Origin of the sequence: Streptomyces sp. NPDC012888 (genome assembly GCF_042900645.1) — a bacterium.
GTDB lineage: Bacteria > Actinomycetota > Actinomycetes > Streptomycetales > Streptomycetaceae > Streptomyces.
The window spans coordinates 52,393-166,482 of sequence record NZ_JBIBBM010000004.1 but is presented as its reverse complement, the minus strand read 5'-3'; the positions used below and the strand labels follow the sequence as shown (position 1 = coordinate 166,482).

The window sequence follows — 114,090 nt, the reverse complement described above, 5'->3', positions numbered from 1 at the left end:
CCTCCGGGTCCGACGCGGGTACCACCACCACCTGCAACGGCGACTCCGGCGGCCCGCTGGTCCGCAACGGCCGGCTGATCGGCATCGTCTCCTGGGGGGCCCAGGGCTGCGTGTACCAGGGCGCCTACGCGGTGTTCGCCAAGGTCACCTCGTACGCCGGGCCGATCCGGGCCCGTGCCGCCGACACCGACTGGAGCAAGGACGGCCGGGCCGACGTACTGGCCCGCCGCGCCTCCGACGGCGCGATGATCCCGCGGATCTACTACGGCAGCGGCCTGTACGGCGCCACCCCGACCACCTCCGGGGACTACCGGCTCACCGACCTGGCCGTGCAGACCGACCTGAACCGGGACGGGGCGCAGGACATCGTCCGCCGGCAGAGCAACGGCTCGCTGTTCCGCACTCACTGGGTGGCCGGCAAGGGCTGGACGCACACCTACCTGACGAACTTCGCCACCCGGCGGACCTTCCTGGCCCCCGGCGACGTCACCGGCGACGACCTGCCCGACCTGGTCTCCGTACGGTCGGACGGCCGGCTGGCCGTGCACCCGGGCACCGGGTACGGCGGCTTCCGCGCCGAGATCGACGCCGGCCCGGGCTGGCAGGCGTACAGCCAGGTCCTCGGTCACGGCGACCTCACCGGCGACGGGAAGGCCGACATCCTGGCCCGCACCCCGGCCGGGGCGCTCTACCTGTATAAGGGCACCGGCACCGCGGGGCTGAACACCTTCACGGCGCGCGTGCAGGTCGGCACCCTCGGCAGCTCGTACACCGGCTTCGCCACGGTCGGCGACGTCGACGACGACGGCCGGGCCGACCTGCTGGCCCGCGAGGGCGACCGCATGTGGCTCTTCCCGGGCACCGGCGCGGCCACGGGTGCGACCTTCGCCACACGCAAGAGCATGGGGACGGGCTGGTCCCAGTTCGACCTCCTGGGGTGAAACCGCAGGTCACAGGGCGATAACGACGCTCTGTCGCCACCGACTGTGCCCACCGTGTCCGCACGGTGGGCACAGTCGCGTCCCGGCCCCCGTGGAACCCTGGGCGTCCGCCCGCCGTCCTTCGACGTGACAGGGAGCCGGGGGCAGGCGACCGAGGACTGGGGCTGAGGGATACATGAGCGAGGACACCAGGGGCCGCGGCCGGCGAGCCGGGTCCGGGCGGCGGCGGAAACCGCCGAAACGGCGCAGGGCGCTGGCGGTCGCGGCGTGGACCGCGGCCGGGGTGGTGGTCCTCGGCGGTGCCGGCCTCGGCTACTTCTACGTGAAGTTCAACGGCAACCTGAAGAGCGTGGACATCGACGCGGCGCTCGGCAAGGACCGGCCGGCCGACGTGGACAACGGCTCCATGGACATCCTGGTGCTCGGCTCGGACTCCCGCGGCGGGGCGAACGCCGAGTACGGGGCCGACGACGGCGGGTCGGCGCGCTCCGACACCGCGATGATCGTGCACCTCTACCACGGCCGCGAGAAGGCCAGCATCGTCTCCATACCCAGGGACACCCTGGTCACCCGGCCCGCCTGCACCACGACCGACGGGAAGAACGACCCGGGCGGCCCGCGGCGGATGTTCAACGAGTCGTTCACCGTCGGCGGGGCGGCGTGCGCGGTGAAGACCGTGGAGAAGATGTCCGGGATCCGCATGGACCACTACATCGAGGTGGACTTCACCGGCTTCAAGAAGATCGTCGACACTCTCGGCGGGGTCGAGATCACCACCACCAAGCCGATCAAGGACGGCGCCAGCCACCTGGACCTGCCGGCCGGCACCCACACGCTCGACGGCGAGCAGGCCCTCGGCCTGGTCCGCACCCGCAAGAGCGTCGGAGACGGCAGCGACCTGGGCCGGATCCAGCTCCAGCAGGCCTTCATCAAGGCGCTGATCAAGCAGGTCAAGGGCATCGGGGTGTTCGACAACCCGAAGAAGCTGCTGGACCTCGCCGACGTCGGCACCAAGTCGATCACCACCGACAAGCAGCTCGGCGACGTGAAGTCGCTGATGGGGTTCGCGCAGGGCCTGAAGGGCATCGACGCCCAGGACATGCACATGATCACCCTGCCGGTGGTCCCCGACACCCGGGACCCCAACCGGGTCGCCCCCCTCCGGAAGGAGTCCGGGCTGGTCTGGGACGCCCTGCTCGCCGACCGGCCGATCCCCGCCGAAGCCACCGCGAACTCGGCCGGCGACAAGGGCACCACCGGATCGATCATCCGCTGAACCGGCGGCCGGAATACCCGGCCCCCGGTCCCCGTTGAGGTGGGCGTCCTCGAATTTTGTCAGGCGGGCCAGTCCTGGCAGACTGGTACGTCGGCCCCGGTTCACGCATGGAGCAATTCCGCGACTGCGACCCGGCGCCCTCCCGAAACTAGGAGACACCTTGAAGCGCGAGATCCACCCCGAGTACGTCGAGACCCAGGTCAGCTGCACCTGCGGCGCGTCGTTCACCACCCGTAGCACCCTGACCGAGGGCACCATCCGTGCCGAGGTCTGCTCCGAGTGCCACCCGTTCTACACGGGCAAGCAGAAGATCCTCGACACCGGTGGCCGTGTGGCCCGCTTCGAGGCCCGCTTCGGCAAGGCTGCCGCCAAGAAGTAGCGCGACCCCGGCGCCGGTCTCCGGCCGCCCCCTGAACACACGGGGGTGGCCGGACCGGCGCCTTTGTCGTCCCGCAGCAGGACAGCCTGCCCCAGCCCTTACGCAGATCTTTCACCCAGGAGCCCGAAGATGTTCGAGGCGGTCGAGGACCTGGTCGGCGAGCACGCCGACCTCGAGAAGAAGCTCGCCGACCCGTCGGTCCACTCCGATCAGGCCAACGCGCGCAAGCTGAACAAGCGCTACGCGGAGCTGACACCGATCATCGCCACCTTCCGGGCGTGGAAGCAGGCGGCCGAGGACATCGACACGGCCAAGGAGCTGGCGGCCGACGACCCGGACTTCGTGGCCGAGGTCAAGGAGCTCACCGCGCAGCGCGAGGAGCTGACCGAGAAGCTGCGCCTGCTGCTCGTCCCGCGCGACCCCAGCGACGACAAGGACGTGCTCCTGGAGATCAAGGCCGGCGCGGGCGGCGACGAGTCCGCCCTGTTCGCCGGCGACCTGCTCCGCATGTACCTGCGCTACGCCGAGCGCGTCGGCTGGAAGACCGAGATCATCGACTCCACCGAGTCCGAGCTCGGCGGCTACAAGGACGTCCAGGTGTCCGTCCGCACCAAGGGCGGCAACGGCGCCACCGAGCCCGGCCAGGGCGTCTGGGCCCGGATGAAGTACGAGGGCGGCGTCCACCGCGTGCAGCGCGTGCCCGCCACCGAGTCCCAGGGCCGCATCCACACCTCCGCCGCCGGCGTGCTCGTCACCCCGGAGGCCGAGGAGGTCGAGGTCGAGATCAACCCCAACGACCTCCGCATCGACGTGTACCGCTCCTCCGGCCCCGGCGGCCAGTCCGTCAACACCACCGACTCGGCCGTGCGCATCACGCACCTCCCGACCGGCGTGGTCGCCTCCTGCCAGAACGAGAAGAGCCAGCTCCAGAACAAGGAGCAGGCCATGCGCATCCTGCGTTCCCGGCTGCTCGCCGCCGCCCAGGAAGCCGCCGAGCAGGAGGCCGCGGACGCCCGCCGCAGCCAGGTGCGCACCGTGGACCGTTCCGAGAAGATCCGTACGTACAACTTCCCGGAAAACCGGATCTCGGACCACCGGGTCGGCTTCAAGGCGTACAACTTGGACCAGGTGCTCGACGGCGACCTCGACGCGGTCATCCAGGCCTGCGTCGACGCCGACTCGGCCGCGAAGCTCGCCGCCGCCCAGTAGGACGCGTCAGACCCCGCCCGCCGTACGACCCCGGAGGACCAGCGCAGATGAACTTGCTGCTTGCCGAGGTGGCCCAGGCCACCCAGCGGCTGGCCGCCGCGGGCGTGCCCTCACCGCGCTTCGACGCGGAAGAGCTCGCCGCGTGGGTGCACGGCGTCAAGCGGGGCGAACTGCACCACGTCAAGGACACCGACTTCGACGCCCGGTACTGGGAGGCCGTCGCCCGCCGGGAGGCGCGCGAACCCCTCCAGCACATCACCGGCCGGGCCTTCTTCCGCTACCTGGAGCTCCAGGTCGGCCCCGGGGTGTTCGTCCCCCGCCCGGAGACCGAGTCGGTCGTCGACTGGGCCATACACGCCGTCCGCGCCATGGACGTCGTCGAACCGCTGATCGTGGACCTGTGCACCGGCTCCGGCGCGATCGCCCTCGCCATGGCCCAGGAGGTGCCCCGCTCGCGGGTGCACGCCGTGGAGCTGTCCGACGACGCGCTCGTCTACACCCGCAAGAACGCCGAGGGCTCCCGGGTCACCGTCCACCAGGGCGACGCGCTGAGCGCGCTGCCCGAGCTCGACGGCCAAGTGGACCTCGTGATCTCCAACCCTCCGTACATCCCGCTCACCGAGTGGGAGTACGTCGCCCCCGAGGCCCGAGACCACGACCCCGAGATGGCGCTGTTCTCCGGCGAGGACGGCCTCGACACCATCCGCGGCATCGAGCGCACCGCCCACCGGCTGCTCCGGCCCGGCGGCATCGTCGTCGTCGAGCACGCCGACACCCAGGGCGGCCAGGTCCCGTGGATCTTCGCCGAGGAGCGGGGCTGGGCCGACGCCGCCGACCACCCGGACCTCAACAACCGCCCCCGGTTCGCGACCGCCCGCAAGGCGCTGCCGTGACCCGCTCCCCCCGCCCCGCCCCCTTCAAGACGTACGAGGAGTCCCGCTGATGGCCCGGCGATACGACTGCAACGACGCGACGGACCGCAAGACGGGTCTGCGCGAAGCCGCATCCGCCGTGCGTCGCGGCGAACTCGTCGTGCTGCCCACCGACACCCTGTACGGGATCGGAGCGGACGCCTTCAGCGCCGAGGCCGTCGGCGACCTGCTCGCCGCCAAGGGCCGCGGCCGCAACATGCCCACGCCGGTCCTCATCGGCTCCCCGAACACCCTGCACGGCCTCGTCACCGACTTCTCCGAGCAGGCCTGGGAGCTCGTCGACGCCTTCTGGCCCGGTGCGCTCACCCTGGTCGCCAAGCACCAGCCCTCGCTGGCCTGGGACCTCGGCGAGACCGGCGGCACGGTCGCCGTCCGGATGCCGCTGCACCCGGTCGCCATCGAGCTGCTCACCGACGTCGGCCCGATGGCCGTCTCCTCGGCGAACCTGACCGGCCACCCCGCGCCGGAGGACTGCGACGCGGCCCGCGCGATGCTCGGCGACTCGGTCTCCGTCTACCTCGACGGCGGCCCCACCCCCGGCATCCAGCCGTCGTCCATCGTCGACGTCACCGGCAAGGTGCCGGTGCTCCTCCGGGAAGGTGCGCTCTCGGCCGACCAGCTGCGGGAGGTCGTACCCGACCTTGAGGTGGCCCCGTGAGCCCTGAGGGGCGTGGCATAGCGACCGACACCTTCCGCATACTCCACGTCAGCACCGGCAACGTGTGCCGCTCGCCCATCACTGAGCGGCTGACCCGGCACGCCCTGACCGACCGCCTCGGCGGCGCGGCCACCACCGGCCTCATCGTGGAGAGCGCGGGCACCTGGGGGCACGAGGGCGCCCCCATGGAGGCCAACGCGGCGGCGGTCCTGGCCGACTTCGGCGCGGACGCCTCGGGCTTCACCGGCCGCGAGCTCCTCGACGAGCACGTCATCCGCGCCGACCTGGTGCTGACCGCGACCCGCGACCACCGCGCCCAGGTCATCTCCATGGGGCACTCGGCGGGCCTGCGCACCTTCACGCTGAAGGAGTTCACCCGCCTGGTCCGCGCCATAGACCCGGCGACGCTACCGCCCCTCGACGACGGCATGGCCGCCCGCGCCCGGGCCCTGGTCCGCGCCGCCGCGGCCCTGCGCGGCTGGCTGCTGGCCCCCTCCGCCGACGCGGACGAGGTCCACGACCCGTACGGCGCACCCATCACCTTCTTCCGCTCCATCGGCGACGAGATCAGCCAGGCCCTCGACCCGGTCGTCACCGCCCTCACCGGCGTCACCGCCCGCCGCTAGCCCGCCCCCACCCCAGGGCGGAGCCCACCGAGCGGCGACGGGCGGAGGCCGCGGTCGCGGCCTACAGTGGCGGTACCAGCCCCCAGCCGCGCGGGAGTCACGCCATGACTGCCACCACCCTGCACGCGGACCTGCTCGGCCGGCAGGACCCGCAGATGGCCGACGTGCTCGCCGGTGAGGCCCGGCGGCAGGCCGGCACCCTCCAGCTGATCGCCGCCGAGAACTTCACCTCCCCGGCCGTGCTGGCCGCCCTGGGCTCCGCGCTCGTCAACAAGTACGCCGAGGGCTACCCGGGCTCCCGCTACCACGGCGGCTGCGAGTACGCCGACCTCGCCGAACGGATCGCCACGGAACGCGCCTGCGCCCTGTTCGCCGCCGAGCACGCCAACGTCCAGCCGCACTCCGGCTCCGCGGCCGTGCTCGCCGCCTACGCGGCGCTGCTGCGGCCCGGGGACACCGTGCTGGCCATGGGCCTCCCGTACGGCGGCCACCTCACGCACGGCTCGCCCGCCAACTTCTCCGGTCGCTGGTTCGACTTCGTCGGCTACGGGGTCGACGCCGAGACCGGCCTCATCGACTACGACGAGGTCCAGCAGCTGGCCCGCGCCCACCGGCCGAAGGCCGTCGTCTGCGGCTCCATCGCCTACCCCCGGCACCCGGAGTACTCCGCCTTCCGCGAGATCGCCGACGAGGTGGGCGCCTACCTCATCGCCGACGCCGCGCACCCGATCGGCCTGGTGGCCGGTGGCGCCGCGCCCAGCCCCCTGCCGTACGCGGACGTGGTCTGCGCGACCACCCACAAGGTGCTCCGAGGCCCGCGCGGCGGGATGCTGCTGTGCGGCGCCGAGCTCGCCGAACGGATCGACCGCGCGGTGTTCCCCTTCAGCCAGGGCGGCGCCCAGATGAACAGCATCGCCGCCAAGGCCGTGGCGTTCGGCGAGGCGGCCACCCCCGCCTTCGGCAGCTACGCGCACAAGGTCGTGGCCAACGCGCGCACCCTCGCCGGTGCCCTCGCCGACCAGGGCTTCGCGATCACCACCGGCGGCACCGACACCCACCTGATCACCGCCGACCCGGCCCCCCTCGGCGTGGACGGCCGTGCCGCCCGCCAACGCCTGGCGGCCGCCGGAATGGTCCTGGACACCTGCGCCCTGCCGTACGGCGACCAGCGCGGCGTGCGGCTCGGTACGGCGGCGGTGACCACGCAGGGGATGGGGGAGGACGAGATGCACCGGATCGCTGTGCTGTTCGGCCGGGCCCTGCGGGAGGAACCCTCGCGGACCCGTACGGAGGTCACCGAGCTGGCCCTGCAATTTCCCCCGTACGGGCAGTAATGGGGGCAAGCAGGGCTTACTGCAACCGCGCTCGGGTCTCCGCGCGTCCTCTGACCCGGGAACATCACGGCTAATGTGTGGGGCTGAGATGGCCGGCGATACATCTGGGGCAGCCCGTGCGTGAATACCTGCTGACGCTCTGCGTCACGGTCGCGGTGACCTACCTGCTGACCGGACCGGTGCGGAAGTTCGCGATCGCGGCCGGCGCGATGCCGGAGATCCGCGCCCGCGACGTGCACCGCGAGCCGACTCCGCGGCTGGGCGGCATCGCCATGTTCGGCGGACTGTGCGCCGGCCTGCTGGTCGCCGACCACCTGCACAACCTCAACGGGGTCTTCGCGCTGAACGAACCCCGCGCGCTGCTCTCCGGCGCCGCGCTGATCTGGCTGATCGGCGTCCTCGACGACAAGTTCGAGATCGACGCCCTCATCAAGCTCGGCGCGCAGATGATCGCCGGCGGCGTGATGGTCATCCAGGGCCTCACCATCCTGTGGCTGCCGATCCCGTTCATCGGGACGGTCTCCCTCACCCAGTGGCAGGGCAACCTGCTGACCGTCGCCCTCGTGGTCCTCACCATCAACGCGGTGAACTTCGTGGACGGCCTGGACGGCCTGGCCGCCGGCATGGTGTGCATCGCCGCCGCCGCGTTCTTCATGTACGCGTACCGCATCTGGTACGGCTACGGCATCGAGGCGGCGGCCCCCGCCACCCTGTTCACGGCGATCCTGATGGGCATGTGCCTCGGCTTCCTGCCGCACAACATGCACCCGGCCCGGATCTTCATGGGGGACTCCGGCTCGATGCTGATCGGCCTGGTACTGGCCGCCGGCGCCATCTCGATCACCGGCCAGGTCGACCCCGACGCCATGGCCCTCTGGGCCGGCGGCGAGCGCAACGCGACCCACGCGATGCTCCCGGTCTTCATCCCGCTGCTGCTGCCGCTCACCATCATCGCGCTGCCGATGGCGGACCTCGTCCTGGCCATCGCCCGGCGGACCTGGAACGGCCAGTCGCCGTTCGCCGCCGACCGCGGGCACCTGCACCACCGGCTGCTGGAAATCGGCCATTCCCACAGCCGCGCGGTCCTGATCATGTACTTCTGGTCGGCGCTGATCGCCTTCGGGACGGTCGCCTACTCGGTCAACTCGAACTCGATGTGGATCGTCCTGGGGATCGCCGCCCTCAGCGGCGTCGGCCTGGTCCTGCTCCTCCTCCCGCGCTTCACCCCGCGCGCCCCGCGCTGGGCCGAGGGCCTGGTGCCGCCCCGCTACCGGCACGCGGAGCGCGCCGCGGAGGCGGCGGCCCGCGAGGCCGCGGCGACGGGCGCCCCGGCCGGGGACCCCGATGCCGAGCCGCAGCCCGCCAGGGTGCTCGTGGGCGGCGTCTCCGGCGTCAACGGGGCTACCGCGGTGGGCCCCCGTTCGCGCTTCCCCGACCGGCGTAAGGCCGGTTCGGCGCGCTGACGCCGGGGCTCCCCGGGGGGACCTAACGGCCTATAGCAGACAGAACGGTCTCGTGTCGTGCACACACGTGCGCGTTAGCTCTCATGTGTGACAGTGAGCACACCTGGCAGGTAAAGACCTCATCAAATAGTTTGTGATACCGTTCACTAGACCCGGCGACAGAGCCGAAGGACCGTAGTGCGACGGTCCATTGGCCCGAGGCTCTCTCTCGGACCGGGCTTACGCTCGTCCCGTACGAGTCCCGTGCCCCCACCACCAGCGGAGCAACCCGCCATGCGGTCAGATGACGTTCGATCTCTCCTGCAAGCAGCCGTACCCACCGCTGCCGCCGGCGCCGTCGCCGCGGTCGTCAGCGCCGTGGTCGCCGGCGGCAAGGGGGCGGTCGGCGCGGTCGTCGCGACCCTGGTGGTGATCCTTTTCATGGGGCTGGGCCTCTACGTGCTCCAGCGCACGGCCAGGTCGCTCCCGCATCTGTTCCAGGCGATGGGACTGATGCTCTACGCGGCACAGATTCTCCTGCTGTTCATCTTCGTCGCCGCGTTCAAGAACACCACGCTGTTCCACCCCAAGGCTTTCGCGATCACGCTGGTCGTCACCACCCTCGTGTGGATCGGTGCCCAGACGCGCGCGCACATGAAGGCGAAGATCCTTTACGTCGAACCGGATTCGGTCAAGGCCGACAAGCCCGAGAACTCGGGGCCGAAGTCGTGAAGGGTAGGGCCGGGATAAGTGCGCGTTCGAGATGCTGCTATCGTCCGGTGCCGAGCGCGGCACTGCGGGCGCGGGCATCCGAGCTGACGCCTGTTCCAACGCGAGGCTCGATGCCTGATCGCCGCCCCATCATCCGTAACACCAGTCCAGTGCCGAACCGCGGCTGTGCGCCGCGCCGACACAACGAGGTTGCCGTACCTATGCGCCACGCTGAAGGAGCCCGCGGTGAGTGCTGACCCGATGACGCTCGCCTTTGAGGCCGACTGTCAGATCTTCTCCGGTTGTGGCTTCCCGGCCCCCAGCCTGTACTCCTTCATCTTCGAGCCCGTGGCCGGAGATGCGGACGGCTGGTACCTCAACAAGCCGATGCTCCTCGCCCTGCTGGGCACGATCATCATCCTGGGCTTCTTCTGGGCCGCTTTCCGCAAGCCGCAGGTGGTCCCCGGCAAGCTGCAGATGGTCGCCGAGAGCGGGTACGACTTCGTCCGCCGCGGCATCGTCTACGAGACGCTCGGCAAGAAGGAGGGCGAGAAGTACGTCCCCTTCATGGTGGCGCTGTTCTTCTTCGTCTGGATCCTGAACGTCTGGTCGATCGTCCCGCTGGCCCAGTTCCCGGTGACCTCGATCATCGCGTACCCGGCCGCGCTCGCCCTGACCGTCTACGGCATCTGGATGTCGGTGACCTTCAAGCGCCACGGCTTCGTCGGCGGCCTGAAGAACCTCACGGGCTACGACAAGTCCCTGGGCGCCGTCCTGCCGCTGGTCATGGTCATCGAGTTCTTCTCGAACGTCCTGGTCCGCCCCTTCACCCACGCGGTCCGACTGTTCGCGAACATGTTCGCCGGCCACACCCTCCTGGTCCTGTTCACGGTCGCCAGCTGGTACCTGTTCAACGGATGGGGCATCCCCGCCGCGGGCGTGTCCTTCGTGATGGTGCTCGGCATGACCGTCTTCGAGCTCTTCATCCAGGCCGTCCAGGCGTACGTGTTCGTCCTCCTGGCCTGCAGCTTCATTCAGGGCGCGCTCGCCGAGCACCACTGATCGCCCCGCTCCAAAGACCCTAGTCGTCCGGTGGCCAACCCCCACCGGTCCGTGAAAGAGAAGGAAGAACTGGCATGTCCCAGACCCTTGCCGCCGTTACCGGTTCCCTCAGCTCCGTCGGTTACGGTCTCGCGGCCATCGGCCCCGGCGTCGGCGTCGGCATCATCTTCGGTAACGGCACCCAGGCTCTCGCCCGCCAGCCCGAGGCTGCCGGTCTGATCCGCGCCAACCAGATCCTCGGCTTCGCCTTCTGTGAGGCGCTCGCCCTCATCGGTCTGGTCATGCCGTTCGTCTACGCCTGACGAACGCATACCTGTCCGATTCGACGAAAGGCACTGATGTGATTTCCCTGGTGCACCTGGCGGCAGAGGAGCCTCAGAACCCTCTGCTCCCGCCGCTCCCGGAGCTCATCGTCGGCCTCGTCGCCTTCCTGATCGTCTTCGCCATTCTCGCGAAGAAGCTCCTCCCGAACATCAACAAGGTTCTGGAAGAGCGTCGCGAGGCCATCGAGGGCGGTATCGAGAAGGCCGAGGCGGCCCAGACCGAGGCGCAGAGCGTTCTGGAGCAGTACAAGGCCCAGCTCGCCGAAGCCCGGCACGAGGCGGCCCGCCTGCGCCAGGAAGCGCTGGAGCAGGGCACTGCGCTCAAGGAAGAACTGCGCGCAGAGGGCCAGCGGCAGCGCGAGGAGATCATCGCGGCCGGCCACGCCCAGATCGAGGCCGACCGCAAGGCCGCCTCGCAGGCGCTGCGTCAGGACGTGGGCAAGCTCGCCACCGACCTGGCCGGCAAGCTCGTCGGCGAGTCCCTCGAGGACCACGCCCGGCAGAGCCGCACCATCGACCGCTTCCTCGACGAGCTCGAGGAGAAGGCCGAGGCGGCCCGATGAACGGAGCGAGCCGCGAGGCGCTGCACGCCGCGCGCGAGCGCCTCGACGCGCTGACGGACAACACCTCCGTCGACGCGTCGAAGCTCGCCGGCGAGCTGGCCGCCGTCACCGCGCTGCTCGACCGCGAGGTCTCGCTGCGTCGGGTCCTCACCGACCCGGCGCAGTCCGGCGAGGCCAAGGCCGAGCTGGCCGGGCGCCTGCTCGGCGGCCAGGTGGGCGGGGAGACCCTCGACCTGGTGTCCGGCATGGTCCGGTCCCGCTGGTCGCAGTCCCGCGACCTGGTGGACTCGCTGGAGCAGCTGGCCGACACCGCCGACCTCACGGCGGCCCAGCGGGCCGACGCGCTCGACGGCGTCGAGGACGAGCTGTTCCGCTTCGGCCGGATCGTCGCTTCGAGCACCGAGCTGCGCGCCGCGCTGACCGACAAGGCGGCCACCGCCTCCGCCAAGGGCGAGCTGCTGGGCAGCCTGCTCGGCGGAAAGGCGCACGCCGTCACCGAGCGTCTGGTCGTCCGGCTGGTCACCCGCCCGCGTGGACGTAGCCTGGAAGCGGGACTGGAGTCCCTTTCCAAGCTCGCCGCCGAGCGCCGTGACCGCATGGTCGCCACCGTGACCACCGCGGTTCCGCTCAGCGACGTGCAGAAGCAGCGTCTCGGCGCGGTGCTGGCCAAGCTGTACGGCCGCCAGATGCACCTCAACCTCGACGTGGACCCTTCGGTCCTCGGCGGGATCGTGGTGCGGGTGGGCGACGAGGTCATCAACGGCACCATCGCGGAGCGCCTCGCCGAGGCCGTCCGCCGCGTCGCCGGCTGATCAGGCCCTCGGCCACCAATTCAAGACAACGCATTTCAGCGGCCCGGTTGGGCCGTGCAGAACTTGCAGAAGATTCCTGGGGGTCGCCCCCAGACCCCTAAGAAGCTTCAGGCCCAACAAGGAGAGCAGGGAACCCAGATGGCGGAGCTCACGATCCGGCCGGAGGAGATCCGGGACGCGCTGGAGAACTTTGTCCAGTCGTACAAGCCGGACGCGGCCTCGCGCGAGGAGGTCGGCACGGTCAGCCTCGCCGGCGACGGCATCGCCAAGGTGGAGGGCCTTCCCTCGACCATGGCCAACGAGCTGCTGAAGTTCGAGGACGGCACCCTCGGTCTCGCCCTCAACCTCGAGGAGCGCGAGATCGGTGCGATCGTCCTCGGCGAGTTCAGCGGCATCGAGGAGGGCCAGCCGGTGCAGCGCACCGGAGAGGTCCTCTCCGTGGCCGTCGGCGAGGGCTACCTCGGCCGCGTTGTCGACCCGCTCGGCAACCCGATCGACGGTCTCGGCGAGATCGCGACCGAGGGCCGCCGCGCCCTCGAACTGCAGGCCCCGGGCGTCATGGTCCGCAAGTCGGTGCACGAGCCGATGCAGACCGGCTACAAGGCCGTCGACGCCATGGTGCCGATCGGCCGTGGCCAGCGTCAGCTGATCATCGGTGACCGCCAGACCGGCAAGACCGCCCTGGCCGTCGACACGATCATCAACCAGCGCGACAACTGGCGCTCGGGCGACGTGAACAAGCAGGTCCGCTGCATCTACGTCGCCATCGGCCAGAAGGGCTCCACCATCGCCTCCGTGCGCGGTGCCCTGGAGGAGGCCGGCGCGCTGGAGTACACCACCATCGTCGCCGCCCCGGCGTCCGACCCGGCCGGCTTCAAGTACCTGGCCCCGTACACCGGCTCCGCCATCGGTCAGCACTGGATGTACCAGGGCAAGCACGTCCTGATCATCTTCGACGACCTGTCGAAGCAGGCCGACGCCTACCGCGCCGTGTCGCTGCTGCTGCGCCGCCCGCCGGGCCGTGAGGCCTACCCGGGTGACGTCTTCTACCTGCACTCGCGTCTGCTGGAGCGCTGCGCCAAGCTCTCCGACGACATGGGCGCCGGCTCGATGACCGGTCTTCCGATCGTCGAGACCAAGGCCAACGACGTCTCGGCGTTCATCCCGACCAACGTCATCTCCATCACCGACGGCCAGTGCTTCCTGGAGTCCGACCTGTTCAACGCCGGCCAGCGTCCGGCCCTGAACGTCGGTATCTCGGTCTCCCGCGTCGGTGGCTCGGCCCAGCACAAGGCCATGAAGCAGGTTTCCGGCCGTCTCCGCGTGGACCTCGCCCAGTACCGCGAGCTGGAGGCGTTCGCCGCCTTCGGTTCCGACCTGGACGCCGCGTCGAAGTCCGCCCTGGAGCGCGGCAAGCGCATGGTCGAGCTGCTGAAGCAGGGCCAGTACCAGCCGATGCCGGTCGAGGAGCAGGTCATCTCCGTCTGGGCCGGCACCACCGGCAAGATGGACGACGTACCCGTCGAGGACATCCGCCGCTTCGAGTCGGAGCTGCTGGAGCACCTGCGGATCAACCGCAAGGAGCTCCTCACCTCGATCGTCGAGGGCGGCAAGATGTCGGACGACACGCTGCAGTCCATCGCGGACGCCATCGCCGGCTTCAAGAAGCAGTTCGAGACCTCGGACGGCAAGCTGCTGGGCGAAGACGCTCCGGTCTCCACCAGCAAGTGACGACGGAAGGGACCTGACTCATGGGAGCGCAGCTCCGGGTCTACAAGCGTCGCATCCGGTCTGTCACGGCGACCAAGAAGATCACCAAGGCGATGGAGATGATCGCCGCCTCGCGCATCGTCAAGGCGCAGCGCCAGGTGGCCGCCTCCACGCCGTACGCGACCGAGCTCACCCGCGCGGTGACCGCGGTGGCGACCGGATCGAACACCAAGCACCCGCTCACCACCGAGGCCGAGGCTCCGACCCGCGCCGCGGTCCTGCTCATCACGAGCGACCGCGGTCTGGCCGGCGGCTACTCGTCCAACGCCATCAAGGCGGCGGACCGGCTGACCGAGCGTCTGCGCGGTGAGGGCAAGGAGGTCGACACGTACATCGTCGGCCGCAAGGGTGTCGCCTACTACGGCTTCCGCGAGCGCAAGGTCGTGGACAACTGGACCGGCTTCACCGACAGCCCGACCTACGCGAACGCCAAGGCGGTCGCGGCGCCCCTGATCGAGGCGGTCTCCAAGGAGACGGCCGAGGGCGGCGTCGACGAGCTGCACATCGTCTACACGGAGTTCGTGTCGATGATGACGCAGAACCCGGTGGACAACCGGATGCTGCCGCTCAGCCTCAATGAGACATCAGCGGGGGCTGCGGAGGAGACGGGGACGAAGGACGAGATCCTTCCCCTGTTCGACTTCGAGCCGTCGGCGGAGGACGTCCTCGACGCCCTGCTGCCGCGCTACGTCGAGAGCCGCGTCTACAACGCGCTGCTGCAGGCCGCTGCCTCCGAGCACGCAGCCCGCCGCCGCGCGATGAAGTCGGCTACCGACAACGCCGGAGAGCTCATCAAGACGCTCTCCCGGCTTGCCAACGCGGCCCGCCAGGCCGAAATCACCCAGGAAATCAGCGAGATCGTCGGTGGCTCCGCAGCCCTGGCCGACGCGAACGCGGGGAGTGACAAGTAATGACGACCTCTGTTGAGACGGCTGCTGCCACGGGCCGCGTCGCCCGGGTCATCGGCCCGGTCGTCGACGTGGAGTTCCCCGTCGACGCGATGCCGGAGATCTACAACGCGCTGACCGTCCAGGTCGCTGACCCGGCCGAGGACGGCGCGCTCAAGACGCTGACCCTCGAGGTCGCGCAGCACCTCGGTGACGGCCTGGTCCGCACCATCTCCATGCAGCCCACCGACGGTCTGGTCCGCCAGGCCGTGGTGACCGACACGGGCGCGGGCATCACCGTCCCGGTCGGCGACTTCACCAAGGGCAAGGTGTTCAACACCCTGGGTGAGGTGCTCAACTACCCGGAGGCCAACTCCGAGGTGACCGAGCGCTGGCCGATCCACCGCAAGGCCCCGAACTTCGACGAGCTCGAGTCGAAGACCGAGATGTTCGAGACCGGCGTCAAGGTCATCGACCTCCTCACCCCGTACGTCAAGGGTGGAAAGATCGGTCTGTTCGGTGGTGCCGGTGTCGGCAAGACCGTTCTGATCCAGGAGATGATCTACCGCGTCGCCAACAACCACGACGGTGTGTCGGTGTTCGCGGGTGTCGGTGAGCGTACCCGTGAGGGCAACGACCTCATCGAGGAGATGACCGACTCGGGCGTCATCGACAAGACCGCTCTGGTCTTCGGCCAGATGGACGAGCCCCCGGGCACCCGTCTGCGCGTCGCCCTCGCCGGCCTGACCATGGCGGAGTACTTCCGCGATGTTCAGAAGCAGGACGTGCTCTTCTTCATCGACAACATCTTCCGGTACACCCAGGCCGGTTCCGAGGTGTCGACCCTGCTCGGCCGCATGCCCTCCGCGGTGGGTTACCAGCCGAACCTGGCCGACGAGATGGGTCTCCTCCAGGAGCGCATCACCTCGACCCGCGGTCACTCGATCACCTCGATGCAGGCGATCTACGTCCCCGCGGACGACCTGACCGACCCGGCGCCGGCGACCACCTTCGCCCACCTCGACGCGACGACGGTTCTGTCCCGTCCGATCTCCGAGAAGGGCATCTACCCGGCCGTGGACCCGCTGGACTCCTCGTCCCGCATCCTCGACCCGCGGTACATCGCGAAGGACCACTACGAGGCCGCGACCCGCGTCAAGGGGATCCTGCAGAAGTACAAGGACCTCCAGGACATCATCGCGATCCTCGGTATCGACGAGCTGGGCGAGGAGGACAAGCTGGTCGTCCACCGTGCCCGTCGTGTCGAGCGCTTCCTGTCGCAGAACACGCACGTCGCCAAGCAGTTCACCGGCGTCGACGGTTCGGACGTCCCGCTCGACGAGTCGATCGCCGCGTTCAACGCGATCTGCGACGGCGAGTACGACCACTTCCCCGAGCAGGCGTTCTTCATGTGCGGTGGCCTCGAGGACCTGAAGGCCAACGCCAAGGAGCTGGGCGTCTCCTGACCCCGGACGGCGGTCCTTCCCCAAGGATTGCCCAAGGATCACGGAGAGGGGCGGGCTTGTCCCGTCCCTCTCCCCACGCCCATTAGAATTTGACCCAACACCCGGCAGACCCGCCGGGTGGTGACCCGAGGAGCCAACCTTGGCTGCTGAGCTGCACGTCGAGCTGGTCGCGGCGGACCGTAGTGTCTGGTCCGGCGAGGCCACCCTGGTCGTCGCCCGCACCACGTCCGGCGACATCGGCGTCATGCCCGGTCACCAGCCGCTTCTCGGCGTGCTGGAATCGGGCCCGGTGACCATCCGTACCAGCGAGGGCGCGACCGTCGTCGCCGCGGTGCACGGCGGATTCATCTCGTTCGCGGACAACAAGCTGTCCCTGCTGGCCGAGATCGCCGAGCTCGCGGACGAGATCGACGTCCAGCGGGCGGAGCGGGCACTGGAGCGCGCCAAGTCGGAGGCCGATGCGGCCGCCGAGCGTCGCGCCGATGTCCGGCTGCGCGCGGTCGCGGTGCACTGACACCGCACCCGAAGAGTTTGGAACCTCAGCCGCGGCCCGTCCGGAACCCTCCGGGACGGGTCGCGGCTGAGGCGATGCAGGTGCTGTCCGGCCGGGACCGGCCGGTGGCACCGTGGTCCGCTGGATTCGAAGAGCGAGGAGGTCGGTGAAGATGCTCCTCGCCCTGCTTGTGAGCGGCGTGGTCGTGGCCCTGGTGGTGATCGGCCTGTTCGTCTTCGGGCTGCGCCGACGGCTGATCCAGCGGTCCGGCGGCACCTTCGACTGCAGTCTGCGCTGGGGGGTGGCCGAGAAGGCCGACCTGTCCGGCAAGGGCTGGGTGTACGGGGTGGCCCGCTACAGCGGTGACCGGATCGAGTGGTTCCGGGTCTTCAGCTACTCGCCGCGGCCGCGGCGGATGCTGGAGCGGGACTCCATCGAGGTGATCGCCCGCCGTGCCCCGGAGGGCGAGGAGGAGCTGGCGCTGCTGTCCGACGCCGTCGTGCTCGGCTGCGTCCACCAGGGGACGCGCCTGGAGCTGGCGATGAGCGAGGACGCGCTGACCGGTTTCCTGGCCTGGCTGGAGGCGGCGCCCCCCGGGCAGCGGGTCAACGTGGCCTGAGTCCGCCGTGGACGCGGGAAGCCGGGAAGCAGGGAAGCCGGGGAGACGGGGGCGGACCCGTCTCCCCGGCTTCCGTCATGTCTACTGCAGGCCGGTGTGGACGGCGTTGGCGAGCTCGCCGTTCGCCGTGTCACCGCTGAACTCCCAGTAGAAGGCCCCGCGCAGTCCCTGCTGCTTGGCCCACGACATCTTGCCGCCGATGGTGGCCGGGGTGTCGTAGCTCCACCAGTTGCTGCCGCACTTGGCGTAGGCGGTGCCGGCGACGGTCCCGGTGGCCGGGCAGCTGTTCCTCAGCACCTTGTAGTCCTCGATGCCCTGCTCGTACGTGCCCTGGGCGGGGCCGGTGGCCGTGCCGCCGGGGGCCGCCTGGGTGACGCCGGTCCAGCCGCGGCCGTAGAAGCCGATGCCGAGGGTGAGCTTGCTGCCGGGGACGCCCTTGGCCTTGAGCTTGGCGATGGCGTCGGCCGAGTTGAACCCGGCCTGCGGGATGCCGGCGTACGAGGTGAGCGGGGAGTGCGGGGCGGTCGGGCCCTGTGCCGCCCACGCGCCGAAGAAGTCGTACGTCATGACGTTGTAGAAGTCCGTGTAGGCGGCGGCGCCCGCGTAGTCGGCCTTGTCGATCTTCCCGCCGTCCGAGGCGTCGGCGGTGATGGCCGCGGTGACCAGGTTGTTCGCGCCGAACTTGGCGCGCATGGCCTGCATCATGTTCTTGAACGCGGCCGGGCCCGAGGTGTCGCAGGACAGACCGCAGGCGTTCGGGTACTCCCAGTCCAGGTCGATGCCGTCGAAGACGTCGGCCCAGCGCGGGTCCTCGACCAGGTCGTAGCAGGACTGGGCGAAGGCGGCGGGGTTGGCCGCGGCCTGGCCGAAGCCGCCGGACCAGGTCCAGCCGCCGAAGGACCACAGCACCTTGATGTGCGGGTACTGCTTCTTCAGCTTGCGCAGCTGGTTGAAGTTGCCGCGCAGCGGCTGGTCCCAGGTGTCGGCGACGCCGTCGACGCTCTGGTCGGCGGTGTAGGCCTTGTCGTAGTCGGCGTAGGAGTCGCCGATGGTGCAGCGGCCGCCCTGGACGTTGCCGAAGGCGTAGTTGATGTGGGTGATCTTGCTCGCGGTCCCCGAGGTGACCAGGTTCTTCACGTGGTAGTTGCGGCCGTAGACGCCCCAGTTGGTGAAGTAGCCGAGCTTGACCGGGCCGCCGGGCAGCGGCGGGTCGACGACCCCGCCCGGGGTGGTGACCGTCAGGGTGCCGGAGGCCGGGCCGGTCTGGCCGGCGGTGTCGCGGGCGACCACGTGGTAGGTGTACGCGGTGCCCTTGGTCAGGCCGGTCTCCGGTCGGGTGGTGCCGGTGACCGTGGCGACCTTGGTGCCGTTGCGGTAGACGTCGTAGTCCTTGACGCCCTTGTCGTCGGTGGCGGCGGCCCAGTTCAGGGTGAGGGAGGTCTCCTGGACGTTGCTCGCGGTGGGGGTGCCCGGGGCGGAGGGGGGAGTGTCTCCGGGCTGGCCGCCGTCACAGGACGCGCCGTTGATCTTGCAGCCGGAGGGGGCTCCGGGGCCGGACCCGTTGAAGCCGAAGCTGACGCTGGCACCGGGGGAGAGGGTGCCGTTCCAGCCGACGTTCTTCCCCGTCCAGTGGTTGCCCGAGTTGGTGACGGTGGCGTCCCAGGCCGAGGTCACGCGGGTGTCGGAGGGGAAGTCCCACTCGACGGTCCAGCTGCTGATGGTGGTGGTGCCGGTGTTCTTGACCGTCCACTTGCCCTCGAAGCCGGAGCCCCAGTCGGAGACCTTGGTGTAGGTCGCGGTGGCGGAGGTCGCCGCCTGGGCGGGGGAGGCCAGGCCGACGAGTCCGGCGAGGGGGAGGGCGAAGGCGACCGCGGTGGCCGCGACGCGGGACAGGAAGCGGGTGCGGGACCGGGGTCGGGTGCGGGTTCGCGTGCGTGGGGGGAGAGCTGTGCTCAAGGGTGTTCCTCCGTAGGTCCGTCGCTGCCGGAGTCCGGCACCGACTTGGGGGTGGGACCTGCGCCGCCCGTGAGCACGCCGGGGAAATTTGTCATGGCACGCTCACCACAGTATGGCCGTGAGCGTAGAAAGGTCTGTACCAACCGTCAAGAGGTCTGGACCAGGACTCCGGTGCCGTCCGCGGTCAAGCCCCGATCCCCAACTCCTGCGCCAGCACGGCCGCCTGGACCCGGCTGCGCAGGTCCAGCTTCCCCAGCAACCGGCTGACGTGCGTCTTCACCGTCGCCTCCGCCATGTCCAGCCGCACCGCGATCTCCGCGTTCGACAGCCCCTCACCCAGACACGCCAGCACCTCACGCTCCCGCCGGGTCAGCGCGTCCAGCGCCGCGCTCCGCTCCGGATCCACCGGACGCGCCGCCCGCACCGGCCCCGGCGCCGCGAACTCCGCGATCAGCCGCCGGGTCACCGCCGGCGCGATCAGCCCCTCCCCCCGCGCGACCGTCCGTACCGCCGTGATCAGCTCCGCCGCGTCCGCGTTCTTCAGCAGGAACCCCGCCGCACCCGCCCGCAGCGCCCCGAACACGTACTCGTCCAGGTCGAAGGTGGTCAGCACCAGCACGTCGGCCAGCCCCTCCGCCACCACCTGCCGGGTCGCCGCGACCCCGTCCAGCCTCGGCATCTGCACGTCCATCAGCACCAGGTCCGGCCGCAGCTCCCGGGCCAGCCGGACCGCCTCCTCGCCGTCCGCGGCCTCGCCCACCACCTCGACGTCCCCCGCGCTCCGCAGGATCAGCACCAGCCCCGCCCGCACGGCCGACTGGTCCTCCGCCACCAGCACCCGGATCGTCATGCCTCCACCACCTTCTCCTCGGCGGGCAGCACCGCCCGCACCTGCCATACCGTCCCCGCCGGACCCGCCCCGAACTCGCCGCCCAGCAGCTCCGTCCGCTCCCGCATCCCGACCAGCCCCGCGCCCGACCCGGGAGCCCGCGGACCCGGCCGTTCCCCGTACGGACTGTCCACCCGCACGGTCAGCAGCCCGCCGGACCGGTCCACGCGGACCCGGACCGTCCCGGGCACCGCGTGCTTGAGCGCGTTCGTCAGGGACTCCTGCACGATCCGGTACGCCGCCAGCTCCACCGGCGCCGGCAGCGGCTCCCCGCCCGGCGGACGCCGGTCCTCCAGCTCGAAGCCCAGCCCGCTCGCCGATCCCGTCGTACGGGCCTGGGCCAGCAGCGCCTCCAGTCCGTCCAGCGAGGGCACCGCCACCGGCTCCTGCTCCGCCCCCGCCTCCCGCAGCAGCCCGATCAGCCGGCGCATCTCCGACAGCCCCTGCACGCTGTTCTCCCGGATCACGCCCAGGGCCTCCCGGCTGGTGCCCGCGTCGTCGATGGACAGGGCGGCGGTGGAGTGGATCGCGATCGCCGAGAGGTGGTTGGCCACCATGTCGTGCAGCTCCCGCGCCATCCGGGCGCGCTCGGCCACCACCGCCGCCTTGCGGTCCATCTCGGCCAGCAGCGCCGTCTGCTCGGCCCGCAGCCGGGCCGCGTCCGCCGCCTCGCGGTGGTAGCGCACCGAGGCGCCGGTCAGCGCCGGACCGAAGGAGACGATGCCCGTGACCACGCCGATGAGCACCGCCTCCGGGGTGCGCAGCCACGCCACCGAGAGCAGGGTGACCGCGACGGTGATCACGCCGGTGACGACCGGCAGCCGGCGCGCCATCGCGGGATGCCCGTACACCACGGCCGCGTACATCACGTCCGTGAACATGAAGACGGTGGCCAGGTTGCCCACGGTCACCTGGTCCGCGATCAGCGCGACCGTGCCGGTGATCAGCGCGGCCTGCGGAGCGGTCCGCCGGAACAGCTCCAGCACGCCCATGACCGCCATGGGCACCAGCGCGGCCCACGCCGGCAGCAGCCCCCGGAACGTGGTGGTGTACAGCCCGAGGGACCACAGCACCAGCCCGGCCGCCACGCTGACCACGGCGAGCAGGACGTCGTGCGGGTGGGGGCGGAACGTCGGCTGTCTCACGCTGACCATCCAACACGGTGCGGGCCGCCCAGGCGTCCACGGCCGAGGTGACTCCGCAGTACATCGAAGGATGCAGTCGAAGGTCCTCAGCGCAGACGACGAAACCGGGCGGGACCGGCGGGAACCTTGGAGAGAACCCCACCCGTCACGAACGAAGGGCACCGCTGTGATCGTCGCGCTGATCGTCGCCTGCGAGGTCGGCTTCTGGGTACTGCTGGCGGCCGGCCTGGCCCTGCGCTACCTGGCGAAGAAGCCCCGGCTGGGAGCGGCGGTCCTGCTCGTCGAGCCCCTGCTGGAGCTCGTCCTGCTGGTCGTCACCACCATCGACCTCAAGAACGGTGCCGCACCGGACTGGAAGCACGGCCTCGCCGCGCTCTACATCGGCTACACCGTCGCCTACGGCCACTACACGATCAAGTGGCTGGACCGCCACGCCGCGCACCGCTTCGCCGGCGGCCCCAAGCCGGCCGGCGCCGGCTACGGCAAGGCCCGCGCCGTCCACGAGTGGAAGCTGGTGGCGCGCACCCTGCTCGGCGTGGCCGTCGCGCTCGCCCTGCTCCAGGCCGCCATCTGGTACGTGGGCGACTCGGGCGACACCAGTTCCCTGCACGCCTGGCAGTTCGGCGCCCTGCGGGCCCTCGGCATCCACGCGCTGATCGCCGTGGCGTACACGGTCTGGCCCAAGAAGGCCCCGGCGGGGACCCCCACCCCCGAAACCGAACGCGTCGGCTAGCCCGCGCCGCGTGTACACACCGCTGGGTGCACTTCCGTCATGGATGAAGCGGTGTCCGTACGCCACGACGCCCTCCACCGCCTGCGCGTCGGCGCGTACCGGATCGCCTACACCGTCGACAACGGGAAACTGGTCATCCTCGTGGTCGAGGTCGGGCGCCGGCGGGAGGTATACCGCCGGCTCTGACGTCAGCGTTCGCCGCCCGGGACCCACAGGACGTCGCCCAGCTCCTTGTTCGCCGTGCGGGCCAGGATGAACAGCAGGTCGGACAGGCGGTTGAGGTAGGTGGCGGTCAGCGGGTTCATGGTCTCGCCGTGCACCTCCAGGGCCGCCCAGGTGGACCGCTCGGCCCGGCGGACCACCGTGCACGCCTGGTGCAGCAGGGCCGCGCCCGGGGTGCCGCCCGGCAGGATGAAGCTGCGCAGCTTCTCCAGCTCCGCGTTGAAGCGGTCGCAGTCCGCCTCCAGCTTGTCCACGTAGAACTGCTCCACCCGCAGCGGCGGGTACTCGGGGTCCTCGACCACCGGGGTGCACAGGTCCGCGCCGACGTCGAACAGGTCGTTCTGCACCCGGACCAGGACCTTCACCACGTCCTCGGAGAGCGAGCCGAGCGCGATCGCGGTGCCGATCGCCGCGTTCGCCTCGTTGGCGTCGGCGTACGCGGAGATCCGCAGGTCGGTCTTGGCGGTGCGGCTCATGTCGCCCAGAGCGGTCGTGCCCTTGTCACCGGTCCGGGTGTAGATGCGCGTGAGGTTCACCATGCGGCCAGCCTAGTCCGGCCCAACTGCGGCGCCCCGCCCGAGAGCTGGGCCGGGACGGTGTGATGTCCGTCATCCGAGACGTGACGCGTGTTACTTACGGGTCACACGGCGCGCCCGGCCCGCTAGTCTCCGGCGAGAGGTCAGGAGACCGTGCCGTATCGAGGCCGTGTCCTATTTCGACAAGATGGGGTGTGCAGTGGCTGGGAAGCTTGCCGTCATCGGTGCCGGCTTGATGGGTTCGGGCATCGCCCAGGTCTCCGCCCAGGCGGGTTGGGACGTCGTCCTGCGCGACGTCACCGACGCCGCGCTGACCCGCGGGACCGACGGCATCAAGGCCTCGTACGACAAGTTCGTCTCCAAGGGCAAGCTCGCCGCCGAGGACGCCGAGGCGGCCCTCGCCCGGATCACCACGACCACCGACCTCGACGCGGTCGCCGACGCCGACATCGTCGTCGAGGCCGTCTTCGAGAAGCTCGAGGTCAAGCACGAGATCTTCCGCGCCCTCGACAAGCTGGTCCGCGAGGACGCCGTCCTCGCCTCCAACACCTCCGCCATCCCGATCACGAAGATCGCCGCGGTGACGGAGCGCCCGGAGCGGGTCGTCGGCGCCCACTTCTTCTCCCCGGTCCCGATGATGCAGCTGTGCGAGCTGGTCCGCGGCTACAAGACCAGCGACGAGACCCTCGCCACCACCCGCGCCTTCGCCGAGTCCGTCGGCAAGACCTGCATCGTCGTCAACCGCGACGTGGCCGGCTTCGTGACCACCCGTCTGATCGCCGCGCTGGTCGTCGAGGCGGCCAAGCTGTACGAGTCCGGCGTGGCCTCCGCCGAGGACATCGACATCGCGTGCAAGCTGGGGTTCGGGCACGCGATGGGCCCGCTCGCCACCGCCGACCTGACCGGTGTCGACATCCTGCTGCACGCCACCAGCAACATCTACACCGAGTCCCAGGACGAGAAGTTCGCGCCGCCGGAGCTGATGCGCCGCATGGTGGACGCCGGCGACATCGGCCGGAAGAGCGGCCAGGGCTTCTACAAGCACTGACCCGCGTCCGCATCCGCACCCACACCCACACCGTTCGAGGCCCTTCACCCCCCGGGGTGAATTAGGTATCGGTTCGCTCACGGTCGGCAACTTCCCTGCCCACGCGGCAGTCAGTTGCAGTGAGAGTTGCACGCATACGCAGTACAGCCGGGGAGTACACATGCACATCAGGGGCGACCACGTCGAACTCGCTGTCGGGGGCCGCCTCGACGTGCGCAGCGCGGCGGACGCCCGTACGGCCCTGCACACTGCCCTCGACGACGGCTCCGGCGACCTGGTCCTCGACCTGACCGGCCTGGACTCGTGGGACGCGACCGGCCTGGGCGTCATCATGGGCGCCCACCGCCGGGCCGGCCGCACCGGGCGGCGGCTGGTGCTGCGCGGGGTCCCCCCGCAGATGCAGCGTCTGCTGGTCGCCACCCGGCTGCACCGCATCCTGGCCATCGAGGGCGGCCTGGAGGCGGAGTCCCTGCCCCGGGTGTGAACGTCCCCCGCACCCGTGCGCACAGACCGGGTGAAACGTGACGGTCCGGTAGCGAAGTCCCCCCGCCGGTTCCGGCCCGCCCCGGCACCGTCTAGGGTTCGGGCGGCACGATGCGATCGGGGGACAGGGTCATGGACCGCACACAGGGACACGGCGGCGAACAGCAGGCGGCCGGCGGTGCGGCCGGATCAGCGGCCGCGGACGGCTCCGGCGCGACCGCCGGCTCCGCGACCGGCGGCGGGGCACCCGCCGCCCCCTCCCGGCCGGCGGGCACTGCCGCGGCGGGGCCCGCCACCGCACCGGCCGCTCCGGCCCTGACCCCTCCGGCCACCTCCGCTCCGGCCGCGCCCGCCGGCCCCGCCGCCGGCGGCGGTGGCGGCAGCCCGGCCGCGCGGGTGGTCCGGCTGACGGCCGGCGCCTTCGCCCTGACCGTCAACCCCGTCGACGGCAGCGAGATCGAAGCCGCCCGCCCCGGGGACGTCCCCGACCGGCGCCCGGCCAAGCGCGACGCGGCCGCCCGGGCCGCCCTCGCCGCCGCCGCGCTGCCCCCCGTACCGCCCGGCCCCGAACCGCTCCGGCTGCCGCTGCTGGACCGCGAGGAGGAGCGGGAGCGGCTGGTGCGGCTGCTCGGCCGCGGCCGCTCCGTACGGCTCACCGGCCCGTCCGGGTCCGGTCGCACCGTCCTGCTCGACGCGGTGGCCGAGGACTGCGGCGCGCTGGCGCCGGACGGCGTCGTACGGCTCAGCGGGCTCCGGCAGAACACCACCGAGCTGCTGCACGCCCTGTACGCCGCGGTGTACGACGTCGGCCAGCGCCGGCCCGGCCGGGACGAACTCCTCGCCGGCGTACGGGAGATCGGAGCCATCGTGCTCCTCGACGACCTGGAGCTCGGCGGGTCCGCCCTCGACGAACTGCTGCACGCCACCCCGGAGTGCGCCTTCCTGCTGGCCGCCACCCCCGACACCCCCGCCCCCGGTGAGGACTCGCACCTGGAGGAGGTCTTCCTCACCGGGCTGGGCCGCACCGCCTGTGCGGACCTCCTGCGGGCGGCGGCCGGCCGGGCGCTGACCGGGCCGGAACTCCAGTGGGCCGACGACCTCAGGTTCGCCTCGGAGGGGCTGCCGCTGCGCTTCGTGCAGGCGGGCGCCCTGCTGCGGCAGTGCGACGAGCTGAACCGGATCGCCGAGGAGTCGGCCGACGAGGACTCCGACGAACCCGGCGTGTTCGAGGAGCGCCGCCGCGACCCGGAGACCGTGCCCCTGCCGACCCTGGCCGAGGCGGCCGCCCCGGCCGAGCTGCTGGCCGCGCGGGCCGGGGAGACGGCGCGCGCCGCGCTCCGGTTCGCCATCGCGCTGGGCGGCGAGGTGCCCCACCACGCGCACCTGCCGGCCCTGGTCGGCGACACCCACGCGGACACCGCGGTGGCCGAGCTGCTGGCCTGCGGGCTGCTGACCCCGGCCGGCCCGCGCTACCGGCTGGCCGCCGGGGTGGCCCGGCAGCTGGCCGAGGCGGGCTGGGAGCCCGTCGAGGAGGCCCGGACGGCCGCCCGGCACTACGCCTGGTGGACCGGGCACGCCTCGGTGACCCCCGGCCGGGTCGCGACCGAGGCCGACGCGGTGCTCGCCTCGCTGGCCGGCGCGGACGTGGTGGCCGGCGTCATGCTGGCCCGCACGGCGGCGCCCGCGTTCGCCGCCTCCCTGCACTGGGGTGCGTGGGAGCGGGTGCTGCGGGCCGGGGCGGAGGCCGCGCGTACCGCGGGCGAGGTCGCGGAGCAGGCCTACTTCCACCACGAACTGGGTGTGCTGGCGCTGTGCGCGGGCCGGCTGGACCGGGCGCGGGCGGAGCTGGAGGCCTCGATCGGGCTGCGTGGCGCGCTCGCGGACAGGCACGGCACGGTGGCCGGCCGGCGCGCCCTCGCGCTGGTGACGGACCAGGAGCGCGGCGGGGCGGCCCAGTCGCCCCCGCTCCGCCTCCAGGCCCCGGCGGACGGCACGGCAGCAGCACCCGCACTCCCCGCCGCCGGTAGCGCCGGCACGGGCGCGGGCTCCGGCTCGGGCTCCGGCTCGGGCCAGGCGCAGTCGGGTACGCCGGCCTCCGGTACGCCGGGCTCCGCCACGTCGGCTCCGGCGGGGTCGGGCTCCGGTACCGCCGGCTCCGGCGTCTCGGCCGCGGGCGCGCCGACCACCCGCATGCCGGCCCCCGGTACGCCGGGCTCCGCGATACCGGGCTCCGCGATACCGGGCGGGGGACGCGCCGCCACCGCCGGGCCCGGCACGGGCGCGGCCGGCCAGGCGTTCCCCGCGCCACGGGCGGCGGCCGCCGCGGAGCAGGCCGCGGAGCGTGCTCCGGGCGGCGAGGCGGTCACGCAGATCGTCCCGCTGCTCAAGGCCGGAGGGGACACGGAACAGCCCCCGCGCAGCGGCGACCCGCTGACCCTCGCGGAGGCCTTCGAGCAGGACTTCAAGATGACCCCGGCCGCCGCCCCGGCCCCGCCCGCCCGGCCGAAGCCGCGGCTCACCCGGCGCGACCCGGTGGTCCTGGCCGGCGCGGCCGTACTGGTGGTCGCCCTGCTGGGGACGGCCGTCAGCCTGACGCTCACGTCGGGCGACGCCTCCGGACCGGCACCGGCGCCCGGCACCGGGGTGACCGGCTCGGTCTCCCCGAAGAACAGCTGGAACGATCCTGCGCCGACGCCCTCCAGCGGGGACGCCGGCCCGGACACGTCCTCCTCCGAGGACCCGGACACCGAGTCCTCGCCCGGCGCGACCCCGTCCGGCTCGCCGAGCCCGTCGGCCACCGGCACCGGCCCGGCACCGGGCCCGTCCGGCTCGGCGACCACGCCGACCACCCGGCCGAGCACCCCGACGGGCAGGCCGTCGACCGATCCCACACCCACGGCGACCGGCACCTCGCCGACGCCCACCGCGAGCGAGACCGACGAACCGGAGCCGGATCCCACGCCGACCGAGACCCCGACGCAGACCCCGACGGGCACCACCACCGGCGCCACGACCGTCCCCACGGCGACGGGCACGGGTACGGCCACCGCGCCCTGAGCCGCGTCCCGGTGCCCCCGCCCGGCGGGGGCACCGCGTACGGCCCGGCTCGGGCCGCCGGTCAGAACAGGCGGAGCTTGTCGTCCTCGATGCCGCGCAGGGCGTCGTAGTCCAGGACCACGCAGTCCATGCCGCGGTCCCCGGCCAGCACCCGCGCCTGCGGCTTGATCTCCTGCGCGGCGAAGACGCCGCGCACCGGCGCGAGGTGCGGGTCGCGGTTGAGCAGCTCCAGGTAACGGGTCAGCTGCTCCACGCCGTCGATCTCACCGCGCCGCTTGATCTCCACGGCGACGGTGGCGCCCGAGGCGTCCCGGCACAGGATGTCCACCGGGCCGATCGCCGTCATGTACTCGCGCCGGATCAGGGTGTATCCCTCGCCCAGCGTTTCGATCCGGTCGGCGAGCAGCTCCTGGAGGTGCGCTTCCACGCCGTCCTTGATGAGGCCCGGGTCGACGCCCAGCTCGTGGGAGGAGTCGTGGAGGACTTCCTCCATGGTGATGATGAGCTTCTCGCCCGCCTTGTTGACGACGGTCCAGACGCCTTCCTGGTCTCCCGTCCCCTCCTTGAGGGAGCACGGCGGCGACATCCAGTTGAGCGGTTTGTACGCCCGGTCGTCCGCGTGGATGGAGACGCTCCCGTCGGCCTTCACGAGGATCAGACGGGGCGCGGAGGGCAGATGGGCGGTGAGCCTGCCCGCGTAGTCGACGGAGCAGCGGGCGATGACGAGACGCATGGTCGGCAACGCTACTCGACGGAGGCGCCCCCACGCGATTCGCCCCCGAAAGCCCCCTTCGCGGATGGCGCGTTGTATGCGCATTCTCCTGGTGCGGTCCCCAGCGGGCGCCTACCGTGGTGAGCGGGAGGTTGCCGAACGCGCACACTGCGTCGCCGCGCGTTGCCGGCGCCTCCTTCCCTGCCCGTAGGACTCCGGTCACCCATGGGCCGGAGTCACGAGAGGAGAACCCATGTCGCTCGACGTCTCACCGGCCCTACTCGAACAGGCCGAGCGAGGCGAGGTCGACGAAGCCGCCTTCGTCGACTGCGTCCGGACCTCCCTGCCTTACGCCTGGGAGATGATCAGCTCTCTGGTGGCCCAGCTGAAGGTCGACGGCGGAGAGTTCGCCGACAACCAGACGCCGCCGCCGGACGAGCAGGCGCGCGGCCAGCTGCTGCGCGCACTGGCGAGTGACGCGATACGGGGTGCGCTGCAGCGCCACTTCGGAGTGCGGCTCGCCTTCCAGAACTGCCACCGGGTCGCGGTGTTCCCCCTGGACTCCTCGGCCGACGACCGGCTGGCCAAGTTCACCTCGATCCGTGGACAGCTCCTCAACCAGTCCCCGGAGCTCCGGGACTGCTAGCCCGAACCGCCGCGCACGTGCCAGGGTCCCGCACCGCTCATGGCTCCCCGCTGCCGCTCCGTCACCGGAGCGGCAGCCACCGGCCGCCGTGGGCCCGCGGGGGCCCGGGCCTCAGCCGAGCCGGGGAAGGACCTCACCGGCGAGGCGGCGTACGTTCTCCTCGGTGGCCGCGAGGTCGCCCGAGCCCTCCGTCAGCAGTGCGAACCGGCTGATGCCGGTGCGTTCGGCCGTGGCCGCCAGCCGGTCCGCCGCCAGCCGCGGGGTTCCCACCGGGTGCAGTGCGCAGAGCAGTTCCGTGTACGCCACCGGGTCCCGCATGGCACGGTGCCGGCCGTCCACCGTCACGTGGGCGTCCAGGCCGGTGCGCAGCCAGTCCGGCATCGACTTGCGCAGGGTCTCCCGGGCGTCCTCGGTGCGGTCCGCCAGCTGGCAGACGCCCGCGGACACGTGTCCGGCGGTCGCCACCAGCTCCGCGTCGTGCCCGGCGGCAAGGGCCGTCTCCCGCCACAGGGCGACCATCGCCGCCTTGTCCTCGTCCCCGCAGTGCATGCCGAGCAGCATCGGCAGGCCGCGCTCGGCGGCCGACCGTACGGACGCGGGGGAGGTGCACGCGAGGACCACCTCCGGGCCCGCGCCGCCCTCGTCCAGGGTTTCCGACGGGCGCGGTACGACGGCCACCTCGCGGAACCCGTACCGCTCGCCGTCAGCGCCCACCCGCGTCCCGCCCAGCCACCGCAGCAGCAGGTCGAGCGCCTCCGGGAAGTCGCGCTCGTAGGCGGCGAGCCCGCCGCCGAACACCTCGAGGTCCACCCACGGCCCGCCGCGGCCCACCCCGAGGGTGAACCTGCCGCCCGAGGTCAGGTGCAGCAGCGCGGCCTGCTCCCCGAGCGCCACCGGATGGGTGTTGGGCAGCACGCTGACCGCGGTGCCCACCCGCAGCCGCCGGGTCCGGCCCAGCAGCAGGGCCGCCAGCGTCACCGCGGACGGGCACACCCCGTACGGCACGAAGTGGTGCTCGGCCAGCCACACCGAGTCCAGCCCGGCTTCCTCGGCCACCTCGGCCGTGCGGACCGCCCGGTGCAGTGCCTCGCCCGCCCCCTGGCCCGGGAACTGGGCCGCCAGTACAAACGCTCCTACGCGCATCGCCTTCTGCCTCCTCGTGGCCGACGCGGCCTCCCCCTCTTCCGGCAACAACGTCTGACACGTGCCAAAGGCACGGCCTGACAGGAAAGTTATTGAGATTGTCGGGCTGCGGCCTGCCCACCACCCTGCGGGTACCCGGGCTCGCTCCGCGTAGTCTGGGAGAAACTCGCTTTCGTCGGCTGCTTCGTGAGGTATACGTGTCACCGCGCCACAACCGCCCCAGGGGCGGCGAGAACCCGCCCGAGGGCCCACGCGGGGTCCCCGGCCGCTTCGGCCTGGAGAGCACCGAGGAGTGGCAGGGCGAGGACTGGAAGGTCCGGCACGTCGCCGGGGCGAGCGCGGTCGGGAAGCGTTACCGCTGCCCCGGCTGCGACCAGGAGATCCCGTCCGGCACCCCGCACCTGGTGGCGTGGCCCGAGTACGGCGGGGTGGACGACCGGCGGCACTGGCACAAGGCCTGCTGGAACGCGAAGGACCGCCGCACCACCAAGGTGCAGCGGTCCAGGAACGCCCCCCGCCACTGAGCGGGGCCGCCCGGGTCAGACGTCGCGGCGGCCGACGACGACGTACGAGGCGGCGACCGCGGCCGCCGTGACCAGCCCCAGCACCCCCAGTTGCTCCAGGTCGCCGGGGATGCGGAAGGAGCCGTCGGTGCCGCCGTCGGCTCCGCCGGCGCCGAACAGCTGGATCAGGGCGAGCGGCGAGCTGTAGCCGATCATGACCCCGCCGAACTGGGCGGTGGCCTCCCACACCCCGAGCATGCTGCCCAGCACCGGGGGCACCGTGACCACGCCCAGCATGACGGCGATCGCCCCGGCCGAGTGCCGGACGAGCGCCCCGACGGCCAGGGCGAGCACCCCGAGCCCGGTGACGTACACGCTCCCGGCCAGCGCGCCGGTCCACTCGGAGGCGGAGTGCACGCCGGAGCCGGCGCCGGAGTGCACCAGGGCCGCCCAGATGCCGACCAGGAACACCGAGAACGCCACGGTGGCGAAGGCCGCGGCGCCGAAGACGAGGTACTTCGCGGTGAGGACCCGGTGCCGGTCGGGGGCGGCGGTGAGCGTGGAGCGGATCAGCCCGGTGCCGTACTCGGAACTTATGGTCAGCACGCCCAGCACGATCACCGACACCTGCCCGACCATCAGCCCGAACATGGCGGGGCCGGTGTAGGGCATGGTCTCGTAGTCCACCGCGCCGGTCTGCAGCACGGCGAGCCCGCCGACGCCGGTCACCAGCAGCACCAGCGTGCCGAGGGTCCACAGGGTGGAGCGCACCGAGACCAGCTTGGTCCACTCCGAGGCCACGGCGTGCGCCAGGGTGGGCCGGGGCGAGGTCAGCGGCGAGGTGTAGGCCGGGGCCGGGCCGGTCATCGGTTGTCCTCTGGGTCGTTCCTGGTACTGGACGAGGCGTCGTGGCCGGCCGCGGCGGCCGCCAGGTCGGCGGCGCTCCCGGGCATCAGGAAGGGCCGAGCGCCGGTGCCGTCCGGGGGCGGCGGGGCGTAGAACCCGGCGGCGGTCTCGGCCGGGAGCGCGGCGGCGCCGTCGTCCTCCCAGGCGGGCAGCGCCAGCGGATCGGGCTCGAACAGCTCCGCCCGCGGGTCGTCGGTGGAGGTGTACTCCACCGAGCTGTGGGTCATCCGCATGTACGCCTCCTCCAGCGAGGCCTTGTGCGGGGACAGCTCCCACAGCCGTACGCCGGCCCCGTGCGCGAGGTCGGAGATGCGGGGGAGGTCCACCCCGGTCACCCGGAGGGCGCCGTCGGGCTCCTGGAGCACCCGGCCGCCCTCCGCGATGAGGAGTTCCGTGAGGGTGTGGGCGTCCCGGGCGGTGTCGTCGGCGGTCCGTACCCGTGCGAATCCGGCCGAGTTGTGGGCGATGAACTCCTGGACGCCCATGTCGGCGAGGAGCCGTCCGCGGCCGATGACGATCAGGTGGTCGGCGGTGAGGGCCATCTCGCTCATCAGGTGTGAGGAGACGAACACGGTCCGGCCCTCGGAGGCGAGCTGCTTCATGAGGTTGCGGACCCAGAGGATGCCCTCCGGGTCGAGGCCGTTGACCGGCTCGTCGAACAGCAGCACCTTCGGGTCGCCGAGCAGGGCGGCGGCGATGCCCAGGCGCTGGCCCATGCCCAGGGAGAAGCCCTTGGTCCGCTGCCGGGCCACGTCCTGCAGGCCGACCACGCCGAGCACCTCGTCGACCCGCTTCTCCGGGATGCCGGAGAGCTGGGCGAGGGCCAGCAGGTGGGTGCGGGCCCGGCGGCCCCCGTGCACGGCCTTGGCGTCGAGCAGGGCGCCGACGTTCCGCTGGGCGTGGGGCAGCTCACGGAAGGGGTGGCCGTTGATCGTGACATGACCGGAAGTGGGCTGGTCCAGTCCCAGGATCATGCGCATGGTGGTGGACTTCCCGGACCCGTTGGGTCCCAGGAAGCCGGTCACCAGACCGGGCCTGACCTGGAAGGAGAGCTGGTCGACGGCGGTCTTCGCGCCGAAGCGCTTGGTCAGCCCGACTGCCTCGATCATGCTCTGCCCCTTGCCGCGCCGGGCGACGGTCACCCGCGTAAGGCTTAAGAGGATATCGAGCGCCGTTCGGTTCCGTCCCGGGCCGCATCCCTGAGGTACCCCTGAGGCACCCCTGAGATCCGGCCCGGGGCCGGCGGCGTGCGCGGCTCAGGCGTCGCGCTTCTTCAGTACCAGCAGGCCGCCGGCCACGGCGGCGACGACCCACAGCAGCATGATGCCGAGACCGCCCCAGGGGCCGTAGGGGGTCTCCGGGGAGCCGAAGGCGTTCGGGACGATCTGCATGATCTTCGAGCCCGCCTTGTCCGGCAGGAACTGGCCGACCTTCCGGGTCGCGTCGAAACCGCTCAGCAGGTTCGAGACGATCAGGAAGAACGGGATCAGGATGCTGATCGCGGCGACCGAGCTGCGCAGCATGGCGGCCACGCCCATCGAGAACACGGCGAGCAGTGCCATGTACACGCCGGCGCCGACCACGGCGCGCAGCACGTTGTCCGCGCCGAGGGTGGTGGAGTGGTCACCGAGGACGGCCTGACCGAGGAAGAACGTCAGGAAGCTGGTCAGCAGCCCGACCACCAGGGCCAGGGCCGTCGCCACGGCGATCTTGCCGAGCAGGAAGCCGGCGCGGTGGGGCACCGCGGCGAGCGAGGTGCGGATCATGCCCGTGCTGTATTCGGTGCTGACCACCATCACGCCGAAGACGATCATCGACAGCTGGCCGAAGGCCATCCCGGTGAAGCTGACCAGGGTGGGGTCGAAGGTGGCGCGTTCGATCTCGCTCATCTGGTCGATGCCGGACTTGGCCGCGAGGCAGAAGAGGGCACCGAACCCGGCGGTGGCGAGCAGGGCGATGGCCAGCGTCCAGCTGGTGGAGGCGACCGTGCGGATCTTGGTCCACTCGGAGCGGAAGACGGCGGTGAAGGCCATGGTCACTCCCCGCCCTTCCGCGTGGCGTCGGAGCCGGCTCCCCAGGCGGGGACCTCGGCGGGCCGGGCCGGGTTGTCGGCGGCCATGCCGGGGGCCGGGACCGCGGGGGCGTGGGCGTGGTACTCGACCGCGTCCGCCGTCATGCGCATGAACGCTTCCTCCAGTGAAGCCCGTTGCGGGCTGAGTTCGTGCAGCACGATCTGGTGCTGTGCGGCCAGCTCGCCGAGTTCCTCGGCGGTGGTGCCGTCGATCTCCAGCGCCCCGGTGCCGGGGACGTCGACCGCCGTGATCCCGGCCGCGTGGAGGACGTCCAGGAGGCGTTCCCGCTGCGGGGTGCGCAGCCGCACGTAGCTGCGCGAGTTCTCCTGGATGAAATCCGTCATCGTCGTGTCGGCCAGCAGCTTTCCCTGGCCGATGACGATCAAATGATCCGCGGTCAGCGCCATTTCGCTCATCAGGTGGGAGGAAACGAAGATCGTCCTTCCCTGCGCCGCAAGACCCTTCATCAGATTGCGGATCCAGAGAATTCCCTCCGGGTCCAGACCATTGACGGGTTCGTCGAACATCAGGATCTCCGGGTCGCCGAGCAGCGCGGCGGCGATGCCGAGGCGCTGGCCCATGCCCAGGGAGAATCCCTTCGACTTCTTCTTCGCGACGGCCGTGAGCCCGACCAGCTCCAGCACCTCGCCGACCCGGCTCTCCGGGATGCGGTTCGACTGGGCCAGGCAGAGCAGGTTGTTGTACGCGCTGCGCCCGCCGTGCATCGCCTTGGCGTCCAGCAGCGCCCCGATGTGCTTCAGCGGTTCCGGCAGGTCCCGGTAGTGCTTCCCGTCGATCCGGACCGTGCCGCTGGTCGGGTTGTCAAGGTCGAGCATCATGCGCATGGTCGTCGACTTGCCCGCCCCGTTGGGGCCGAGGAAGCCGGTGACCACCCCCGGTCTGACCTGGAAGCTGAGGCTGTCGACGGCGGTCTTGGCGCCGAAGCGTTTCGTGAGTCCCTCTAGCTCGATCATGCGGCTCACGCTAGAACGCCCGAAGGCCCTACGCCAATGGGAAACCTGGCGTAAGGCCTTCGGGCACGGGGGGATTTCTCTACACGGGCTACTGGTGGGTAGTCTGTCGGTGCGTCAGCGGCTCTGCTGGGCCGGAACCCCGCGGGAGACCGGCTCGTCGTCCACGATCGGGTTGGCCGCGGCGACCGCCGCACCGGTCAGCGTCGCGAGCATCTCGCGGACGTTGGTCAGCTGGGCGTTGATGGAGTCGCGGCGGTTGGTGAGGGCCGCCAGCTCGCGCTCCGACTCGCTGCGGATGCGGTCGGCCTTGGCGTTGGCGTCGGCCACGATGTCCTCGGCCTGGCGCTGCGCGGTCTCCACGGTCTGGCGGGCCCGGCGCTCGGCGTCCGTACGCAGCTTCTCGGCCTCCAGGCGGAGCTGCTCGGCCCGGTGCTCGATCTCGGCGAGACGCTTCTCCGCCTTGGCCTGGCGGGATGCCAGGTCGCGCTCGGACTGCTCGCGGCGCTTGGCCAGGTTGGTCTCGAAGTCCGCGGCGGCCTGGGCGGCCTTGGCGCGGGTCTCCTCGAACAGCGCGTCGGCCTCCTCGCGCTTGGACTGGGCGTCCTTCTGGGCCTCGCTGCGCAGCTGCTGGGCGTCGCCCTTCGCCTTCTCGACGATCCGGACGCCCTCGTCCTCCGCCTTCGCCTTCCGCTCGGCGGCGAAGGACTCGGCGTCGTTGCGCACCTGCTGGGCGGCCGACTCGGCCAGCTCGCGGTGCTGCTCGGCCGCGCGACGGGCCTCCTCGCGCAGGTCCTTCGCCTCCTCCTCGGCGAGCCGCAGGATCTTCTCGACCCGGGCGCCGAGACCGGCGTACGACGGCTCGGCGTCGTTGACCTGTGCCTGTGCGTTCTGCGTCTCGAGGTGGAGCTCCTCGATGCGCTTCTCCAGGGAGTTGATGCGGGACAGGGCGCTGTCACGGTCGGCGACGAGCTTGGTAATGCGGTCGTCCACCTGACCGCGGTCGTAACCACGCCGCACGAGCTCGAAGCCGAAGGGGGAGGAAGTGTCGCTCATGGGGTTCCTGTCGAATGAGACCGATGAGGTGCTAGGTGAGGTGTTAAGGGGAATCCTAGGCGCCGGACCGGCGTGTCATCGAGTCAATCCGCGATTGCCCTGGACAATGACACCCCTTTTGAGTGGCAAGGCGACAGAATGCTTGTCCCCCGTTCGCCTGAAGTCCCATCAGGAGCACACTTCAGTCCGAGCTGCTAGCCCTCTGACGATTTGCCACCCGAACGAGTGGAACCCGCCGCCGCCCCGGCCTTCACGCCGCCGGCACCCTGACCGCCGACCGATGGCTTTCCGCCACCCGAAGGCGCCTCGAATGATTCCAACGCCTCAAGCACGTCCTGGACACGGGAGATCTCGGCCTGGATGTCCTCCCGCCGGCGCACCAGAACCTCCAGCTCACGGCGGCCCTCCTCGACCAGCCGCTCCGCCTCCGCCCTGGCCTCCCGCAGGATCTCCTCGGCCTCGCGGCTCAGTTCCGCCTTCTTCTGCTCGGCCTCCTTGAGCAGTTGCTCGGCCTTGCGCACCGCGGCGATGCGCACCTTGGACGCCTCGCTGCTCGCCTCCGACACCAGCTCCTTGGCCTTGGCCTCGGCCTCGGCGCTCTGCTCGGTCGCCGCCTTCACCAGCTTGTCCACGCGCTCGCCGGCCGACTTCATCTGCTCGGCCGACTCGCGGCGGGCCCGCTCGTGCAGCTCCTCGACCTCGGACTCCACACGGGCCCGGAGCTCTTCCGCCCGCTCCCTTATGGCGGACGCGTCCGTACGCGCGCCGACCAGCAGCTCGTCCGCGTCGGTACGGGCCTTCTCGACCAGCGAGTTCCCCTCGACGGTCGCCTCCGAGGTGATCCGCGCGGCCTCCTTGCGGGCCGCGTCCACCATCGTGTCGGCCTGCTCCTCGGCCGCCGTGGTCGCCGCCAGCGCCTGCGCCTGGGCCTGGGAGGTGAGCCTCTCCGCCTCCGCCGCGGCCTCCGAGATGAGCCGGTCCACCTGCTCCGCGGCCTCGGTGCGGCGCTTGTTGGCCGCCTCCCGGGCCTCGTCGAGGAGCCGCTCCGCCTCCTGGCGCGCCTCGTTACGGGTGCGCTCCGCCTCGGCCGCCGCGTCCGCCTTGACCCGCTCGGCCTCCGAGCGGGTACGGGTGGCGTGCTCCTGCGCGGAGGCCAGTGCCTCCGCCGCCTCGGCGCGCAGCCGCTCGGCCTCCGCCGCGGCCTCGCCGACCGTGCGCTCGTTGTCCTTGCGGGTCCGCTCGGTGAGCTTCTCCGCCTCGGCCGCGGCCTCGGCGACGAGCCGGTCCGCCTGCTCGGCGGCCTCGGTGCGCAGCCGGTTGCCCTCGGCCCGGGCCTCGTCCAGGGTCTGCTCCGACTCCCGCTCGGCACCCGCCAGGGTCTCGGCCGCCGCCGCGGTGACCCGCTCGGCCTCCGCCGTGGCCTCGCCGATGATCCGTCCGCCGTCCCTCCGGGCGTCGTCGAGGATCCGCTCGGCCACGGCCTTGAGCGCCTCCGCGCGCTCCTTCGCCTCGCCGACCGTACGGTCGTTGGCCGCCCGCGTCTCGACCGTCATCCGCTCGGTCTCGGCGGTGGCCTCACCGATCAGGCGGGCACCCTCGGCGCGCGCCTCGTCCAGGGTCCGGGCCGCGTCGCGCTCGGCCGCGGCCAGGGTCTCGGCGGCCTTGGCGGTCAGCACCCCGGCCTCCGCGCGGCCGGCCTCCAGCGCCTGGGCCGCCTCGGCGAGCAGGCGGTCGGCCTCCGCCGCGGCCTCGCCGACCGTGCGCTCGTTGTCCTTGCGGGTCCGCTCGGTGAGCTTCTCCGCCTCGGCCGCGGCCTCGGCGACGAGCCGGTCCGCCTGCTCGGCGGCCTCGGTCCGCAGCCGGTTGCCCTCGGCCCGGGCCTCGTCCAGGGTGCCGGCGGCCTCGGCGCGGGTGGCCTCCGCGGCCGCGGCGGCCTCGGCGGTGATCCGCTCCGCCTCGGCGGTGGCCCCGCCCACGGTGGCCTCGTTGGCCGCCCGGGTCTCCTCGATCAGGCGCTCCGCCTCGGCGGTCGCCGCCTCCTTGATCCGGACGCCCTCCGCGCGGGACTCCTCCAGCGAGACCGCCGCCTCGTTGCGGATCCGGTTGGCGTCGTCGCGGGCGTCGGCCCGGGTACGGGCGGCGTCCCGCTCGGCCGCGGCCAGCGCGTCCGTCGCCTCGGTACGCACCCGCTGCGCGTACTCGGCGGTGTCGGCGCGCAGCTGCTCCGCCTCCGCGATGGCGTCGCCGACCGTGCGCTCCGCCAGCGCCTTCGCCGCGTCCGTCTCCGTGCGCGCCTCGCTGCGGATGCGGCCCGCGTCCTCGGCGGCGCGCTCCCGCTCCGCGTAGGCGTCGGCGCGGACCCGGTCCGCCTCCTCCTGCGCCTCGGTCCTCGTACGCTCCGCCGCGTGCTCGGCGGCACTGCGCAGTCCGGCGATCTCCTCCTCGGCCTGCTCGTGCAGCCCGGCCACGGACTCGCGTACCTCGCGGGCCGTGACCTCGGCGGCCGCCACCAGCTCCGCGGCCCGCCGGTCCGCCTCCTCGACCAGGCGGGTGGCCTCGGCCTGCGCCTCCTCGGACCGCTTGCGGGCGGCGGCCAGCAACTCCTCGCTCTGCTCCCGGGCCTGGGCACGCTCGCGCCCGGCCTCCTCGCGCGCTCCGGCCAGGGTCTCCTCGGCCTCGCGGCGGCGCCGCGCGGCCTCCTCCTGGGCGGCAGCGAGGGCCTCCGCGGCTTCCCCGGCGACCCGCTCGGCCGCCGCCTTCGCCTCGGCGCGCACCCGGTCGGCGGTCTCCTGGGCCTCCACCCGGACCCGCTCGGCCTCGGCCTCCGCCTCACCGGTCAGCCGTACGGCGACCTGCTCGGCCTCGGCGCGGACCCGGCCGGCGTCGTCCGCCGCGTCCGTGCGCAGCCGCTCGGCCTCGGCCTCGGACTGCGCCTGGAGGGTGCGGATGCGTTCCGCCGACTCGGCGCGCAGCCGGTCGGTCTCCTCGGCGGCCTCCCGGCGGAGGTTCTCGGCGGCCGCGCGGGCGTCCCGCAGCGTCTCCTCCGCCGTGGTCAGCCGGGACTCGGCCTCCTGCTGCTGCCGGGCGAGTTCGGCCTCGGCCTCGGCCTGCCTGGCCGCCAGCTGCCGCTCGGTCTCCTCGCGGCGCTCGCGTACGGCCGCGTCCGTCTCCGCGCGCAGCGCCTCCGCGGCCTCCTCGGCCTCGGCGCGCAGGTGCTCGGCCTCGGCGCGGGTGCGCTCCAGGGTCTCCTCGGCCTGGGTGCGCAGCGCGCCGGCCCGCTCGATGGCCTCGGACCGGACCCGCTCGCTCTCCGCCACGGCCCCGCGGCGCAGTTCGTCGGCGTCCGCCTTGGCCTTGCCGAGCAGTTCCTCGGCGGTCTTCGCCGCCTCCTCGATCTGGGTGACGGCCTCACGGCGGGCCTCGCCGCGGATCCGCTCGCCCTCGGCGACGGCCTCCGCGCGCAGTTGCTCGGCCTCGCCGCGCAGCCGCCGCGCCTCCTCCTGGAGTTCGACGGTCTTCGCCCGGTACTCGGCGGTGTCGTCCTTCGCCGCGCCCTTGAGCTGCTCGGCGGTGGCGGCGGCCTGCGCGTGCAGCCGCTCGGCCTCGGCCTCCGCCTCGCGGCGGATCCGCTCGGCCTCCTCCGTCGCCGCCCGGGTGGTGGCCCGGGCGTCCTCGGAGGCCTTGTTGAGGACGTCCTCGGCGGTACGGGCGGCCTTCGCGAGCTGGGCCGCGGTGTCCTCGGCGGCCGCGGTACGGGCCTGCTCGCCGGCCTCGGTGCGCAGCCGCTCGGCCTGCGCACGGGCGTCGGCCAGGGCCTGCTCGGCCTCGGCCTTGAGGGCCTCGGCCTCCTTGGTGGCCTCGCCGACGAGCCGGGCCACCTGCTCCTTCGCGGTGCGGGTGCGCTGCTCGCCCGCCGACTCGGCGGAGGAGAGCCGGCGCGCCGCCTCCTCCTTGGCCTCGGCCAGCACCTTCTCGGCCTCGGCGCGGGCCTCGCGCAGGGCCCGCTCGGCCTCCTGGGCCCGCTGGTCGGCGAGCCGGCCCAGGTCCAGGGTCTGCTGACGGGTCTGCTCGGACTCGGCGGTGGCGGTGGAACGCAGCCGCTCGGCGTGCTCGGTGGCCTCCTGGGCCTGCGCGGACGCGGCGGCGAGCAGCCGCTCGGCCTCCTTGCGGGCGCGCAGCAGGGTGGCCTCGGCCTCGGCGCGGCCGGCCTCGGAGGCCTCGGCCAGCCGGCGGCGGGTCTCCTCGGCGACCCTGGCGGCCTCGGCGCGGGCCGCGGCCAGGGCCTGCTCGGCCTCGGCGCGGGACTCCTCCAGCAGGCGCCGCGCCTGGGCCTCCGTGCGGGCCCTCAGCTGCTCGGCCCAGGCCACGTTCTCGTTGACGTGCGCCTCGACGGTCTGCCGGCGCTCGTTGAGCTCCTGGTCCAGCCGCTGGCGGCGGTTGACCGCCTCGGTGTGCAGTTCGGCCTGGAGGCGGGCCTGGTGCTCGGCGTGCTCCTGGAGGATGCGCTGGGTCTGGGCGCGGGCCTCGCGCAGTTCGCGCTCGGCGTCGGAACGCATCTGGTCGGCCTGGAGCTGCGCGTCGCGCAGCATCTGCTCGGCCTGGTAGCCGATGTCCTGGCCGTTGTAGGCGGGGCGGGACGCGAGCGCGCGGCGCACCTCGTGGAGCTTGGCCCGCAGCACCTCGACCTGGTAGCCCAGGTCCTCGGCGTGCTGGACGGCCTTCTCGCGCTCCTTCTTCAGCCGCTCCATCTCGGCCTCGAAGCGCGAGAGATGGTCGGCCTCAGCCTGATGGCTCTCCTGGCGTTCGTAGCCCCGCACGGCGCGGTCCCATCCGTCCCCTGGTCGCAAGCTCACTCCCAATGAGCACCGTCCGCCCGCTGAACGGCGCCCCCGGGGGAATGGTGTCAGATGCCGGGGCAGGGGTCATGGGCCCCGACCCCCTCCGCACCGAACCCCGGCCGAGCCAACGGCCACTCTACCGGCCGGGGATACGGGCCGGGTCAGTGCTGGGGGAGGTCGGGGGCGGAGGTGACGATCTCGGTCAGGACGCCGTGGCAGTCCTTGGGGTGCAGGAAGGTGATCTTCGAGCCCATGGAGCCGGTGCGCGGCTCGTCGTAGAGGACCCGGACGCCCTTGGCGCGGATGGCCTCGGAGTCGCCGCGGACGTCCTCGGTGCCGAAGGCGATGTGGTGCACGCCCTCGCCGTTCTTGGCGAGCCACTTGCCCACCGCGGAGTCCTCGCGGGTGGGCTCCAGCAGCTGGAGGTAGGAGGCGCCGCCGTCCGAGGTCTCGTTGATCTTGAGCATGGCCTCGCGAACGCCCTGCTCCTCGTTCACCTCGGTGTGGAACACCTCGAAGCCGTACGTGGCACGGTAGAACTCGACAGTCCTGTCGAGGTCGAAGCAGGCGATCCCGATGTGGTCGATTCTTGTCAGCATGGGTCCAGTGCACTGCCATGGGACCCGGTTACGCAACGTGCGCGCGATCACACCGACGGCCCGGTGACGCGGCCCATACCGCTCAGTACATTCGTGTGAACCCTCGTTCACTCCTCATCCAAGGGGCTGTGCCTCATGTCCGGAACGAACCAGACCACTTCCGTGATCGTCGCTGGGGCCCGCACGCCCATGGGGCGGCTGCTCGGCTCGCTGAAGTCCTTCTCGGGCGCCGACCTCGGCGGGATCGCCATCAAGGCCGCGCTGGACCGGGCCGGTATCTCCGGCGACCAGGTCCAGTACGTGATCATGGGGCAGGTGCTGCAGGCCGGCGCCGGCCAGATCCCCGCCCGCCAGGCCGCCGTCAAGGCCGGGATCCCGATGAACGTCCCCGCGCTGACGATCAACAAGGTCTGCCTGTCGGGCCTGGACGCCATCGCCCTCGCCGACCAGTTGATCCGCGCCGGCGAGTTCGACGTGGTCGTCGCGGGCGGCCAGGAGTCGATGACCAACGCCCCGCACCTGCTGCCGAAGACCCGCGAGGGCTACAAGTACGGCGCCGTCGAGATGCTCGACGCGATGGCCTACGACGGCCTGACCGACGCCTTCGAGGGCATCGCCATGGGCGAGTCCACGGAGAAGCACAACGCCCGCCTCGGCATCGAGCGCGCCCCGCAGGACGAGTTCGCGGCGCTCTCGCACCAGCGGGCCGCCGCCGCGCAGAAGAACGGCGTCTTCGAGGCCGAGATCACCCCGGTGGAGATCCCGCAGCGCAAGGGCGAGCCGGTCGTCTTCGCGAAGGACGAGGGCATCCGCCCCGAGACCACCGCGGAGTCGCTGGGCAAGCTCCGCCCGGCCTTCGCCAAGGACGGCACCATCACCGCCGGCACCTCCTCGCAGATCTCCGACGGCGCGGCCGCGGTGGTCGTCATGAGCAAGGCGAAGGCGGAGGAGCTGGGCCTGGAGTGGATCGCCGAGATCGGCGCCCACGGCAACGTGGCCGGTCCGGACAACTCGCTCCAGTCGCAGCCGTCGAACGCGATCGCGCACGCCCTGAAGAAGGAGGGCAAGGAGGTCGCGGACCTCGACCTGATCGAGATCAACGAGGCGTTCGCGGCGGTCGCCGTCCAGTCAATGAAGGACCTGGGCGTGACCCCGGAAAAGGTGAACGTCAACGGTGGCGCGATCGCGCTGGGCCACCCCATCGGCATGTCCGGCGCCCGCGTGGTGCTCCACCTGGCGCTGGAGCTCAAGCGGCGGGGCGGCGGCCTCGGCGCGGCCGCGCTGTGCGGCGGCGGCGGCCAGGGCGACGCGCTGATCGTGCGGGTCCCCAAGTCCTGACGGCGGTCACCCGCCCGCAGCGTTAGCCGAACCGAAACGAGGAGCGCAGCACGTATGACGGTGGACGTCCCCCAGCTGGTGGCCCAGGCCCGTGAGGGGAGGCCGAGGGCGGTCGCCCGGCTGATCTCACTGGTCGAGGGGGCGTCCCCGCAGCTCCGCGAGGTGATGGCGGCGCTGGCCCCGCTCACCGGCGGGGCGTACGTGGTGGGCCTGACGGGCTCGCCGGGCGTGGGCAAGTCCACGTCCACGTCGGCGCTGGTGTCGGCGTACCGGCGGGCCGGCAAGCGGGTCGGCGTCCTGGCCGTCGACCCGTCCTCGCCGTTCTCCGGCGGCGCCCTGCTGGGCGACCGGGTCCGGATGTCCGACCACGCCTCGGACCCCGGGGTGTACATCCGCTCCATGGCCACCCGGGGCCACCTGGGCGGGCTGTCGTGGGCGGCGCCGCAGGCGATCCGGGTGCTGGACGCGGCGGGCTGCGACGTGGTGCTGGTCGAGACGGTGGGCGTGGGCCAGTCCGAGGTCGAGATCGCGGCGCAGGCCGACACCTGCGCGGTGCTGCTGGCGCCGGGCATGGGCGACGGGATCCAGGCCGCGAAGGCGGGGATCCTGGAGATCGGCGACCTGTACGTGGTGAACAAGGCGGACCGGGACGGGGCGGACGCGACGGCCCGGGAGCTGAACCACATGCTGGGCCTGGGCGAGTCCCGGGGGCCTGGGGACTGGCGGCCGCCGATCATCAAGACGGTGGCGTCGCGGGGCGAGGGCGTCGACGAGGTGGTCGAGGCGCTGGAGAAGCACCGGGCGTGGATGGACGAGCGGGGGGTCCTGGCGGAGCGGCGGGCGGCGCGGGCGGCGCGGGAGATCGAGACGATCGCGATCACGGCGTTGCGGTCGCGGCTGGCGGACGTGCACGGCGACGCCCACCTGGGCGGGCTGGCGGCCCGCGTGGCCTCGGGGGACCTGGACCCCTACGCTGCCGCGGACGCCCTGCTGACCACCCTGACGGAGTCCTAGCGCTCGAGCGGCCCCGGCGGGACCTCCGCCAGGGCTCGTGGAGCGCCGCCGCACACCCTCCCCCCGGACTCCGTCCGGGGGGACCCCCGCGCCTCGAACGCCGGCGGGGCCGGATGTGCCGGCGGGGCTGGATGGGCGGGGCTGGGTGGGCCCCGCCGGGGGTCAGGCGTTGGGGCGTTTGCCGTGGTTCGCGCCCTTCTTCTTGCGGGCCCGCCGCTTGTTGCCGCGCTTCGACATGACGCCTCCTCATAGTGGGGCAAATCGGGCGTGGTCAAGTTTAGGGGGCTCGTCCCGGGTCCGCATCGGGCCCGGGACGAGCCCCCGTGCCGCTACGCCTTGCCGCGCTGCCCCCGCAGGTGCTCCGCCACCGGCGTCAGCGACGCGTGCAGCGCCGCCAGCGCCTCCGGCGGCAGCAGGTCGATGAAGTGCGCGCGCACGGACGCCACGTGGTGCGGCGCGACCTTCCGCATCGTCTCCATGCCCTCGTCCGTCAGCACCGCGTACAGGCCCCGCCGGTCCGACTCGCAGTTCACGCGCCGGACCAGCCCCGCCGCCTCCATCCGGGTGATCTGGTGGGACAGCCGGCTCTTGGACTGGAGCGTCGCGGTCGCGAGGTCGCTCATCCGCATCCGGTGTTCCGCCGACTCCGAGAGGTTCACGAGGATCTCGTAGTCGTTGTTGGTGAGTCCGAAGGGCTGGAGATCCTTTTCCAGCTGGTGCATCAGCAGTCTGCTGACGTCCAGGTGGGTGCGCCAGGCGCACTGCTCGGCGTCGGTCAGCCAGCGAGTGGCCGTCTCGGTCTCCATGGTCTCCATGAATGAACTCTACCTAAGAAGTTGAATTACGTACAAAAATAGGACGATCACAGTCCGAAGCGTCGCTGGAGGTCGCCCAGCTGTCCCGACATCCGCGGGACCCCGAGCTGGCCGAGCGGTCCCTGCTGACCGTGCCCCCCGTGCTGGCCGGGAACGCCGGGCTCCACGCCCACCGCCCCGACCGGCTGCGCGGCCATCAGCAGCTCCGTCGACTGGAGCAGCACCGTGCCGGCCCCCACGAACTCGAACTGGTGCTCCTCGCCGGAGGTCCCCCCGATGCCGGTGAGCTGCCGCAGGCCGCCCATCACGCCGGCCATGTAGCCGTGGTCGTAGTGATGGCAGGGGGAGGGGCAGTCCGCCCAGCCCACCAGCGCCTGCGGGTCCACCCGCAGCGGCGGCTCCATGAAGACCACCGGTCCGTTGGACGCCGCCACGAACTTCCCGGTTCCGATCAAGGTCAGGAACCCGGGGACGATCGACTGCTTGAGGGCCAGGGTGGGCTGGTAGGCCAGCAGGTTCCCGGAGCGGATCGTGAGGTTCCCGTCCTCCAGGTCGTACGAGTTCACGTCGAAGGCCCGGTCGGCCAGCAGCATCTTGCCCTGGCCCTCCGCCACCACCCAGTCGCTCGCGTGCAGCGGCGAGTGGAAGCTGGTGCGCAGCAGCCGCTCGAAGCGGCCGTGCCCGATGCCGTTGAACTCGATGTGCCCGTAGTACGAGATCATCTTGCCCTTCTGCAGGAACCACTGGTTGCCCTTGAGTTCCACGCAGAAGGTGTACGGGTTGACGTTGTCGTCGGACGGGAGGGTGTACGGGTCGAAGACCGTCGGGCCGCCGGGGCCCGCGAGGACGGGACCGAAGTTCACAGCTTCTCCTCCGAGGCCTGCACGTACACCGCGCCCTGGCCGGACAGTTCGAGTTGGAAGGCCTCGCCCGAGCCGCGGCCGACCATGTCCCGCCAGCCCAGCGCCGTCGACAGCTTGTTGCGTACGTCCCCCTGGTGGGCCACGTACGCCTGCGGGTCCACGTGGACGGGCCGGTTCGGGGTGATGGGCAGCTCGATGACGCCGCCGTGCGCCATCACGGCCACCGCGCCGTGCCCCTTGAGGGTGGTGGTGAACAGGCCCTGCCCGGTCACCTGGCCGCGCACCATGCCCATGACCCCGCCCTGCGAGCCCATGAACATCGTGCCCTGCTGGAGCGTGCCGTCGAAGGCGAGGAGCCGGTCCGCCTCCACGTAGAGCGTGTCGCCCTGGAGGTTGATCACGTGGACGTGGTGGCCGCCGTGGCCGAACATCACGGTGCCGTTGCCCTCCACCGACATCAGCGGGGTCTGCTCGTTCGCCACCCGGCGCCCGATCATGCCCATGACGCCGCCCTGGCCGCCGGCGATGTCCGGGGTGAACGACACGTCCCCCCGGTACGCCAGCATCGCGCCGCGCTGGCTGTAGAGCCGCTGCCCGGGCATGACCTGGGCCTCGACCATCTTCGAGTTGATCTCGCGGAACGGCATCAGACGTCGCCCCCGACGGTGTTGCGCTCGCTGGGCTGGACGTACACCAGTCCCTCGCCCTCGAAGCGGATCTGGAACGCCTCGCCGCCGCCCTCGCCCAGGAGGGTGCGGAAGGTCACGCCGGACTGGAAGTGCTGCTGGAGGTTGCCGGTGTGCGCGATGTACGCCCCGGGGTCGACCGAGAGCGGGTACTGGGCGCTGACCCGCAGCACCACCGCCGGACCGTCCGACATGATCGCCGCCTGGCCGGTGCCCTCGACGGTGGTGGTGAACAGCCCGTTGCCGGTCGCACCGCCCCGCAGGCCGGTGAAGGTGGTGCCGGTGCGGAGGCCGGCGTCGGTGCACAGCAGGTTGCTGGACTCGACGTAGAGCTTCTCCCCGCGCAGATTGACCAGATTGATCTCACTCGCCCGGTCGGCGAAGAAGCAGGTGCCGTGACCCTGTACCTCCATCACTGTCATCTGTTCGCCGGTCAGCCGCCGGGTGACCATGCCCCGGAGGCCTTCACCGCCGCCGGACATCTTCTTGAAGGCCATCTGGCCGTCGTAGGCGACCATCGAGCCGTTCTTCGCTTTGACGGCATCGCCGGAAAGGTCGACGGCGAGCACCTTGCTGCCTTGGAGTCGGAACTGAGCCACGGGATGACGTTAACGGCAGCGGGCGGGCCCGAACAGGGCCCCCTGGCCGATATACGACGGGATCCGGCGCCCCGACCCCCGGGGCCAAGATCGTGCAAAGCGGCTGAGACACTGGGACGGACCGTCCCCCCTGACAGCCGTCCGGGGGGTTGCCGCACCTCCGTCGCGAAGGTTCCCGTGGACATCAAGACCGCCTCCGCCCTGCACCGGCTGCGCCTCGTCTCCGTTCCGGAGGCCCTGTCGTTCCCGGCCCTGCTGATCTTCGGCTCGCTGCTGAGCCGGATCTCGGACGTCGACTACCTGATGATGCCGCTCGGTGTCATCCACGGCATCCTGTTCGTCATCTACACGATCTTCCTGCTGGACGTGTGGAACAAGGCGAAGTGGCCGGTCAAGAAGGTGGCGCTGTTCTTCGTGCTGTCGCTGCTGCCGTTCGGCGGTCTGTACGGCGACAAGCTGCTGAAGCGCGACGAGGCGGACGGCGTGATCGCCGCGCGCGCCCGTACCGAGGCGGCCGGCAAGGAAGGCGCCGCCGCGTGATCGTGGCGTTCTCGGTGACCCCGCTCGGAGTCGGGGAAGAGGTCGGCGAGTACGTGGCCGAAGCGGTCCGGGTGGTCCGCGAGTCCGGTCTGCCGAACCGCACCGACGCGATGTTCACCACCGTCGAGGGCGAGTGGGACGAGGTCATGGACGTCGTCCGGCGGGCGGTCGCGGCGGTGGAGGAGCGTGCCCCGCGGGTCTCCTTCATCCTCAAGGCCGATATCCGGCCAGGTGTGACCGACGGGATCACCTCGAAGGTGGAGACGGTGGAACGGCACCTCGCCGCCGGCTGAGCCGTCCGCACGACGCACACGGGAGCCCCCGGCCGTCCGGCCGGGGGCTCCCGCGCGTCCGCGACCGGCCGCCGTCCGCGGCGGTCCCGGCCCTCGGTACCCGCGGCCCCTAGGGTGTGCGGTCATGGACCTGGACGCCGATCTCGCCGGGCTGAGCCGTGACGAGCTGGCCGAGGAGGTGCGGCGGCTGCGTGCGGGGATCCGCGCGCACCGGGACACCTCGGGGCACGACCTGTGCTGGCACCACCCCCGGTTGTGGGGCCTGCTGCCCGAGCGCGTCGAGCCGGAGGTGGCCGTACCGCCGTGGCCGCGGTTCCTCCGCGGCTGCGTCCGCTACCGGGAGGCGCTGGACCGGGAGCTCCCGGACGCGCCGGTCCACGACCGGGAGTACGGGCCCGGTCCCGACCTCCGGGACGACGGTTCCTAGCCGGCCGGGTCCTTGGCGCGGCGGGCCAGGCCCAGTGCGTAGTCGGGCCACCAGGTGCCGGCCGCGGGTCCGCCGCGGCAGGTGCCGTCGGACTCGCCGGGCCGCCTGATCCACAGGTAGGCGTCGGCCAGCGGGTCGCCGGTGCGGTCGGTGGGCGGGACGCCCAGCGAGCGGCCGGGCGGGTTGCACGCGCCCGGACCGGATCCGTCGGGGCGCGGGCCGTCGCCGTTGCGGCCGGTGTCGACGACGAAGTGCTTGCCGCCGGTGGCCCGGGAGAGCTTCGCCCCGTACGCCCGTACGGCCGCGTCCGGTTCGAAGCCGGAGACGTTCAGCGCGAACCCGTCGGCCCGGCCGAGGCCCGCCCGGGCGAGGTGCCCGGCCAGATCCGCCGGGTCGGGGAACCGGCCCGGCCGGCTCGCGTCCAGGTAGACCCGGGTGCCGCGGTTCCGTTTGAGCCGGTCCACCGCCTCCGCCAGCAGCCGGTGCCGTCCCTCCGTACGGCCGGCCGGGGCGCAGCCGTCGAGGGCCTCGGCCATGGCTCCCGGCTCCAGGACGACCAGTGCCCGGGCCCCGCCGATGGCGTCGGCGAGGGCGGAGATCCAGCGGCGGTAGGCCTGCGCGTCCCGGGCGCCGCCGCCCGGTGGCCGGCCGCAGCCGGGGTGCGGGAGGGCGTGCGCGGCGATCACCACCGTCCGCCCGGCCGCCGCGGCCGCCCGCGCCGCGCGCCGGACCGCGGGCCCGGGGTCGCCGGCCGGCGCCCACAGCGCGACCGGCCGGTCCGCGATCCGGCGCAGCACCTGCGCGTCCGCGGTACGCCCCTGCTCGTCCCAGGCGGCCGCCTGCCGGGCGGCGGCGCTCCGCGGGTCGACCCAGAACGGGGACCCGGTCTCCTCGGCCGGTGGCGCGGCGGCCGGGGACGGCGGGCCCGTGCGCGGGGGCGGGGGCGGTGTGCAGCCGGCGACCGCCGCCAGGGCCAGGGCGCAGGCCGCGGCGGCGGTGGCCGCGGTGGTGGTGGCGGCGGCGAGGGGGCGGCGTCGGGGGCTGTGGCCTGGCATCCGGCTTCCTCGGGGCGAGCGGCGGCACTATGGACCGGAACATCCTGGCATGTCCGGTAAGTGACACCGAGTCACGACACCGCGCACCCGCTCGCACCGGAGTTCCCGATCTAGGGTGGCGGGCGTGACGCGACGACACCTGGACTTCGACCGGCTGCACAACTTCCGTGACCTGGGCGGGTATTCGACCCGGGACGGCCGAACCCTGGGCTGGGGACGGCTCTACCGGTCCGACTCCCTCGGCAAGCTGGCCGCGCCGGACGCCGCCGCCGATCTGGACCGGTTCCGCGCGCTGGGCGTGCGTACCGTGATCGACCTGCGCTACCCCTGGGAGATCGAGGCCAAGGGCCGCGTCCCGGAGGAGGCGGGCCTGGTCTACGCCAACCTCAGCGTGGAGCACCGCCCCTACGACCAGGCCTCCATCGACCCCGCCCTCGACCCCTGGCGCTACCTCGCGGACCGGTTCGCCGAGGTCGCCGAGGACGGCACGGCCGAGCTCCGGGCCGCCCTCGGGCTGATCGCGGACGGCGACGGGCCGCTGGTCTTCCACTGCGCCTCCGGCAAGGACCGCACCGGGCTGCTGGCCGCCCTCGTCCTGGCCCTGCTCGGCGTCGACGAGGACACCATCGCCGCGGACTTCGCCCTGACCGAGCTGGCCACGGAGCGCCTGGTGGCCGACTGGCGCGCCGCCAACCCGGGCCGTGAGCTGCGCTGGCCGGCGTACGGGCGGGCGCCGGAGGAGGTGATCCGGCTCTTCCTGGCAGACCTGGCCACCACGTACGGCTCGGTCCGCGGGTATGCCCGGACCCGCCTCGGCGTCGACGAGGATCTGGTCGGGCGCCTGCGCAAGCGGCTGCTGGACGACGGGGCGGCGGGATCGGTGGGTGAGACGGGCCTGTCCGCCAACTGACCGGCCGGTAAGGTCGGGTCCGTGCCCAAGCCGCTCAGCCTCCCCTTCGACCCCATCGCCCGCGCCGACGAACTCTGGCAGCGGCGCTGGGGGCCGGTGCCCTCGATGGCCGCGATCACCTCGATCATGCGGGCGCACCAGATCCTGCTCGGTGAGGTGGACGCGGTGGTCAAGCCGTACGGGCTGACCTTCGCGCGCTACGAGGCGCTGGTGCTGCTGACCTTCTCCAAGGCCGGCGAGCTCCCCATGTCCAAGATCGGCGAACGCCTGATGGTGCACCCGACCTCGGTGACGAACACGGTGGACCGTCTGGTGAGGTCGGGCCTGGTGGCCAAGCGCCCCAACCCCAACGACGGCCGCGGCACGCTGGCGTCGATCACCGACAAGGGGCGCGAGGTCGTGGAGGCCGCCACCCGGGACCTGATGGCGATGGACTTCGGCCTGGGCGTGTACGACGCCGAGGAGTGCGCGGAGATCTTCGCGATGCTGCGGCCGCTGCGGATCGCCGCCGCCGACTTCGAGCCGGAGCGCGGCTGAGCCCGCGCCCCGCTCGGGCGGCGGGCCGGGCGCGGTGAGCTTGGTCACGGGCCGCCCGGCGTCGGCGGTCCCCACCGGGGCGGTTGCCGCGGGGGCGGGACTCCCGGGTCGGGGCGCGATTTCCGGACGGTTAACCTCGTACGCATGAAACGAAGCGTGCTGACCCGCTACCGCGTCATGGCCTACATCACCGCCGTGATGCTGCTGATCCTCTGCGCCTGCATGGTGGCCAAGTACGGCTTCGACACCGGGGCCGACCTGACCTTCGCGGTCTCGCAGGCCCACGGCGTGCTCTTCATGGTCTACCTGGTGTTCGCCTTCGACCTGGGCTCCAAGGCCAAGTGGTCCTTCGGCAAGCTGCTGTGGGTGCTGGTCAGCGGCACCATCCCGCTGGCCGCCTTCTTCGTCGAGCGCAGGATCCGCGCCGAGGTCGAGCCGCTGGTCGAGGGCGGCGTCGCCCCCGCCCGCGCCTGAGCCGGGAGGCTCCGCCGCGTTCCGAGCGCCCCCGCCGAGACCACGGCGGGGGCGCTCGGCGTTGGGCGAGGGGGGCGAACCTGCCGGAGTCCGGCCTTTCACCATCGACATTTACTAGGACGTCCTAGTAAATTCGAAGCATGGACGCTGACGCCATCGAGGAGGGCCGCCGCCGCTGGCAGGCCCGCTATGACAAGGCCCGCAAGCGGGACGCCGACTTCACCACGCTCTCCGGAGATGCCGTCGACCCGGTCTACGGACCGCGCCCGGGCGACACCTACGAGGGCTTCGACCGCATCGGCTGGCCGGGCGAGTACCCCTACACCCGGGGACTGCACCCGACCGGCTACCGCGGCCGGACCTGGACCATCCGGCAGTTCGCCGGCTTCGGCAACGCCGAGCAGACCAACGAGCGCTACAAGATGATCCTCGCCGCCGGCGGCGGCGGACTCTCGGTCGCCTTCGACATGCCGACCCTGATGGGCCGCGACTCCGACGATCCCCGCTCGCTCGGCGAGGTCGGCCACTGCGGTGTCGCCATCGACTCGGCCGCCGACATGGAGGTGCTCTTCAAGGACATCCCGCTGGGGGACGTCACCACCTCCATGACCATCTCGGGCCCGGCCGTGCCCGTCTTCTGCATGTACCTGGTCGCCGCCGAGCGGCAGGGCGTCGACCCCGCCGTCCTCAACGGCACCCTGCAGACCGACATCTTCAAGGAGTACATCGCCCAGAAGGAGTGGCTCTTCGAACCGGAGCCGCACCTGCGCCTCATCGGCGATCTGATGGAGTACTGCGCCGAGGGCATCCCCGCCTACAAGCCGCTCTCGGTCTCCGGCTACCACATCCGCGAGGCCGGGGCCACGGCCGCGCAGGAGCTCGCGTACACCCTCGCCGACGGCTTCGGCTACGTGGAGCTCGGCCTGTCCCGCGGGCTCGACGTGGACGTGTTCGCGCCCGGTCTGTCCTTCTTCTTCGACGCGCACGTCGACTTCTTCGAGGAGATCGCCAAGTTCCGCGCGGCCCGCCGGATCTGGGCCCGCTGGATGAAGGAGGTCTACGGGGCGAAGACCGACAAGGCGCAGTGGCTGCGCTTCCACACCCAGACGGCCGGCGTCTCGCTGACCGCGCAGCAGCCGTACAACAACGTGGTGCGGACGGCGGTGGAGGCGCTCGCGGCGGTGCTCGGCGGCACCAACTCCCTCCACACCAACGCCCTCGACGAGACCCTCGCCCTGCCGAGCGAGCAGGCGGCCGAGATCGCCCTGCGGACGCAGCAGGTGCTGATGGAGGAGACCGGCGTGGCCAACGTGGCCGACCCGCTGGGCGGCTCCTGGTACGTCGAGCAGCTCACCGACCGCATCGAGGCGGACGCGGAGAAGATCTTCGACCAGATCAGGGAGCGGGGCCTGCGGGCGCACCCGGACGGGCAGCACCCGATCGGCCCGATCACCTCCGGCATCCTGCGAGGCATCGAGGACGGCTGGTTCACCGGGGAGATCGCCGAGTCCGCCTTCCAGTACCAGCGGGCGCTGGAGAAGGGCGACAAGCGGGTCGTCGGCGTCAACTGCCACGAGGGTTCCGTCACGGGCGACCTCGAGATCCTGCGGGTCAGCCACGAGGTGGAGTGGGAGCAGGTGCGCGCCCTGGGCACCCGCAAGGAGCGCCGGGACGAGGCGAAGGTGCGGGGCGCGCTGGACGCGATGCTCGACGCCGCGCGGGACGGGTCCAACATGATCCCGGCGATGCTGGACGCGGTGCGGGCGGAGGCGACGCTCGGGGAGATCTGCGGGGTGCTCCGCGAGGAGTGGGGCACCTACACGGAGCCGGCCGGCTTCTGACCCGCGCCTCGACCGCCGGCGGGGCCGGATGTGCCCCGCCGGCGCCCTCGGCGGGCGGAGCCGCCCACGAGCCGGCTCCGGCGGAGCCGCCGGGGTCGGGCGGCGGTGCTGCCGCGGGGGCGGCGGCCGGGGCGGGTCAGGGGGTGGGGCCGCGGAGGCCGTGCATCAGGAGGGTGGTGAACGTGGCGACCCAGAGCTCGTCCACCGGCTCCCCGCTGACCAGCGCCCGGTGCACCACCGTGCCGGCGATGACGTCGAAGATCAGGTCCGTGGTGGGCCCGGCCGCCGACTCGTCCGGCTCCGCCGGGAGTTCGCCCCGGGCCTGGGCCCGTTCCCGGCCCAGGACGACCAGCCGCTTCTGCCGGTCCACGATCGCCGAGCGGATGCGTTCCCGCAGAGCCTCGTCCCGGGTGGACTCCGCGACCACCGCCATCAGGGCCGTCCGCGCCTCCGGCCGCCGCAGCAGCGCGGCGAACTGGAGGACCACGTACTCGACGTCGGCCTCCAGCGAACCGCGGTCGGGGAGTTCGAGCGTGTCGAACAGCTCCGCCACCGCATCCACGACCAGCTCGTTCTTCCCGGCCCACCGCCGGTAGAGGGTGGTCTTGGCGACCCCCGCCCGCGCGGAGACGTCGCCCATCGTCAGCTTCGACCAGCCCAGCTCGCACAGCGCGTCCCGGGTCGCCGCGAGGATCGCGGCGTCCGCCGCCGCGCTCCGCGGGCGGCCCGTGCGGCCGGAAGTGGAACCGAGATTGCGCATGGACGGTGACCATACCCGCCGGTAGGTAAAGCGCCCCGGGCCTTCCGCTGTGGGGCATATCACGGAGCGCGGGAGGCTACCGGCCAGTTACGCTACGGCTCGTAGCGAAAGAGCGACGACCACGCGAGCTACCAGGCGCCAGGTGGGGACCCGGCGCCGCAGTCGAATCGGCCGGTCTTTTTCGTCGGTGCGCGCAAACGGGGGAGGATGTACGCATGCAGCCGAGAAACATGTCCATGAGCGGCGTCGTAGACCTCGCCGCGGTGAAGGCGGCCGGCGAGGCCAAGGCCAAGGCCGAGCAGGCGCGCGCGGAGGCCGCCCGGCAGGGCGGTACGGCGGCGGTGCCCCCGTCGGCGCTCGTCATCGACGTAGACGAGGCCGGCTTCGAACGTGATGTGCTCCAGCGTTCCGCCGAAGTGCCCGTCGTCATCGACTTCTGGGCCGAGTGGTGCCAGCCCTGCAAGCAGCTCGGTCCGCTGCTCGAGCGGCTCGCCGTCGAGGCCAACGGCCGGTTCGTGCTGGCCAAGGTGGACGTCGACGCCAACCAGATGCTGATGCAGCAGTTCGGCATCCAGGGCATCCCCGCCGTCTTCGCCGTGGTGGCCGGCCAGGCGCTGCCCCTCTTCCAGGGCGCCGCCCCCGAGCAGCAGGTCCGCGAGACCCTGGCCCAGCTGGTGCAGGTGGCCGAGGAACGCTTCGGCCTCACCGGGATCCAGGTCGACCCCGACGCCCCCGCGGCCGGCGAGGGCGCCCCGGCGGCCGCGCCCGCGGGCCCGTACGACGCCCTGCTCGAGGCGGCCATGGCCGCGCTGGACGCGGGCGACCTCGGCGGTGCCGTCCAGGCGTACCGCAACGTGCTCGCCGAGGACCCGGCGCACCCGGAGGCCAAGCTCGGGCTGGCCCAGGCCGAACTCCTGCAGAGGGTCCAGCACATGGACCCGCAGGCGGTGCGGTCCGCGGCCGCGGAGAACCCGAAGGACCCGGCGGCCCAGATCGCCGCGGCCGACCTGGACCTGGTCGGCGGGCACGTGGAGGACGCTTTCGGGCGACTGGTGGACACCGTTCGGGTGACGTACGGCGAGGACCGGGACGCCGTACGGCTGAGGCTGCTGGAGCTGTTCGAGGTCATCGGCGGGGACGACCCGCGGGTGTCCGCGGCCCGTACCGCGCTCGCCCGGGTGCTCTTCTGAGGCAACCCGTCGCGGCCGACGATTTGTTGACAGATAGATAAACAGCGGCCCCGCTTTGCCAAAACTTGGCAATCCGCGCGACGTGTTACTCGCAGTAAATCGAACCCCTGGATCTGTCCGCTTGCGGAGGGATTCAGGGGTTTCGTCATGCCCCGGGGTGACACCCTGTGTGGCCGCCCGGGCGCGTCCCGTCGAGGCCCGGTTATCCACCCGTTACCCGCCAGTAACGAACCCCCTTGTGCGGCAGCGTCGAATGGACCACGATCGGCCACGCTCGGTCCGTCCCGCAGCGCCGTACACCCGGCACGCGGCGACGGGTCCCCACCGGGCCGGCCGGCGGCAGTGCCACCGGCCGAGGGACAGGGGGGTCCCTGCCGCACCGGCAGGGCCTGTCCTCCAGGTTGCGCGGACGCGTGGCCCAGTGGTTGTCGCTCGGGGGTGATCGCCGGTGTACCTGACGCGGATCCGCGCCACGGACTCCTGCGCTCCTTCCCGAGGACGTAGCACTTCTCCCATCCCAGGACGGGCAGGGCCCGGACCGGAGATGTACGTCCGAGAAGGAGGAACAACATGAATTCCCAGGTTCGTGGCGGGACCAGATGGAAGCGCTTCGCTCTCGTCATGGTCCCGAGCGTCGCGGCTGCCGCCGCGGTGGGTGTGGGTCTGGCGCAGGGAGCCCTCGCGGCGTCCTTCAGCGTCTCCGGCCAGGACTTCAAGGTCTCGGCCGACCGTCTGAAGGGTGACAACCTGATTCAGTACGGAGGCTTCGCCAAGGGCAACGACCTGAAGACCGGAGAGGTGAAGCACCACCCGGTGACCATCTCCGGGTTCAGCCGGGCCGAGATCACCAACATGTGCCAGTCGCTGGTGACCCCGACCCCCTTCGGCAACATCACGCTGCAGCTGCGGACGGGCCACAAGGGCACGCCGGCCGTTGCCGAGAACATCTACCTCGACGTGGCCGAGCTCGACGCCGACGCCCACTTCAAGGACCTCGACATCGGTGTCGCGGTGGGCGACGGCAGCCACGTCACCAAGCCGCAGCCCGGCACCGTGACCAACAAGTACGCCTTCTCGCAGCGCGCCAAGGAGGCGACGCTGACGAAGGTGCGCCAGAAGGCGTGGGCCACCACGGCCGGCACCTTCACGCTGCCGGACCTGAAGCTGCGCCTGATGGGCGGCGACCAGCCGTGCTACCAGGACGAGAAGTGACAGCCGCTCGTCCCGGCGCTTGACCGGACGGGCGGGCGGCGGCGTCCGCCGTGCCCGCCCGCCCGTCCGGGCTCCACGAAGTTCTTCCGTACCACCGTTTCCAGGGAGCTGTTGTCCATGAACCCCCAGGCCCCGGTTAACGCCGCAGCAGACGACCACTGGCTCACCGTGGTGTACTACCGCTTCCACGCCTGGAGCGGCAAGCGGCCGTTCTGGGCCGGGCTGTTCACCCTCCTCGGCGGCCTGCCGATCGCCTACTTCCCGTACGCCGACCTCCGGCTCGGCAACGTCAGCATCGCCATGGCCACCACCGGCGGCGCGGGCGCCCTGATCATCGGGGTTCTGCTGATCACCCTCGGCCTCGGCCTGTGGTTCCAGCAGTCCATCCGGATCTTCGCCGGCGTGGCCACCCTGCTCCTCGGCCTGGTGTCCCTGCCGGTCTCCAACCTCGGCGGCTTCGGCCTCGGCTTCCTGTGCGCGCTGGTCGGCGGATGCCTGGCCCTGTCGTGGGCGCCGGGCGTGCCCGTGAAGGAGCCGGCCGCCGGGCCCCGCGAGACGGAAACGATCCACGCGACCGAGATGACTGCCCACGCCGATGGCGGGAGGAACAGTGCGGGGTGACGAGACGCAGCGGGCCGCGGCCCCAGACGCAGAGTCCCGTGAAAGAAGGGGTCCGCGCCACGCGGCTCCCAGGAAGTCGCTGCTGACCAAGGTCCGCATACCCGTCGGCAAGACGATGGCGCTGGCCGCGATGCCGACCGCCGTGTTCGTCGGGATGGGCATAGCCCCCAAGCTGGCCCTGGCCGACGAGAAGGACATACCCTTCGCGCCCGGCCCGTGCGTGACCCGCTCCGACGAGCCCTCCGACGAGACGTCGAAGTCGCCGTCGCCGTCGGCCTCCAAGTCCCCCTCCAAGACCCCTTCGCCGGGCGCCTCGCCCAGCGCGGCCCCCTCCCCGGGGCTGTCGAAGGCGCCGGTCCCGAAGACCTCGCCGTCGGCCTCGCCTTCCGCCTCGGCCTCGAAGCAGGCCCGGGAAGCGGCCCCGATCACCGCCCCGGCGCCGACCGCCACGAAGCCGGTGAACCCGCTCGACCCGCTGGGCGTGGGCGAGAAGATCACCGACTTCTTCGACGGCCTGGCCGGCAAGCAGGACGTCCGGCCGCAGCAGCCCGCACCGGACGCCTCCGCGCCGGCCGTACCGACCGCCCCCGAGGCGCCGGCCCCCAAGCCGCCGCGGCCCACCACCGAGGCGCCGGACCCGCAGGAGCAGAAGATCCGCGACGCCGCCCGCCGGGCGGGCGTCGGGGTGGAGGAGCTCTCCGACGAGGTCAAGGACACCAGGACCAAGCCGAAGGACGAGACCGGGAAGCAGTCCGGCGAGAAGACGGCGGACGGCAAGCAGCCGTTCCCCTGTCCGACCCCCGACCCGGAGGCCCTGGCCGCGGCCGAACTGGAGACCGGCATCCCGCTGCTGCCGGACGAGCCCTGGTACCTGGACAGCTCCCTGCTGACCCTCTACGGCCTGAAGTACCACGGCATCGTGGAGGTCAAGACGGCCGGCGGCAAGATCAAGCCGGTGCTGAAGTTCACCGCGGACTCGCTGGACATCAGGGACCTCTACCAGACCGTGGGCAAGTCCGGGAACATCGCGCACCTGAAGTCCACCCCGGGCTCCACCTCGAAGATCCGGGGCGGCACGGTGACCATGTACACCGAGTCGCTCAAGGGCAACCTGTTCGGCATCATCCCGATCGAGTTCAGCCCGAACAGCCCGCCGCCGCTGGACGTGCCCTTCGCCTTCTTCACCAAGGTGAAGGTGGTCCAGGCCGGACAGTTCGGCGGCGACCTGACCGTCCCCGGTCTGAAGAACTACATCGGCCCGCCGGAGTAACGGGCGGAAGACGGCGACGGCCGAGGCCCGTGCCCCCTTGCGAGGAGCACGGGCCTCGGCCGGCTGTGCGGGCGCCGGTGCGGGCGCGGGGTCAGTCGCGGTCGCCGCTGCCCACGTGGTGGACCCGGACCATGTTGGTGGTGCCGGGGACACCGGGGGGCGAACCGGCCGTGATGACCATGGTGTCGCCGGCGTTGTAGCGACCGAGCTTGGACACCTCGGCGTCCACCAGGTCGACCATCGCGTCGGTGTTGTCGACGTACGGGACCACGTAGGACTCCACGCCCCAGCTCAGGGTGAGCTGGTTGCGGGTGTTCACGTCGGTGGTGAAGGCCAGGATCGGCTGGACGGCGCGGTAGCGCGCCAGCCGGCGGGCGGTGTCGCCGGACTGGGTGAAGGCGACCAGCGCCTTGCCGTCCAGGAAGTCCGCGATCTCGCAGGCCGCACGGGCCACCGAGCCGCCCTGGGTGCGCGGCTTCTTGCCCGGGACGAGCGGCTGCAGGCCCTTGGAGAGGAGCTCCTCCTCGGCCGCGGCGACGATCTTCGACATCGTCTTGACGGTCTCGATCGGGTACTGGCCGACCGAGGACTCGGCGGAGAGCATGACCGCGTCCGCGCCGTCCAGGATGGCGTTGGCCACGTCGGAGGCCTCGGCGCGGGTCGGCCGGGAGTTGGTGATCATCGACTCCATCATCTGGGTCGCCACGATCACCGGCTTGGCGTTGCGGCGGCACATCTCGATGAGCCGCTTCTGGACCATCGGGACCTTCTCCAGCGGGTACTCGACCGCCAGGTCGCCGCGGGCCACCATGACGGCGTCGAAGGCGCCGACGACGGCCTCCATGTTCTCGACCGCCTGCGGCTTCTCCACCTTGGCGATGACCGGGACCCGGCGGCCCTCCTCGTCCATCACCCGGTGGACGTCCTTGACGTCGTTGGCGTCGCGGACGAAGGACAGCGCGACCATGTCGCAGCCCATGCGGAGCGCGAAGCGGAGGTCCTCCTTGTCCTTCTCGGACAGGGCCGGGACGTTCACCGCGGCACCGGGCAGGTTGATGCCCTTGTGGTCCGAGATGACACCGCCCTCGATGACGATGGTCCTGACCCGGGGGCCCTCGACCTCGGTCACCCGCAGCTCGACGTTGCCGTCGTTGATCAGGACCTGGTCGCCCTTGGCGACGTCGCCCGGCAGCCCCTTGTAGGTGGTGCCGCAGATGGACTTGTCGCCCGGGACGTCCTCGGTGGTGATGACGAACTCGTCACCGCGCACCAGCTCGACGGGGCCCTCGGCGAAGGTCTCCAGACGGATCTTGGGGCCCTGGAGGTCGGCGAGGACGCCGACCGCGCGCCCGGTGTCCTCGGCGGCCTTCCGGACGCGGTCGTACCGCTCCTGGTGTTCTGCCTGGGAGCCGTGGCTGAAGTTGAATCGGGCCACGTTCATACCTGCCTCGATGAGTGCTTTCAGCTGCTCATACGAGTCGACGGCGGGGCCCAGCGTGCAGACGATTTTGGAACGGCGCATGAAGCGGATCCTATCCGGTTTGTTTCGTAGCGGAATATTCCGTCTGGCGGAAAGTCCAAGTGACTACTGGGTAACAAGCGCGTACGCCTGCGAGGCGATCTCCAGCTCCTCATCGGTCGGCACCACGGCGACGGCCACCCTCGCGTACTCGGTGGAGATCAGCCGCGGCTCCGGGGAGCGCACCGCGTTCGCCTCCGGGTCCAGCACCAGACCCAGCTCGGCCAGACCGTCCACCGCAGCTTCCCGCACCTGCGGCGAGTTCTCCCCGACCCCGGCCGTGAACGCCACCGCGTCCACCCGCCCGAGCACCGCCGCGTAAGCGCCGATGTACTTCTTCAGCCGGTGCACGTACGTGGCGAACGCCCCCTGCGCCGCCGCGTCGCCCTCGCCGGCCCGACGCAGCACCTCCCGCATGTCGTTGTCCCCGCACATGCCCAGCAGACCGCTCCGCTTGTTCAGCAGCGCGTCGATCTCGTCCACCGACAGCCCGCCCACCCGCGCCAGGTGGAAGATCACCGCGGGGTCCAGGTCCCCCGACCGGGTCCCCATGACCAGCCCCTCCAGCGGGGTCAGGCCCATCGAGGTGTCCACGCACACCCCGCCCCGCACCGCCGACGCCGAGGCGCCGTTGCCCAGGTGCAGGACGATCACGTTGACCTCCTCCGGCGCCTTGCCCAGCAGCCGCGCCGTCGCCCGCGAGACGTAGGCGTGCGAGGTGCCGTGGAAGCCGTACCGGCGGACCGAGTACTTCGCGGCCGTGGCCGCGTCGATCGCGTACTGCGCGGCGTGCTCCGGCATCGTCGAGTGGAACGCCGTGTCGAAGACCGCCACCTGCGGGATGTCCGCGCGCAACGCCCGGGCCACCTCGATGCCGGTGATGTTCGCCGGGTTGTGCAGCGGGGCCAGCGGCACCAGGCTGCGGACCTCGGCGAGCACCTCGTCGTCGATCACGGTGGGCGCGGTGAACCGGGTGCCGCCGTGCACCACCCGGTGGCCCACGGCGGCCAGTTCGGGGGAGTCCAGGCCCAGCCCGTCGGCGGCCAGCTCCGCCGCCACCGCCTTCAGCGCCGCCTCGTGGTCGGCGATCGGGCCCACCCGCTCCCGCCTGCCGGGGTTCGGACCGGCCAGCGCCTCGTGCGCCAGCCGTGAGGTCTGTCCCCCTCGCTTCGCGGGGGGTGCCCCCACACCGATCCGCTCCACCAGCCCGACGGCCAGCCGGGACCGGTCCGCCATGTCGAGCAGCTGGTACTTGACCGACGACGAGCCGGAGTTGAGGACGAGTACGCGCGATGCGGTGGTCACTTGAGACGTCTTTCCTTCGGTGCGGGACGTATTACTGCGTCGCCCGGGACTGGGCCTGGATCGCGGTGATCGCCACCGTGGTGACGATGTCCTGGACCAGGGCGCCGCGCGAGAGGTCGTTGACCGGCTTGCGCAGACCCTGCAGGACCGGGCCGACCGCGACGGCGCCCGCCGAACGCTGCACGGCCTTGTACGTGTTGTTGCCGGTGTTGAGGTCCGGGAAGATCAGCACCGTCGCCCGGCCGGCCACCTCGGAGTCGGGCAGCTTCGTCGCCGCCACGTCCGCGTCCACGGCCGCGTCGTACTGGATCGGGCCCTCGATCAGCAGCTCCGGGTGCCGCGCGCGGACCAGTTCGGTGGCCTTGCGGACCTTGTCCACGTCCGCTCCGGAGCCGGAGGTGCCGGTGGAGTACGACAGCATCGCGATCCGCGGCTCCACCCCGAACGCGGCCGCTGTGGCGGCGGACTGGGCGGCGATGTCGGCCAGCTGCTCGGCGTCCGGGTCCGGGTTGACCGCGCAGTCGCCGTACACCAGCACCTTGTCCGCCAGGCACATGAAGAAGACGGAGGAGACGATCGAGGCCTCCGGCTTGGTCTTGATGATCTCGAAGGCGGGCCGGATCGTCGCCGCGGTGGAGTGCACCGAGCCGGACACCATGCCGTCGGCCAGGCCCTCCTGGACCATCAGGGTGCCGAAGTAGTTGACGTCGGTGACCACGTCGTGGGCCAGCTCGACGGTCATGCCCTTGTGGGCGCGGGCCCCGGCGTAGTACTCGGCGAACCGTTCCCGCAGCGGGGAGAGCGCCGGGTCGATGACGTCGGCCCCGCCGATGTCGACCCCGAGGTCCGCGGCCTTCTTGCGTACGGCCTTCTCCTCGCCCAGCAGCGTCAGGTCGCAGACCCCGCGCCGCAGCACCACGTCCGCGGCGCGCAGCACCCGCTCCTCGGTGCCTTCGGGCAGCACCACCCGGCGGCGCTCGGAGCGGGCCCGCTCCAGCAGTTCGTGCTCGAACATCATCGGGGTGACCCGCTCCGAACGGGCCACGGACAGCAGGTCGCGCAGCTCGGCGGTGTCCACGTGGCGCTCGAACAGTCCGAGCGCGGTCTCCAGCTTGCGCGGCGTGGCCGAGTTCAACCGGCTCTGCAGGGAGAAGAGCTCGGCGGCGGTGGGGAAGCTGTTGCCGGCCACCGAGACCACTGGGGTGCCGGGTGCCAGCTTCGCGGCCATGTCCAGGATGTGGGGGGCCGGGCGCTCGTTCAGGGTGAGCAGCACCCCCGCGATGGCGGGGGTGCCGGAGGTGTGCGCGGCCAGCGCGCCGACCACGAGGTCGGACCGGTCCCCGGGAGTGACCACCAGGCAGCCGGGCGTCAGGGCGTTCAGGAAGTTCGGCAGGTGGGCGCCGCCGAACACGAAGTCCAGGGCGTCGCGGGCCAGCCCGGCCCCGTCGCCGAGCAGCACCTCGCCGCCGAGCGCCCGGGTGATCTGGGCGACGGTCGGCGCGGCCAGGGACTTGTCGTCGGGCAGTACGTAGCAGGGCACCGGCAGCCGGGCGGCGAGCCGCCCGGCTATCGCCTCGCGGTCGGCGGCGGCGACCCGGTTGACCACCATGGCGACCACCTCGCAGCCCAGGCCCTCGTAGGCCCGGTAGGCGTTGCGGGCCTCGGCGCGCACCGACTCCGCGGCCTGCTTGGTGCCGCCGACCACCGGGATCACCACCGCGCCGAGCTCGTTGGCCAGACGGGCGTTCAGCGCCAGTTCGTCGGGCAGGTTGGTCTCGGCGTAGTCGGTGCCGAGGACCAGCATCACGTCGTAGTCGCGCGCGACGCGGTGGTACCGGTCGACGAGCCGTGAGACCAGTTCGTCGGTGCCCTTCTCGGCCAGGACGACGGAGGCCTCGTGGTACTCCATGCCGAAGGCGGCCTGCGGGTCCTGGTCCAGCCGGTAGCGGGACCGCAGCAGGTCGAACAGGCGATCGGGTGCGTCGTGCAGCAGGGGGCGGTAGACGCCGACCCGGCCCGTCTGGCGGGTCAGCAGCTCCATGATCCCCAGCTCGACGACCTGCCGGCCGTCACCCCGGTCGATCCCGGTCACGTACACGCTGCGCGTCACGCCTGCTCTCCGTCCATGCTTGCGGGTCGATTTTCCCCGATAGGGTGGGCTTGACCTCTTGACAATACCCCTGCGCATGGGTAGGGCGCCCCCCGGGAAAACGGCCCTGTGGGGAGGCCCCGAAGACCTTCCGGGAGGTAAGGGGCGGAGCAGTACAGAGCGCGCCCCGCATGACGAGCATGGAACAATCGGACAGGCTGCGCAGACAGGGCCTTCACCCCAGGAGCAGGAGACACAGCACGATGCGTATCGGAGTTCTCACCGCAGGCGGCGACTGCCCGGGCCTGAACGCCGTGATCCGGTCGGTCGTGCACCGGGCCGTCGTGGGCCACGGGGACGAAGTCATCGGTTTCGAGGACGGCTTCAAGGGCCTGCTCGACGGCCACCACCGCCCGCTGGACATCAACGCCGTCAGCGGCATCCTCGCCCGCGGCGGCACCATCCTCGGCTCCGCGCGCATGGAGCGCGCCCGGCTCAGCGAGGCCGCCGAGAACGCGCAGGAGCTGGCCGAGCGCTACGGCATCGACGCCCTGATCCCCATCGGCGGCGAGGGCACCCTGACCGCCGCCCGGATGCTCGCCGACGCCGGCATGCCGGTGGTCGGCGTCCCGAAGACGATCGACAACGACATCTCCTCCACGGACCGCACCTTCGGTTTCGACACCGCGGTCACGGTCGCCACCGAGGCCATAGACCGGCTCAAGACCACCGCCGAGTCGCACCAGCGCGTGATGGTGGTCGAGGTCATGGGCCGGCACGCGGGCTGGATCGCCCTGGAGTCCGGGATGGCGGGCGGCGCCCACGGCATCTGCCTGCCGGAGCGCCACTTCGAGGTGGACGACCTGGTCAAGATGGTGGAGGAACGTTTCGCCCGGGGGAAGAAGTTCGCCGTCATCTGCGTCGCCGAAGGGGCCCACCCGGCGGAGGGTTCCATGCCGTACGAGCGGGGCGAGATCGACCAGTACGGCCACGAGCGGTTCGCCGGCATCGGCAACCGCCTCGCCGTCGAGCTGGAGCGCCGCCTCGGCAAGGAGGCCCGGCCGGTCATCCTCGGGCACGTCCAGCGCGGCGGCGTCCCCACCGCCTACGACCGGGTGCTCGCCACCCGCTTCGGCTGGCACGCCGTCGAGGCCGTCCACCGCGGGGACTACGGCAACATGACCGCCCTGCGCGGCACCGACATCGTCATGGCCCCGCTGGCATCGGCGGTCACCGAGCTGAAGACCGTCCCGGCGGACCGGATGTTCGAGGCGGAATCGGTCTTCTGACCCGGATGTGACGGGCCCTGCGGCCGGGCGGACCCGGGGCCGGAGCCCCCGCCGCGCCGCCGGACGGCCCCTCTCCGCCGGAGGGGGGCTCACTCCGTGCCGCGGGCCAGCGTCCAGAAGCGGTCCACGATCCCGTCCAGGTACTCCCGGCCCGCGTCCCCGCTGCCGACCCGCGCGCCGGCGCCGCCCCAGCTGAGGGTGGCCACCATCCGCGACTGGTACTCGGCGTGCAGCTGCTCCACCACCGTCTCCAGGTGGTGCCTGGGCACCGGCAGCAGCTTGGCCAGCGGCTTCACGTACGCCTGCCAGCGCGTGGTCACCGCGTTGCGCAGCAGGCCGGCGAGCTCCTCCTGCTTCCCGGTCGCCAGCACGAACTGGGGCAGGGTCAGCTTGAGCGCCGAGGCCAGCGCGGCCGACTGCCGCTCGTTGCCCTTCCAGCGCCCGGTGTCCTCCATCTTCTGGTAGGACCCGGCGTCCAGCCCGACCCGCCGGGCCAGCTCCTCGGCGGACAGCCCGCGCGCCACCCGGTGCTCCCGCAGGGTGACCGGCTCCGCCAGCAGCTCGCCGGGCGAACACCACAACACGCCCGCGAGGGCGGTGAGTTCGGCGGAGGTGGGGGATATGTCGCCGCGCTCCCAGGCCATCACGGTCTCGGGGTCGACGTCCAGTCCGTACTGGGCGCGCAGGCCGTAGGAGACATGGCCGGGCGCCATCCCCAGGGCCGAGCGGAGGCGTCGGGCGGCGGGGGCGTTGAAGGGTGGGCTCTGGTGCACGAGGCACACGGTAGGAGTGGCCGGGGTGTGTCGACTACGGGTTGTTCACCCAAGCTCACAACTCGTAGGAATCTCCTACGAAGGCTGGTGCTTTGGTCCGTTTTCCACGCGACCGTCCGGTAATCGGAATGGTCGGAAGATCCACGTCGGGAGGCGACGGAGGCTCAGCTTTCAGCCACCCTACGCGATACGTATCACGTGTGCCGCGTCACACCCCCGAACCGGCCGCGCCTCCCGTACGTGATCCGTACGGGGGCCCTCGCGTCACGGGGGTGGCGAGGGCCCCCCACCCGGGCCGCGGCCCCGGCCGGCCCCTTCGTGCTGCCGGGCGGCATCTCGGCCTCGCCGGCGTTCGAGGCGCGGGGGGCGGGACGGCGCCCCGGAGGGAGCCCGCGCCGCGCGCGGGCTCCCCGGGGTGTTACGGGCGGAACCAGAGGGTGGCCAGGGGCGGCAGGGTCAGCCGCAGGCTGGCCGGGCGGCCGTGGGCCGGCTCCGGCTCGGGGCGCAGCGGGCGCCCGTGCCGGATCCCGCTGCCCCCGTACCGCTCGTGGTCGGTGTTCAGCACCTCGCGCCACGCCCTCGGCCCGTCCGGCACCCCGAGCCGGTACCCGTGCCGCACCACCGGGGAGAAGTTGCTGACCGCCAGCAGCGGCGAGCCGTCCGCCGCGTACCGCAGGAACGCGAAGACGTTGTCCTCCGCCGCGTCCGCCTCCACCCACGCGAACCCGTCCGGCACGGAGTCCCGCTCCCACAGCGCCGGCGCCGCCCGGTACTCCCGGTTGAGGTCGCCCACCAGGGTCCGCACGCCCCGGTGGTCGCCCGCCGCCGAATACGACGGGTCCAGCAGCCACCAGTCGGGCCCGTGCGCCTCGGACCACTCCGCCCCCTGAGCGAACTCCTGCCCCATGAACAGGAGTTGCTTACCGGGGTGGGCCCACATGAAGCCCAGGTACGCCCGGTGCGTGGCCCGCTGCTGCCACCAGTCCCCGGGCGCCTTCGACACCAGCGCCCGCTTGCCGTGCACCACCTCGTCGTGCGAGATCGGCAGCACGTAGTTCTCGCTGTACGCGTAGACCATGCCGAAGGTCATGTCGTGGTGGTGGTACTTGCGGTGCACCGGCTCCTTGCCGACGTAGCGGAGCGTGTCGTGCATCCAGCCCATGTTCCACTTCAGGCCGAAGCCCAGGCCGCCGCCGTCGGTGGGCCGGGTCACCCCGTCCCAGGCGGTGGACTCCTCCGCGATGGTCACCACGCCCGGGCAGCGCCGGTACACGGTCGCGTTCATCTCCTGGAGGAAGGCCACCGCGTCGAGGTTCTCCCGGCCGCCGTGCTCGTTCGGCGCCCACTCGCCGTCGTTGCGCGAGTAGTCGAGGTACAGCATCGAGGCGACCGCGTCGACCCGGAGGCCGTCCACGTGGAACTCCTGGCACCAGTACACCGCGTTGGCCACCAGGAAGTTGCGGACCTCCCGGCGGCCGTAGTCGAACTCCAGCGTCCCCCAGTCGGGGTGGGCCGCCCGCCGCGGGTCGGAGTGCTCGTAGAGCGGGCGCCCGTCGAACTCGGCCAGCGCCCAGTCGTCCCGCGGGAAGTGCGCCGGCACCCAGTCGACGATCACCCCGATCCCGGCCCGGTGCAGCGAGTCGACGAGGAAGCGGAAGTCGTCCGGGCCGCCCATCCGGGAGGTCGGCGCGTAGAACCCGGTCACCTGGTAGCCCCAGGACCCGCCGAAGGGGTGCTCGGCCACCGGCATCAGCTCCACGTGCGTGAAGCCCAGCTCCCGCACGTACGCGGGGAGCTGCTCGGCCAGCTGCCGGTACGACAGCCCCGGCCGCCAGGACGCCAGGTGCACCTCGTACACCGAGAACGGCGACTGGTGCGGCTGACGGCCGCCCCGTGCCGCCATCCACTCGGCGTCCTGCCACTCGTACCGGCTCTCCGTGACCACGGAGGCGGTGGCCGGCGGGACCTCGGTGCGCCGGGCCATCGGGTCGGCCCGCAGCGTGTGCGAGCCGTCCGGCCGCGCGATGTCGAACTTGTACAGGGCGCCGTCCCCGACCCCCGGCAGGAACAGCTCCCACACCCCGCTGGCACCCAGCGAGCGCATCGGCTGCCCGACCGGGTCCCAGTAGGAGAAGTCCCCGGCGACCCGCACCCCCTGGGCGTTGGGCGCCCACACCGTGAACCTGGTCCCGGCCACGCCCTGGTGCTCCATCGGGCGGGCCCCCAGCGCCGTCCAGAGCTCCTCGTGCCGGCCCTCGCCGATCAGGTGCAGGTCGAGATCGCCGAGCGCGGGCAGGAACCGGTACGGGTCGTGCACCTCGATCTCGTCCCGGTCGTACGTCACCAGCAGCCGGTAGTCCGGCACCTCGCGCAGCGGCAGCAGCCCCGAGAACAGGCCGTCCCCGTCGTCGTGCAGGGGCGTCCGCAGTCCCTTCGCGACGACGGTCACCGACCTCGCGTGCGGGCGCAGCGCCCGGATGGCCACCCCGCCGCGCAGGGTGCGCGCGCCCAGCACCGCGTGCGGGTCGTGGTGGCGTCCCTCCAGCAGCCGGGCGCGTTCCTCCGCGCCGAGCGCGGGCGCGGGCCGGACCTCCTTCCCGGGCCGGGCCGCGGGCTCCTTGCGGGCCCTGGGCGTACGGGCGGCTTTGCGTTCGGCCGGGGCTCCGGCGGGCACGGCCCCCGCCGCGGTGGCGGCGGGAGCGGGGGCGGGCGGTGACGGCGGCGACGGCTGACGGGCGGCGCTCACGTGTGCGGCCTCCTCGGGGGCTGCGGGCGGGGGTGGGGGCTGGCGGGCCCCGGAGCGGGGCCCGGTGCGGGGGCCCGCTTGGCGGCCGGGCGCTCGCGTTCGGAGAGGCGGCGGATGGCCGCCAGGGGGACGTGCAGCCAGTCCGGGCGGTGGCGGGACTCGTAGCGGGCCTCGTACACCGCCTTGTCCGTCTCGTACGCCCGCAGCAGCACCTGGTCCTCGCGGGGGTCGCGGCCGGTGGTGCGGGCGTAGCCCTCGCAGAACGCGGCCCGGCAGTCGTCGGACCAGGTCAGGGCGTAGGGCTGGTGGGAACGGGCGGCGTAGTCGAAGGAGCGCAGTATCCCGGCGATGTCCCGGACGGCGGGTTCGGGGCGGCGGCGTTCGGCCAGCGGCCGGGCCGGCTCGCCCTCGAAGTCGATCAGGGACCAGCTGCCGTCGGCGGTGCGCAGGGTCTGGCCCAGGTGCAGGTCGCCGTGGATCCGCTGGGCGGGCACGCCGTGGCCGCGGGAGGCGGCGAGGGCGTCGAAGGCGGCCCGCAGCCCGGCCTCGTACGGCAGCAGGGCAGGGACCTCGCGGACCGCGGCGGCCAGCCGGGCCGTCATCCCGGCGGCCAGCCGGGCGGTGCGCTCGGGGTCGAGGGTCACCGTGGGCAGGGTGTCGGCGAGGGCGCTGTGTACCTCCGCGGTGGCCCGGCCCAGGGCGTGCGCCTCGGCGGTGAACGGGGCGCCCGCGCGGAGCCGGCGCAGCGCCAGCTGCCAGCCGTCGTCGGAGCCCCGGAGGTAGGGCTGGAGGACGCCCAGGGTCAGCGGGTCGGAACCCGGCCGGCCGTCGCCGAGCGGTCCCAGGGGCAGGTCGGCCTCGTACCAGGCGACCGGGGCGGGCACTCTGGCGCAGCCGGCGGCGGCCAGCGCTCTGGGCAGCTCGAGGTCCGGGTTGACCCCCGGCCCCACCCTGCGGAACACCTTGAGGATGTACGAATCCCCGTAGATCAGCGAGGAGTTTGTCTGCTCGCCGGAGAGCGGACGGGGTGGCAGCGCGGCCGGGATCAGCGCGGCGGGGTCCCGGTCGAAGCGGAGCGGGCCGAGGTTGCCGGGGGAGCGCAACCGTTCCAGCAGCAGCGAGGCCAGCCGCGGGTCACCGAGGCCCTCGTAGACGAACTGGCCGGCGTACGGGCCCTCTTCGGCCAGCCCGATCAGGGCGGGCGCGAGGGCGGGCGGCAGGGCCGGCCGGACGCCGAGCAGCAGCTGGTAGCAGTCGCCGTCCACGTCCACCAGCAGGTGGAGCAGGCCCGGTACCACGCGGGGCGGAAGCAGGTCCGCCGCCGAAACCATTCTGACCCGGCGGATGGCGCGGCCCTTCCCGGCGAACCAGCGCTGGCGGGGCAGCCAGGCGCGGAGCATGGGCTCCAGGGGTCCGAGCCGGTCGGCCGCGAGGCGGCCATGGCCACTCATGCGGCTCCGGGCGGATGCAGCCTCCGACATGGCGTCGCGTCCTTTCCCCGGGCCGTCACGTGAATGCGCAGAATCCGCAGAGTGTCCCGGATCGCGAGAGATGCTTCTCCGGTGGTGTGCGAGTGTCGGGTCAGGATGATCCGTACAGGGGCGGGTCATTGACCCGTTCGAGCGACCCGCCCCGGGGTCCTGCCGGCGCGGACGGTCAGTCGGCGCGCAGCCGGAACCAGTAGAAGCCGTGACCGGCCAGGGTCAGCAGGTACGGCCATTCGCCGATGGGCGGGAACCTGACGTCACCCGTGAGTTCCACCGGGATCCGCCCGTTGAACGACTGCAGGTCCAGCTCCGTCGGCTGCGCGAAGCGGGAGAAGTTGTGCACGCAGAGCACGAGGTCGTCGCCGTACTCGCGGAGGAACGCCAGCACCGCCGGGTTGGATGACGGCAGTTCGGTGTACGACCCGAGACCGAAGGCCGGGTTGGCCTTGCGGATCTCGATCAGCCGGCGGGTCCAGTGCAGCAGCGAGGAGGGCGAGGACATCGCGGCCTCGACGTTGGTCACCTGGTACCCGTAGACCGGGTCCATGATGACCGGCAGGTTCAGCCTGCCCGGATCGCAGGAGGAGAAACCGGCATTGCGGTCCGGGGTCCACTGCATCGGGGTGCGGACCCCGTCGCGGTCGCCCAGCCAGATGTTGTCGCCCATGCCGATCTCGTCGCCGTAGTAGAGGATCGGCGAGCCGGGCAGGGACAGCAGCAGGGCGGTGAACAGCTCGATCTGGTGCCGGTCGTTGTCGAGGAGCGGGGCGAGGCGGCGGCGGATGCCGATGTTGGCGCGCATCCGCGGGTCCTTGGCGTACTCCGCGTACATGTAGTCGCGCTCTTCGTCCGTGACCATCTCGAGGGTCAGCTCGTCGTGGTTGCGGAGGAAGATCCCCCACTGGCAGCGCGCCGGGATCTCCGGCGTCTTGGCGAGGATCTCCGAGACCGGGTAGCGGCTCTCCCGCCGGACCGCCATGAAGATGCGCGGCATCACCGGGAAGTGGAACGCCATGTGGCATTCGTCGCCGCCGGAGCGGAAGTCGCCGAAGTAGTCGACCACGTCCTCCGGCCACTGGTTGGCCTCGGCGAGCAGCACGGTGTCCGGGTAGTGCGCGTCGATCTCCTTCCGCACCCGCTTGAGGAAGCTGTGGGTGCGGGGGAGGTTCTCGCAGTTGGTGCCCTCCTCGGCGAACAGGTACGGCACCGCGTCCAGCCGGAACCCGTCGATGCCGAGGTCCAGCCAGAACCGCAGGGCCGAGACGATCTCCTCCTGGACGGCCGGGTTCTCGTAGTTGAGGTCCGGCTGGTGGGAGAAGAACCGGTGCCAGTAGTACTGCTTGCGGACCGGGTCGTACGTCCAGTTCGAGGTCTCGGTGTCGACGAAGATGATCCGGGCGTCCTGGTACTGCTTGTCGTTGTCCGCCCACATGTAGTAGTCGCCGTACGGGCCGTCGGGGTCGCTGCGGGACTGCTGGAACCACTCGTGCTGGTCGCTGGTGTGGTTCATGACGAAGTCGATGATCACCCGCATGCCGCGCTGGTGGGCGGCGTCGACGAACTCGACGAAGTCGGCCAGGTCGCCGAACTCCGGGAGCACCGAGGTGTAGTCGGAGACGTCGTACCCCCCGTCCCTCAGGGGGGAGGCGAAGAAGGGCGGCAGCCAGAGGCAGTCGACGCCGAGCCACTGGAGGTAGTCCAGTTTGGCGGTCAGCCCCTTGAGGTCTCCGACCCCGTCCCCGTTGCTGTCGTGGAAGGAGCGGACGAGGACCTCGTAGAAGACCGCCCGCTTGAACCAGTCGGGGTCGCGGTCCCTGGCGGGGGTGTCCTCGAAGGTGTCGGGGACGGGATCGTTGATCATCATGTGGTGGGTGACCCTCCGGTGGGCGGGGACGGTCGCAGGACGGTCAGTACGTGCGCGGGGGTCCGGCCCGGCTCCAGCCGCACGTAGTTCGCCCTGCCCCAGTGGTAGGTCTCGCCGGTGAGCTCGTCGCGCACCGCGAGGGACCCGTGCCATTCGAGGCCGAGTGCCGGCATGTCCAACGAGACTGTCGCCTCATGGGTGTGGTGCGGATCGAGGTTGACGACCACCAGTACGGAATCGCCCCCGCTGTGCTTCGAATAGGCGATCACCTGGTCGTTGTCGGTCGTGTGGAAGTGGATGTCCCGCAGCTGCTGGAGCGCGGGGTGGCGGCGGCGGATCAGGTTCAGCGTGGTGATCAGCGGGGCGATGGTCCGGCCCCGGCGGTCCGCGCCGGCCCAGTCCCGCGGCCGGAGCTGGTACTTCTCCGAGTCCAGGTACTCCTCGGAGCCCTCCCGCAGCGGCGTGTTCTCGCACAGCTCGTAGCCCGCGTACACGCCCCAGGTGGGCGAGAGCGTGGCGGCCAGCACCGCCCGGGCCTCGAAGGCCGGCCGGCCGCCGGTCTGCAGGTACTCGTGCAGGATGTCCGGGGTGTTCACGAAGAAGTTCGGCCGCATCACCGCGGCGGAGTCCCCGGCCAGCTCGGTCAGGTACTCGGTGAGCTCCTGCTTGGTGTTGCGCCAGGTGAAGTACGTGTAGGACTGCTGGAAGCCGACGGCGGCCAGGGCGCGCATCATGGCGGGCCGGGTGAACGCCTCCGCCAGGAAGATCACGTCGGGGTCGGTCCGGTTGATGTCCGAGATCACCTTCTCCCAGAACACCACCGGCTTGGTGTGCGGGTTGTCGACCCGGAAGATCCGCACCCCGTGCTCCATCCAGAACCGCAGGATGCGCAGGGTCTCCGCGACGATGCCCTTCATGTCCGTGTCGAAGTGCAGCGGGTAGATGTCCTGGTACTTCTTCGGCGGGTTCTCCGCGTACGCGATGGTCCCGTCGGCCCGGTGCCGGAACCAGTCCGGGTGCTTCTCCACCCACGGGTGGTCGGGCGAGCACTGGAGCGCGAAGTCCAGCGCCACCTCCAGCCGCAGCTCACGCGCCCGGCCCACGAAGTGGTCGAAGTCCTCGATGGTGCCGAGATCGGGGTGGACGGCGTCGTGCCCGCCCTCCGGGGAGCCGATCGCCCACGGCACGCCCACGTCCCACGCCCCGGACGACAGCGAGTTGTTGGGGCCCTTGCGGAAGGTGGTGCCGATGGGGTGCACCGGCGGCAGGTACACCACGTCGAAACCCATCGCGGCGATCGCCGGCAACCGCTCGGCGGCGGTCCGGAACGTGCCGCTGACCGGCGGCATCCCCTCCTCCACCACCGCGCCCTCGGACCGCGGGAACATCTCGTACCAGGACCCGAACAGCGCCCGCTTCCGCTCCACCAGCAGGGCCAGCGGCTTGGAGGTGGTCACCAGCTCCCGGTAAGGGCGGCGCGCGAAGGCGGCGTCCACCGCGGGGGTCAGCGCCGCCTCCAGCCGGGCCAGCGGGTCGCCCTCCTCGCGCATCGTGTCGGCGGCGGCCAGCACGTCGAGCCGCCCGTCCTTCTTCGGGATCCGGGCGGCGGCCCGCTCGTACAGCTCGGCGCCCTCCAGCAGCATCAGCTCGACGTCGATGCCGGCCGGGATCTTGATCCGGGCGTGGGCCCGCCAGGTGGCGACCGGATCGCTCCACGCCTCGACGGTGTAGGTCCACCTCCCCTCGGTCCCGGCCGAGATCCGGGCACCCCAGCGGTCGCTACCGGGAGCCAGCTCCCGCATCGGGACCGGCGGCCGCAGCCGCCCGCTGGGATCCCTGAGCAGCACATGGGCGGCGATCGCCTCGTGTCCCTCGCGGAACACGGTGGCGGACACCTCGAATACCTCGTCCACGACCGCTTTCGCGGCTCTTGCGCCGCAGTCGACGGCAGGGCGGACGTCCAGCACGGGAATGCGACCGATCATGATGGATTCACCTGGGGGAGGTTCGCAGGGCTCGGTGACAACGGTTCAGCCGGTTGTGCACGCTCTGTTCGCTCTGTTTCTAGCCGCTCGGCAGGCGGCTGGGCTGCGGGCATGGCCGCTCCTGTCCGCGTTCACTCGGGTGGCGGGAAGGGGAGGAGTGCGGGTTGCCGTGCGCTGTACCCGGGGAGCCCTTCCCACTCCCGGGCCCGGCAATCGTGGCGGTTGGTTAACTACTCGTACGTAGTCCCGTGCGCAAGGTGACCGATCGACGGGATCCGGCCGAGATCCGCCCCGACCCTCCGCGGCTCGACCGCCGGCCCGGCTCCGGCGGCCCGGCTCCGCCGGCTCCGGAGGCCGCGGCGGCCCCCGAGGCCCCGTGGCGGGACCGGGGTGACACCCCCTAGCCTTCCGGGGGTGATGAAAGGGTGCACAGCGTGGTGCGTCCGCTCCCATACGTAAACGCCTGCGAAGGTGGAACGCGTGAAGGCTATCCGTCGATTCACCGTGCGTCCCGTCCTCCCCGAGCCCCTGCTGCCGCTCGCCGAACTGGCGCGGAACCTGCGCTGGTCCTGGCACGCCGAGACCCGGGAACTCTTCCAGAGCGTCGATCCGGAGGGCTGGCAGGCCGCGGGCGGGGACCCCGTCCGGCTGCTGGCAGCCGTCCCGGACGACCGATTGCAGACACTCGCCCACGATCGGAGGTTCCTGCGGCGGCTCGGCACCGTGGCCGCCGACCTCGACGACTACCTGACCGGCGAACGCTGGTACCAGCAACACCAGAACGGACCCGAACTCCCCGCCGCCGTGGCCTACTTCTCGCCGGAGTTCGGCATCACCGCCGCCCTGCCCCAGTACTCCGGAGGCCTCGGCATCCTCGCCGGGGACCACCTCAAGGCCGCGAGCGACCTCGGCGTCCCGCTCATCGGGGTGGGACTGCTCTACCGCCACGGCTACTTCCGCCAGTCGCTCTCCCGCGAGGGCTGGCAGCAGGAGCACTATCCGGTCCTCGACCCCAACGAACTGCCCGTCTGCCTCCTGCGCGACGCCGACGGCGTGCCCGCCCGCGTGAGCCTGAAACTTCCGGGCGGACGGGCTTTGCACGCGCACATCTGGCAGGCCCGGGTCGGCCGCGTCCCGCTGCTGCTGCTCGACTCCGACGTCGAGGGCAACGACGGCGCCGCCCGCGAGGTGACCGACCGCCTCTACGGCGGCGGCAGCGACCACCGGCTCCTCCAGGAGATGCTGCTCGGCATCGGCGGGGTCCGCGCGGTCCGAACGTACTGCCGGATCACGGGTCATCCCGGGCCCGAGGTGTTCCACACCAACGAGGGACACGCCGGATTCCTCGGACTCGAGCGCATAAGGGAACTCGCCGGTGAGTCCGGGCTCGGCTTCGACGCCGCCGTCGAGGCGGTCCGGGCCGGAACCGTGTTCACCACCCACACGCCCGTGCCCGCCGGCATCGACCGGTTCGACAAGGGCCTCCTAGCCCGCCACTTCGGCGACGGCGCCGAACTCGAAGGCGTCCCCGTCGACCGGATCCTGGAACTCGGCGCCGAGACCTACCCGGGCGGCGACCCCGGGGTCTTCAACATGGCCGTCATGGGCCTGCGGCTGGCCCAGCGGGCCAACGGCGTCTCCACCCTCCACGGCGCGGTCTCGCGCGAGATGTTCGCCGGACTTTGGCCCGGATTCGACCCCGCCGACGTCCCCATCACCTCCGTCACCAACGGCGTGCACGCCCCCACCTGGGTCGCCCCCGAGGTGATGCGCCTCGGCGCCCGGCAGATCGGCGCCGGACGCGCCGAGGACGCCCTCTCGGTGGGCGGCTCGCAGCGCTGGGACGCCGTCGCGGACATCCCCGACCAGGACGTCTGGGACCTGCGGCGGGTCCTGCGCGAACAACTGGTGCAGGAGGTGCGGGAGCGGCTGCGCGCCTCGTGGAAGCAGCGCGGGGCCGGCACCGCGGAACTCGGCTGGGTCGACTCCGTGCTCGACCCCGACGTGCTCACCATCGGCTTCGCCCGGCGGGTGCCCTCGTACAAGCGGCTCACCCTGATGCTGCGCGACCCGGAGCGGCTGCGCCGGCTGCTGCTCGACCCGGAACGGCCGGTGCAGATCGTGGTCGCGGGCAAGGCCCACCCCGCCGACGACGGCGGCAAGCGCCTGGTCCAGGAACTCGTCCGGTTCGCCGACGACCCCCGGGTGCGGCACCGGATCGTCTTCCTGCCCGACTACGGCATGGCCATGGCGCAGAAGCTGTACCCGGGCTGCGACGTCTGGCTGAACAACCCGCTGCGCCCCCTGGAGGCCTGCGGCACCAGCGGGATGAAGGCTGCCCTCAACGGCTGCCTCAACCTGTCGGTGCTGGACGGCTGGTGGGACGAGTGGTTCGAGCCCGACTTCGGCTGGGCCATCCCCACCGCCGACGGGAACGCCACCGACGAGGACCGGCGGGACGACCTGGAGGCGGCGGCGCTGTACGAACTCGTCGAGCGGCGGGTGGTCCCGCGGTTCTACGACCGCTCCGGCGCCGGCGGGCTGCCCGCCCGGTGGATCGAGATGGTCCGCCGCACCCTCGTCTCGCTGGGCCCGAAGGTCCTCGCCGGGCGCATGGTGCGGGAGTACGTGGAACGGCTGTACGCGCCGGCGGCGCTCGCCCACCGGGCCCTGACGGCGGACGCGGCGCGGGAACTGGCCGCGTGGAAGGGCCGGGTCCGCGAGGTGTGGCCGCGGGTGTCGGTCGGGCACGTGGAGGCGCTGGCCGCCGCACCGGTCAACGGCACCGCGGAACTCGGGGCCACCCTCACCCTGCGGGTGCAGGTGGCGCTGGACACCCTCGGGCCCGACGAGGTGGAGGTCCAGGCCGTGGCGGGCCGGGTGGACGCGCAGGACGTCATCGCGGACGCCCGTACCTTCCCGCTCAAGCCGGCCGGCGGGCCGGACCTGGAAGGCCGTTGTCTGTACGAGGGGCCGCTGGTCCTCGACCGCACCGGCCCGTTCGGCTACACCGTGCGGATCCTGCCCGCGCACCCGCTGCTCGCCACCCCCGCCGAACTCGGCCTGGTCGCCGCCCCGCCGGAGACCGGCGCCGGGACCGGCAGCGGGGTCCTGCTGCGCTGAGGGGCGCCCCGCCCGGCGGCGTCACCGCCGCCGCCGGGCGGGTGCCCGACCGGGCCTCTCCGGGTGAACCTCCGAACACCCCCGGGTAGAGAAACGTTCCTCCGGAACCCTCCGCTCCTACGCTCCGTCCCGGATGCCAACCGGACCGGCACCCATCCCGGAAGAACGGAACCCCCCCATGCGTCTTCGCACCACGGCGGCAGCTTTCGCAGGCGCCTTCGCCCTGGTCCTCCCGGTGTCGGGCCAGGCGTTCGCCGACGGCGGCGGCACCCTCAACTACACCTTCCTCGACGACGGCCGGGAGCGGCGCGCGCAGCTCCGGCCCGCCGCGGTCGGCACCTGCTACCTGCTGAACGGGACCTCCCCGCGGCGCCCGGCGGTGGAGGCCTTCAACAAGACGGACCTGGCGGCGCTGCTCTTCGACAACGACGCGTGCGCGGGGGACCCGGTGGCGGTGGCCGAACCCCGCTCCGGTGCCGAGGGCTTCGAGGCCGTCGCGGTCCGCTTCGAGCCGGTCCGGGACAAGCCGCGGCCGCCGCGGGACCGTGAGGACGAGGCGGTCGACGAGGTGGACGAGGTGGACGAGGTCGACGACGGCCGTGAGCACGGGGGCCACGAGCGCGACGACTCCGGCCCGGCGGACGCCGGGCAGGGCGGCGGGGACCACCGGGAGCCCGGGAACGGGCACGGCGACGCGGAGGACGCCGACGACGACGGAGACGTCGACGACGCGGGCCACGCGGACGACGCGGAGGACGCCGACTACGCCGGCGACACGGAGGCGCCCGACTGGGACGGGGCCGGCGACGCGGAGGAGGACGAGGAGGACTACGCCGACGAGGAGAAGCGGACCGGCACCCGGACCGCGTCCGCGTCCCGCAACCCCGCGGACGTCTTCGACGTGATCTTCCGGAACGTCCCCTGACCCGGCGGCTCACCCGCACGTAGGGCGCGGCCCGGCGTCCCGCCCGGGCGCCGGGGCACACGCACACGGCGGAACGGCCCGGGGACCATCGGTCCCCGGGCCGTTCCCGGTCCTGCGCGGTGCTGGGCGGAAGCGGATCAGAAGGTCAGCTTCCAGCTGTTGATGTAGCCGGTGTCGATGCTGGCGAGGTCGGCCACGCGCAGCTTCCAGGTGCCGTTGGCGACCTCGGAGGAGGCGTTCACGGTGAAGGACTGGACGATGTTGTCCGCGCTGCCGCCGGAGCGGTTGCGCAGGTTGTAGACGGTGCCGTCGGGGGCGACCAGGTCCACCCGGAGGTCACCGACGTAGGTGTGGACGATGTTGACGTCCACCTTCAGGGTGCTCGGGGCGTTGCCCGTGCGGCCGGCCACCGTGATCGGGGACTCCACCGTGGAGTTGTCCGCGATCTGGTAGTCGTTGGTGTTCTCGAACACGCTCGGCTGGCTGGTGCCCACGGTCCAGGTGAAGGACGCGGTCCCGCTCTTGTTCGCCGAGTCGGTCACCGTGACGGTCACGTTGGAGGTGCCCGCCGTGGTGGCGGTGCCCGAGATCAGGCCGGTGGAGGCGTTGATGGACAGGCCGGCCGGCAGGCCGGTCGCCGCGTAGCTCAGCGCGCCCGGGTTGGTGCTGGTGGCCTGGACCTGGAGGCTGACCGCCGAGTTGATCTGGGTGTTCTGGTTGGCGATCGGCTGGACCGTCACGCCGTCGGTGATGCGCGGGCCGACGTTGACGGCGGCCCAGGCGTTGGCGACGTTGTTGTAGACCGTCGAGCCCTGGCCGTACAGGTCGGCGGCGGCCCTCAGGGTCTGGACGCGGGCGTCGGCGTAGTTGGTGTTGGACTTGAAGTAGCCGACCGTCAGGGCGCGGAACCAGATCTTCGAGGCCGCGTCGCGTCCGATCGGGGTGACCGGCAGGCCGTCGGAGGTCGGCGAGTCGTAGCTCACGCCGTTGACGACCTTGGGGCCGGAGCCCTCGGAGGCCAGGTAGTACCAGTGGTTGGCCGGGCCCGAGGAGTAGTGGACGTCGATGGAGCCGATGCCGGAGTACCAGGCGTCCTTGGAGGAGCCGTCCCTGCTCGGCTTGTCCATGTAGCGCAGCGGGGTGCCGTTGCCGCGGATGTCGATCTTCTCGCCGACCAGGTAGTCGCCGACGTCCTGGGCGTTGTTGGCGTGGAACTCCACGGCCGCGGCCATGATGTCGGAGGTCGCCTCGTTCAGACCGCCGGACTCACCGCTGTAGGTCATGTTGCCGGTGACCGAGGTGAGGCCGTGGGTCATCTCGTGGGCGGCCACGTCGATGGAGGTGAGCGGCTTGTTGTTGCCCTCGCCGTCGCCGTAGGTCATGCAGAAGCAGGAGTCCTGCCAGAAGGCGTTGACGTAGGCGTTGCCGTAGTGGACCCGGGTGTACGGGGCTACGCCGTCGTTGCGCAGGCCGTTGCGGCCGTGCACGTTCTTGTAGTAGTCCCAGGTCACCGCGGCGCCGTAGTGGGCGTCGGCGCCGGCCGTCTCCAGGTTGGAGGGCAGGCCGTTGCCCCAGACGTCGTCCGGGCCGGAGAAGAGGGTGCCTGTGCCGGACGTGCCGCGGTTCAGGTTGTACGTCTTGTGCGCGCCGCGGGCGCCGTCGGTCAGGTTGTACGAGCTGCCCGACTGGGTGGTGCCGAGGGTGACCTGGCCGCTGTACATGGTGTTGCCGGTGCCGGTCTCGACGGCCTGCCACTCGGTGATCTTCGCGCCGGTCCGGGCGTCGGTCACCACGTGCAGCTCGTTGGGCGTGCCGTCGTGCTGGAAGCCGCCGACCACGGTCTCCCAGGCGAGGACGGGCGCGCCGGTGGCGGCCCAGATCACCTTGCGGGCGTTCCGGGAGGCCTTGGTCTCCTTGGAGCCCTCGGCCTTCGCCGCGGAGAGCGCCTGGCTCTCGGCGGCGGCCGGGGTGACGGCCGCGTCGGTGGACGCGACCTTGATCTCGTGGTTGGTCGCCTTGGTGACGCTCTTGGTGACGCCGCCCTTGGCGTGGACCGTCAGGTCGCCGCCGAGGACCGGCAGTCCGGCGTAGGTGCGCTCGTAGGTGGTGTGGGTGGTGCCGTCGGCGTCCTTGACGACGTCGCGGACGACCAGCTTCTCCTGGTTCCCGAGGCCGAGGGCCCGGGCCGCCTGGGCGGTGGTGGAGTTCGCGTCGGCTATGAGCGTCGCACGCTCGGAGGGGCTGAGCTGGAGGGCGGCCGCGCCCGGGTTGGGCTGGGCGGCCTGGCGGGCCTGCGACGCGGTGGCGTCGGCGCTGGCGCTGCTGGTCTGCACGCCGACGGCGAGCAGGGCCGCCGCGGCGATGAGGGCGCCGGCCGCGGTGGCACGCCTGTGGGGGGTGGGACTCAACGCAGACTCCTTCTGCAAGGGGGGTCCGGAGGGCTGGGTGGGCCTCCGGGCAGAACAGGGCTGTGCGAGGGCTGTGCGAAGGCTGTGCGAATGACGTGCGAGTGCTGTGCGAAGAACGGATCGAAGAGTGCCAGCTCCCGACCGAACTGTCAGGGGCGCGTCAAAAGGTTGGCTGGAAATGGTTCGTTGACCGAGATGTCAGGTCCGATATCCGAACCGTTCACATTCGTGTGCGTTGGGGCGGCCGGCGCCCGGGTCCGTCCGGAATCCGGAATGAGGGATGCCGTTTCCTAACGAACGGACAACAAGAGGCCGCGTTGAGGCAAACGGCATTTACCGTACGGACGTTTGTCGTACTGTTCTCCGGTGCGACAGATGTCCGCCGTTTGGGGAAGCCGCGGACACTCGCCTCCGTCATATGACCAGGTGCCAGGGGGGCCCATGAGGCATGTCCGTGTTCCTGCGCGAAGAGTGACCGCAGCGGCTCCTGACGCCGGTGCGCCGCCGCGCCGCCTCGGGGACAAGGCCCGCTGGTACCTGCCCGCGGCCCTGGCCGCGGACGTCCTGGGCGCCGCCGTGCCCGTCGCCCTGGTCTTCCAGGCGGCGCAGCAGGCGCGCCCGGTGTACTGCGCCGCCGGTGCCGCGCTCGCCTGGGTGAGCGTACAGGCGCTTCGCCGACGCTACGCGAACCGGGCGCTGGGGGAGTCCCGCGGGGTCCTTCCCGTGCTGCACGACTGGCTGATTCTGATCGGCGTCCTCGCCGTCGCGCGGGCCGCCACCGAGGAGAGCACGCCCCGGCTGGCCGCCCTCGGCGCCCTGCTGCCCGCGCTGCTCATCACCGTCGCCTGCCGCAAGCTCACTTACCGGCACCTGTCCGCCGCCCGCCGCGAGGCCCAGGCGGTCAGCCGGGTCCTGGTGATAGGGGAGCCCGGCACCGCCGAAGAGGTCATCGGCCACCTCGCCGCGCGCACCGACCACCCCTACGTGGTCGTGGGCGTGGTCCCGGTCGGCGACGAGGCGCTCACCGGCGGGGTGCCCGTCGCCGCCCGGCTCGGCGCCGAGGCGCCCGTCGTGCCCGGCGGGGACGCCGACGCCGTCCTGGACGCCGTCCGCCGCCACCACGCCGACCTGGTGCTCGTCGCCCCGGGCGCGCGGATCGCCGGCGAGCGGCTGCGCCGGGTGGCCTGGGCCCTGCACGACGCGGGCCTGGAACTCGCCGTCTTCCCCGGGCTGGTGGAGGTCTCGCCGAAGCGGCTGGAGACCCTGTCGGCCGGCGGGCTGGCGGTGCTGCGGGTGGCGCCGCCGGTGCGGCGCGGGCTCCAGCCGGTGCTCAAGTCGGTGCTCGACCGGACGGGCGCGGCCCTGGGCCTGCTCCTGCTGTCCCCGCTGTTCCTGGGTGTCGTCGTCGCCGTGCGCCTCGACAGCAGGGGCCCGGCCTTCTACCGCCAGGAACGCATCGGGCGCGACGGCGAGCGGTTCGTGATGTGGAAGTTCCGCACCATGGTGGTCGACGCGGACCGGCTCAAGGCGGACCTGTCCGCGGCCAACGAGAACGACGGCCTGATGTTCAAGATGCGCCGCGACCCCCGGGTCACCCGGGTCGGCCGGCTGCTGCGCCGGACCTCGCTGGACGAGCTGCCTCAGCTGTTCAACGTGCTGTCGGGCCACATGTCCCTGGTCGGGCCGCGCCCGCCGCTGCCGGAGGAGGTGGCGCAGTACGACGAGGTCGAGCTGCGGCGGCTCGCGGTGCGGCCGGGCATGACGGGGCTGTGGCAGATCAGCGGCCGGTCCGACCTGTCCTGGGACGAGACGATCCAGCTCGACCTGCAGTACGTCGACAACTGGTCGTTCACCAGCGACGTCGACGTGATGGGCCGTACGTTCCGCGCCGTCGTGGACGGGCGCGGAGCGTACTGAGCCCCATGCAGCGATCAGTTCTCGCGGGACTCCAGCCACCACCGGTAGGTGGAGGCGATGCCGTCCCGCAGCGGGACGCCCGGCTTCCAGCCGAGCGAGGTCAGGCGGGACACGTCCAGCAGCTTGCGCGGGGTCCCGTCGGGCTTCGAGGTGTCCCAGGCCAGCCGCCCGGTGAAGCCGGTGACCTCGGCGACGGTCTCCGCGAGCTCCCTGATGGTGAGGTCCTCGCCGCAGCCGATGTTGACCGGCTCGTCGCCGTCGTAGTCGCGCAGCAGCACGGCGCAGGCCGCGGCGAGGTCGTCCACGTGCAGGAACTCCCGGCGCGGGGTCCCGGAGCCCCACAGCGCGACCTCCTCGCGGCCCTCGGCCGCGGCCTCGTGGAACCGGCGGATCAGCGCGGGCAGGACGTGCGAGCTCTCCAGGTCGAAGTTGTCGCCCGGACCGTAGAGGTTGGTGGGCATGGCGGAGATGTACGCGGCCCCGTACTGCTTCCGGTACGACTGGACCTGGACGATGCCGGCGATCTTGGCCAGGGCGTACGCCTCGTTGGTGGGCTCCAGCGGGCCGGTCAGCAGCGCGTCCTCGCGGATGGGCTGCGGGGCGAGCTTCGGGTAGATGCACGAGGAGCCGAGGAACAGCAGCCGGGGCACGCCCGCGGCGTGGGCGCCCGCGATGACGCTGAGCTGGATCTGGAGGTTCTCCTCCAGGAACTGCACCGGGTAGGTGCTGTTGGCCATGATCCCGCCCACCTTGGCCGCGGCCAGTACGACGGCGTCCGGCCGGACCTCCTTCAGGAACGCGGCCGTGGCGGCGGCGTCCCGCAGGTCGAGCTCCGCACGGCTCCGGGTGATCACCTCGTGGCCGTCGGCGGTCAGCCGGCGCGCGACGGCGGACCCGACGAGGCCGCGGTGGCCGGCGACGAAGACACGGGCGTGCGGGGGCAGGTACGACTCCGGATTTGTCATACCGCCGATAATGCCAGTGCCTCCGGCCGTCCGGGCGCGTGGCCCGGGCCCGCGGCCCCGGCCCGGCCGTACCCGCGCGGGCGAGGCGCCGCGCGGGGTCACACGTACCATGCGGGGACCCGCACGGGCCGCAGCGCGGGCGGGAGCCCGCAGATCACGAACCACGACAACCCCCGGGGGGAACCCGCATGAGCAAGACCGCGCTGATCACCGGAGTCACCGGCCAGGACGGCTCGTACCTGGCGGAGCTGCTGCTCTCCAAGGGCTACACGGTGCACGGCCTCGTGCGGCGCTCGTCCAGCTTCAACACCGAGCGGATCGACCACGTCTACCAGGACCCGCACACCGAGAACCGGTCCTTCGTGCTGCACCACGCCGACCTGTCCGACGGGGTGGCGCTGGTGAACCTGCTGCGCGACATCCGGCCCGACGAGGTGTACAACCTGGGCGCCCAGTCCCATGTCCGGGTCTCCTTCGACGCCCCCCTGTACACCGGAGACGTCACCGGCCTCGGTGCCCTGCGCCTGCTGGAGGCCATCCGTGCCTCGGGCGTGGACACCCGGATATACCAGGCCTCGTCCTCGGAGATGTTCGGCTCCACCCCGCCGCCGCAGAACGAGCAGACCCCGTTCCACCCGCGCAGCCCGTACGGCGCCGCCAAGGTCTTCGCGTACTGGACCACGGTGAACTACCGCGAGGCGTACGACATGTTCGCCGTGAACGGGATCCTCTTCAACCACGAGTCCCCGCGCCGCGGCGAGACCTTCGTGACCCGCAAGATCACCCGCGCGGTCGCCCGGATCAAGGCCGGCCTGCAGGAGCACCTGTACCTGGGCAACCTCGACGCCGTCCGCGACTGGGGCTACGCGCCGGAGTACGTGGACGCCATGTGGCGGATGCTCCAGCAGGACGAGCCCACCGACTACGTGGTCGCCACCGGCGTCGCCGCCACCGTCCGCGAGTTCGTCGAGGCCTCCTTCGCGCACGCCGGCCTCGACTGGCAGGAGCACGTCCGCTACGACGCCAAGTACGAGCGGCCCAGCGAGGTCGACGCCCTCATCGGCGACGCGAGCAAGGCCCAGGAGCTGCTCGGCTGGAAGCCGACGGTCCTGGTGGACGAACTGGCCCGGATCATGGTGGACGCCGACGTCCGCCAGGTGCAGGACCAGCTCGCCGGAGCCACCGTCCGCATCGACCGCTGAGGCCCGCCGGCCGGGACCGGCGGCCGCGCGTTACCCGCAGTACCTTACGATTTACATGTCCCGGTCATCCCTCACCAGGGCTGACCGGGGCAAACCTGCCGTATGTCCGGAAAGCGCCCGCCACGCTGAACCTCGTTGATTCCAAGTTGGTATGCAATGGGTCAAGTGAGGTGACCGGGCCCCCGTCCAAGCCCTAGTCTGCGCCCGTACATATGGCTGTCGTACAAATCCAGCCATTCGACCGGGCTTTGCCCTGGGGGGCTCATGCGTAGATCCAGAGGGCTGACTGCTGCCCTCGTCCTGTCACTGGCCGGGGGCGGCGTAGGCGTCGGCCTGGTGCTGATGCCGCAGGCGTCCGCCATCACCCAGCCGGTGGCCTTCACCGCCGACGCGCTGCCGACCTGGCAGACCAACGGCATCGTGTTCGCCATGGCCGAGGCCGAAGGCACGGTGTTCGCCGGCGGCACCTTCTCCGCCGTACTGCCCCCCACGGGCTCCAAGGCAGGATCCGAGCAGGAGGCGGTGAACTTCGTCGCCCTGGACGCCGCGACGGGCGCCCCCACCTCCTGCAAGCTGTCGTTCACCGTCGGCGACGGCAGCGCCACCGTCCGGGCCCTCGCGGTCTCCAAGGACAAGAAGACCCTCTACGCGGGCGGCTACTTCGGCGCCGTCAACGACACCCCGGTCAGCAGCCTGGCGGCGATCGACATCGCCACCTGCACGCCCAAGGCCGACTTCCACCCGTCCTTCCCCGCCACCGTGCGGGCCCTGGCGGTCACCGAGGACACCGTCTACGCCGGTGGCGACTTCGGCACCGTCGAGGACCAGACCCGCGAGCGGTTCGCCGCCGTGGACGCCACCTCCGGCGCCCTGAAGCCCTTCAAGGCCAACGCGGACGAGCCCGGACGCGCCATCGAGGTCACCCCCGACGGCAAGCACGTCCTGCTCGGCGGCGACTTCTTCACCGTCAACGGCTCCAACAGCCACGCGCTGGCCGTCATCGACGCCGCCTCCGGCGCGGTGAAGAAGACGTACAACAACATCCCGAGCAACTCGGTGGTCAAGGACATCTCCACCGACGAGACCGGCTTCTACACCGGCAACGAGGGCTCCGGCGGCGGCGTCTTCGACGGCCGCATCGGCCTCAACCTCAGCGACTTCAGCGAGAAGTGGCGGGACCGCTGCCTCGGCGCCACCCAGTTCGTGCTGCCCTACGACGGAGTCATCTACAGCTCCTCGCACGCGCACGACTGCTCCACCGAGCGGGAGTTCCCCGACGGCAAGCGCCACTTCCTGCTGGCCCAGCCCGCCAACCACACCGGCGCCGCCCCGGCGCCCGTCGACGGCTTCGTCCGCGGCCCGGGCAAGCTCGGCTGGCACCCCACCGCCAACGACGGCCTCGGCGAGGGCATCGGCCCGCGCGTGATGGCCGTGGCGGAGAAGAACGGCGTCAAGTACATGTGGGTCGGCGGTGAGTTCACCCTCATCAACGGCGTCGAGCAGCAGAGCCTCACCCGCTTCGCCTCCACCGGCGACGTCGGCGCCCCGACCACCCCGGTCGTCAGCGCCGCCAGCGTCAAGCCCGGCGAGGTCCAGGTCCGCTGGCGGACCAGCTACGACGCGGACGACAGCAAGCTGACGTACCGCATCTACCGCAACGGCTCGGCCACCCCGATCGCCTCGGTCGCCGCCAGCTCGCTGGAGTGGGAGCGCCCGCAGGCCTCGTGGAACGACACCACCGTCCAGGCCGGCCAGTCCTACAGCTACCGGGTGACCGCCACCGACGCCGCCGGCAACACCAGCGCCCTGTCGGCCACCGCCTCGGTGACCGTCCCGACCGCGGTCCAGTCGTACCCGAACCAGGTCCGCGCGGACGGCGCCGAGCTGTACTGGCGCTACGACGACTCGGTCAGCCCGTACGTCGCCGACTCCTCGGAGAACGGCAACCGCAGCGGCGTCCAGGTCAACGCCCCGGCGCTGAAGCAGACCCCCGGCGCGGTCACCGGCTCCAGCACGGCGATGGGCTTCAACGGCACCAGCCAGAAGCTGCACAGCGACCGCCGGCAGGAGGGCGTGGGATCCGCCTTCACCCTGGAGACCTGGTTCAAGACCGGCACCTCGCGCGGAGGCAAGCTGATCGGGTTCGGCAACAACACCACCCGTAACAGCGGCTCGTACGACAAGCACGTCTACATGACGAACAGCGGCCGGCTGGCGTTCGGCGTCTACAACGGCTCCGCCCGCACCATCACCACCGGTCTGTTCGACACGTACAACGACAACAAGTGGCACCACGTCGTCGCGACCTCCGGTCCGGCCGGCATGGCGCTCTACGTCGACGGCCAGCTCAAGGGCACGGCCCCCGTCACCAACTCGACCGTCACCTGGGGCTACTGGCACGTCGGCGGCGACCAGCTGAGCGGCTGGCCGAACCGCCCGACCAGCAACTTCTTCGCCGGTCAGCTCGACGAGACGGCCGTCTACCCGAGCGCGCTCAGCTCGGCCCAGATCAAGAACCACTACGACCTGGCCAAGGCGCCCACGGACACGGTGACCGAGGTCTCCGCGACCGAGGACACCTACATCAACCAGGGCGCCCCCGGCACCGCCTACGGCTCGTCGAGCTCGCTCGCGGTGCGCGGCACCTCGGCGTACGAGACGTACCTGCGCTTCGACCTGCCGGCGGCCCCCGCCGGGCAGGTGCTGAAGTCGGCCACGCTGCAGATCAAGACCACCACGCAGGCGGGCGCCGGCACGGCCGACAAGATCTCCGTGGTCCCGGTCACCGGCACCTGGAGCGGCGCGGCCACCACGTACAACACCAAGCCGACCCTGGGCACCACCCCGCTGGGCTCCGTCACCGGCGTCGCGGACGGCTCCGCCGTCCACAACGTGCCGCTGGACACGGCGGCGGTCCAGGCGGTGCTCGGCAGCAGCTACAGCATGGGGCTGACCAGCACGGGCACCGACCCGCTGTGGATCTGGTCCAAGGAGGCCACGGCGGCGGAGGGCACTCCGCAGCTGATCCTCACCTTCGGCGCGAAGTAACTCGGCCGGACGAACACGGATGCGGGGCCGGCCGGCGGCCGGCCCCGCTTTCCATTCCAGTACCACGGGAGCCCTGATGTACCGACGCACGGCAGCGGCCGCTGTCCTGCTGGCCACCGCCGCCGCCCTGACGCTGACCGGGTGCGGATCGGACGGCGACAAGCCCGAGGCCGAGGCGAAGCCGAAGCCCCCGGCCGCCTCCCCGGTCCCCGACCCGGCGGACTCGGCGGCGCCCTCGGCGGGCGCGTCGTCCCCGGCCTCGCCGGACGCCAAGCCGACCGGGCCGGTGCTGCCGGACGCCAAGCTGACGCCGGCGACCGGCAGCTTCAAGGACAACGAGAAGAAGTACCTGTCCGGCCGGGTGCCGGAGAAGATGGACCCGGCGGCCGTGCTGCAGACCGGGCAGGAGGCCTGCCAGCGGGTCGAGCGTACGGCGAAGCGGGACAAGGACGCGGCGACCGCGTCGATCGTCGCCGGGGAGATCCCCAACGCCAAGGCCGCGATCACCCACCTCTGCCCGGAGCAGAAGCCGATCCTGGCGGCGGCGGAGAAGGGCTTCGGCGACGGCACCCGCAAGTCGCCGGCGGCGGGCACCTTCCGGGCGGTCAACCCGACGCCGGGCTGCGCCTGGCAGGCCCGGGGCAAGGACGGCGCGGTCCTCGCGTCGGGCCCCGACATGGGGGCGCAGCCGGGGGCCGCGGTCACGGCCAGGATCCCGGCCGGCACGGCGGAGTTCACCTCGACCTCCTGCTACGCCTGGCTCCCGGCCTGACCCACCCGAAGCCCCCGGCTCCCCGCCGAGCCGGGGGCTCCGCCATGCCCGGCCCCGGGCCGGCCTCCCGGCCGGAGCGGCGTCTGACCGGGCCCGGCCGGGGGCGGCGTTTCAGCCCGAGCGGCGTTTGAGCGGGCCCGGGCGGGGGTGCCGGGTGGGCTGTCGGAGCGGTGGCTTCGCCCGGGCGCGCGGGGCTCTGCCCCGCACCCCGCGCCTCAATCGCCGGCGGGGCTGGTTTTCCCGGCCCGGGGCCTTGTAGCCCGCGCGGCGTTCCGGCGGAGGCGTCGGGTTGGCCGTCGGCGCCGGGGTGGCGTTTCAGCCGGAGCGGCGTTTGAGCGGGTCCGGGCGGAGGTGCCGGTTTCCTGGCGGAGCCGGGGTGGCCTCCCAGCCCGAGCGGCGTTTGAGCGGGCCCGGGCGGAGGTGCCGGGTGCCGGCGGAGCGGTGGCTTCGCCCGCCCCGCCCCCGCCCGGCAGGGCGCTACCGCGCCGGCCCGAGGCCGGTGTAGACGGACAGCAGCGTGTCCAGGACCGCCGGCATGGAGAAGGACTCCGCGGCCAGTTCGCGCGCCGCCGCAGACGCCGCCGCGTTCACCGCCGGGTCCAGGAGCGACACGACCGCCGAGGCGACGCCCGCCGCCCCCGGGTCGACCGCCCGCCCCGCGCCCGCGTCGGCGATGTCGCGGGCCAGCCCGTTGGAGTGCGTCACCACCGACGGGACGCCCACCGACAGCGCCTCCAGCACCGACATCGGGAACGGCTCGTCCACCGACGGCAGCACGTACACGTGCGCCCGCCGCAGCTCCCGCAGGACGTCCTGCCCGCTCAGCGCCCCCGGCACGGACACCCGGTCGGTCAGCCCCAGCTCCGCGACGCGGCCCAGTACGGCGGCACGCTCGCCCTCGTCCGGGCCGGCCACCACGAACTCCGCCTCCGGGTGCGCCCGCAGGATCTCGGGGACCGCGTCCACGAAGTCCACCGGCCGCTTCCGCGCCTGCAGCCGCGCCGCGTACAGGATCCGCGGCGGCCCCGACAGCGGCGGCCGCTCCTCCTGCGCGGGCGTGCCGTTGACCAGCCGCACCGCCCGCGGCAGCGGACCGCCGACCACGGCCTCCAGGCCCTTCCGCTCGTGCCCGGTCAGGTACAGCACCGCGCCGGCGCCGCGCAGCAGCCGGCGGACCGCGACCGCGTCCAGCACCTTCGCCAGGGCCTTGTCGCTCGGGTCCACCATGCCGTGGGTCTGCAGCACCAGCGGCCGGCCGGCCCGCAGGGCAGCCAGCGCCACCGGCAGCGTCACCAGGTCCCGCGCCAGGTGCACGTGCACCACGTCCGCCCCGCGCACCAGCCGCCCCGCCCGCGCCAGCAGCGAAGGGGAGGTCATACCGCTGAAGCCCAGCCCGGGCAGCGGCCGGCGGGCCGGGAACAGCTGGGCGGGGACCCCTTCCACGTCGGTGGGCCAGGGGTCGCCGAAGTCCTCCCCGAGCGCCACCAGGCCCGCCTCGTGACCGCGTTCGCGCAGCCCCTTGGCCAGGTTCAGGGCCACGCGCACCGGACCGCCGAAAGCGTTCTGCGGCGAATGCAGCGTCACCGCGTGCAGGATCCTCACTTCGGCTCCTCCACCGCGCGGCGGGAGCCGTCCGCGGTCTGCAGGGTCAGTTCCGGCAGGTCCTTGTGGACCACGGCGCCCGCGCCGGCCACCGCGTGGCGGCCGACCGTCACACCGGCCAGCACGGTCGCCCGTGCCGCCACCCACGCGCCGTCCTCGACGGTGATGGGGGCGTTCCGGTACCGGAAGTCCGCGGCCCGGTGGTCGTGCGAGCCGGTGCAGAGCATCGCCTCCTGCGACACGCACACGTGCGCTCCGATGGTGACCGGCTCCAGGTTCAGCACCCACGCGCCCTCGCCGATCCAGCTGTGGTCGCCGACCTTCAGCTTCCACGGCCACAGCACCCGCACCTTGTGCCGGATGAACACGCCCTCGCCGATCTCCGCCCCGAACGCCCGCAGCAGGGCGACCCGCAGCCGGGCCGGGCAGAACCAGGCCATGAAGACGGTGTTCATCACGCCGAACCACAGCGCCTGCGTCAGGAAGCCGCGGCCCTTGTCGTAACCGGCCAGCGTGAAGGCCGTGAGATTGCGTGGCACATGCCCCCCAGATCGGTCGCCCCCGCCGGCGCCTCCCCGGGTGCCGCCCGCTCAGACTAGACTGCGCCCGGAAATCGCACAGGGGTGGGTGGGCACAGTGGCAACGGACGTACGCAGGCCTCCCGCCGTGCCCCCGAGCCGGACCCCGGCCCCGGCACCCGCGGAGGACGAGTCCCAGTGGGGCCGCGTCACGACGCCCCGGACCCTGCTGTCCCGGGCCCTGTCCGTCCCCCTCGCCCTCGGCTTCGCCGTCTTCCTGCCGCTGTTCGTCGCCGTGCAGTCCGGCGCGGGCGCCCGCGACGCCGCGTTCTGGCTCCAGCTGGCCCTCACCATGTACGCGGGAGCCCGGCTCTCCGCGATGGTCCTCACCAGCCGGCGAAAGCTCCTCCAGGGCTCCTTCTGGCTGTTCGTCTACATGGCGATGGGCGTCGCACCGCTCGCCCAGGCCGTCCTCGGCCAGGTCCCGACCCCGGTGGTCGGGCCGCGCTCCGACCTCACCTGGGCGATCGCCCTGATCCTGATCGGCTGCATCGCCTTCGACGTCGGCGTCCTGCTGGCCCGGCACCGGCCGGCCGTCCGCGCGGGCGCCGCGCGCAAGGAGGAGCGGCAGCTGATGGCCCACCGCCGCCGCCTTCAGCTGCTCACCCTGCTCGCCTTCCTGTGCAGCGGCGTGTTCATCATGAAGCTCGGCGGTCCGGCGGTGTTCTTCAGCAGCCGGCAGGAGATCATCGCGGGCATCGAGGAGGCCGGCGTCTCCAACGGCGACGGCCAGGCCGGCCAGGCCTTCCTGCGCGGCTTCGGCACGGTCCCGGCGCTGCTCGCCCTGCTGCTGTACACGCGCTGGCTGGTCACGTCCACGTACGCCCGCCGCAAGCCGACGGTGATCGCGACCTGGGCGGCGCTGTGCGCGCTGAACCTGGTGGTCAACAACCCGATCTCGAACCCGCGGTACTGGTTCCTCACCGTGATGTTCGCCCTGCTGTTCACGGTCTTCCCGGTGAGCGCGGCGATGTACCGGGTGGCGCTGTCCATGGCCGTCGTGATCGCGCTGCTGGTCTTCCCGTTCGCGGACCGGTTCCGTTACGACGAGAAGAACTACAAGCCGGTCGAGACCACGTCCTTCCTGGAGCCGATGGCGCTGAAGGACTACGACCAGGTGGGCATGTTCGCCAACACCATCACCTTCGCCGAGTCCGGCCCCGGCCACTTCTACGGCCGCCAGATGGCCGGTTCGGTGTTCTTCGCGGTGCCCCGCTCGGTCTGGCCGGGCAAGCCGAGGGACACGGGCGTGATGGTCGGCCAGTGGATGGGCACCGTCAACACCAACCTGTCCTCCCCGATCTGGGCCGAACTGTGGATCGACTTCGGCGCGGTGGGGATGGGGGCCGGGCTGATGGGCATGGGGTACGCGGCCGCCCGCATCGACCGCCGCTACGCCACGAGGGCGGTGCGGCGGACCGCGTCCGGAGCGCTGCTCTCGGTCGTGGTCCCGCTGGTCGCGGGGTACTCCTTCATCCTGCTGCGGGGACCGCTGCTGCAGGCGTCGGGGCGGGTGGCCATCGCGGCGCTCTGCCTGGCGCTCGTCGCCACGTACCGCACGGACAAGTCCGTCTCCCTCCGCTGACCCCGCCGGGTCGGTCTATTCCGTCCTGGATGGTCTCTCCCGTGTCCACGACGGCGCCCTGCTCGTCCCGCAGCGTGACCGTCTCGGCCTCCGGGAAGCCCCTGCCGGAGATCCCGTAGGTCTGGCCCGGGCCCTAGGGGGTGTCTGACAAATGATCACGGACTGGTTCGCGGAGCCAGAGGATCAGTGAGGCCAGGATGGCTCCGGCGCGGTAGCGGTCGGCGAGCTTGTCGAACCTGGTCGCGATCGCGCGGAACTGCTTGAGGCGTGCGAAGCATCGTTCGACCACGTTGCGGTCGCGGTAGACCTCCGTGTGGAAGGCGGGCGGTCGGCCGCCGGTGCGGCCTCGACGCTGGCGGTTGGCCGCTTGGTCGCGGCGCTCGGGGATCGTGACGGCGATGCCCCGCCGCCGCAGCAGGTGCCGGATCACCCGGCTGGAGTAGGCCTTGTCGCCCAGGACCCGGGTCGGTGTCGTGCGCGGGCGGCCGGTGCCGGCTCGCGGAACGCGGATCCCGTCGAGGACCTGGCCGAACGCGGTGGCGTCGTTGACGTTGCCGGGCGTGAGCACGATGGACAGCGGCAGGCCTCGGCCGTCGACGGCGAGGTGGACCTTGGTGGTCAGCCCGCCTCGGGACCGGCCGAGGGCCTGGCGCGTCTGCGAGCGGCCCGGATCTTCCAGTTCGTCCCCGTCTGCAACCCCCTTTTACGTGCGCCAGCGGCGTGCTGGTGGGCCCGGTTGATCGTGGAGTCGACGGCGACGGCCCACTCCACCTGGCCCATCGCGTCGTCGCGGACCTGCACATGCTCCAGCAGCCTTGCCCAGGTGCCGTCCGCCTCCCATCGGGCGAACCGCTCGTAGACGGTCTGCCACGGCCCATACCGCTGGGGCAGGTCGCGCCACGGAGCCCCGGTCCGCAACCGCCACAGCACACCGTTGAACACCTGCCGGTGATCACGCCACGGCCGACCACGCCCGTCCACCTGCGGCAACAAGGGCTCTATCCGCTCCCACGCCGCATCCGTCAACTCACCTCGACCTGCCACAAGATCAATTATTTGACAGGCCTTAGCGCAGCTCACCGGTCACGCTCGCTCAGGGGTCGATCAATCGGGCGAAATGGCCCTGTCCTTCCGATTTGAGGGGATATAGGGGTCTCTGGGTCCGTATTGTTCGGCTTGATCGGCTCTGCGGCCCGCTGGGGTCTGGCGGCAACGAATTTCGAACGAGGAGTGACGGCAGATGATCACGCGCGGCTCGAAGCGGCGGATGGCTTCAATCTCGGCGGCAGTGGCGCTCGCCCTCGGGCCCATCGCCCTCTCGGCCTCCCCCGCTCACGCTCAACCGGTACCGAGCCTCGACAAAAGCCACGAAGGAAACTTCACCCGGGGAGTGCAGGGCGTCTACACCATCACGCTGACCAACACCGGCGATGAGGACACCGGCACCATGGAGCTCACAGACAATCTCCCCACAGGCCTCACCGTGGCCGGGCTCAGGGGCAACCTCGCCAGTGCGTGTTCGGTGCTCGACAACGGTGAGACCATCTCGTGCGTGGCGTTCTTCATTCGCCCCAGCCAACCCCGGACGCTCATCGTGACCGTGAACATCGCCGACAACGCCCCCTGCTCGGTAACTAACTCCGTCAGAGTCGAAGAGGACCGAGTCGGAAGCGCCATCCTCACCGACAGCGACCCCACCACGATCACGGGTGCCCCCTGCGACGAGCCCGACGAGCCCGACGAGGACGGTGCAGGCTCCGTCCTCCCGATCAACCTCAGCGGCATCCTCCCGATGTTCAACAACATCAACACCCAAAACGCCATTAACAGTCCGAATGCCACCAACGCCAGCAGCAACAACTTCGGGCTGAACACGCCCTGACCCCTCAGGCGCATCCCCCAAGCCCCGGAAACACGACTTCGCTTCTCCCCTCAGGTCCAACCACTGACGCCACCCCAAGCGCCCGCAATGGACACACACCCCGTACTCGCCGACTGGTCCCGCACCGACCACTTCGGCCTCGGAAGCCGACCGCCTGCCTTCGACCATGAGACCGACAAGCAGCCGGACACCATCGAGCGGTGCATCAACAAGCTCAAGCAGTGGCGCGGCATCGGTGAGGTCGACTCGGGGCGCCCTCCGCGAACCAGCCCGAGATCCTTTGTCAGACAGAACCTAGGTGATCGCCCCGTCGTCGTCCGGGACGAACTTGAGGTGGTCGTGTGGCGCTGGCCGTTGTGGACCGACTCGAGCTTGTAGGTGTCGTTCGGCAGGCCGGTGATCTCGAAGAAGCCGTCGACGATGGCCGTCGTCTGCCCCGCGGGCTGGTCGTCGGAGTCGAAGGCGTGGATGACTTCGTCCGGTTCGAACCCGCTGCCCGACAAAGCGAACAGGCCACCCGGGCCTTCCGTCACCGTGCAGGTACGGCCGGACGGCGCGGACGGTGCGCCGGGGGCTGCGCCGGCCGCCGTCGCGGTGCCGGCGGTCCAGCCGCCCAGGGCCAGGGCGATCACGACCGCGCCCGACAGGACCCTCCGGTTCATGTGCTTCCCCTTGCGGGTCGCACACCGGGACCGGGGGAGAGAAACGGACGGGTGGCCACGCCGCCACACGAACGCACCGGGGGCCGGTACCGTGTCGTGCCCACATCCCCCCGGGAGGCGGCTCGCACCCGTTCCCCACGATCCCACCGGCCCCACCGGCCCGCACGCCGTACGCCACCCCACCAGGGGCGCGGCGACCAGCCCCCGCCGGTCGGCAGCCGGGCCTGTCCGCGCTCGGGGGCAGCAGCAGTCCGCGCTCGGCGGCAGCGGGACACCCCGGGCCGGGGTGGCGCCCCGCCAGGGGCGCGGGGAACTGCGCGGCCAGCCACGGCCGGTCCGCAGGCCGGCCGCGAGCGGGGTCGCGGTCGGGCGGGGGTGCGGGTGGCGGGGCGGGGGTGTCCCGGTGTGCCCACCCGTCCCGCCCTGCGGGACGACTGCCCACACCGGGCCCGTCAGGGGCGGGGGGAACTGCGCGCTCGCCAAAGCCGGTCGGCAGTCGGGGAACGACGGGGTGACCCGGGACCCAGTCCGTGTTCGGAGCACCGGGGCACCCGGGGCCGGGGTGGCGCCCCGTCAGGGGCGCGGGGAACTGCGCGATCGGCCCCCACCGGGCCGCATCCGGGGACGGCGGGGCGCCCCCAGGCCGGGCCCGCGGGGGTACCCCGGACCAGGGGACGACGGGGCCGTCCCGGGCCGCAACCGCGTGGGTACCCCGGGCCGCAACCACGGGGGTACGCCAGGCCAAGGTGGGCCACAAGGCCCAGGGGGCCAGCGGGCCCAGGGGGTCAGGGGAGGCGGGAGACGCGGAGCCAGGCGGCTGCCGCTTTGAGGGCCGAGCCCAGGGCCAGGCCCCACGCCGCGCCCGTGACGCCGCCCACCGCGTAGCCGGCCAGCAGGAACGCCACGGACAGCAGCGAGAAGACGACCTGCACGGACAGCGTGGCCTTCGGCGCCAGCACCCGCAGCGTCAGCAGCCCGCACGTGCCCAGCGCCATCACCGCGTACTGCGCCCCCGTCGCCGGCAGCAGCTCGGCCGCCGCCGGCCAGGTGTCGCCCAGCAGTTCGCGGCCCCACCGCTCGGGCAGGACGTACAGCGCGGCGGCCGTGCCGCCCGCCAGGGCGGCCAGGGCCAGGCCCAGGCCCAGCGTGGCCCGGGCGACGGCCCGTCCGCCGCGCAGCCGGCCCAGCACCGGCGGTGCGAACGCGTTCGCCGAGTTGAACAGGACGTTCAGCGGGCCGAAGAGCGTGGTCGCGCCCCGCAGCGCGCCCACCGCCAGCGGCGTGGCGAACAACCCCAGCCCCAGCACCGCCAGCTGGCTGGAGCCGTTGCCCACCGCGAACTCCACCACGAACCGCTGCCCGAGGTGACCCCGCCGCAGGTACGGTCCGAGCTCGGTACGAGCCCCCCGTACCGAGGGCCACACCAGCGCCAGGCCGAGGGCCAGCGCCGGGAGCGCCGACAGGCCCCACACCAGCACCAGCCGCCCCGCCGACGCCCCCTCCGGCTGTACGGCCAGCGCCGCCACCGCGCACGCCAGCCGCACCGCGTCAGCCGCCAGGGCCCGTTCGGGCCGGTGCAGCGCGGAGAAGCAGTAGCGCAGCCCGTCCTGGAGCAGGACCAGGGGCAGTACGGGGCCCAGCGCGAGGAAGGCCGTGCCGACGGGTCCGCCGAGCAGCAGCCCGACCACGGCGAGCGCGGCCCCCGCCGCCACGGCCGCGGCCGCGGTGAAGGCCAGCGCCGACCGGCACACCGTGCCGAGGCGTTCCGCGGCCCGCTCCAGTACCACCGTCTGGCCGACGTACGCCATGTTCAGGCCCAGCAGCACGCTGAACGCCACGTACACCATCGAGAAGGCGGCGAAGTCCGACGCCGGGGACAGCCGGGCCGCCAGCACCACCACGAGGATGTTGGTGGCGCTGGAGGCGGCCTGGTCGAGGACGGAGGAGAGGGCGCGGAGCTTCACCGCTGGCCGGTGCGGACCGTGCGCAGGGCCACCGTGTCGGTGCCGTCGCCCGGGATGTGCTGCTCGGGCTGCGGCGGGCGCGGACGCGCCGCGGCCGGAGCGGCCGGGGCGGCCGGAGCCGGGGCGGCGGCCGCCGGGCCGGAACCCTTGCGGCGGCTCTTGCCGCCGCCGGGGCCGCGCTTCTCACCGGGCAGCGGCCCGTGCAGCACCGCGCCCAGCACCGTGCCGCCGGCCCCGCTGATCAGTTCGCGGATCCGGGCCAGGTCGGTGCGGTGCACGGCCCGCGGGTCGCACACCACCAGGACGCCGTCGACCCGGTCGACCAGCGCCAGCGCGTCGGCGTACGACAGGACCGGCGGGGCGAGCACGACCACCGTGGAGTTGGGGGAGTCGGCCTCGGACACCAGGCGGGTCGCCCGCGGCGAGGTGAGTGCCCGGGCCACGTTGCGGACCCGCTCGCCGGGGATGAGGTCGAAGGAGCCGGACTCGCCGGCGTCCACGGCGAGCTGCCGCCCGTCGGGCCAGTCGCTCTCGCCTTGGCCCGCCGCGCCGGTGCCCGGCCCGCCGGGCATCTGGCTCCACCGGGGCCGGCCGCCGGCGTCCGTGGGCAGCTGGCTGGCCAGGACCGGGGTGCGCAGGTCCGCCTCGATCAGCAGGACGTCCTTGCCGGTCTCGGCGAACGACGCGGCCAGGTTCACGGCGACCGCGGCGGCCGTCTCGCTGGAGCCGCGCGGGGCCACCACCAGCAGCCGCCGGCGGTCGGCGAACCGGGAGTCGTAGGCCAGCCGGAAGGCCACCGAGCGGTACTCCTCGGCGAGCCGCGGATCGGCCTCGCCGGCGGCCAGCAGCGGTCCGCCGCCGGTCCGGTCCCGGGGCAGGGTGCCGAGCACGGGCGCCCGCAGGGCCCGCGACACGTCACCGTCGGAACGCGGAGCCGGGTCGAACACCAGCCGCACCCAGGCGGCGAGCAGGCCCAGGGCCAGGCCCACGGCCGCGCCGAGGGCCAGCGACATGGGCAGGCCGGGGCCGTCCGGAGAGCCGGGCGGCGTGGCCTTGGTGGTGATCCGGCCGGGGGTCATGTCCAGCGCGTCCAGCTTGGAGATCTGGCCGTTGAACTGGCCGACCTTGCTCTGCAGGTCGGTCTTCTGGGAGAGCGCCGCGTCCCGGGCCGTGCCGGCCGGCATCCGGGCGATCTCCTTGGTGAGGTCGTCGAGCTGCTTGGCGACCGGGTCCCGCTGGTCCTTGTAGCTCTTGACCATCTTGTCGCGGGTGACGTCGAGCGCTTCCTGGCGCTTCGCCAGGTACGCCTCGGTCAGGGCGTTGGCCCGCCGGGCCGCTTCCTTGGGGTCCGCGGCGGTGTAGGTGAACTTCAGCACCATCGACTGCGGCGGGTTGGTCACCTGCAGGCCGCTGCGCAGCGCGCCGAGGTCGGTGTCGGCCAGGCCCAGCTTCTTCGCGGCCTCCGCGGCGATGGAGCTGGAGAGCGCCGTCTGCCGTTCCGAACCGATGTTGACCGTCTTGTCGGCGGCGATGCTCGGGTTGAACGGGTCGTCGGTCGGGGTGCGCAGCACCAGGTCGGCGGTGGCGACGTAGGTGTCGGCCGTGGATATGCCGAGGTACACGCCGCCCAGCAGGCCGATGCCGATGCCGGCGCCGATCAGCTTCCGGTAGCGGGTGAGCTGCCGGAACTGGTCCCTGAGGAGGTCGGGCTCGTCCTCGGCCGGTATCGCCGCCGGGCGGTGCGTCTCGGTCACGGGCGGGTTCCCCCAAGTACTTCGTCGATCAGTGCGTCGATGCGGGCCAGCCCCGCCTCACGGCTCAGGTGCGCCGCCACGTGGCGCGGCCCGGCCGCTCCCAGCGCGTCCGCGGCCGAGGGGTCCTCGGCCAGCGAACGTACGGCCTTCAGCAGGGCGTGCGGGTCCTCCGGCGGCACGAGTACGCCGGCTCCCGAACGCTCCACCTCCTGCGCGGTGCCGCCCTCGGCCGCCACGGAGGCGACGACGGGCCGGCCGGCCGCGAAGTAGGAGGTGAGCTTCGACGGCACGCTCATGTCCAGCACAGCCGCGTGCTGCGTGACCGCGAGCACGTCCGCCGCCGCGAGGATATCCGGGAACTCGCCGTCGGCGGCAGGGGGGATGATGTCCAGGTTCGGTACGTCTGCGGACATTTCGGCCAGAGCTCCGCGCTGGCTGCCGTCACCCATCAGGACGAACCGGACTTCCGGGTCGAGCCGGGCGGCCGCGACCAGCACTTCCAGGCCCTGCTTGAGGCCCATGTTCCCGGAGTGCAGGACCACGGTCCGGCCCGGCGCCCAGCCCAGGTGCCGGCGGGTCTCGCCGCGCGGCTTGGTGGGGGAGGGCACGTGGGACCAGTTCGGCACCAGGCGGATCTTCGCCGGGTCCACGCCCATGCGCACGACCCGGTCCACGAAGGTCTCGTGGATCACGCCGACCAGGGTGGCCCGCTTCAGCGCGTACGCCTCGGCCCGGCTGGCCAGCGCTGCGGCCTTGTCACCGCCGCTGATGCCGCTCTGCGCCGCGGCCGCGCCCATCAGGTCCTGGACGATCGGGACGTACGGGACCTTCCACCGCGCTGCCATCCGCGCGGCGAGCACCCCGCCGGCCAGCGAGGGCATCTGCGCGACGATCGCGTCCGGCTTGGGCATCCGGGGCGGGGCCGCGGCACCGTGCAGCAGGATCGATCCTTCGTACAGGGCCCGCTTCACGGCGGTCTGCTGCGCCGGGACGGTGTGCGCGCGCCGGTGCACGACGACCCCCGCGCGCCGTTCCGTGCGCCGGAGCGCCCCCTTGTACTCCGGCTCGAGCGACCAGGACGGGTAGTGCGGCATACCGGCGAAGACGTGCGCCTCGTGGCCGGAATTCGCCCAGTGTTCGGCGATCTGTGTGGCGTACGGACCGATACCCGCATGCTCGGGCGCGTAGTTGGTGGATACCAGCAGCAGGCGCCGCTGACCGGATGTGGACACTGAACGTCCCCTTCCCCCCTGGTCGATGCGCACGCCACCCTAATCGTTCACCCGCACGGCGCGGAACGTGCACGCTATTGTCTGCTAATCCACCGCACCGGGGGGTGCGGTCGCTGGGGGGTAACAGATGACGGAGCAGGACATGTCCGAAACAGGTGCGCCCGCGCGCAGGCCCTACCGAGTGGGCTACGCGCCGGGGGCCTACGACCTCTTCCACATCGGACACCTGAACATCCTGCGCCACGCCCGCAGCCAGTGCGACTACCTGGTGGCCGGAGTGGTCTCGGACGAGATGGCCGAGCTGGCCAAGGGCCGGCGCCCGATGATCCCGCTGGTCGAACGGCTGGAAATCGTCCGCAGCGTCAAGTACGTCGACGCCGCGTTCGTCGAGACGGTGCCCGACAAGGTCGAGACCTGGAAGCAGGTCCGCTTCGACGTCCTGTTCAAGGGCGACGACTGGCGCGGCACCGCCAAGGGCGACAAGCTGGAGGCGGACTTCGCGGCGGTCGGGGTGGACGTCGTCTACTTCCCGTACACCGTGCACACCTCCAGCACCCAGCTCCGTCGGGCCCTGGACGCCCTCGCGGGACCGGCCCTGACGGAACCGCTGGCCCCGGTCACCGCCGAACTGCGCTGAGCTCCCGGAACCACTTGGCGAGGAACGCCAGCAGGAACAGGACCGCGACCGCACCCAGCGCCGCATAGGCCCAGGCGAACAGCGGACCCCCGCCGAGCAGCAGGAAGACCAGGCAGAACACCCCGTAGTCCACCGGCAGCAGGGCCACCGCGCGCAGCGTCGACGGCGCGGTGGCGGGGCTGCCCGGCTCGGGCCGTGGCTTGAGCTTCTCCGTCAGCAGACCGCCGAAGAAGGTCACCACCGCCGCGAACTGGAAGCCCAGCGGCACCAGCAGCCAGCCGTCCCCGGCCGTCCCGTACGCCTCGGGGAACCGGTAGAACGCGATCAGCACGCAGGAGTGCAGGGCGGTGAGCTTTGCGGCGTCCACCACGTGGTCCAGCCACTCGCCGGCCGCGCTGCCGCTGCCGCGCAGCCGGGCCAGCTGCCCGTCGGCCGAGTCGAAGGCGAAACCGACGGCCAGTGCGGCCCACACGGCGATGCCCAGACCCCAGGACGGCGCGGCGAACGCGACGGCCGCCACGGCGGCGAAGCTGAAGGCCGCGCTGATCAGCGTCACCTGGTTCGGCGTGAGCCCGAGGACGTGACCGCCGGCGGCCAGGTACCGGCCGGCCGGCCGGTTCACGAACCGCGAGTAGAGCGACACCCCCTTCGCAGACTTCTGCGCCCCGCGCAGCTCCCGCAGCGCGGTCTGGACACTCGCCATTCGCACACCCCTCGTCCCCATGACGTCCCCGGATCGCACACATCATCGCAGGACGTGTGGATGTTCCCCCTCCGGATGCCCGGGCACGTCCGGAACCGCGCGGCCCGCCGACCGCGCGGCCCGCCGACCCCGCGGCCCCCGAACCGCGCCGCCCCCGCCCGCAGGCCCGCCGCTCAGTCCGCCACGCGCAGCAGCAGCACCGACCGGGCCGGCACGGTGATGGTCCGGCCGCCCGGGTGCCGCTCCGCCGGCGCCGCCGACTGCTCCTCCCGCGAGGTGTCCACCACCACCTCGTACGCCGAGGCCCACGGCGGACCCGGCAACACCCACGGCACCGGCCGGTCCCCGCCGTGCAGCAGCGCCAGGAAACTGTCGTCGGTCACCTGCCGGCCGCGTTCGTCCCGCCCCGGGATGTCCCGGCCCGACAGGTACAGCCCCAGCGCGGCCGCCGGCGCGTACCAGTCCCGCTCGGTCATCTCCGCCCCCGCCGGGGTGAACCAGGCCAGGTCCCGGAGCCCGTCCGCACCCTGCGGCCGGCCCGAGAAGAACGCCCGCCGGCGCAGCACCGGATGCGCCCGCCGCAGCGCGAGCAGCCGCCTCGCCAGCGCGAACAGGTTCGCCCAGCCCGGCTCCTGAAGCAGCGACCAGTCCACCCACCCGGTCTCGTTGTCCTGGCAGTACGCGTTGTTGTTGCCGCCCTGGGTCCGCCCGAACTCGTCCCCCGCCACCAGCATCGGCACCCCGGTCGACAGCAGCAGCGTGGTCAGCAGGTTCCGCAGCTGCCGCCGGCGCAGCGCGGTGATCCGGGCGTCGTCCGTCTCACCCTCCGCCCCGCAGTTCCACGACCGGTTGTCGTTGGTGCCGTCCCGGTTCTCCTCCCCGTTGGCCTCGTTGTGCTTGCGCTCGTAGCTCACCAGGTCTCGCAGGGTGAACCCGTCGTGTGCGGTGACGAAGTTCACCGAGGCGTACGGCCGCCGCCCGCCCCACGCGTACAGGTCGCTGGAGCCGGACAGCCGGTACCCGAGGTCCCGTACGTCGGGCAGCGCGCCCCGCCAGAAGTCGCGGACCGCGTCCCGGTACCGGTCGTTCCACTCGGTCCACAGCGGCGGGAACGCGCCCACCTGGTAGCCGCCCGCGCCCACGTCCCACGGCTCGGCGATCAGCTTCACCCGGCGCAGCACCGGGTCCTGGGCGATCACCGCCAGGAACGGCGAGAGCATGTCCACGTCGTGCATCGACCGGGCCAGCGCCGCCGCCAGGTCGAAGCGGAAACCGTCCACCCCCATCTCCGTCACCCAGTACCGCAGCGAGTCGGTGATCAGCCGCAGCACGTGCGGGCGGCCCGCGTGCAGGGTGTTCCCGCAGCCCGTGTAGTCGGCGTAGCGCCGCTGGTCGTTCTGGAGCCGGTAGTAGCCCCGGTTGTCGATGCCGCGCAGCGACAGCGTCGGCCCCAGCTCGCCCGCCTCCGCGGTGTGGTTGTAGACCACGTCCAGGATCACCTCGATCCCGGCCGCGTGCAGGGCCCGCACCATCCGCTTGAACTCGCCGACCTGCTGCCCGGCCGTCCCGCTGGAGGAGTACCCGGCGTGCGGGGCGAAGTAGCCGATCGAGTTGTAGCCCCAGTGGTTGCGCAGGCCCCGCCGCAGCAGGTGGTCCTCGTGCGCGAACTGGTGCACCGGCAGCAGCTCCACCGCGGTCACCCCGAGCCCGGTCAGGTGCTCGATCGCGGCCGGGTGGGCGAGCCCCGCGTACGTGCCGCGCAGCTCCGGCGGGACGTCCGGGTGCCGCATGGTGAACCCGCGCACGTGCAGCTCGTAGATGACCGAGTCCGCCCACGGGGTCTTCGGCCGGACGTCGTCCGCCCAGTCGTCGTCATCGTGGACGACCACCCCCTTCGGTACGAACGGCGCCGAGTCCCGGTCGTCGCGGACGGTGTCCGCGATGTACTGCTGTGGCCAGTCCCGGACGTGCCCGTACACCTCCGGGGGCAGCGTGAAGTCGCCGTCCACGGCCCGCGCGTACGGGTCCAGGAGCAGCTTCGCCGGGTTGTACCGGGCGCCCGTCCACGGGTCCCACCGGCCGTGCACCCGGAACCCGTACCGCCGGCCCGGCCCCACGCCGGGCACGAAGCCGTGCCAGATCTCGTGCGTCAGTTCGGCCAGCGGGCACCGGGTCTCGTTGCCCGCCGCGTCGAACAGGCACAGCTCCACCGCTTCGGCGCCCTGCGCCCACAGCGCGAAGTTCGTCCCCGCCACCCCGTCCGGGCCGGCCCGGTAGCGGGCCCCCAGCGGATGGGAGGACCCCGGCCACACCGGCGGCCCCGGGCGCGCGGGCGCCGTCCGTACCCGCCCGTTCACCAGTGGCGCGGGCACGGCTGGGCCGCCCTCCACCACCTCGTCTTGCTCGGCTGCGCTCGACACCTGCCCGCCTCCACGGCTCGAAGGTCACGGCGGGGGCAGGCGTGCGGCCCCGGCGTCCCGGCCGGGGCCCGCCCCCGTCTCCTCCTTTTCCTGTTCTGCCCGGATGGCACTGCCAGGAACGTGGCCCGCGCTCACGTTTCCCCATAAGGGGGCCCGTCGTTGGACGGACCGTGAGACTTCTGACGTCCGAGCGGGCGATGCGGGCAGCGGCGGGTGCGGTCGCCGTGGTGGCGTGGGCGGGGCTGCTGGGCGGACTGGCCGGCTGTACCCCGGACGGCGGTTCCCCGGTCGAGGTGCAGCTGCCCGGGAAGCCGCGTTCCCCGGAGGAGGCGATCCGGATCACCCCGGACGACAACGCCAAGGCCGTGCCGGCCGACACGGCCCTGTCGGTGACCGTCCCCGAAGGGCGGCTGGAGCGGGTGGTGGTGACGAAGGTCGAGGACGCCCAGGAGGAGCGGGTCCCCGGCTCCATCGCGGCGGACGGCCTCAGCTGGAGCCCCGACCCGGCGTACGGGCGGCTCGCGCTGGCCGCCAAGTACACCGTGGACGCGGTGGCCGTGGACGGGCACGACCGGCGCCTGGCCCGGCACACCACCTTCACCACCTACGTGCCCGAGGAGCGGTTCATCGGCTACTTCAAGCCCGAGAACCGGTCCACCGTCGGCACCGGGATGATCATCTCCTTCCGGTTCAACAAGGCCATCGAGAACCGCGCCGACGTCGAACGCGCCATCACCGTCACCTCCGACCCGGTCCAGGAGGTGTCCGGCCACTGGTTCGGCAGGGACCGCCTCGACTTCCGTCCCCGGCAGTACTGGCGCCCCGGCACCGAGGTCACCATCGACATGAAGCTCCGCGACGTCGAGGGCGCCCGCGGTTCGTACGGCATCCAGAACAAGAAGGTCCGGTTCACCGTCGGCCGGCACCAGGTCTCCACCGTCGACGCCGAGGCCCACACGATGACGGTCCGGCGCGACGGCGAGGTCCTCTCCACGGTCCCGGTCACCGCCGGCGCCCCGAAGACCACCACCTACAACGGCAAGATGGTGGTGATGGAGATGTTCGACGTCACCCGGATGAACGGCGCCACCGTCGGCTTCACCACCGAGGAGGGCAAGGGGGAGTACGACATCCCCGACGTGCCCCACGCCCTCCGCCTCACCAGCTCCGGCACCTTCCTGCACGGCAACTACTGGGCCCACCCCGACACCTTCGGCTCCGTCAACACAAGCCACGGCTGCATCGGCCTGCGCGACGACAAGGGCGGCAGCTCCGCCACCCCGGCCGGCTGGTTCTTCGACCGCACCCTCGTCGGGGACGTGGTCGAGGTCGTCAACTCACAGGACAAGACGGTCGCCGCGGACAACGGGCTGGGCGGCTGGAACATGTCCTGGGTGGACTGGATCGCGGGCTCTGCCCTCGCCTAGCGCGCCCGCCGTCATTGGAACTGAACGGTGACAAGGCCGTGGCTCTTCGTCATTCCCCTGTGTGGTTACCTGTGGCCATATGCGCGCGACTGTCCGCGCGCGGGGGACATGGGAGAAGAGAAGAGTGAACCTGCAGCCGATACGCGCCTTTTCGGCGGTGTTGCTGGGGGCCGTCCTGCTGCTCACCGGGTGCAGCAACGGCGGGAACGCCGGGAGCGCCGGCGGTGACGACGGCAAGGCCAAGGGCCAGAACGCCGGCCAGGCCGGCACCGAGGCCTCCCAGGCGGTGGTGACCGTCAAACCCGACGACGGCGCCAAGGAGGTCGCGACCAGCGGCGTACTGAAGGTCACCGCGGCGGGCGGCAAGCTCAGCACGGTCACCGTCGCCGACACCAAGGGCAACGCCGTCGAGGGCAAGCTGTCCGCCGACGGCACCAGCTGGGAGCCCGTCAGGCACCTGGGCTCGGCCACCACGTACAAGGTGCACGCGGTCGCCAGGGACGCGGCGGGCCGGGAGTCCGCGAAGGACGTCAGCTTCACCACCCTGACCCCGAAGAACACCTTCATCGGCCACTACACGCCCGAGGACGGCGCCACCGTCGGCGTCGGCATGCCGGTCTCCGTCGAGTTCAGCCGCGGCATCACGAACCCGGCGGCCGTCGAGAAGGCGATCACCGTGACCGCCGAACCGGCCGTGCGGGTCGAGGGCCACTGGTTCGGCAACGACCGGCTCGACTTCCGCCCGGAGAAGTACTGGGCGCCGGGCACCAAGGTCACCGTCAAGCTGAACCTGGACGGTGTCGAGGGCCGGCCGGGGGTCTACGGCAAGCAGACCCGCACCGTGACCTTCAGGATCGGGCGCTCCCAGGTCTCCACGGTCGACGCGAGCACGCACCAGATGCAGGTCGTCCGCGACGGCCAGGTGATCAAGAACCTGCCGATCACCGCCGGCGCCCCGTCGACCACCACGTACAACGGCCAGATGGTCATCAGCGAGAAGTACAAGGTGACCCGGATGAACGGCGCGACCGTCGGCTTCGGCGGCGAGTACGACATCAAGGACGTCCCGCACGCCATGCGGCTGTCCACCTCCGGCACCTTCGTGCACGGCAACTACTGGGCCTCCTCGTCCACCTTCGGCTCGGCGAACGTCAGCCACGGCTGCGTGGGCCTGCGCGACGTGCGCGGCGCCGGGGACCCCGACGCGCCGGCGGCCTGGTTCTACGACAACTCGCTGATCGGCGACGTCGTGATCGTCCAGAACTCCAAGGACAAGCAGATCGCCCCGGACAACGGTCTCAACGGCTGGAACATGTCCTGGGCGGAGTGGATCGCGTAGCCCCACTCCCGGGAGACGGTTAACGGGTACTAACGTGCCCGTATGACCATCTCTCTCGAAGTCTCCGAAGGCGTCGGCACCATCCGCCTGGACCGCCCGCCCATGAACGCCCTGGACATCGCCACCCAGGACCGGCTCCGCGAGCTCGCCGTGGAGGCCACCGACCGCGCCGACGTGCGCGCGGTGGTCCTCTACGGCGGCGAGAAGGTGTTCGCGGCGGGCGCGGACATCAAGGAGATGCAGGTGATGGACCACGCGGCGATGGTCGCGCGGTCCCGGGGCCTGCAGGACGCCTTCACCGCCGTGGCCCGGATCCCCAAGCCCGTGGTGGCGGCCGTCACCGGCTACGCGCTGGGCGGCGGCTGCGAGCTGGCGCTGTGCGCCGACTACCGGATCGCCGCCGAGGACGCCAAGCTCGGCCAGCCGGAGATCCTGCTCGGCCTGATCCCGGGCGCGGGCGGCACCCAGCGCCTGTCCCGCCTGATCGGCCCCTCGAAGGCCAAGGACCTGATCTTCACCGGCCGGATGGTGAAGGCGGACGAGGCGCTGACCCTGGGCCTGGTCGACCGGGTGGTCCCGGCCGCCGAGGTGTACGCGCAGGCGCACGCGTGGGCGGCGAAGCTGGCCCAGGGCCCGGCGATCGCCCTCCGGGCGGCGAAGGAGTGCGTGGACGCCGGTCTGGAGGCGGACATCGACACCGGCCTCGCCATCGAACGCAACTGGTTCGCGGGCCTGTTCGCCACGGAGGACCGCGAGCGCGGCATGCGCAGCTTCGTCGAGGAGGGGCCGGGGAAGGCCAAGTTCCTCTAGGCGCGGGCGGGTTCCTCCCTGGGGGTGGATTAGGCCCGGCTTAAGGCAGCCTTAAGCGTGAGTGGAGATCCACTCTCCGTGATGGTCGTCCGGCCCCGGTCCGCCGCAGGTCAGGGCGGGTCCCGTCGCCCTCCGCTTGCCTGCCGCATATGACAGTCGGACCCCTCGGAGCCCCCGGTTCCGAGGGGTCTTTTCACGGGGAAGGGCCCGGACGGGCCGGTGTGCCGTCCATGATGGGTGCATGGCGGGCCTGGAGGGTGTGGAACAACCGCGGCAGCGCAACGGCGCTTCCGCCTTACGGCTGTCGGCGGCTCTGGAGGACGAACTGGGGCTGAAGGCCCTGGAGTCGTACGGGAACCCGGCGGAGGCGGAGGTCACCCTGCCGTCCCTCCCCGAGTCGGCCGGCACGGCGCGCCGGCTCACCCAGTACGTGGTGGTCCGGATGTGGGGCCTGTCCCCGCAGATCGCCGAACACGCGGTATTACTGGTCTCCGAGCTCGTGGGCAACGCGGTGCGGCACACCGGGGCCCGCTCGTTCGGCCTGCGGCTGCACCGGCGGCGCGGCTGGATCCGGGTCGACGTGCGCGACCCCTCGCGAGGCCTGCCCTGCCTGATGCCCGTCCAGGAGATGGACACCACCGGCCGGGGACTCTTCCTGGTCGACAAGCTCTCCGACCGCTGGGGGGCGGACCTGCTGCCCCGCGGGAAGGTCACCTGGTTCGAGATGCGGGTGGCGGACCGCTGAGACGCCTGAAGCCCCCTGTCGCCGTGGTCGGGCGCTGCGGGGGCTTCATGGGTGCGCCGAGGATCTTTGGGGTGTGGATCCTCGGCGTGTGCGGCTTCGCTCGGGTCAATGGGAAGGCGCGATTCCGACTATGGCAGACGGGCGCCCGAACGCCAAAAGTCCCGACTCGGACATAAGTGTGCAGATAGTAAGAGTTTCGCGTTAAATCCTAGGTGAGCTGAGCCACTCACCTCGCAATCCATGAATAACTATCGAACGCTCAGTGTAATTCGTTGATCGAATAACGGACAGACGCCCGAACGGGCCACCGCCGCGAAGGTCCCGAATTGGGTCAATCATTACCTTCCGCGCCATCCGGCTCTTAAATGGGCAGGTGCTCAGTTACCCGGACCGCCGCACCACCCTCCGCGCCGGTGCCGCGGCCGCCGTCGGGGCCCTCACCGCCGCCTGCGGCACGGGCGCCCCGCCCCCCGGCCGGACCACCCCGCCGGCGGCCCCGCCCGCCGCCCGACGGCCCGCCGCCGCCCCCGCGCCCGCCCCCGCGCCCCGTGCCTGGCCGGGGCAGCCCGCCCAGATCGAACACGGCCTCCGCGACCGTCCCCGCGTCGCCCTCACCTTCCACGGCAACGGCGACCCCGCCACCGCCCGGTCGGTGCTGGCCGAGGCCCGCCGGGCCGGCGCGCGGCTGACCGTACTGGCCGTCGGCTCATGGCTCGACGCCCACCCGGAGCTGGCCCGGCTGGTCCTGGACGGCGGCCATGAACTCGGCAACCACACCCAGCGCCACCTCGACATCAACGCCATGCCGGAGGCCGAGGCGTACGCGGAGATCACCGACTGCGCCCGGCGCCTGCAACGCCTCACCGGTTCCATCGGCCCCTGGTTCCGGCCGTCCCGGGCCCGCCACGCCTCCCCCCTCGTCCGGAGACTGGCCGAGCGGGCGGGATACCCGCACGTCCTCTCCTACGACGTGGACCCGCTCGACTTCACCTCGCCCGGCGCCGCCGCCGTCGTCCGCAACACCACCCGGGCCGTCCGCGGCGGATCCGTGGTGAGCCTGCACTTCGGCTACGCGGACACGGTCGAGGCGATGCCCGCCCTCCTCGAAGAACTCGCGCGCCGGCACCTGCGCGCGGTGACCACCACGGAGCTGCTGACCCCATGACCACCACCCGCCTTCCCCGGAAGGCCACCGTGCTGTTCGCCGGCCTGCTCCTCGCCGCCCTGGCCGGCTGCGGATCCGCAGACGAGGGCGTGCCCGAGGCGCTCGGCACCAAGGGCGTGGGCAAGCCCGCCAAGGCGGTGCCCGCCGTCCCGCCCGGCCTGCCCGGCATGCCGCCCCTGCTGGACCCCAACGACGTGTACGCGGCGGACCGGCCCAACCGGCTCTCCCCGGTGGTCAAGGACTTCCCCTCCCGGGTGTACGTGCCGAACACCGCCTCCAACACCGTCTCCGTGATCGACCCGGCGACGTACAAGGTGATCGACACCATCCCGGTCGGCGTCCAGCCGCAGCACGTCGTCCCCTCCTGGGACATGAAGACGCTGTGGGTCAACAACAACCGCGGCCACACGCTCACCCCCATCGACCCGGCCACCGGCGAGGCCGGCAAACCGGTCGAGGTGCACGACCCCTACAACCTGTACTTCACCCCCAACGGCAAGTACGCGGTCGTCATGGCCTCGATGGACCGGGAGCTGGTGTTCCGCCACCCGCACACCATGGACCGGGTGAAGACCGTCCCCGTCACCTGCTACGGCGTCAACCACGCCGACTTCTCCGCGGACGGCCGCTACTTCATCGTCTCCTGCGAGTTCTCCGGCGAACTGCTGAAGGTCGACACCGAGAAGATGGAGGTGATCGCCCAGCAGAAGATCCCGTTCGAGGGCGCCATGCCGCAGGACGTGAAGATCTCCCCGGACGGCAAGACCTTCTACATCGCCGACATGATGGCCCACGGCATGTGGGTCCTGGACGGCGAGAAGTTCTCCGTGCCCAAGCTGCTGCCCACCGGCAAGGGCTGCCACGGCCTCTACGTCAGCCGCGACTCCAAGGAGATGTACGTCTCCAACCGGGGCGAGGGCACCATCTCGGTCTTCGACTTCGCCCAGGACCGGCTCACCAAGAAGTGGACCCTGCCCGACGGCGGCAGCCCCGACATGGGAGGGGTCTCGGCCGACGGCCGGGTGCTGTGGCTGTCCGGCCGGTACGACGGCGAGGTGTACGCCATCGACACCACCACCGGCAAGCAGCTGGCCCGTATCCCGGTCGGCGGGGGCCCGCACGGCCTCGCCGTCTACCCGCAGCCGGGCCGGTACTCGCTGGGCCACACCGGCATCTTCCGGTAGTCCGGATACGGACGCCGTACCCCCGGGGTGCGACCGGACGGGCTGCCGCTACCCTGAGCCGGTCAACAAGCACCAAGAAGGGGTGGATCCCAGTGGCGGACATCGAGAGCGCCAAGGCGACGTTCGGTCGCTTCGACAAGGACGGCGACGGCTTCGTCACGGCCGCGGAGTACCGCGAGGCCATGGCGGCCATGGGCGACTTCGCGGTGACCGGGCCGGTCGCCGAGGCGGTCATCGCCGCGAAGGACTTCGACGGTGACAAGCTGATGTCGTTCGACGAGTTCTGGACCTCGCTGAACAAGTAAGGCCCCTGGGCTCCGGCCCCCGCACCCGCCCCGCGCGGCCACCCGGCCGCGGCGGGGCGGAGTCATTCGCCGGCCATGCCGTCCACCTCGGCCACGGCCTCCTCCAGCCAGCGGAGCCAGAACGTCTCCAGCTCGATGCCCCCGCGAAGGACCAGCCGGCGCAGCCGGTCCTCGTCCGAACTGCGGCGCTCCGGCGGGAAGTCCCGCTCCTCGATCGCCCGGTAGGAGGCCAGCTGCCGCTCGTGCAGCTCCCGGTGCCGGCGCAGCTCCGCCGCGAGGCCGCCCGTGCCGACCACGGCCGCGGCCCGGATCCGCAGCAGCAGCGGGTCCCGGATCGCCTTCGGGTCGGCGCTCTCCCCGACCCACCGGGCGAGCTCGTCCCGCCCGGCGGCCAGCACCTCGAACTCCTTGCGCTGGCCTCGGGCGGGCTGCTCGCTGGGCAGCGCCCGGATCAGACCGGCCTCCTCCAGCCGGCCCAGCTCGCGGTAGATCTGCTGGTGCGTGGCCGACCAGAAGTAGCCGATGGACCTGTCGAACCGCCGGGTCAGCTCCAGCCCGGACGACGGCCGCTCCAGCAGGGCGGTGAGAATCGCATGCGGCAACGACATGCCGCCATGTTAGGCGGCCCGCCCCGAGCCCCCGCCCCGGCCCCGGCGCGTGCCCGGCCCCGGCGCCGGCGCCACCCCGCCCCGGCTCGTACCCCGGCTGCGGGCCGGTGGGGGCCTGTCGCGCGGTTCCCCGCGTCCCTGGCCGCCGTGCCGCGGCCGTCAGGGGAGGGTGGACAGGTCTTCCGGGGTGCGGGGAGGTGGGGCGGAGCCCAGGAGGCCGCGGGAGCGGAGGAACGCGGTCACCGCCGGCGACCACGCCTGCCGCAGCCGCGCCGCGGCCAACAGCTCCGGATCGGCCAGCAGTTCCGCCGCAGGCCCCGTACGGATCCCCGCCGGCGTGAGCACCGCCGCGTCGTCCGCCCACCGCACCGCCAGGTCCACGTCATGCGTGGCCATGACCACCGTCGTGTCCGTCAGGCTCGCCAGCACCGCCAGCAGCCGCTCCTGCCCGTCCGGGTCCAGCCCGGCCGTCGGCTCGTCCAGCACCAGCACCCGCGGCCGCATCGCCACCGCCCCCGCGATCGCCGCCCGCTTGCGCTGGCCGTAGGAGAGCAGGTGCGTGGGGCGGTCCCGCAGGGCGGTGATGTCCAGGGCGGACAGGGCCTCCTCGACCCGGGCCCGGACCTCCGGCTCCGGCAGGCCCAGGTTCAGCGGCCCGAAGGACACGTCCTGCTCCACCGAGGCCGCGAACAGCTGGTCGTCCGGGTCCTGCACGACCAGCTGCACGGAGGTCCGCAGCCGGGTCAGCCCGGCCCGGTCGTACGCCACCGGCGAGCCGTCCAACAGCAGCCGGCCCGACGCCGGCCGCAGACCACCGCTGAGCAGCCGCATCAGCGTGGTCTTGCCACTGCCGTTGCGGCCGAGCAGGGCCAGCGCCCGGCCCTCGGCGATCCCGAAGTCCACCCCGGACAGCACCTCGGGGCCGTCCTCGTAGGCGTAACTCGCCCCCGACAGCTCCACGACCGGTTTCACCACCACATGCCTTCCAGTACGAGCGTGAGCGAGACCACCGCTCCCAGCAGGGCCGCCGACGCGGCCAGGAACCGCCACGACACCTCGGCGTCCGGGACCAGTACGCGCAGCGTGCCGTCGTAGCCGCGCCCGGCCAGCCCGGACTGCAGCCGCCCGGCACGGTCGAAGGCGCGGACGAACGCGGTGGCGGCGAGTCCGGCCACCGAACGCCACAGCGCCGCCCGGCCGGTGTGGCCGAGGCGCGCGGCCTGGGCCCGGCGGACCTGCGCCAGCGAGTCCAGCAGCAGGAAACCGATCCGGTACATCACCAGCGCGACGTCCACCACCGGCGCCGGCACCCCCGCCCGGACCAGCCGCGGCAGCACGTCCGAGACCGGCGTGGTGAACGCGAACAGCAGCACCCCCAGCGAGGCGCCCGAGGTGCGCAGCAGCAGTTCCGCCGCGTGCCGGGGTCCGTCCGGGGCCAGCGACACCCAGCCGGCCGGGCCGCCCACCGCGAACAGCAGCGGCACGGCCCCGGTCAGGCAGAAGCCCAGCGGCAGCCGGAACGCCCGCCACAGCTGCCGCCCCGAGACCCCGGCCGGGCCCAGCAGCACCGTGAGGGTGGCGGCGGCCACCAGCGGCCCGCCGGGCCAGGCCGGCAGGGAGACGGCGCTGACCGTCAGCCCCAGGCCCAGCAGGGCCTTCTCCAGGGGGTGGCGGCGCCGCCAGCGGCTGCTGTGCGCGGCCGCGTCGATCGGCAGCACGGATTCAGGACTCCGCGGTGGTGTTCCCGGCGGCGGCCGCGCCCTGCCGGCGGCCGCGGCGCAGACCGAAGTAGTACGCGAGCACGCCCGCGCCGATCGCCGCCTGCAGCGCGAACAGCGCCGACTCGACCTCCCCGGAGGGCGGTTCGTACAGCGGGGAGAACCACGGCTCGTAGTCCGGCCGCAACTCGGTGATCGCCGCCTCCGCCTGCGCGTCGGCGCCGGTGAACGGCTCCTCCTTGCCCTCGCCCAGCCCCAGCGCGAGCGGCAGGACGGCCAGCGCGGCCACCACGAGCAGCAGCAGCCAGTTGATCTTCGCGTTCTTCGACATGCCCGCCATCAGACCGTGGCCTCCTGCTTCTTCGTGAACGTGGCGACACCCAGCCGGACCAGGTCCGACTTGCTGGACTGCATCAGCAGCCGCATCACCAGGACGGTGAGCAGGCCCTCGCTGACCGCCAGGGGGATCTGGGTGACCGCGAAGATGCCGCCGAACTTGGCGAGCGCGCCCGCGAAGCCGCTGCCCGGGTCGGGGAAGGCCAGCGCCAGCTGGACCGAGGTCACGCAGTAGGTGACCAGGTCGGCGAGGAAGGCGCCGAAGAACACCGAGACCATCAGCGGGGTGCCGGACTTCCTGAGCAGCCGGTAGGCCGCGTAGCCCGCCCAGGGGCCGGCGATGGCCATGGAGAAGACGTTGGCGCCCAGGGTGGTCAGTCCGCCGTGCGCCAGCAGCAGCGACTGGAACAGCAGGGTGATCGTGCCGAGCACCGCCATGATCGGCGGCCGGAAGAGTATGGCGCCCAGGCCCGTGCCCGTCGGGTGGGAGCAACTGCCCGTCACGGAGGGGATCTTCAGGGCGGACAGGACGAAGGTGAACGCTCCGGCCGCGCCGAGCAGGAGGGTGCTCTCGGGGTTGGCCTTCACCTCGCGCGTCAGCGCGCGGACCCCGTGGACGACGAAGGGAGCGGATGCGGCGCCCCAGGCGGCCGCGTGCAGAGGGGGCAGGAAGCCCTCGGCGATATGCATGAGTGGGGAGACCTCTCCAGCACCTCGTGGATGGACAACGCGCCCCGGCCGGTCTCCTGGCTCACGGGTGCTGCCGCCCTGACTCCGCCTTCCCGGGCAGCCGGTCTCCCGACAGCCCAGTGGCTTCCCGAGGGATGGAGCCGGACTTCCCGATCACAGTGGCGAGGGCCGCACCGGTTTTCCACCGGTTTCCCGAACACCAAGGCCAGACGACAGTAGTGGTCCATGAGGAGTCGTCACAACCCGCCCGTCACATACCGGGGCGTTTGCCCTGCCGCGCCTCCGAGTGCCTGCGGTCACCCGGCCCGCGGTGTCCCGCGGGCCGGGCCCGGTGTTCAGCAGACGTTGCGGTGGGCGACGTCCAGCACGAACCGTTCCGGCCCGTGCAGCCGATGCGACTTGTAGACCGGATACGTGTCGAAGGCGGCGCCGAAGGTCACGTATCCCTCGTAGTCGCCGGTCATGGCGATGCCCTTGAGCTTGGGCAGCCAGATCCGCAGGAGCTTGGGCCCCCGGTAGACGGAGCGGCCGGCGTCGTCGTGGGCCTGGGCGGGATGCAGCCTGATCTCCAGGAAGTACTTCCCGGCGAGCGGGACCGGCTTGCCGGACCCGTCGTAGTACAGCTTGGCCGCGCGGCGGACGCCGACCTCGGGCACGTAGCCCTTGACGTCGATGACCAGCCGGTCGAAGGTGCAGTGGCCGCCCCAGCGGGCGTTCACCACCTGAGGTGTCTGGGTGAGGGCCGCGGCCGGGGCCGCGGACGGGATCCGTGCCGAGGCCGGAGCGGCCAGGCCGACTCCGGCGGTGAGGAGGGCACCCGTGACCAGCGCCACGAGCTGCCGACGGCGTATGCGAAGGAGGTGATCCATGACGTCCCCCGGTTTCTCCGGATGAAGGGGACAGAGCTGACACCCGTGAAGACACCCGTCGGCGCCGTACGGTTCCCACCGCGCCAAGGCGGCCCGTGCGGCAGCTGAGACCATGTCCCCCACAGCAACCCGTGTGTCTCAGGGGGGACCATGCGCACCACCCGTACCGCCGCCGGCCTGGCGGCCGCCACCCTCGCCGCGGCCCTGCTGGCTGGCTGCACCGCCCCGGCCGCGCCGCCGGGCCCCGCGACGCCCCCGCCGGTCCAGAGCGGCGCCGAGCGGCTCGACCCGGAGCCGCGGCCGCAGGACCAGAACCTGCTGGCCTGGACGGGCGACCCGAACGACGCCGGACACGTCACGGCCCAGTCCTCGGCCGGGGTCGGCGGCCGGATCACCCTGGTACGGATCGTCCTGCGGGAACGCACCCCCTGGTCCAACATCTGGCTCGGCCTGGCCGGGATCGACCCTGGCGCCAGGCTGGCCGACTGCTACCTCGGGGTGTACGACGCGTCCGGCACCCTGCGGGCCGCCACCGCGGACATCTCGCCGCAGCTGATGACCGAGCCGATCGCCAAGCCGTTCGCCCTGACCAAGCCGTTCACCGCCGAGCCCGGCCAGTACTTCGTCGCCCTGCTGCTGAACGGGGAGTGGGCCACCAACCTGCTGACCCTCAAGGCCACCGGGGCGGGCATCTCGGTGAACGCCGGGCTGACCCCGCCGAACCTGCGCTACAGCACCGTCCTGACCGGCCAGACCTCGCTGCCGGCCCGGGTCGACCTCACCCAGCAGTCCACCAGCACGATCAACACCGGCTGGGCCAGCCAGTGGTACGCGATCTCCTGACCGGGGGAGAGGAAGACGACGGCGGCGGGGGGGGGGGCCCCCCGGCCCCCCCCCCCCCCCCCCCCCCCCGGGCCCCCCCCGCCCCACCAAGGAGGGTTGTGGGCCGGCCCCCCCCCCCCCCGCCCTGGTGTTTTTGTTTAATTTGGGGGGCG

The 114,090-nt window shown here is 72.2% G+C and carries 100 protein-coding genes, 2 pseudogenes and 1 riboswitch (1 of these 103 only partly in view); of the genes and pseudogenes, 58 read left to right on the top strand and 44 right to left on the bottom strand.

Annotated features, from left to right (window positions below; all coding sequences use genetic code 11):
- The 19 genes from ACFY61_RS08165 to ACFY61_RS08075 form a co-directional block, all read left to right on the top strand.
- Nucleotides 1-941: the 3' portion of a trypsin-like serine protease gene (locus ACFY61_RS08165; protein WP_389468539.1), read on the top strand. The gene continues 766 nt to the left of window position 1, outside the view; the window shows 941 of its 1,707 coding nt (coding positions 767-1,707); its start codon lies beyond the left edge, outside the window; its stop codon occupies nucleotides 939-941.
- A gap of 175 nt (nucleotides 942-1,116) precedes the next feature.
- On the top strand, nucleotides 1,117-2,217 hold the full coding sequence (locus ACFY61_RS08160) for an LCP family protein (protein WP_389468537.1): 1,101 nt from the start codon (nucleotides 1,117-1,119) through the stop codon (nucleotides 2,215-2,217).
- A gap of 160 nt (nucleotides 2,218-2,377) precedes the next feature.
- On the top strand, nucleotides 2,378-2,596 hold the full coding sequence (gene rpmE / locus ACFY61_RS08155) for a 50S ribosomal protein L31 (RefSeq protein WP_046909139.1): 219 nt from the start codon (nucleotides 2,378-2,380) through the stop codon (nucleotides 2,594-2,596).
- Nucleotides 2,597-2,725: 129 nt separating this feature from the next.
- The gene (gene prfA, locus ACFY61_RS08150; RefSeq protein WP_389468534.1) at nucleotides 2,726-3,805 is read left to right on the top strand and encodes a peptide chain release factor 1; all 1,080 of its coding nucleotides are present in this window, start codon (nucleotides 2,726-2,728) and stop codon (nucleotides 3,803-3,805) included.
- Between the two features lie 47 nt (nucleotides 3,806-3,852).
- Entirely contained in the window at nucleotides 3,853-4,698 is an 846-nt protein-coding gene (gene prmC, locus ACFY61_RS08145; RefSeq protein WP_389468532.1) for a peptide chain release factor N(5)-glutamine methyltransferase, read from the top strand.
- 49 nt (nucleotides 4,699-4,747) lie between these two features.
- A complete protein-coding gene (locus ACFY61_RS08140; RefSeq protein WP_389468530.1) occupies nucleotides 4,748-5,395 on the top strand; it encodes an L-threonylcarbamoyladenylate synthase in 648 nt (215 codons plus the stop codon).
- A complete protein-coding gene (locus tag ACFY61_RS08135) occupies nucleotides 5,392-6,021 on the top strand; it encodes a protein-tyrosine-phosphatase (protein ID WP_389468528.1) in 630 nt (209 codons plus the stop codon). Before ACFY61_RS08140 ends, ACFY61_RS08135 begins: the two co-directional genes overlap by 4 nt.
- A gap of 104 nt (nucleotides 6,022-6,125) precedes the next feature.
- Nucleotides 6,126-7,355, top strand: a complete 1,230-nt coding sequence (glyA, locus tag ACFY61_RS08130) for a serine hydroxymethyltransferase (protein WP_389468526.1) — start codon at nucleotides 6,126-6,128, stop codon at nucleotides 7,353-7,355.
- Between the two features lie 104 nt (nucleotides 7,356-7,459).
- On the top strand, nucleotides 7,460-8,818 hold the full coding sequence (locus ACFY61_RS08125) for an MraY family glycosyltransferase (RefSeq protein ID WP_389469288.1): 1,359 nt from the start codon (nucleotides 7,460-7,462) through the stop codon (nucleotides 8,816-8,818).
- Nucleotides 8,819-9,091: 273 nt separating this feature from the next.
- Entirely contained in the window at nucleotides 9,092-9,529 is a 438-nt protein-coding gene (locus ACFY61_RS08120) for a hypothetical protein (RefSeq protein ID WP_389468523.1), read from the top strand.
- A 225-nt stretch (nucleotides 9,530-9,754) separates the two neighbouring features.
- Nucleotides 9,755-10,570: a F0F1 ATP synthase subunit A gene (gene atpB, locus ACFY61_RS08115; RefSeq protein ID WP_389468520.1), complete on the top strand. Its 816-nt coding sequence runs from the start codon at nucleotides 9,755-9,757 to the stop codon at nucleotides 10,568-10,570.
- Between the two features lie 74 nt (nucleotides 10,571-10,644).
- A complete protein-coding gene (locus ACFY61_RS08110) occupies nucleotides 10,645-10,872 on the top strand; it encodes an ATP synthase subunit C (protein WP_046776171.1) in 228 nt (75 codons plus the stop codon).
- A 38-nt stretch (nucleotides 10,873-10,910) separates the two neighbouring features.
- Nucleotides 10,911-11,456 carry a F0F1 ATP synthase subunit B gene (locus ACFY61_RS08105; RefSeq protein ID WP_389468517.1) on the top strand — a complete coding sequence of 182 codons (546 nt, stop codon included), beginning with the start codon at nucleotides 10,911-10,913 and terminating at the stop codon, nucleotides 11,454-11,456.
- Nucleotides 11,453-12,268, top strand: a complete 816-nt coding sequence (locus tag ACFY61_RS08100) for a F0F1 ATP synthase subunit delta (RefSeq protein WP_389468515.1) — start codon at nucleotides 11,453-11,455, stop codon at nucleotides 12,266-12,268. The genes ACFY61_RS08105 and ACFY61_RS08100 overlap by 4 nt, the downstream gene beginning before the upstream one ends.
- Before the next feature lie 138 nt (nucleotides 12,269-12,406).
- Complete coding sequence (atpA, locus tag ACFY61_RS08095) at nucleotides 12,407-13,999, top strand: F0F1 ATP synthase subunit alpha (protein ID WP_389468512.1); 1,593 nt, start codon at nucleotides 12,407-12,409, stop codon at nucleotides 13,997-13,999.
- Between the two features lie 20 nt (nucleotides 14,000-14,019).
- Complete coding sequence (locus ACFY61_RS08090; protein WP_389468509.1) at nucleotides 14,020-14,949, top strand: F0F1 ATP synthase subunit gamma; 930 nt, start codon at nucleotides 14,020-14,022, stop codon at nucleotides 14,947-14,949.
- Nucleotides 14,949-16,391, top strand: coding sequence for a F0F1 ATP synthase subunit beta (gene atpD, locus ACFY61_RS08085; RefSeq protein ID WP_389468506.1), 1,443 nt, complete (start codon nucleotides 14,949-14,951; stop codon nucleotides 16,389-16,391). Before ACFY61_RS08090 ends, atpD begins: the two co-directional genes overlap by 1 nt.
- Nucleotides 16,392-16,530: 139 nt before the next feature.
- Nucleotides 16,531-16,905: a F0F1 ATP synthase subunit epsilon gene (locus tag ACFY61_RS08080; protein ID WP_389468503.1), complete on the top strand. Its 375-nt coding sequence runs from the start codon at nucleotides 16,531-16,533 to the stop codon at nucleotides 16,903-16,905.
- Nucleotides 16,906-17,056: 151 nt separating this feature from the next.
- A complete protein-coding gene (locus ACFY61_RS08075) occupies nucleotides 17,057-17,503 on the top strand; it encodes a DUF2550 domain-containing protein (protein ID WP_389469285.1) in 447 nt (148 codons plus the stop codon).
- Between the two features lie 81 nt (nucleotides 17,504-17,584).
- Here ACFY61_RS08075 and ACFY61_RS08070 read toward each other — a convergent pair whose 3' ends face one another.
- The 3 genes from ACFY61_RS08070 to ACFY61_RS08060 form a co-directional block, all read right to left on the bottom strand.
- Nucleotides 17,585-19,459, bottom strand: coding sequence for a glycosyl hydrolase family 18 protein (locus tag ACFY61_RS08070; RefSeq protein ID WP_389468500.1), 1,875 nt, complete (start codon nucleotides 19,457-19,459; stop codon nucleotides 17,585-17,587).
- 184 nt (nucleotides 19,460-19,643) lie between these two features.
- Nucleotides 19,644-20,309, bottom strand: a complete 666-nt coding sequence (locus tag ACFY61_RS08065) for a response regulator (protein ID WP_389468496.1) — start codon at nucleotides 20,307-20,309, stop codon at nucleotides 19,644-19,646.
- Nucleotides 20,306-21,493 carry a sensor histidine kinase gene (locus ACFY61_RS08060; protein ID WP_389468494.1) on the bottom strand — a complete coding sequence of 396 codons (1,188 nt, stop codon included), beginning with the start codon at nucleotides 21,491-21,493 and terminating at the stop codon, nucleotides 20,306-20,308. The genes ACFY61_RS08065 and ACFY61_RS08060 overlap by 4 nt, the downstream gene beginning before the upstream one ends.
- Nucleotides 21,494-21,659: 166 nt before the next feature.
- On the opposite strand from ACFY61_RS08060, the gene ACFY61_RS08055 reads away from it, so the two are divergent.
- Both ACFY61_RS08055 and ACFY61_RS08050 read left to right on the top strand, forming a co-directional pair.
- Complete coding sequence (locus tag ACFY61_RS08055) at nucleotides 21,660-22,226, top strand: hypothetical protein (protein WP_389468491.1); 567 nt, start codon at nucleotides 21,660-21,662, stop codon at nucleotides 22,224-22,226.
- A gap of 72 nt (nucleotides 22,227-22,298) precedes the next feature.
- Nucleotides 22,299-22,412 (top strand): annotated as a pseudogene (locus ACFY61_RS08050) (type II toxin-antitoxin system RelE/ParE family toxin); the annotation flags it as partial.
- Nucleotides 22,413-22,414: 2 nt separating this feature from the next.
- Here the strand turns inward: ACFY61_RS08050 and ACFY61_RS08045 are convergent.
- A complete protein-coding gene (locus ACFY61_RS08045; RefSeq protein ID WP_389468490.1) occupies nucleotides 22,415-22,987 on the bottom strand; it encodes a cob(I)yrinic acid a,c-diamide adenosyltransferase in 573 nt (190 codons plus the stop codon).
- A 196-nt stretch (nucleotides 22,988-23,183) separates the two neighbouring features.
- On the opposite strand from ACFY61_RS08045, the gene ACFY61_RS08040 reads away from it, so the two are divergent.
- From ACFY61_RS08040 to ACFY61_RS08030, 3 genes are all read left to right on the top strand, one after another.
- Nucleotides 23,184-24,032: a 3-hydroxyacyl-CoA dehydrogenase family protein gene (locus ACFY61_RS08040; RefSeq protein WP_389468487.1), complete on the top strand. Its 849-nt coding sequence runs from the start codon at nucleotides 23,184-23,186 to the stop codon at nucleotides 24,030-24,032.
- Nucleotides 24,033-24,192: 160 nt separating this feature from the next.
- Nucleotides 24,193-24,516 (top strand): STAS domain-containing protein, encoded by a 324-nt coding sequence (locus tag ACFY61_RS08035; protein ID WP_389468485.1) that lies wholly within the window; start codon nucleotides 24,193-24,195, stop codon nucleotides 24,514-24,516.
- 131 nt (nucleotides 24,517-24,647) lie between these two features.
- Nucleotides 24,648-27,572 carry an ATP-binding protein gene (locus ACFY61_RS08030; RefSeq protein ID WP_389468483.1) on the top strand — a complete coding sequence of 975 codons (2,925 nt, stop codon included), beginning with the start codon at nucleotides 24,648-24,650 and terminating at the stop codon, nucleotides 27,570-27,572.
- Between the two features lie 61 nt (nucleotides 27,573-27,633).
- Here the strand turns inward: ACFY61_RS08030 and nucS are convergent, their stop codons facing one another.
- Nucleotides 27,634-28,305, bottom strand: coding sequence for an endonuclease NucS (nucS, locus tag ACFY61_RS08025; protein ID WP_389468480.1), 672 nt, complete (start codon nucleotides 28,303-28,305; stop codon nucleotides 27,634-27,636).
- Between the two features lie 232 nt (nucleotides 28,306-28,537).
- On the opposite strand from nucS, the gene ACFY61_RS08020 reads away from it, so the two are divergent.
- Complete coding sequence (locus ACFY61_RS08020; protein WP_389468478.1) at nucleotides 28,538-28,930, top strand: SCO5389 family protein; 393 nt, start codon at nucleotides 28,538-28,540, stop codon at nucleotides 28,928-28,930.
- Nucleotides 28,931-29,041: 111 nt separating this feature from the next.
- On the opposite strand, the gene ACFY61_RS08015 is transcribed toward ACFY61_RS08020, so the two are convergent.
- Nucleotides 29,042-30,073, bottom strand: a complete 1,032-nt coding sequence (locus ACFY61_RS08015) for an LLM class flavin-dependent oxidoreductase (protein WP_389468475.1) — start codon at nucleotides 30,071-30,073, stop codon at nucleotides 29,042-29,044.
- 197 nt (nucleotides 30,074-30,270) lie between these two features.
- Here ACFY61_RS08015 and ACFY61_RS08010 point away from each other — a divergent pair, with 197 nt between their 5' ends.
- Nucleotides 30,271-30,597, top strand: a complete 327-nt coding sequence (locus tag ACFY61_RS08010; protein ID WP_389468472.1) for an ATP/GTP-binding protein — start codon at nucleotides 30,271-30,273, stop codon at nucleotides 30,595-30,597.
- 15 nt (nucleotides 30,598-30,612) lie between these two features.
- Here the strand turns inward: ACFY61_RS08010 and ACFY61_RS08005 are convergent, their stop codons facing one another.
- The 7 genes from ACFY61_RS08005 to mce all read right to left on the bottom strand — a co-directional run bounded on the left by ACFY61_RS08005 (nucleotide 30,613) and on the right by mce (nucleotide 41,018).
- Nucleotides 30,613-31,443 carry an ABC transporter permease gene (locus tag ACFY61_RS08005; protein ID WP_389468470.1) on the bottom strand — a complete coding sequence of 277 codons (831 nt, stop codon included), beginning with the start codon at nucleotides 31,441-31,443 and terminating at the stop codon, nucleotides 30,613-30,615.
- Nucleotides 31,440-32,591: an ABC transporter ATP-binding protein gene (locus ACFY61_RS08000; RefSeq protein WP_389468467.1), complete on the bottom strand. Its 1,152-nt coding sequence runs from the start codon at nucleotides 32,589-32,591 to the stop codon at nucleotides 31,440-31,442. Before ACFY61_RS08000 ends, ACFY61_RS08005 begins: the two co-directional genes overlap by 4 nt.
- Nucleotides 32,592-32,738: 147 nt before the next feature.
- Nucleotides 32,739-33,515: an ABC transporter permease gene (locus ACFY61_RS07995; RefSeq protein WP_389468465.1), complete on the bottom strand. Its 777-nt coding sequence runs from the start codon at nucleotides 33,513-33,515 to the stop codon at nucleotides 32,739-32,741.
- A gap of 2 nt (nucleotides 33,516-33,517) precedes the next feature.
- Nucleotides 33,518-34,528: an ATP-binding cassette domain-containing protein gene (locus tag ACFY61_RS07990; protein WP_389468462.1), complete on the bottom strand. Its 1,011-nt coding sequence runs from the start codon at nucleotides 34,526-34,528 to the stop codon at nucleotides 33,518-33,520.
- 114 nt (nucleotides 34,529-34,642) lie between these two features.
- A complete protein-coding gene (locus ACFY61_RS07985; protein ID WP_389468459.1) occupies nucleotides 34,643-35,581 on the bottom strand; it encodes a cellulose-binding protein in 939 nt (312 codons plus the stop codon).
- Nucleotides 35,582-35,775: 194 nt separating this feature from the next.
- Nucleotides 35,776-40,398, bottom strand: coding sequence for a polarized growth protein Scy (gene scy, locus ACFY61_RS07980; RefSeq protein ID WP_389469282.1), 4,623 nt, complete (start codon nucleotides 40,396-40,398; stop codon nucleotides 35,776-35,778).
- Nucleotides 40,399-40,580: 182 nt separating this feature from the next.
- A complete protein-coding gene (mce, locus tag ACFY61_RS07975; protein WP_389468456.1) occupies nucleotides 40,581-41,018 on the bottom strand; it encodes a methylmalonyl-CoA epimerase in 438 nt (145 codons plus the stop codon).
- 135 nt (nucleotides 41,019-41,153) lie between these two features.
- Between mce and ACFY61_RS07970 the strand changes: the two genes are divergently transcribed.
- Nucleotides 41,154-42,356 (top strand): acetyl-CoA C-acetyltransferase, encoded by a 1,203-nt coding sequence (locus ACFY61_RS07970; protein WP_389468453.1) that lies wholly within the window; start codon nucleotides 41,154-41,156, stop codon nucleotides 42,354-42,356.
- Nucleotides 42,357-42,410: 54 nt separating this feature from the next.
- Nucleotides 42,411-43,370: a methylmalonyl Co-A mutase-associated GTPase MeaB gene (gene meaB, locus ACFY61_RS07965; protein ID WP_389468450.1), complete on the top strand. Its 960-nt coding sequence runs from the start codon at nucleotides 42,411-42,413 to the stop codon at nucleotides 43,368-43,370.
- Nucleotides 43,371-43,532: 162 nt separating this feature from the next.
- Here the strand turns inward: meaB and ACFY61_RS07960 are convergent, their stop codons facing one another.
- The 5 genes from ACFY61_RS07960 to ACFY61_RS07940 form a co-directional block, all read right to left on the bottom strand.
- Nucleotides 43,533-43,607 carry a 50S ribosomal protein bL37 gene (locus tag ACFY61_RS07960; protein ID WP_373297613.1) on the bottom strand — a complete coding sequence of 25 codons (75 nt, stop codon included), beginning with the start codon at nucleotides 43,605-43,607 and terminating at the stop codon, nucleotides 43,533-43,535.
- 92 nt (nucleotides 43,608-43,699) lie between these two features.
- Nucleotides 43,700-44,176: a MarR family winged helix-turn-helix transcriptional regulator gene (locus ACFY61_RS07955; protein ID WP_389469279.1), complete on the bottom strand. Its 477-nt coding sequence runs from the start codon at nucleotides 44,174-44,176 to the stop codon at nucleotides 43,700-43,702.
- Nucleotides 44,177-44,232: 56 nt separating this feature from the next.
- Complete coding sequence (locus tag ACFY61_RS07950; RefSeq protein WP_389468447.1) at nucleotides 44,233-45,048, bottom strand: AIM24 family protein; 816 nt, start codon at nucleotides 45,046-45,048, stop codon at nucleotides 44,233-44,235.
- Nucleotides 45,045-45,695, bottom strand: coding sequence for an AIM24 family protein (locus tag ACFY61_RS07945; protein WP_389468444.1), 651 nt, complete (start codon nucleotides 45,693-45,695; stop codon nucleotides 45,045-45,047). Before ACFY61_RS07945 ends, ACFY61_RS07950 begins: the two co-directional genes overlap by 4 nt.
- On the bottom strand, nucleotides 45,695-46,333 hold the full coding sequence (locus ACFY61_RS07940) for an AIM24 family protein (protein WP_389468442.1): 639 nt from the start codon (nucleotides 46,331-46,333) through the stop codon (nucleotides 45,695-45,697). The genes ACFY61_RS07945 and ACFY61_RS07940 overlap by 1 nt, the downstream gene beginning before the upstream one ends.
- A 177-nt stretch (nucleotides 46,334-46,510) precedes the next feature.
- On the opposite strand from ACFY61_RS07940, the gene ACFY61_RS07935 reads away from it, so the two are divergent.
- The 3 genes from ACFY61_RS07935 to ACFY61_RS07925 all read left to right on the top strand — a co-directional run bounded on the left by ACFY61_RS07935 (nucleotide 46,511) and on the right by ACFY61_RS07925 (nucleotide 47,593).
- Nucleotides 46,511-46,873 carry a DUF3817 domain-containing protein gene (locus tag ACFY61_RS07935; protein WP_389468439.1) on the top strand — a complete coding sequence of 121 codons (363 nt, stop codon included), beginning with the start codon at nucleotides 46,511-46,513 and terminating at the stop codon, nucleotides 46,871-46,873.
- A complete protein-coding gene (locus ACFY61_RS07930; protein WP_389468437.1) occupies nucleotides 46,870-47,166 on the top strand; it encodes an MTH1187 family thiamine-binding protein in 297 nt (98 codons plus the stop codon). Before ACFY61_RS07935 ends, ACFY61_RS07930 begins: the two co-directional genes overlap by 4 nt.
- A gap of 124 nt (nucleotides 47,167-47,290) precedes the next feature.
- Nucleotides 47,291-47,593, top strand: coding sequence for a hypothetical protein (locus tag ACFY61_RS07925; RefSeq protein WP_389468435.1), 303 nt, complete (start codon nucleotides 47,291-47,293; stop codon nucleotides 47,591-47,593).
- Here the strand turns inward: ACFY61_RS07925 and ACFY61_RS07920 are convergent.
- Nucleotides 47,590-48,648: a glycoside hydrolase family 6 protein gene (locus tag ACFY61_RS07920; RefSeq protein ID WP_389468433.1), complete on the bottom strand. Its 1,059-nt coding sequence runs from the start codon at nucleotides 48,646-48,648 to the stop codon at nucleotides 47,590-47,592. The genes ACFY61_RS07925 and ACFY61_RS07920 overlap by 4 nt on opposite strands.
- A gap of 115 nt (nucleotides 48,649-48,763) precedes the next feature.
- Here ACFY61_RS07920 and ACFY61_RS07915 point away from each other — a divergent pair, with 115 nt between their 5' ends.
- The 4 genes from ACFY61_RS07915 to ACFY61_RS07900 all read left to right on the top strand — a co-directional run bounded on the left by ACFY61_RS07915 (nucleotide 48,764) and on the right by ACFY61_RS07900 (nucleotide 52,410).
- Entirely contained in the window at nucleotides 48,764-49,558 is a 795-nt protein-coding gene (locus ACFY61_RS07915) for a tyrosine-protein phosphatase (RefSeq protein ID WP_389468431.1), read from the top strand.
- 21 nt (nucleotides 49,559-49,579) lie between these two features.
- Nucleotides 49,580-50,095 (top strand): MarR family winged helix-turn-helix transcriptional regulator, encoded by a 516-nt coding sequence (locus ACFY61_RS07910; protein ID WP_389468429.1) that lies wholly within the window; start codon nucleotides 49,580-49,582, stop codon nucleotides 50,093-50,095.
- Between the two features lie 144 nt (nucleotides 50,096-50,239).
- Nucleotides 50,240-50,569, top strand: coding sequence for a DUF3817 domain-containing protein (locus ACFY61_RS07905; RefSeq protein ID WP_389468427.1), 330 nt, complete (start codon nucleotides 50,240-50,242; stop codon nucleotides 50,567-50,569).
- A 140-nt stretch (nucleotides 50,570-50,709) separates the two neighbouring features.
- A complete protein-coding gene (locus tag ACFY61_RS07900) occupies nucleotides 50,710-52,410 on the top strand; it encodes a methylmalonyl-CoA mutase (protein WP_389468424.1) in 1,701 nt (566 codons plus the stop codon).
- 136 nt (nucleotides 52,411-52,546) lie between these two features.
- On the opposite strand, the gene ACFY61_RS07895 is transcribed toward ACFY61_RS07900, so the two are convergent.
- Entirely contained in the window at nucleotides 52,547-53,170 is a 624-nt protein-coding gene (locus tag ACFY61_RS07895; RefSeq protein ID WP_389468422.1) for a TetR/AcrR family transcriptional regulator, read from the bottom strand.
- A gap of 215 nt (nucleotides 53,171-53,385) precedes the next feature.
- On the opposite strand from ACFY61_RS07895, the gene ACFY61_RS07890 reads away from it, so the two are divergent.
- The 4 genes from ACFY61_RS07890 to ACFY61_RS07875 all read left to right on the top strand — a co-directional run bounded on the left by ACFY61_RS07890 (nucleotide 53,386) and on the right by ACFY61_RS07875 (nucleotide 57,463).
- The gene (locus tag ACFY61_RS07890) at nucleotides 53,386-54,360 is read left to right on the top strand and encodes a tetratricopeptide repeat protein (RefSeq protein ID WP_389468419.1); all 975 of its coding nucleotides are present in this window, start codon (nucleotides 53,386-53,388) and stop codon (nucleotides 54,358-54,360) included.
- 570 nt (nucleotides 54,361-54,930) lie between these two features.
- The gene (locus ACFY61_RS07885; RefSeq protein WP_389468416.1) at nucleotides 54,931-55,572 is read left to right on the top strand and encodes a DUF6230 family protein; all 642 of its coding nucleotides are present in this window, start codon (nucleotides 54,931-54,933) and stop codon (nucleotides 55,570-55,572) included.
- 117 nt (nucleotides 55,573-55,689) lie between these two features.
- Entirely contained in the window at nucleotides 55,690-56,193 is a 504-nt protein-coding gene (locus tag ACFY61_RS07880; RefSeq protein ID WP_389468414.1) for a DUF6114 domain-containing protein, read from the top strand.
- A complete protein-coding gene (locus ACFY61_RS07875; RefSeq protein WP_389468411.1) occupies nucleotides 56,183-57,463 on the top strand; it encodes a hypothetical protein in 1,281 nt (426 codons plus the stop codon). The genes ACFY61_RS07880 and ACFY61_RS07875 overlap by 11 nt, the downstream gene beginning before the upstream one ends.
- 91 nt (nucleotides 57,464-57,554) lie before the next feature.
- Here the strand turns inward: ACFY61_RS07875 and pyk are convergent, their stop codons facing one another.
- From pyk to pta, 3 genes are all read right to left on the bottom strand, one after another.
- On the bottom strand, nucleotides 57,555-58,985 hold the full coding sequence (gene pyk, locus ACFY61_RS07870) for a pyruvate kinase (protein ID WP_389468408.1): 1,431 nt from the start codon (nucleotides 58,983-58,985) through the stop codon (nucleotides 57,555-57,557).
- Nucleotides 58,986-59,048: 63 nt separating this feature from the next.
- Nucleotides 59,049-60,287 carry an acetate kinase gene (locus ACFY61_RS07865; protein WP_389468405.1) on the bottom strand — a complete coding sequence of 413 codons (1,239 nt, stop codon included), beginning with the start codon at nucleotides 60,285-60,287 and terminating at the stop codon, nucleotides 59,049-59,051.
- Nucleotides 60,288-60,318: 31 nt separating this feature from the next.
- A complete protein-coding gene (gene pta / locus ACFY61_RS07860; protein WP_389468403.1) occupies nucleotides 60,319-62,397 on the bottom strand; it encodes a phosphate acetyltransferase in 2,079 nt (692 codons plus the stop codon).
- Nucleotides 62,398-62,639: 242 nt separating this feature from the next.
- Between pta and ACFY61_RS07855 the strand changes: the two genes are divergently transcribed.
- The gene (locus ACFY61_RS07855; protein WP_389468400.1) at nucleotides 62,640-63,665 is read left to right on the top strand and encodes an ATP-dependent 6-phosphofructokinase; all 1,026 of its coding nucleotides are present in this window, start codon (nucleotides 62,640-62,642) and stop codon (nucleotides 63,663-63,665) included.
- Nucleotides 63,666-63,754: 89 nt separating this feature from the next.
- On the opposite strand, the gene ACFY61_RS07850 is transcribed toward ACFY61_RS07855, so the two are convergent.
- The 5 genes from ACFY61_RS07850 to ACFY61_RS07830 all read right to left on the bottom strand — a co-directional run bounded on the left by ACFY61_RS07850 (nucleotide 63,755) and on the right by ACFY61_RS07830 (nucleotide 72,520).
- A complete protein-coding gene (locus ACFY61_RS07850) occupies nucleotides 63,755-64,378 on the bottom strand; it encodes a helix-turn-helix domain-containing protein (protein WP_389469277.1) in 624 nt (207 codons plus the stop codon).
- A gap of 478 nt (nucleotides 64,379-64,856) precedes the next feature.
- Complete coding sequence (glgB, locus tag ACFY61_RS07845; RefSeq protein ID WP_389468397.1) at nucleotides 64,857-67,184, bottom strand: 1,4-alpha-glucan branching enzyme; 2,328 nt, start codon at nucleotides 67,182-67,184, stop codon at nucleotides 64,857-64,859.
- The gene (locus ACFY61_RS07840) at nucleotides 67,181-68,665 is read right to left on the bottom strand and encodes a maltokinase (RefSeq protein WP_389468395.1); all 1,485 of its coding nucleotides are present in this window, start codon (nucleotides 68,663-68,665) and stop codon (nucleotides 67,181-67,183) included. The genes glgB and ACFY61_RS07840 overlap by 4 nt, the downstream gene beginning before the upstream one ends.
- Nucleotides 68,666-68,840: 175 nt before the next feature.
- Entirely contained in the window at nucleotides 68,841-70,535 is a 1,695-nt protein-coding gene (gene treS, locus ACFY61_RS07835) for a maltose alpha-D-glucosyltransferase (RefSeq protein ID WP_389468393.1), read from the bottom strand.
- Nucleotides 70,532-72,520, bottom strand: coding sequence for a maltotransferase domain-containing protein (locus ACFY61_RS07830; protein WP_389468390.1), 1,989 nt, complete (start codon nucleotides 72,518-72,520; stop codon nucleotides 70,532-70,534). The genes treS and ACFY61_RS07830 overlap by 4 nt, the downstream gene beginning before the upstream one ends.
- Before the next feature lie 480 nt (nucleotides 72,521-73,000).
- On the opposite strand from ACFY61_RS07830, the gene glgP reads away from it, so the two are divergent.
- Together glgP and ACFY61_RS07820 are read left to right on the top strand one after the other, a co-directional pair.
- On the top strand, nucleotides 73,001-75,643 hold the full coding sequence (gene glgP, locus ACFY61_RS07825; RefSeq protein ID WP_389468388.1) for an alpha-glucan family phosphorylase: 2,643 nt from the start codon (nucleotides 73,001-73,003) through the stop codon (nucleotides 75,641-75,643).
- 178 nt (nucleotides 75,644-75,821) lie between these two features.
- Nucleotides 75,822-76,568 carry a hypothetical protein gene (locus ACFY61_RS07820; protein WP_389468385.1) on the top strand — a complete coding sequence of 249 codons (747 nt, stop codon included), beginning with the start codon at nucleotides 75,822-75,824 and terminating at the stop codon, nucleotides 76,566-76,568.
- Nucleotides 76,569-76,705: 137 nt separating this feature from the next.
- On the opposite strand, the gene ACFY61_RS07815 is transcribed toward ACFY61_RS07820, so the two are convergent.
- The gene (locus tag ACFY61_RS07815; protein ID WP_389468382.1) at nucleotides 76,706-78,976 is read right to left on the bottom strand and encodes a M4 family metallopeptidase; all 2,271 of its coding nucleotides are present in this window, start codon (nucleotides 78,974-78,976) and stop codon (nucleotides 76,706-76,708) included.
- Between the two features lie 441 nt (nucleotides 78,977-79,417).
- Here ACFY61_RS07815 and ACFY61_RS07810 point away from each other — a divergent pair, with 441 nt between their 5' ends.
- Entirely contained in the window at nucleotides 79,418-80,893 is a 1,476-nt protein-coding gene (locus ACFY61_RS07810; RefSeq protein WP_389468380.1) for a sugar transferase, read from the top strand.
- A gap of 14 nt (nucleotides 80,894-80,907) precedes the next feature.
- Here the strand turns inward: ACFY61_RS07810 and ACFY61_RS07805 are convergent, their stop codons facing one another.
- On the bottom strand, nucleotides 80,908-81,858 hold the full coding sequence (locus ACFY61_RS07805) for a GDP-L-fucose synthase family protein (protein WP_389468378.1): 951 nt from the start codon (nucleotides 81,856-81,858) through the stop codon (nucleotides 80,908-80,910).
- A gap of 188 nt (nucleotides 81,859-82,046) precedes the next feature.
- On the opposite strand from ACFY61_RS07805, the gene gmd reads away from it, so the two are divergent.
- From gmd to ACFY61_RS07790, 3 genes are all read left to right on the top strand, one after another.
- Entirely contained in the window at nucleotides 82,047-83,060 is a 1,014-nt protein-coding gene (gene gmd / locus ACFY61_RS07800; RefSeq protein WP_389468377.1) for a GDP-mannose 4,6-dehydratase, read from the top strand.
- Between the two features lie 264 nt (nucleotides 83,061-83,324).
- Nucleotides 83,325-86,108, top strand: a complete 2,784-nt coding sequence (locus tag ACFY61_RS07795; RefSeq protein WP_389468374.1) for a DNRLRE domain-containing protein — start codon at nucleotides 83,325-83,327, stop codon at nucleotides 86,106-86,108.
- Between the two features lie 76 nt (nucleotides 86,109-86,184).
- A complete protein-coding gene (locus tag ACFY61_RS07790) occupies nucleotides 86,185-86,880 on the top strand; it encodes a hypothetical protein (RefSeq protein ID WP_389468371.1) in 696 nt (231 codons plus the stop codon).
- Between the two features lie 477 nt (nucleotides 86,881-87,357).
- Here the strand turns inward: ACFY61_RS07790 and ACFY61_RS07785 are convergent, their stop codons facing one another.
- Entirely contained in the window at nucleotides 87,358-88,482 is a 1,125-nt protein-coding gene (locus ACFY61_RS07785; protein ID WP_389468368.1) for a glycosyltransferase, read from the bottom strand.
- A complete protein-coding gene (locus ACFY61_RS07780; RefSeq protein ID WP_389468365.1) occupies nucleotides 88,479-89,021 on the bottom strand; it encodes a WcaF family extracellular polysaccharide biosynthesis acetyltransferase in 543 nt (180 codons plus the stop codon). Before ACFY61_RS07780 ends, ACFY61_RS07785 begins: the two co-directional genes overlap by 4 nt.
- A 127-nt stretch (nucleotides 89,022-89,148) precedes the next feature.
- Between ACFY61_RS07780 and ACFY61_RS07775 the strand changes: the two genes are divergently transcribed.
- Nucleotides 89,149-90,645: a hypothetical protein gene (locus tag ACFY61_RS07775; protein WP_389468363.1), complete on the top strand. Its 1,497-nt coding sequence runs from the start codon at nucleotides 89,149-89,151 to the stop codon at nucleotides 90,643-90,645.
- 133 nt (nucleotides 90,646-90,778) lie between these two features.
- Here the strand turns inward: ACFY61_RS07775 and ACFY61_RS07770 are convergent.
- Nucleotides 90,779-91,689 (bottom strand): IS5 family transposase gene (locus tag ACFY61_RS07770; protein WP_389468360.1). Its coding sequence is split into 2 segments (ribosomal slippage): nucleotides 90,779-91,335 and nucleotides 91,335-91,689, totalling 912 coding nucleotides; the frame shifts between segments, so codons are not numbered across the junction.
- Between the two features lie 196 nt (nucleotides 91,690-91,885).
- Between ACFY61_RS07770 and ACFY61_RS07765 the strand changes: the two genes are divergently transcribed.
- Nucleotides 91,886-92,527, top strand: coding sequence for a hypothetical protein (locus ACFY61_RS07765; protein WP_389468357.1), 642 nt, complete (start codon nucleotides 91,886-91,888; stop codon nucleotides 92,525-92,527).
- 141 nt (nucleotides 92,528-92,668) lie between these two features.
- A pseudogene (locus ACFY61_RS07760) lies at nucleotides 92,669-92,825 on the top strand (IS5/IS1182 family transposase); the annotation flags it as partial.
- 1,149 nt (nucleotides 92,826-93,974) lie between these two features.
- Here ACFY61_RS07760 and ACFY61_RS07755 read toward each other — a convergent pair.
- From ACFY61_RS07755 to ACFY61_RS07745, 3 genes are read right to left on the bottom strand one after another with little or no spacing between them, the layout of a single operon-like run.
- Nucleotides 93,975-95,153 carry a hypothetical protein gene (locus ACFY61_RS07755; protein ID WP_389468355.1) on the bottom strand — a complete coding sequence of 393 codons (1,179 nt, stop codon included), beginning with the start codon at nucleotides 95,151-95,153 and terminating at the stop codon, nucleotides 93,975-93,977.
- Nucleotides 95,150-96,907: a lipopolysaccharide biosynthesis protein gene (locus ACFY61_RS07750; protein WP_389468352.1), complete on the bottom strand. Its 1,758-nt coding sequence runs from the start codon at nucleotides 96,905-96,907 to the stop codon at nucleotides 95,150-95,152. Before ACFY61_RS07750 ends, ACFY61_RS07755 begins: the two co-directional genes overlap by 4 nt.
- Nucleotides 96,904-98,109 (bottom strand): glycosyltransferase family 4 protein, encoded by a 1,206-nt coding sequence (locus tag ACFY61_RS07745; protein WP_389469274.1) that lies wholly within the window; start codon nucleotides 98,107-98,109, stop codon nucleotides 96,904-96,906. The genes ACFY61_RS07750 and ACFY61_RS07745 overlap by 4 nt, the downstream gene beginning before the upstream one ends.
- Before the next feature lie 172 nt (nucleotides 98,110-98,281).
- On the opposite strand from ACFY61_RS07745, the gene ACFY61_RS07740 reads away from it, so the two are divergent.
- Nucleotides 98,282-98,776, top strand: a complete 495-nt coding sequence (locus tag ACFY61_RS07740) for an adenylyltransferase/cytidyltransferase family protein (protein ID WP_389468349.1) — start codon at nucleotides 98,282-98,284, stop codon at nucleotides 98,774-98,776.
- Here ACFY61_RS07740 and ACFY61_RS07735 read toward each other — a convergent pair.
- The gene (locus tag ACFY61_RS07735; protein ID WP_389468347.1) at nucleotides 98,757-99,479 is read right to left on the bottom strand and encodes a CDP-alcohol phosphatidyltransferase family protein; all 723 of its coding nucleotides are present in this window, start codon (nucleotides 99,477-99,479) and stop codon (nucleotides 98,757-98,759) included. The genes ACFY61_RS07740 and ACFY61_RS07735 overlap by 20 nt on opposite strands.
- 173 nt (nucleotides 99,480-99,652) lie before the next feature.
- A complete protein-coding gene (gene glgX / locus ACFY61_RS07730; RefSeq protein WP_389468345.1) occupies nucleotides 99,653-101,899 on the bottom strand; it encodes a glycogen debranching protein GlgX in 2,247 nt (748 codons plus the stop codon).
- A gap of 197 nt (nucleotides 101,900-102,096) precedes the next feature.
- Between glgX and ACFY61_RS07725 the strand changes: the two genes are divergently transcribed.
- From ACFY61_RS07725 to ACFY61_RS07695, 7 genes are all read left to right on the top strand, one after another.
- Complete coding sequence (locus tag ACFY61_RS07725) at nucleotides 102,097-103,326, top strand: Ig-like domain-containing protein (protein WP_389469271.1); 1,230 nt, start codon at nucleotides 102,097-102,099, stop codon at nucleotides 103,324-103,326.
- A 79-nt stretch (nucleotides 103,327-103,405) separates the two neighbouring features.
- Nucleotides 103,406-104,665, top strand: a complete 1,260-nt coding sequence (locus ACFY61_RS07720; protein ID WP_389468342.1) for an Ig-like domain-containing protein — start codon at nucleotides 103,406-103,408, stop codon at nucleotides 104,663-104,665.
- 42 nt (nucleotides 104,666-104,707) lie between these two features.
- Entirely contained in the window at nucleotides 104,708-105,475 is a 768-nt protein-coding gene (locus tag ACFY61_RS07715) for an enoyl-CoA hydratase/isomerase family protein (protein WP_389468340.1), read from the top strand.
- Nucleotides 105,476-105,611: 136 nt separating this feature from the next.
- Nucleotides 105,612-106,220, top strand: coding sequence for an ATP-binding protein (locus ACFY61_RS07710; protein WP_389468339.1), 609 nt, complete (start codon nucleotides 105,612-105,614; stop codon nucleotides 106,218-106,220).
- A 373-nt stretch (nucleotides 106,221-106,593) separates the two neighbouring features.
- A complete protein-coding gene (locus tag ACFY61_RS07705; RefSeq protein ID WP_389468336.1) occupies nucleotides 106,594-107,385 on the top strand; it encodes a polysaccharide deacetylase family protein in 792 nt (263 codons plus the stop codon).
- Nucleotides 107,382-108,569, top strand: a complete 1,188-nt coding sequence (locus ACFY61_RS07700; RefSeq protein ID WP_389468333.1) for a PQQ-binding-like beta-propeller repeat protein — start codon at nucleotides 107,382-107,384, stop codon at nucleotides 108,567-108,569. Before ACFY61_RS07705 ends, ACFY61_RS07700 begins: the two co-directional genes overlap by 4 nt.
- 92 nt (nucleotides 108,570-108,661) lie before the next feature.
- Nucleotides 108,662-108,874 carry an EF-hand domain-containing protein gene (locus tag ACFY61_RS07695; RefSeq protein WP_389468330.1) on the top strand — a complete coding sequence of 71 codons (213 nt, stop codon included), beginning with the start codon at nucleotides 108,662-108,664 and terminating at the stop codon, nucleotides 108,872-108,874.
- Between the two features lie 62 nt (nucleotides 108,875-108,936).
- On the opposite strand, the gene ACFY61_RS07690 is transcribed toward ACFY61_RS07695, so the two are convergent.
- The 6 genes from ACFY61_RS07690 to ACFY61_RS07665 all read right to left on the bottom strand — a co-directional run bounded on the left by ACFY61_RS07690 (nucleotide 108,937) and on the right by ACFY61_RS07665 (nucleotide 113,095).
- Nucleotides 108,937-109,482 (bottom strand): PadR family transcriptional regulator, encoded by a 546-nt coding sequence (locus tag ACFY61_RS07690; protein WP_389468327.1) that lies wholly within the window; start codon nucleotides 109,480-109,482, stop codon nucleotides 108,937-108,939.
- A 159-nt stretch (nucleotides 109,483-109,641) separates the two neighbouring features.
- Entirely contained in the window at nucleotides 109,642-110,457 is an 816-nt protein-coding gene (locus tag ACFY61_RS07685) for an energy-coupling factor ABC transporter ATP-binding protein (protein ID WP_389468325.1), read from the bottom strand.
- On the bottom strand, nucleotides 110,451-111,200 hold the full coding sequence (gene cbiQ, locus ACFY61_RS07680) for a cobalt ECF transporter T component CbiQ (protein WP_389468323.1): 750 nt from the start codon (nucleotides 111,198-111,200) through the stop codon (nucleotides 110,451-110,453). The genes ACFY61_RS07685 and cbiQ overlap by 7 nt, the downstream gene beginning before the upstream one ends.
- Before the next feature lie 4 nt (nucleotides 111,201-111,204).
- Complete coding sequence (locus ACFY61_RS07675) at nucleotides 111,205-111,531, bottom strand: energy-coupling factor ABC transporter substrate-binding protein (RefSeq protein WP_389468321.1); 327 nt, start codon at nucleotides 111,529-111,531, stop codon at nucleotides 111,205-111,207.
- An 8-nt stretch (nucleotides 111,532-111,539) separates the two neighbouring features.
- Nucleotides 111,540-112,226: an energy-coupling factor ABC transporter permease gene (locus tag ACFY61_RS07670; protein WP_389468319.1), complete on the bottom strand. Its 687-nt coding sequence runs from the start codon at nucleotides 112,224-112,226 to the stop codon at nucleotides 111,540-111,542.
- A gap of 28 nt (nucleotides 112,227-112,254) precedes the next feature.
- A riboswitch (cobalamin riboswitch) is annotated at nucleotides 112,255-112,469 on the bottom strand.
- Nucleotides 112,470-112,561: 92 nt separating this feature from the next.
- Nucleotides 112,562-113,095, bottom strand: a complete 534-nt coding sequence (locus ACFY61_RS07665; RefSeq protein ID WP_389468317.1) for a hypothetical protein — start codon at nucleotides 113,093-113,095, stop codon at nucleotides 112,562-112,564.
- 150 nt (nucleotides 113,096-113,245) lie between these two features.
- Between ACFY61_RS07665 and ACFY61_RS07660 the strand changes: the two genes are divergently transcribed.
- Nucleotides 113,246-113,938, top strand: coding sequence for a hypothetical protein (locus tag ACFY61_RS07660; protein ID WP_389468315.1), 693 nt, complete (start codon nucleotides 113,246-113,248; stop codon nucleotides 113,936-113,938).
- Nucleotides 113,939-114,090: the final 152 nt, after the last annotated feature.

Bases quoted from the DNA above. Each gene is read 5' to 3' on its own strand.
- mce (WP_389468456.1), bottom strand. From the start codon at position 41,018: ATGCTGACAAGAATCGACCACATCGGGATCGCCTGCTTCGACCTCGAC.
- glyA (WP_389468526.1), top strand. From the start codon at position 6,126: ATGACTGCCACCACCCTGCACGCGGACCTGCTCGGCCGGCAGGACCCG.
- prfA (WP_389468534.1), top strand. From the start codon at position 2,726: ATGTTCGAGGCGGTCGAGGACCTGGTCGGCGAGCACGCCGACCTCGAG.
- ACFY61_RS07840 (WP_389468395.1), bottom strand. From the start codon at position 68,665: ATGTCGGAGGCTGCATCCGCCCGGAGCCGCATGAGTGGCCATGGCCGC.
- ACFY61_RS07720 (WP_389468342.1), top strand. From the start codon at position 103,406: ATGCGCGCGACTGTCCGCGCGCGGGGGACATGGGAGAAGAGAAGAGTG.
- ACFY61_RS07790 (WP_389468371.1), top strand. From the start codon at position 86,185: ATGTACCGACGCACGGCAGCGGCCGCTGTCCTGCTGGCCACCGCCGCC.
- ACFY61_RS07715 (WP_389468340.1), top strand. From the start codon at position 104,708: ATGACCATCTCTCTCGAAGTCTCCGAAGGCGTCGGCACCATCCGCCTG.
- ACFY61_RS08000 (WP_389468467.1), bottom strand. From the start codon at position 32,591: ATGATCGAGGCAGTCGGGCTGACCAAGCGCTTCGGCGCGAAGACCGCC.
- ACFY61_RS07855 (WP_389468400.1), top strand. From the start codon at position 62,640: ATGCGTATCGGAGTTCTCACCGCAGGCGGCGACTGCCCGGGCCTGAAC.
- ACFY61_RS07690 (WP_389468327.1), bottom strand. From the start codon at position 109,482: ATGTCGTTGCCGCATGCGATTCTCACCGCCCTGCTGGAGCGGCCGTCG.
- ACFY61_RS08100 (WP_389468515.1), top strand. From the start codon at position 11,453: ATGAACGGAGCGAGCCGCGAGGCGCTGCACGCCGCGCGCGAGCGCCTC.
- ACFY61_RS08015 (WP_389468475.1), bottom strand. From the start codon at position 30,073: ATGCGCGTAGGAGCGTTTGTACTGGCGGCCCAGTTCCCGGGCCAGGGG.
- ACFY61_RS07900 (WP_389468424.1), top strand. From the start codon at position 50,710: ATGGACGCTGACGCCATCGAGGAGGGCCGCCGCCGCTGGCAGGCCCGC.
- ACFY61_RS07945 (WP_389468444.1), bottom strand. From the start codon at position 45,695: ATGCCGTTCCGCGAGATCAACTCGAAGATGGTCGAGGCCCAGGTCATG.
- ACFY61_RS08075 (WP_389469285.1), top strand. From the start codon at position 17,057: ATGCTCCTCGCCCTGCTTGTGAGCGGCGTGGTCGTGGCCCTGGTGGTG.
- ACFY61_RS07925 (WP_389468435.1), top strand. From the start codon at position 47,291: ATGGACCTGGACGCCGATCTCGCCGGGCTGAGCCGTGACGAGCTGGCC.
- pyk (WP_389468408.1), bottom strand. From the start codon at position 58,985: ATGCGCCGTTCCAAAATCGTCTGCACGCTGGGCCCCGCCGTCGACTCG.
- ACFY61_RS07990 (WP_389468462.1), bottom strand. From the start codon at position 34,528: ATGATCGAGCTAGAGGGACTCACGAAACGCTTCGGCGCCAAGACCGCC.
- ACFY61_RS08005 (WP_389468470.1), bottom strand. From the start codon at position 31,443: ATGACCGGCCCGGCCCCGGCCTACACCTCGCCGCTGACCTCGCCCCGG.
- ACFY61_RS07670 (WP_389468319.1), bottom strand. From the start codon at position 112,226: ATGCATATCGCCGAGGGCTTCCTGCCCCCTCTGCACGCGGCCGCCTGG.
- ACFY61_RS08065 (WP_389468496.1), bottom strand. From the start codon at position 20,309: ATGACGATCCGGGTGCTGGTGGCGGAGGACCAGTCGGCCGTGCGGGCG.
- ACFY61_RS07660 (WP_389468315.1), top strand. From the start codon at position 113,246: ATGCGCACCACCCGTACCGCCGCCGGCCTGGCGGCCGCCACCCTCGCC.
- ACFY61_RS07985 (WP_389468459.1), bottom strand. From the start codon at position 35,581: ATGAGCGACACTTCCTCCCCCTTCGGCTTCGAGCTCGTGCGGCGTGGT.
- ACFY61_RS07995 (WP_389468465.1), bottom strand. From the start codon at position 33,515: ATGGCCTTCACCGCCGTCTTCCGCTCCGAGTGGACCAAGATCCGCACG.
- ACFY61_RS08030 (WP_389468483.1), top strand. From the start codon at position 24,648: ATGGACCGCACACAGGGACACGGCGGCGAACAGCAGGCGGCCGGCGGT.
- ACFY61_RS07905 (WP_389468427.1), top strand. From the start codon at position 50,240: ATGAAACGAAGCGTGCTGACCCGCTACCGCGTCATGGCCTACATCACC.
- prmC (WP_389468532.1), top strand. From the start codon at position 3,853: ATGAACTTGCTGCTTGCCGAGGTGGCCCAGGCCACCCAGCGGCTGGCC.
- ACFY61_RS08160 (WP_389468537.1), top strand. From the start codon at position 1,117: ATGAGCGAGGACACCAGGGGCCGCGGCCGGCGAGCCGGGTCCGGGCGG.
- ACFY61_RS07885 (WP_389468416.1), top strand. From the start codon at position 54,931: ATGAATTCCCAGGTTCGTGGCGGGACCAGATGGAAGCGCTTCGCTCTC.
- ACFY61_RS07665 (WP_389468317.1), bottom strand. From the start codon at position 113,095: ATGGATCACCTCCTTCGCATACGCCGTCGGCAGCTCGTGGCGCTGGTC.
- ACFY61_RS08045 (WP_389468490.1), bottom strand. From the start codon at position 22,987: ATGGTGAACCTCACGCGCATCTACACCCGGACCGGTGACAAGGGCACG.
- ACFY61_RS08120 (WP_389468523.1), top strand. From the start codon at position 9,092: ATGCGGTCAGATGACGTTCGATCTCTCCTGCAAGCAGCCGTACCCACC.
- ACFY61_RS07850 (WP_389469277.1), bottom strand. From the start codon at position 64,378: ATGGCGCCCGGCCATGTCTCCTACGGCCTGCGCGCCCAGTACGGACTG.
- atpD (WP_389468506.1), top strand. From the start codon at position 14,949: ATGACGACCTCTGTTGAGACGGCTGCTGCCACGGGCCGCGTCGCCCGG.
- ACFY61_RS07675 (WP_389468321.1), bottom strand. From the start codon at position 111,531: ATGTCGAAGAACGCGAAGATCAACTGGCTGCTGCTGCTCGTGGTGGCC.
- atpA (WP_389468512.1), top strand. From the start codon at position 12,407: ATGGCGGAGCTCACGATCCGGCCGGAGGAGATCCGGGACGCGCTGGAG.
- ACFY61_RS07920 (WP_389468433.1), bottom strand. From the start codon at position 48,648: ATGCCAGGCCACAGCCCCCGACGCCGCCCCCTCGCCGCCGCCACCACC.
- ACFY61_RS07725 (WP_389469271.1), top strand. From the start codon at position 102,097: ATGCGGGCAGCGGCGGGTGCGGTCGCCGTGGTGGCGTGGGCGGGGCTG.
- meaB (WP_389468450.1), top strand. From the start codon at position 42,411: ATGACGGTGGACGTCCCCCAGCTGGTGGCCCAGGCCCGTGAGGGGAGG.
- ACFY61_RS07970 (WP_389468453.1), top strand. From the start codon at position 41,154: ATGTCCGGAACGAACCAGACCACTTCCGTGATCGTCGCTGGGGCCCGC.
- ACFY61_RS07880 (WP_389468414.1), top strand. From the start codon at position 55,690: ATGAACCCCCAGGCCCCGGTTAACGCCGCAGCAGACGACCACTGGCTC.
- ACFY61_RS08090 (WP_389468509.1), top strand. From the start codon at position 14,020: ATGGGAGCGCAGCTCCGGGTCTACAAGCGTCGCATCCGGTCTGTCACG.
- ACFY61_RS07830 (WP_389468390.1), bottom strand. From the start codon at position 72,520: ATGATCGGTCGCATTCCCGTGCTGGACGTCCGCCCTGCCGTCGACTGC.
- ACFY61_RS07805 (WP_389468378.1), bottom strand. From the start codon at position 81,858: ATGACAAATCCGGAGTCGTACCTGCCCCCGCACGCCCGTGTCTTCGTC.
- ACFY61_RS07795 (WP_389468374.1), top strand. From the start codon at position 83,325: ATGCGTAGATCCAGAGGGCTGACTGCTGCCCTCGTCCTGTCACTGGCC.
- ACFY61_RS07895 (WP_389468422.1), bottom strand. From the start codon at position 53,170: ATGCGCAATCTCGGTTCCACTTCCGGCCGCACGGGCCGCCCGCGGAGC.
- treS (WP_389468393.1), bottom strand. From the start codon at position 70,535: ATGATGATCAACGATCCCGTCCCCGACACCTTCGAGGACACCCCCGCC.
- ACFY61_RS07890 (WP_389468419.1), top strand. From the start codon at position 53,386: ATGCAGCCGAGAAACATGTCCATGAGCGGCGTCGTAGACCTCGCCGCG.
- nucS (WP_389468480.1), bottom strand. From the start codon at position 28,305: ATGCGTCTCGTCATCGCCCGCTGCTCCGTCGACTACGCGGGCAGGCTC.
- ACFY61_RS08140 (WP_389468530.1), top strand. From the start codon at position 4,748: ATGGCCCGGCGATACGACTGCAACGACGCGACGGACCGCAAGACGGGT.
- ACFY61_RS07765 (WP_389468357.1), top strand. From the start codon at position 91,886: ATGATCACGCGCGGCTCGAAGCGGCGGATGGCTTCAATCTCGGCGGCA.
- ACFY61_RS07700 (WP_389468333.1), top strand. From the start codon at position 107,382: ATGACCACCACCCGCCTTCCCCGGAAGGCCACCGTGCTGTTCGCCGGC.
- ACFY61_RS07955 (WP_389469279.1), bottom strand. From the start codon at position 44,176: ATGGAGACCGAGACGGCCACTCGCTGGCTGACCGACGCCGAGCAGTGC.
- ACFY61_RS07810 (WP_389468380.1), top strand. From the start codon at position 79,418: ATGAGGCATGTCCGTGTTCCTGCGCGAAGAGTGACCGCAGCGGCTCCT.
- ACFY61_RS08110 (WP_046776171.1), top strand. From the start codon at position 10,645: ATGTCCCAGACCCTTGCCGCCGTTACCGGTTCCCTCAGCTCCGTCGGT.
- ACFY61_RS07735 (WP_389468347.1), bottom strand. From the start codon at position 99,479: ATGGCGAGTGTCCAGACCGCGCTGCGGGAGCTGCGCGGGGCGCAGAAG.
- gmd (WP_389468377.1), top strand. From the start codon at position 82,047: ATGAGCAAGACCGCGCTGATCACCGGAGTCACCGGCCAGGACGGCTCG.
- ACFY61_RS07740 (WP_389468349.1), top strand. From the start codon at position 98,282: ATGTCCGAAACAGGTGCGCCCGCGCGCAGGCCCTACCGAGTGGGCTAC.
- ACFY61_RS08035 (WP_389468485.1), top strand. From the start codon at position 24,193: ATGCACATCAGGGGCGACCACGTCGAACTCGCTGTCGGGGGCCGCCTC.
- ACFY61_RS07820 (WP_389468385.1), top strand. From the start codon at position 75,822: ATGCGTCTTCGCACCACGGCGGCAGCTTTCGCAGGCGCCTTCGCCCTG.
- ACFY61_RS08020 (WP_389468478.1), top strand. From the start codon at position 28,538: ATGTCGCTCGACGTCTCACCGGCCCTACTCGAACAGGCCGAGCGAGGC.